Origin of the sequence: Vibrio ruber DSM 16370, assembly GCF_900163965.1 — a bacterium.
Taxonomy (GTDB): Bacteria; Pseudomonadota; Gammaproteobacteria; order Enterobacterales; family Vibrionaceae; genus Vibrio; species Vibrio ruber.
In genome coordinates this window covers 1-115,343 of the sequence record NZ_FULE01000014.1, presented here as the reverse complement: position 1 = coordinate 115,343, position 115,343 = coordinate 1, and the positions used below count along the sequence as shown (strand labels likewise).

Below are 115,343 nucleotides of genomic sequence, written 5' to 3'. Positions count from 1 at the left end.
TTCCGGCTGACGATCTTCATCAATACACAGGCCGACAAAATGTTGTTCATCCACCAATGCTTTAGATGCTTCAAACTCATAGCCTTCTGTCGGCCAGTGACCAATAATTGTTGCCCCTTTGCTTTCAATGATATCTCGGACTGTTCCCATCGCATCACAGAAATATTCAGCATAGTCTTCCTGATCGCCACAGCCAAAAATTGCAACCAGCTTTGTTGAAAAATCAATCCCTTCAAGCTCCGGGAAGAAATCATCCCAATCGCACTGTGCTTCGCCGTAGTACCAAGTGGGGATGCCAAACAGCAATAGGTCAAAGTTGTCAATGTCCTCTTTACTGCTTTTCGCAATGTCTTGCACATGAACTAATTTAGTACCCAGTTGCTTTTGAATCATTTTTGCAACGGCTTCAGTATTACCTGTATCACTACCAAAGAAGATACCTACACTTGCCATAAAATCATTACCCTATATATATGTCGTCTACTTATGGGATGGAACCCTGAAAATTCATCTCTGCATGATTGTGCCATCATGTGCGACTCGTTATCGCATGAGCTGGATTGAGTGAATCAGTGCCCATTTCGATCTGATGATTGCGCGAACTATACCACTGTTGTTCATTAAAGTTAATGCACCATCAGGAAGTGATTGATGGATGGATCTCGTTATTACTGAGTTAAGAATTTACGGATAACTCTCAACACGTCCTGAGGTTTCTCTGCATGGAGCCAATGCCCTGCGTTCGCAATAATATGTGCTTTTGCATGAGGGAATTGTTCCAGAATCGGACCTTGAGCATCTGAATTAATATAGTCTGAATCTCCGCCTTTCAAGAATAGGGTCGGGATTTCTACGGGCTCAACAGGCTGCCAGTCAAGAATATGTTGGTAATTGTTATAGAGTGCTTCAACCTGAAAACGCCATGTCATTTTGTCACCGTCTTTGTATAGTGATTTGCCTAAAAACTGGCGAACCGATTCTGTTTCAATGTGTTGTGCAAGAACTTGCATCGCTGTTTCCCGGTCTGGCGGTTGTTTCTCCAGTACAGCGAATAATCCGGCAAATACGTCATCGTGATGGCGCTGGTGGTATTTTAGCGGAGCCATATCGATGATGACTAATCTGCTGACGAGCTGGGGATTGAGTGCTGCCAGCTTCATGGCAACTTTCCCGCCCATGGAATGACCGATTAATATCACCGGTGGGAGATCAAGTGACCGGATCAGGCTGGCAACGTCTTCAGCCATCAGCTCATAATCATGCGCTGTCGCTTGAAAAGAAAGCCCATGGTTTCTTAAGTCGGGACGAATGACCTGATAGTCATTTTTTAGGTCACGGGCCAGCAAACCCAGATTATCCAAGCTGCCGAACAGCCCGTGTAACAGGATAATCGGTGATCCATCCCCTTCAATTTTATAGTGAAGTTGTGTCGACATTTTCTCTGTTTGTATTCGGTTTATCGTGGTGTATCGTAAAAGATCTCGCTATAATCCCAAAGAGTTTAAACATAGAGATTGTGAAAAGCGAATGAAAACAATTGAGGTTGATGAGGAATTATACCGTTACATTGCGAGTCAGACATGCCACATCGGTGAGAGTGCATCGGATATATTACGTCGGCTGTTGAATGTCGATGGTCAGGAAAATCCGTCTCTGCCTGTTTCTCACGTTGCTCCATCCGCGCCTAATGAACCGGTGCACCCGCAAGAACAGGCTGGTACTCAAGGCATCGTTGTCAGTAAAGATGCAGGCAGAGAACCACAGTTATCGGGTGTTCAGGTGATTCGTGAGTTGTTGATTTCCGATGAATTTGCAGCTCAGAAAAAAGTGATTGATCGTTTCATGTTGGTTCTTTCTACGCTTTATCGTATTGATTCGGTGAGTTTTTCCGAAGCGATGGAAGTCAAAGGCCGAAAACGGGTTTACTTTGCTGACAATGAGGAAACCTTGTTGGCAAGCGGTAACACGACGAAACCGAAAGCGATTCCCAATACTCCTTTCTGGGTGATTACCAACAATAATACCAGTCGTAAACAACAGATGCTTGAGCAGGTTATGACGCGGATGAATTTTCCGGCCGATCTGATCGACAAAGTGACGCTTTCAATTTAAGTAAAGCTTGATAACCTCATCACCACTGATGAGGTTTTTTTCTTATATTTGAGACACCATTCTTTGAAATACTGTATGTATTGAGAACTGTTATTTGAAACCAAGGATGTCATATGGCTATTCACCCGAGAGCTGGAAAGCAAGCACAGCATGACGATTTGCAAAATATCCCTGTGCTTGTATCTGATTATTACCGCCTGAAGCCCAATGCAGACGAAAAGGCGCATCAAGTTGAGTTTGGTACGTCCGGGCACCGGGGAACCTCCGGAAAATCTTCGTTTAATGAAAATCATATTCTGGCGATCACACAAGCAATTGCTGAAGTAAGACGTCAGGCTGGTATCTCAGGCCCTGTTTTTGTTGGCAAAGATACCCATGCGTTATCGGAATGTGCATTTTCCAGTGTTGTTGAAGTTTTAATCGCCAATGATATTCAGGTGATTGTTCAGGCTGAGCAGGGGTATACACCGACTCCGGGTGTTTCTCACGCGGTTCTGACTTATAACCGCAAGCACGAGCAAAAAGCGGATGGGATTGTGATTACGCCATCTCATAACCCACCCCAAGACGGCGGGATCAAATATAATCCACCACATGGCGGACCCGCTGAAGGTGAGGTTACGCAAGCGATTGAAAATCGGGCGAATGAAATTATTGCCGATGGGATGACAGCTGTCAGACAGATTTCGCTCCAGCAAGCAATGGCATCAGAACGCTATGTTGAACAGGATTTAGTGACGCCATATGTTGATGACCTGGTGAATGTGATTGATATGTCTGCAATCCAACAGGCTAACCTGAAAATTGGCGTCGATCCACTCGGAGGCAGTGGTATTGAATATTGGCGGAAAATTGCAGCAACGTATCAGTTGAATTTAGAGTTAGTCAATGAGGCGATTGATCCGACGTTTCGGTTTATGCCGCTTGATAAAGACGGCGTGATCCGGATGGATTGCTCTTCGCCTTATGCGATGGCGGGATTACTGGCACTGAAAGATCAATACGATCTGGCATTCGGTAATGATCCGGATTATGACCGCCATGGGATTGTGACAGCAAAAGGCTTGATGAATCCAAATCACTTTCTGGCAGTATGTATTGATTACTTGTATCGCCACCGCGATTGGAAAGCGGATGTTGCAGTTGGCAAGACTTTGGTTTCCAGTGCATTGATTGACCGGGTTGTCGCTGATTTGGGTCGAACGCTGTGTGAAGTCCCCGTGGGCTTTAAATGGTTTGTCGATGGGCTATTCTCAGGACAGTTTGGCTTTGGCGGTGAAGAAAGTGCCGGTGCCTCTTTCCTAAGATTTGACGGAACCCCGTGGGCGACGGATAAAGATGGCATTATTCTCTGCTTATTGGCTGCTGAAATAACCGCAGTCACCGGGAAAAATCCTCAGCAATATTATGAAGCGTTGGCTGCAAAACACGGCGAGTCGAAATATAGTCGTCTACAGGCTGTTGCATCCGGTCAACAAAAAGATGTCCTGAAAAAACTATCACCGGAAATGGTTTCCGCCCAGACGCTGGCCGGAGACCCGATTACGGCACGGCTGACCCATGCGCCGGGAAATGGTGCCGCCATTGGTGGCCTGAAAGTGACCACGGAATTTGGCTGGTTTGCTGCACGTCCTTCGGGAACTGAAGATATTTATAAGATCTACTGTGAGAGTTTCAAAGGTGAAGACCATCTGAAACAGATCGAATCAGAAGCTCAGGAGATAGTGAATCAAGTCTTTGCCGATGCAGGGGTTTAGTTGCTAATCAGGATAGCTATCAAATAGACAAGGGCGTGCTTCGGTACGCCCTTGATGTTTCTCCCGCATGGCAATTTTCTGTAATGCAAACAACAGGCGAACTACTCCGGTTCATGACAGACCGCTTCTACATTGTTTCCGTCCGGATCCAGTGTAAAGGCACCATAGTAGTGTTCATGGTACATGGGGCGAAGTCCCGGTTTACCATTGTCTTGACCGCCATGCGCCATTGCTTGGTCATAAAATTGATCAACCTGTTGACGTGAAGACGCTGAAAAGGCGATATGGCGTGGGGTAAATGACGCTTTGGTCTCGATAATCCAGAAAGCGGGTTTATCTTGTGGCCCGAATGCACACATACGCTGTTGGGGAAATTCTTCATTCCATTCAGCGACAAATTCCATTTGCAGACCATAGCCGAGAGGAGCAAAGGCCGCTGCATAAAATGCTTTGGTTGCCTCATAGTCGATAGCGTAGGTACTGAGGTGGTCGAACATGTTCTTCTCCTTTGATGCGTGTTGCTGATTTCTGAGATGATTGAACCTAATGAGCAAAGTATAAGTTCAGTTCTTATGATTGCATAAGATTCTGAACAAATAAGCATCATTTACTGTGGCCAGCTATCCGGCACAATAAACCAGAATACCCCGCTTTCTGACTGACAATGAACCGCCCGTTCCAGTGTCTCTGGTTGGTAACGAAGGTTGGTTACTGTCCGGCCGGTCATCCACTGATGTCTTTCCAGTAAATAGAGTGGTTCACCGATCAGGTGCAACTGAGCCTGATAGCACCAGTGACCTTGAATTTGCGTTGGATTCAGGGCGTAACCCAGACAATCCTGAGGAATTGGTTCATCCGTAAATGGGTTGGTGTACAGCCGCCCCTGCATCAGAAGGTGTCGAGATGTCACCTGCCATTGTGGATATTGCTGGATCACAATAGGGTGCGCAGACAGTGGTAATTGATGATTGAGCATATGTTTAAGTTTGATATCAAGGCGATCTTTGGCATTCGGACCAAACCAGTGTCCTTGATGGAGCAGATAGAATTTGATTGCGACTTCCCAGTGTTCCTGCTGTGATGTTTGCCGGTTATGGAGAATAAAGTCGATGGCACCCAGCGTTTTGCCGTTATCAATAATCTGCACTTCTTCTGCGGCGAGTGCATAAGTCGGGCTGGATGCAAACAGGGCTGAACAGACCGATTGATAGAGCAGCCCGAGCCGCTGATTGGGGAGTGCTGACAATGAGATAGTAGCGCGCGCGGATTCTGTAAACGGTGAATATGACGCTACCGGAGGTTCGGCCAGAAACAATCCGGGCGTCTCACAGATCCATCGGGCAATTGCGGTTAAATCCATTATCAATGCCTCTTGAAGTATTTTAGGTGTCATTGTAGCCTGCCTAGCACGAACATCAAAAGAACAACAACAGCGGGAAGAATCATGAATAACCTTGAGCTTGAAGCATTACTCAATGAGAAACTGCGTCCCGATTTAATTCAGGATTACAGTCCGAACGGGCTGCAAATTGAAGGTCGCTCCGAAATCAAAAAAATTGTCACCGGTGTGACAGCCTCACAGGCATTGATTGAAAAGGCGATAGATCTGCAAGCCGATGCCATTCTGGTACACCATGGTTATTTCTGGAAACGGGAACCCGAACCGATTCGGGGGATGAAAGGAAAACGGATTCGCCGATTAATTCAGCAGGACATCAATCTGTATGCTTACCATTTGCCGCTGGATATTCACCCTGAACTGGGAAATAACGCTTGTCTTGCCCGGTTATTAGGAATTGATGTGATGGGTGGGCTGGAAGGCCATGCGCAGTCAGTCGCGATGTATGGGACTTTTAAGGAGCCGATGAGTGGCGCAGACCTGCGGCAGAGAATCTCTACCGTATTACAGCGGGAACCGCTCCATATCGCGTCAGGTGAGAATCAATTGATATCTACCGTGGGGTGGTGTACCGGTGGCGGACAAGACTTCATTGATTTGGCTGCATCCAAGGGGATGGATGCTTTTATATCAGGGGAGGTTTCTGAGCGAACCACACATAGCGCCCGAGAGCAGGGAATTCACTACTTTGCTGCCGGACATCATGCTACCGAACGTTATGGTGTCAAGGCATTAGGGGAGTGGTTGTCCCAGACTCATAATCTGACCGTGGAATTTGTCGATATTGACAACCCAGTCTAAATTGATGGCCTAAGACTCGAAAGGGCAGGTTTTATCAACCTGCCCTTTGATTTATGCAAACATCTGGATTTTATTATTCACGTTCGTGTAGTGGTGAAAAATCGCGAAGTTTATATCCGGTATAAAGCTGACGAGGGCGACCGATTCGACTTTCAGGATCACTGTGCATTTCATTCCAGTGAGCAATCCAGCCAATGGTGCGCGACATTGCGAAAATCACAGTAAACATAGAAATAGGAATACCGATTGCTTTTAAAATAATACCTGAATAGAAATCAACGTTCGGGTAAAGTTTCTTATCGACAAAGTAGTCGTCAGACAAAGCAATTCTTTCCAATTCCATGGCAACATCCAGTAATGGATCGTCGATATTCAGTTCTTTCAGAACTTCATGACAAGACTCCCGCATCACGGTTGCACGCGGATCATAATTCTTGTAAACCCGGTGACCGAAGCCCATCAGACGGAATGGGTCGTCCTTATCTTTTGCCCGGGCAACGAATTCAGGAATGCGATCGACACTACCAATTTCTTCAAGCATTCGCAGACACGCTTCGTTTGCACCGCCATGAGCAGGCCCCCATAACGATGCAATCCCCGCTGCAATACATGCAAATGGGTTTGCACCGGATGAACCGGCCAGACGGACTGTTGACGTTGAAGCATTCTGTTCATGATCAGCGTGCAGGGTGAAAATTTTATCCATTGCCCGGGCAACAATTGGATTTACTTCGTATTCCTCACATGGTGTTGCGAACATCATATGAAGGAAGTTTTCCGCATAATCTAAGTCGTTGCGAGGATAAATGAATGGTTGACCGACAGAGTATTTATAACACATAGATGCCAGTGTCGGCATTTTTGAGAGAAGACGGTACGCAGCGATCTCCCGGTGACTGTCGTTGTTGATATCTAGAGAATCATGATAGAACGCAGCAAGTGCACCAACAACACCTACCATGACCGCCATTGGGTGAGCATCTCGTCGGAAACCGTGGAAAAAGCTAGCGATTTGCTCGTGAACCATCGTATGGCGCGAAATTGTCTTTTTAAACTCTGAGTATTGCTTCCTGTTTGGGGCTTCACCATAAAGAAGAATATAACAAACTTCCAGGTAGTCTGCGTTATTCGCTAATTGATCGATAGGATAACCACGATGTAGTAGCACACCTTTGTTACCATCGATATAGGTGATTTGAGATTCACAAGATGCAGTGGCAAGAAAACCAGGATCATAAGTAAAGTACCCATTGGCTCCCAGTTTTCGAACATCAACTACCTCGGGTCCCATAGAACCGTTGATAATTGGCAGTTCGATTGGCGCTTTACCTTCAATATGAAGGGTCGCTTTCTTATCTGCCATAACAATCTCCTTTGTTTATTATTTAATCCGTCCAGGATGTTTGCGAATGAATATTTAACTCCGGATTTTATTAAAGTCAATTCTTCTCCTGTGATGTGTGCACTCAATTGCGTTTTTTACACGAATTAAGTTAAAAATATGTTCTATGTAGCAAAAATTGTTACGTCAATTGTATTAGAATGTTGCGAGCCTTATATTGGCTGGGAATCCAGTCAGTCTGGACTGTATAAGAAGTGACCAGTAAGAAAATTATGTTACATTTCTTAACCAAATTTTAACAACTTTTTATCAATTTTTGTCCGTTTCCTACTTATAGTTGTATAAATATTGTTAAAACTTATCAGTTAGGGCTGACTCTTCGTTTATAACAATAATGCTCAATGGGGAGCTGAGTGAGCAAGCCTGTGAAAGAAAGAAATTTAAGACCCGTAAATCTTGATTTGCAGACCATCCGCTTTCCGATCACTGCGATTGCATCTATTCTTCATCGTGTTTCAGGTGTAATCACTTTTGTAGCTATCGGAATTTTGTTGTGGTTGTTGTCTGTTTCGTTATCTTCTCCGGAAGGTTTTCAATATGCATCTGAACTTGTAGGTGGCTTCTTTGTGAAGTTTATCCTGTGGGGGATACTAACAGCATTGTCTTACCATATTGTCGGTGGTATTCGCCATCTGATCATGGATCTTGGTTATTTTGAAGAGTTGGAATCTGGTACTCAAACGGCAAAAATTACCTTTGCCGTGACAGTCGTTTTATCTCTGCTTGCAGGAGTCATGGTATGGTAAAGCATGTTTCATCTGTAGGGCGTAATGGGGTTCACGACTTTTTACTCGTTCGTGCAACCGCAATTCTGATGGCCCTGTATACCGTTTATCTTGTTTGTTTTTTTGCTTTCTCCGGTGATATTACCTATCAACTATGGCTTGATTTCTGGAGTGGTACGTTTACAAAAGTCTTCACAATGATTGCCCTCGTGAGCGTTCTGATTCACGGCTGGATCGGTTTGTGGCAGGTTCTGACGGATTATGTGAAATCCACACCGTTACGTGGCTTGTTGCAGCTTGCCGTAATTGCTGTGCTATTCGGATATTTTTTCTCTGGCCTGTTTGTATTGTGGGGTGCTTAAGTGACTATTCCAGTTCGAGAGTTTGACGCCGTTGTGATCGGCGCGGGTGGTGCGGGCATGAGAGCAGCACTACAAATTTCAGAGCAAGGCCTGTCTTGTGCTTTGCTGTCTAAAGTATTTCCTACCCGTTCTCATACTGTATCTGCACAGGGTGGTATTACCGTAGCGCTAGGAAATTCGCATCAAGACAATTGGCAATGGCATATGTACGATACTGTCAAAGGTTCCGATTACATCGGTGACCAAAATGCGATTGAATACATGTGTAAAAACGGCCCTGAGTCTGTTATTGAGTTAGAAAAGATGGGGCTGCCGTTTTCCCGTTTTGAAAATGGCTCTATCTATCAACGTCCTTTTGGCGGTCAGTCAAAAGAGTTTGGTGGTGAGCAAGCGGCAAGAACTGCCGCCGCTGCAGACCGAACCGGTCATGCTTTACTCCATACCCTGTATCAACAGAATATCAAACATAAAACGACTATCTTCTCAGAATGGTATGCACTGGACTTGGTGAAAAACCAAGATGGTGTCGTGATGGGATGTACTGCGTTGTGTATGGAAACGGGTGAAGTGTGCTACTTCAAGTCGAAAGCAACCATTCTGGCAACCGGTGGTGCGGGACGCATCTACGCTTCGACAACCAATGCTCATATTAATACCGGTGACGGTGTTGGGATGGCGTTGCGTGCCGGTGTTCCGATGCAAGACATGGAAATGTGGCAATTCCATCCAACCGGGATTGCCGGTGCCGGTGTTTTGGTAACTGAAGGTTGCCGGGGCGAAGGCGGTTACTTACTGAATAAAGATGGTGAGCGTTTCATGGAGCGCTACGCACCGAATGCGAAAGATTTGGCGGGGCGTGACGTTGTTGCCCGTTCAATGATGATTGAAATTCGCGAAGGGCGTGGCTGTGACGGCCCATGGGGACCGCATATCAAACTGAAACTCGACCATCTGGGTAAAGAAGTTCTGGAATCCCGTTTACCGGGGATTTGTGAACTTTCCCGGACATTTGCACATGTGGATCCAGTGAAAGAACCGATTCCGGTTATTCCAACCTGTCACTATATGATGGGCGGGGTTCCGACTCAGGTTTCCGGGCAAGCATTGAAACAAGATGCTTCTGGCCGTGATGTTGATGTTCAGGGCTTATTCGCTTGTGGTGAAATTGCATCTGTTTCTGTGCATGGTGCCAATCGTCTTGGTGGGAACTCGCTGCTTGATTTAGTGGTCTTTGGTCGTGCAACTGGTCTGCATCTGGGTGAAACATTAGCGGCTCAGGCTGAAGCGCGTGATGTGAGTGAATCAGATATTGAAGCTTCGCTGTCTCGCTATATGCGCTGGGAAAACAGCAAAGGTGGCGAAGACCCGGTACAAATCCGCAAAGATCTTCAAGCTTGTATGCAGCATAGCTTCTCGGTATTCCGTGAAGGGGATGCGATGGCTGACGGCCTGGAAGAACTAAAAGCGATCCGTGAACGTTTGAAAGAAGCCCATCTTGCAGACAAATCCAGTGAATTTAATACGCAGCGTGTTGAGTGTCTGGAGTTGGATAACTTGATGGAAACTGCTTATTCAACGGCTGTTGCTGCCAATTACCGGACTGAGAGTCGCGGTGCTCATGCTCGTTTTGATTATCCTGATCGGGATGATGCGAATTGGTTATGCCACTCGATTTATAACCCGGAAACTGAACAGATGAGCAAACGTGATGTCAATATGGCACCGGTTCATCGTGATGCATTTCCACCAAAGATTCGTACATACTAAGGGGAGGACAATGTGATGAAGCTTAACTTCTCTCTGTATCGCTATAATCCGGATGTGGATAAAAAGCCCTATATGAAGGACTATACGCTGGACGTTCCTGAAGGTTCGGATATGATGGTACTAGATGCATTGATTCAGCTGAAAGAGCAGGATCCTTCGATTGCATTTCGTCGTTCATGTCGGGAAGGCGTCTGTGGTTCTGACGGTTTGAACATGAATGGCAAAAATGGCTTGGCTTGTATTACACCGTTATCAGCCCTGTCTGGCGATAAAATTGTCATTCGGCCGTTACCGGGGTTGCCGGTCATTCGGGATTTGATCGTTGATATGACACAGTTCTACGACAATTACGCCAAAGTGAAGCCCTATCTGATTGCCGATGGGAATTTACCGCCATCCAGAGAAAACTTACAGTCTCCTGAAGAGCGTGAACATTTGGATGGATTGTATGAATGTATTATGTGTGCATGCTGTACGACTTCTTGTCCTTCGTTCTGGTGGAATCCGGATAAATTCATCGGACCAGCCGGACTGTTGGCAGCTTATCGTTGGTTAATTGATAGTCGTGATACGGCAACAGATGAACGCTTGTCTAATCTTGATGATGCGTTTAGTGTTTTCCGTTGCCATGGCATCATGAATTGTGTCAGTGTTTGTCCGAAAGGTCTCAATCCAACGAAGGCAATTGGTCATATTAAATCAATGTTGATCAAACGTTCCATTTAAATGATGGTTTGCAGGTCTTCGGACCTGCATTTTCAGAGCACGGCGTAGACCGTAGCAAAACGTGAAAACTACTGGTAAAGGGAAAATATGCACAACGGCGTGATGAAGGCATGGCTCGAGTCTTCACACTTGGCTGGCGCCAATGCAACGTACGTAGAAGATATCTACGAACTCTATTTAAGTGATCCCGACCTGGTAAGTGAGGAGTGGAGACGTGTTTTTGAAGGGCTTGCTCGCCCTGACGATAGCAATGGGGTTGAACAACCGCATTCACGTGTCCGTGACTACTTCCGTCGACTCGCTCAAGAGACAAAGCATTACAATGTCCAAGTTAGTGACCCCGATGTCGATGCAAAACAAGTAAAAGTATTACAGTTAATTAATGCGTACCGCTTTCGCGGTCATGAAGCAGCTCAGTTAGACCCTCTCGGTCTATGGCAGCGGCCGGTAGTGGCTGAGCTTGCCCCCTCATTTCATAATCTTAACCCCGAAGACATGGAAGAGACATTCAATGTCGGTTCTTTTGCGATAGGTCAGGAGACCATGAAGCTCAAGGACATATATGAGTCTCTGAATCAAATCTATTGCGGGTCTATCGGTGCTGAATATATGCACATGACCAATACCGAGCAAAAGCGCTGGATTCAGCAGCGTCTGGAGTCGGTTGTCGGCCAGCCGTCCTTTACTAAAGAAGAGAAAATTACTTTCCTTGAGGAGCTAACTGCTGCTGAGGGGCTAGAGCGCTATCTGGGGGCAAAATTCCCCGGCGCAAAACGCTTCTCTCTCGAAGGCGGTGATGCACTCATTCCAATGATGAAAGAATTGATCCGTCGTGCCGGTTCTCAGGGGATGCGCGAAGCGGTTGTTGGGATGGCTCACCGTGGGCGTCTGAACATGCTGGTCAATGTCTTAGGCAAGCGTCCTCAGGATTTATTTGATGAGTTTGCGGGTAAGCATGATGAAACATGGGGAACCGGTGATGTGAAATATCACCAGGGATTCTCTGCTGATTTTGCCACCCCGGGTGGAAACATCCATTTAGCATTGGCGTTTAACCCGTCCCATTTGGAAATCGTTAACCCTGTTGTGATGGGGTCGGTACGGGCTCGTCAGGATCGTCTGGGTGATAAAGATGGTTCAAAAGTACTGCCGATTACCATTCACGGTGACTCTGCTGTGGTTGGTCAGGGCGTGGTTGCGGAAACATTTAATATGTCTCAGGCGCGTGGTTATCAGGTCGGTGGTACCGTTCGTATCGTGATTAATAATCAGGTCGGATTTACCACCTCAAATCCACGAGATACGCGTTCGACCATGTATTGTACTGATATTGCAAAAATGGTTCAGGCGCCGATTTTCCACGTCAATGCCGACGATCCGGAAGCGGTTGCATTTGTCACCCATATTGCGTTGGATTATCGGAATACGTTTCGTCAGGATGTGGTGATCGATCTGGTTTGTTATCGCCGTCATGGTCACAACGAAGCAGATGAGCCGAATGCGACTCAGCCTCTGATGTACCAAAAAATTAAAAAGCATCCGACACCACGTAAATTATATGGTGATTTGCTGATTGAACGTCAGGATATTGATGCTGAATTTGTCACTCAGGCCGTTAACGAATACCGGGATGCTTTGGACCATGGTGAAGTGGTTGTCAAAGAATGGCGTCCGATGGCAATGCATTCAGTTGACTGGTCACCCTACTTGTCTCATGAGTGGGATGAAACGTGGAAAAACGAGTTTGACCTCGAGCGGCTGAAAGATATTGGCAAACGTGTTTGCTTGTATCCGGAAAGTCATCAACTGCAAAGCCGGGTCGAGAAGATTTACACTGACCGTCTGGCGATGATTAACGGTGAGAAATTACTGGACTGGGGGATGGCAGAGATTCTGGCCTATGCAACATTGGTTGATGATGGTCACCGAATCCGTATTTCCGGACAGGATTCAGGACGGGGAACATTCTTCCACCGCCACTCTGTTCTTCATAACCAAAATGACGCAAGTACCTATGTTCCGCTGAAGAATCTTCACAGTAATCAGGGGCCATTCCAAGTCATTGATTCTGTGTTGTCTGAAGAAGCTGTACTGGCTTTTGAATATGGTTATGCGACAGCTGAACCCGGCGGCCTAACGATCTGGGAAGCGCAATTTGGTGATTTCGCCAATGGTGCTCAGGTTGTGATTGATCAGTTCATTTCTTCTGGTGAACAGAAATGGGCCCGCTTATGCGGTATTACTATGCTGTTACCTCATGGTTATGAAGGTCAGGGACCGGAACACTCTTCCGCACGTCTCGAACGCTACTTGCAACTTTGTGCTGAGCAAAATATGCAGGTGATCGTGCCTTCGACACCGGCTCAGGTTTACCACATGTTACGACGTCAAGTGATTCGTCCGATGCGTCGTCCTTTGATTGTGATGTCGCCTAAATCCCTGTTACGGCACCCGTTATGTGTATCTTCGATGGACGATTTGGCAAGCGGTACTTTCCAGCCGGCGATTCCGGAAGTTGATGAACTTGATGCAGCTCAGGTGAAGCGCGTTGTCTTCTGTTCGGGTAAAGTTTATTACGATTTGCTGGCACAGCGGCGTAGTAATGAGCAAGGTGATGTCGCAATTGTCCGTATCGAACAATTGTATCCATTCCCATTGGAAGATGTTCAGGCAGCAATAGCCCCTTATACCAATGTTGTGGATTATGTCTGGTGTCAGGAAGAACCACAGAATCAGGGCGCATGGTACAGTAGCCAACATAATTTCCGAGCTGCAATTCCTGCCGGCGCTGAACTGAAATATGCAGGACGTCCTGCTTCGGCTTCTCCGGCTGTTGGTTATATGTCGGTCCATTTGAAACAGCAGAAAGCGCTCGTTGATGATGCGTTGAAACTAGATTAAGAACTAGAAATAAAAGGAAAAATAGGTATGACAGTTGAAATTCTGGTTCCGGATTTACCTGAATCGGTAGCAGATGCAACCGTAGCAACTTGGCATAAAAAAGCGGGTGATGCGGTTGAGCGTGATGAAGTCCTCGTTGAAATCGAAACAGACAAAGTTGTTTTAGAAGTACCAGCGCCAGAATCGGGCGTGCTTGAATCGATTGAGCAGGATGAAGGTGCCACGGTGACATCAAAGCAATTGCTAGGGAAGCTTAAGCCCGGTGCTGTTGCCGGTGAGCCAACGTCTGAGAAAACCACGTCAACACAGCCTTCACCGGACAAACGCCATAAAGCGAACCTGAATGAAGAGACCAATGATGCGTTGAGTCCTGCGGTGCGTCGTTTGATGGCAGAGCACGGCCTTGAAGTGTCTCAGGTGAAAGGTTCCGGTGTTGGTGGGCGTATTACCCGGGAAGACGTTGAAGCATATCTGGCGTCAGCGTCAAAAGATGCGACTGCGGATCAACCGGAGTCGGTTGCTGTCCCTGCCGCTGCAAGAAGCGAAAAACGCGTTCCGATGACTCGTTTACGTAAGCGGGTTGCCGAGCGGCTTCTGGAAGCGAAAAACAGTACAGCTATGTTGACGACATTCAATGAAGTCAACATGAAACCCATCATGGATCTGCGCAAACAGTACAAAGATCTGTTTGAGAAGAGACATGATATCCGTCTCGGGTTTATGTCGTTCTACATCAAAGCCGTCACAGAAGCACTGAAGCGTTATCCTGAAGTGAATGCTTCCATTGATGGGAGTGATATTGTCTATCACAACTTCTTTGATATCAGTATTGCTGTGTCAACGCCACGTGGTCTGGTGACGCCTGTTCTGAAAGACTGCGATATGTTGAGTGTTGCTGAGATCGAAAAAGGCATTAAAGCACTGGCAGAAAAAGGCCGGGACGGTAAATTAACCGTAGAAGAACTGACGGGTGGTAACTTTACCGTGACCAACGGTGGTGTCTTTGGCTCTTTAATGTCAACGCCAATCATCAACCCACCTCAGGCTGCGATTCTTGGGATGCATAAAATTCAAGATCGTCCGATGGCGGTTGACGGCAAAGTAGAAATTTTGCCGATGATGTATCTGGCACTTTCTTATGACCATCGTCTGATTGATGGCCGTGAATCCGTCGGGTTCCTCGTCACAATTAAAGAATTGCTGGAAGATCCGACACGTCTGTTGTTGGATGTGTAATAAATGAAAATGGCAGATATCTTCTTCCGGGTATCTGCCATGCAGGCTGGGTTGCTCAACACCTGGTCTTGTGTTGTCAGCATGTATGGAAATAAACATGCCGTCATGTTTCAGCGCGTACTGAGTACCCTGCAAAATGTTTCGTTTCGTGGAAGCGAAATTGAATGAAAAAATAATATACAACGGAATAGCACAATGAATTTGCATGAATATCAAGCCAAACAGCTCTTTGCAGAATTTGGTCTGCCGGTTCCTGATGGTTATGCGTGCAGCACGCCACAGGAAGCTGCTGAAGCCACCGGTAAAATCGGCGGGACAAAATGGGTCGTAAAATGTCAGGTTCACGCGGGTGGCCGGGGAAAAGCCGGTGGCGTTGAACTGCACGATACAAAAGATGGTATTCGTGATTTTGCCCAGAAATGGCTCGGGAAGAACCTGGTGACTTACCAGACCGATGCCAATGGTCAGCCGGTGACAAAAATCTTAGTTGAAGCTGCATCTGATATCGCCAACGAACTTTATCTTGGTGCTGTGGTTGATCGCTCCAGCCGTCGTGTTGTCTTTATGGCATCGACTGAAGGTGGCGTTGAAATTGAGAAAGTTGCTGAAGAAACACCAGAACTGATTCATAAAGCAGCCATCGATCCACTCGTCGGCCCACAAGCTTATCAAGGGCGTGAGCTGGCATTTAAGCTGGGTCTGAAAGGGGATCAGATTAAACAATTCGTCAAAATCTTCATGGGTCTTGGTGAAATGTTCAGTCAGTATGATCTGGCGTTGCTTGAAATTAACCCGCTGATTATTACCGGAGACGGTAATCTGGTGTGTCTCGACGGGAAAATCAACATCGATTCAAATGCATTGTATCGTCAGCCAAAACTGAGAGAGATGCACGATCCTTCACAGGAAGATGAGCGTGAAGCTCACGCTGCACAGTGGGAACTGAACTACGTAGCACTCGATGGAAATATCGGCTGTATGGTTAATGGTGCCGGTCTGGCAATGGGGACGATGGATATCGTTAACCTGCATGGCGGTAGCCCGGCTAACTTCCTTGATGTTGGTGGTGGTGCGACGAAAGAGCGTGTGACTGAAGCTTTCAAAATTATTCTTTCCGACAGTAATGTAAAAGCAGTTCTGGTCAATATCTTCGGTGGTATCGTCCGTTGTGACCTGATTGCCGATGGTATTATCGGTGCCGTAGAGGAAGTCGGTGTGTCTGTACCGGTTGTGGTTCGTCTCGAAGGGAACAACGCTGAGCTGGGTACACAGAAGCTGGATGAGAGTGGATTGAACATTATTGCTGCAACTTCGTTAACTGAAGCTGCTGAGAAAGTTGTAGCTGCTGCGGAGGGTAAATAATGTCTGTATTGATCAATAAAGAGACCAAAGTGATCTGTCAGGGATTCACTGGCGGACAAGGTACTTTCCACTCAGAGCAAGCAATTGCATACGGGACTCAGATGGTCGGTGGTGTATCACCGGGTAAAGGTGGTCAGACACATTTGGGACTCCCTGTTTTCAATACCGTGCGTGAAGCGGTTGAAGCCACCGGTGCGACTGCGTCCGTTATCTATGTTCCGGCCCCTTTCTGTAAAGATGCCATTCTGGAAGCGATTGATGCCGGTATCAAACTGATTGTGACCATCACCGAAGGGATCCCGACGCTTGATCTGCTGGATGTTAAAGTCCGTTTGGATGAAGCGGGTGTTCGTATGATTGGTCCGAACTGTCCGGGAGTGATTACACCGGATGAGTGCAAGATTGGTATTATGCCCGGTCATATCCATAAGAAAGGTAAAGTCGGTATTGTTTCTCGCTCCGGTACATTGACTTATGAAGCAGTGAAACAAACCACAGATGAAGGATTCGGTCAGTCTACGTGCGTCGGAATCGGCGGTGATCCGATTCCAGGATCTAACTTTATCGATATTCTGAAATTGTTCCAAGATGACCCTGAGACCGAAGCGATTGTCATGATTGGTGAAATCGGTGGTACGGCTGAAGAAGAAGCGGCTGCTTTCATTAAAGATCATGTGACGAAACCGGTTGTTTCTTATATTGCGGGTGTGACGGCACCTCCGGGTAAACGGATGGGGCATGCCGGTGCGATTATCTCTGGCGGTAAAGGTACAGCGGATGAGAAATTCGCTGCGCTTGAAGCTGCAGGCGTAAAAACCGTGAAAAGTCTTGCTAATATCGGTCAGGCTTTAAGAGATGTGACTGGCTGGTAATCAGTGAACGTGTGATTCAAAGTCATGAATCGCGCAAGTATCAATGAATGAAAATCCCCCTCAAAAGATTGAGGGGGATTTTTTTAAGCTTTATTTTTGAACAAGTGACTTAAAACAAACAGGCAACTGGCTGAGATGACCACTGACGGGCCTGCTGGTGTGTCAAATTCCCAAGAGAGATAAAGCCCGCTCAGAACCGCGATCATCCCAATTGCGGATGCTATCATCGCCATCTGTTCCGGAGTTGTTGATAAACGTCTGGCACCGGCTGCCGGAATAATTAATAACGAAGTAATAATCAGCGCACCAACAAATTTCATACCAACGGCTATCACAAGGCCGACCATCAGCATCAATAGAAGTTGCATCAAATCAGTATTCGTTCCTTCTACGGAAGCGAGTTCTTCATTCACCGTTGCAGAGAGCAGTGGCTGCCAGATAAAAGACAATAAAATAGCAATCACCACGACACCGCCCCAGATGAAATATAAATCATCGGGTGTGACAGCAAGTAGATCACCAAACAGATAACTCATCAGATCGATGCGGACATCGTTAAGAAAACTCACCGCAATCAGGCCGACCGACAGTGAGCTGTGTGCGAGGATTCCTAACAAAGTATCTGTCGCAATAAATTTCTGTCTTTGCAGTACAACCAAAATTGTTGCAATCGCTAAACAACAGACTAAAAGTGCGAGGTTAAGATTGATATCAAGCAAAAAGCCAAACGCTAAACCCATCAACGACGCGTGGGCCAGTGTATCACCGAAATAAGCCATTTTTCGCCAGACGACAAAAGAGCCGAGCGGCCCTGCAATCAGTGCTATCCCGATCCCTGCAAGTATCGCAGGAAGTATAATCTCAACCATGGTGGTGATGTCCGTGAGTGTGGTGGTTACATTGAGTTGCATCACCAGAGACCGGCTGTCCGGCGAGATCATGATGATGTTGATGCTGGTGATGATAAAACGCTAGGGATTCTTCATGACGTGACTGACCAAACAACGCAATATAATTTGGATGCCGGGTTATATCTGCGGGGGCACCATGACAGCAGATATGGTGCTGAAGACAGATGACATGGTCTGTTTGTGCCATGACTAAATGGAGGTCATGAGATACCATAAAAACAGCGCAGCCGAAGCGTTGTCTCAGAGTTTGGATCAATTCGTACAGATCAATTTGTCCCTGAACATCAACACCTTGGGTTGGCTCATCAAGTACCAAAATATCCGGGCGTTGGAGTAATGCCCGACCCAGTAAAACACGCTGTGTCTCTCCACCAGACAAATGGTGCATACTGCTATGGGTGAGATGAGAAGCTCCCACAAGGTTCAGGGCATCACTTAACTCTTGCCGGCTGTAGCGTCCGGCGAGTTTCAAAAAACGCTGTACAGTCAGTGGTAATGTCTCATTCAGGCGAAGTTTTTGTGGCACATAACCAATTTTGAGTCGGGGAGAGCGTGTCATTTGCCCCGATTGAATGGGTTGTAGTCCTAACAAGACTTTTACCAGTGTCGATTTCCCCGCACCATTCGGGCCGATGAGGGTGATTATTTTACCTTGTTCAACACGAAGGCTGATATGGTCTAACACGTTTTTCTGGTTGAATGCTACGCAAACATCTTGTAGTTCGATCAGTGTTGACATGAAATAACTCGTTTACAAAATAGTAATGTTATAATATAACATTTATGATAAATTGAAGCTATTAAGTTGGATATAAATTTCATGAAGTTCTTTCGTCTCACAACATTCACATTTCTGTTAAGTCTGTCAGTCCCGACGTGGGCACTTGATGTATTAACCAGTATTAAACCGATTCAAATGATTAGTTACGAATTGATGGCTGGTGTCAGTCAACCGGATGTGTTACTTGCACCGAATACATCACCGCACGATTATGCACTTCGTCCTTCGGATGTAAAGCGGATCAAGCAAGCGGATCTGGTTATCTGGTTTGGTGAAGGGCTGGAGCCTTTTTTATCAAAAGTGTTATCTCATCAAACCAATCAGTTGGTGATTAGTCACATTAAAGGCGTGCCGTTCAGACATTTTTCCGCATCTCATCATGACGATGGACATCATCATCATGGGAATATCAACCCTCATTTCTGGCTGGGTGTCGAGCAGGTTCGTGGCGTTGCGAAAGAGATTGCTGCGCGTCTGATTCAACAGGATCCGGATCATGCTCAACAGTATCAGCAAAATCTGACTGATTTTTTAACGCAGTTGACCAAAACAGACGGCCAGATTCAGGCGCGATTCGCCGGATACCACAACTATCCCTATTACGTTTTTCATGATGCATATGAGTATTTTGAAGCTCATTATCATTTAAATAATATCGGTCATTTTACCGTCAGTCCGGAGCGGAAACCGGGGGCGAAGACCCTGATTGAGATTCGGACCAAACTCAAAGAGCAGCCTAACGTCTGTATTTTTTCCGAGCCGCAGTTTCTACCATCGGTTATTACCAGTGTGACTCGGGGAACATCGGCTAAAGTGGGAGTGCTTGATCCGTTAGCAACCGATATTCCACTGGCAAAAGGGAGTTATTTCCACTTTTTAACCGCCTTGAGTCAGAGCTATACCAATTGTTTTAAAATGCAGCAATAATTGAATCAATGACGTGGTATAGCGCTCGCTATACCACGAGTAAAAGCCGCCATCACCAGACTTCAGAATATTTCGAAGTACATTCACTTTTGATCCTTCTCAATAATCTTCCCGTAATTTGCGCGTATACTGAAACCTGATAACGAGAATGCTTCTCATACATCATACCAGTAAGAATTAACCATGAATCTATCTCAGTTAAACCCCGGTCAACGTGCATCGATTTTAGGCTTCCGTCAACTCTCTGCCGAAGTGCGGAAGCGGTTAATGATCATGGGGATCTTGCCAGAAACGCCTGTCCTTTTAATTCGTAAAGCCCCGATGGGTGACCCGCTTCAGGTTGAAGTGCGTGGTGTTTCTCTGGCAATCAGAGAAAAAATTGCGGCGGCAATTGAAGTGGAGATTATCGGATGAAATACAATATCTTAACGGTCGGTAATCCAAACAGCGGCAAAACAACCTTATTTAATGGTTTAACCGGTGCACGTCAACAGGTGGGAAACTGGGCGGGGGTCACGGTTGAGAAAAAAACGGGTAGATATAGCTATTCCGGGAATGAATTTGCGCTCACTGATTTACCGGGTATTTATGCGTTAGATAGTGGCAATGACAGCCACAGTATTGATGAATCGATCGCATCGCGAGCGGTGTTGTCACATCCGGCCGATTTAATTCTGAATGTTGTTGATGTGACCTGCCTTGAGCGCAGTTTATACATGACCCTACAGTTGCGTGAACTCGGGCGCCCGATGATCGTGGTGCTTAATAAAATGGATGTACTCAAAAGAGAGCGTCGTTCGATTGATGTGAAGCGATTGGCGCAACTGTTGGGATGTCCGGTTTATCCGATTTCTGCCAATAATCGTTCTCAGGTGCTGCAGTTGAAAGAGAGTCTCGATAAAACCTTGTTACAAGGTATTGCTCTCAACGCATTACAGCTGGACTATGGCGATTCATTTGAGGCGATGATTGAGGCCGTCACGCCATTGTTTTCATCGCAAACGGACAAATCACAAACAGTTTCTTCACGGGCGTTAGCGATTCGTGCGCTGGGTGGTGACAGCCTTATCACCCAGTTTTTATCGGATTCAGCGCGACGACAATTGAATGATTTGCAACTGAACAGTCTGCTGGATATTGATTTGCACGTCGCCAACATCAAATACACATGGTTACATGAACAATGTCAGGATGTTCGTCGTGAGCAAGGTGTCTTGGGACATCGTTTTACCAAGCGTCTGGATCAGGTGGTTCTCCATAAGTGGGTTGGTATTCCGTTCTTCTTTCTGGTGATGTACCTGATGTTTATGTTCTCGATTAATATCGGGAGTGCTTTTATCGATTTCTTTGATATTTCTGTGGGTGCGTTGCTGGTTGATGGTGGTCATGCTTTATTGGATCAACATCTGCCGGTGTGGTTGGTCACACTGTTAGCTGACGGATTAGGTGGCGGGATTCAAACTGTCGCAACCTTTATTCCGGTGATTGCCTGCCTCTATCTGTTTTTAGCGGTGCTGGAAAGCTCCGGGTATATGGCCCGGGCTGCGTTCGTGCTCGATAAAGTCATGCAGAAAATCGGTCTGCCGGGTAAAGCCTTCGTGCCGCTTATTCTGGGATTTGGTTGTAATGTACCTTCCATTATGGCGACGCGAACTTTGGATCAGGAAAGAGAAAGACGCTTATCCGCTGCCATGGCACCTTTTATGTCTTGTGGAGCCCGGTTACCGGTTTATGCGTTGCTGGCTGCGGCTTTTTTCCCGCATAGTGGCCAGAACGTTGTCTTTTCGCTCTACTTGTTGGGGATTGTCGCTGCGGTATTCACTGGCATGGTTTTACGGCACACGATCTATCCCGGCAGTAGCGAAAGTATGGTGATGGAAATACCGGACTATGAATTACCGACACTACAAAATATTCTGATTAAAACATGGCAGAAACTGAAACGGTTTGTATTAGGTGCCGGGAAAACTATCGTAGTGGTAGTGACCGTTCTGAGTTTTTTAAACTCGATCGGAACAGATGGTAGTTTCGGACACGAAAACAGTGATACATCGGTGTTGTCGAAAGTGTCACAACGTGTCACTCCGCTGTTTGCACCAATCGGTATACAGCAAGAAAACTGGCCGGCAACTGTCGGGATCGTGACCGGTATTTTTGCCAAAGAAGCCGTCGTTGGTACGCTGAATAATCTCTATTCCTCTCAGCCTGATGAGGCACATGATTTTGACCTGCTGGCGAGCTTGAAAGAGGCGCTGCAAACGATTCCTGATAACCTAATCTCATTGAGCTTTTCTGATCCTTTGGGGATTGAAGTCGGGGATTTATCTGATGCTCAATTGGCCGCTGAAGCACAGGATGTGGATTCATCGATATACAGCAATCTGCAATATTATTTTCAAAGTCATTCCGCAGCGTTTGCATACCTGATTTTTATTTTGCTCTATACGCCTTGTGTCGCGGCAATGGGGGCTTATGTCAGAGAGTTCGGTGCCCGGTATGCCCGGTTCATTGCAGTCTGGACCTTTGGATTGGCTTACTGTACGGCAACATTTTTCTACCAAGCGATGAATATTATGCAACATCCGCTGCAAAGTATGTTGTGGATGACATTGATTGTGCTCGGGGGATGGGGATTATATCGTTTGCTGAAGCACCAAGGTGATGTGATTAAAAAGTTTGAGCGTCAAGCCGTATGATTCTGAATGAGCTGAAAAGTTACCTGGAACAGCATGGCACGACCAGCGGTGCGACATTAGCGCGTCATTTTCGCATCAGTGAAGATGGCGTCGATGCCATGCTCGGCATCTGGGTCAAAAAAGGGCTCATTTCCCGTTTTGTCGATACCAGCAACAGTGGAGAAGTCCGACGTATTCGCTATGCGGTGAATCCGCCTGAGACTCTGTCGCTGACTGCGATCCTGTGAGCTAAGCCGGTGTAAATATATCTGATTGAGCCAATGCTGTTTTCAGCACGTTGGCTGTATATTGCTGTGCCGCATCACTTCTGCGGATTCCTGCTGTATTGCCCCAGAGTGGGCCCGGCCATGCTTCATCCTCAGTAAATCTTGCAATATGGTGATAATGAAGCTGAGGAACCATGTTGCCCAGTGCTCCGAGATTGATTTTATCGGGGTGATACTGAGATTCTAAAATCTGACTGATCCATTGCGATTCAATGAGGAACTGTTGTTGATCGACCATCGGTAAGTGGTGGAACTCTTTCACTCCGGCACGTTTCGGAACCAAAATAATCCATGGTACCGCTTGATCCCGATGTAACAACACCAGACAAAGCGGGAAATCACCGAGGTGGGTGGTATCTTGCTGTAACTGAGGGTGGAGTTCGAAACTCATGGCATTTTGCCTCTGCGATAAAATGAAACCGATTGAGAATAGCACATCTTCATGACGGATACGTTGAATTCGTTGATGGTGAGAAATCGTTTATTGATTTCTGAAGCGCTGAAGGGAATAAATTTCTAATTCTTTGATTTAGGATAGTATTTTTGTTCGATTTTTTTGATGAAGATGATGGAAAATACACCAAGGTCATCTCAATTGTTACCGATATACTACATATAGAATCAGTTGATTTGGAGTCACTAATGAATAGTTTGATCCGTAAGTTTGAAGCAGGAATGAACCATCCTGACGCTGCAAAGTTAATTCTCAGAGTGAGTTTCAGCTTAATGTTTTTATTACACGGCATCCATAAAATATATGATGGCACTGCATTTATTCAGGGGATGTTCGTTGATATCGGCTTGCCGGGCTTTTTTGCCTACGCCGTTTATCTGGGCGAAGTAATTGCCCCGATTATGATTGTTTTGGGCCTGTTTACCCGTTTTGCTGCCACAGCCGTGATAGGAACCTCAATTGTCGTTATCGGGCTGATGCACCGGGATAATTTCTTCTCACTGAATGAATATGGTGCTTGGGCTGTTGAAGATATCGCGACCTATTTATTTGCATCAATCACCATTTTACTACTCGGCTCGGGCAAGTATGCCATGCGTCCTGATTAATGCCAGACAGCAACGCTGTTATAAAAAAACCAGCATTTTGGCTGGTTTTTTTTGTCTGATTCAGATGATTCTACATCCGTTCGAGCGTTTGAATCCCTAACAGGTTCAGCCCTTTCTGAATGGTTTTTGCGGTCAGCGCTGCGAGTTTCAGGCGGCTGTTTCGTGTCGCCTCATCGGCTGCCGATAAAATAGGGCAAGCCTCATAGAAGCTCGAGAACTGGCCTGCTAATTCGAACAGGTAGGCACACATTAAGTGTGGCTGACCTTCACGAGCGACAGATTGAATCGTTTCTTCAAACTGTAGTAGCTTGGTGATCATCAGTTTTTCTTTATCATCGCAAATCCGGAGCTCACCTTTGAGGTTGTCCATTGTGATACCGGCTTTAGAGAAAATGGAAGCGACTCGCGTATAAGCATATTGCATGTAAGGTGCCGTATTACCTTCAAAAGCCAGCATGTTATCCCAATCGAATACGTAGTCAGTGGTGCGGTGTTTCGATAAGTCTGCATATTTGACAGCAGCCATTGCGACGGTTTTGGCGATATTCGTTTTTTCGTCTTGAGCCAGTTCCGGATTCTTACTGTCAATCAACCGAATCGCGCGATCTTCTGCTTCATCCAGCAGGTCGGTCAGACGGACAGTGCCACCAGCCCGGGTTTTAAATGGTCGCCCATCTTTACCCAGCATCATACCGAAAGCATGATGTTCAAGTGAGACACTATCCGGGATATATCCTGCTTTCCGGACAATGGTCCATGCCTGTTGTAGATGCTGATGCTGACGTGAATCGATAAAATATAGAACTCGGTCTGCACCCAATTGTTCGTAACGGTACTTGGCACAAGCGATATCAGTTGTCGTATAGAGATAACCACCGTCACGTTTCTGAATGATGACACCCATCGGTTCGCCGTCTTTATTCTTGTATTCGTCAAGAAATACGACTTGTGCGCCATCATCTTCTTGCGCTAACCCTTGCGCTTTCAGATCGGCAACGACTTCCGGCAGCATGGTGTTATACATGCTTTCTCCCATGACATCATCACGGGTTAAAGAAACATTGAGCCGGTCATAGTTGATCTGATTCTGAGTCATGGTGATATCGACCAGCTTCTTCCACATCTCAGTGCAGAAGGTATCACCGCTCTGCAATTTTACGACGTAGCTTCTGGCTTTTTCAGCAAAGGTTTCGTCTTGATCATAGCGTTGTTTTGATTCGCGGTAGAATGCTTCCAGATCTGCGAGTGCCATCGACGGGGTATCGTCATTTTGCTGAACGCGCTCCAGATTGGCAATCAACATCCCAAACTGAGTTCCCCAGTCGCCGATATGGTTGGCCCGAATCACTTTATGCCCCAAAAATTCAAGGGTACGAACAACTGCATCACCGATAATTGTTGAGCGGAGGTGGCCGACGTGCATTTCTTTTGCGACATTGGGGGCAGAGTAATCAGCAACGATGGTTTGCGGTGTTTCCTGCGCGACGCCAAGGCGTGGATCAGCCAACGCTTGTTCAGCCTGCTGAGCCAAGAATGTTTCACTGAGGAATATGTTGATGAATCCCGGCCCGGCAATTTCAGTTTTGCTGGCAATTCCTTCCAGATCAAGTACATCGAGTACTTTTTGCGCAAATTCGCGTGGGTTCGTCCCTAGTTTTTTGGCAACCCCCATCACACCATTGGCTTGATAATCACCAAACTGTGGCTTGGCGGACTGGCGGACAGCTGCTGGGCTGCCGGCAGGCGCGCCTGCGGCTTCAAGTGCTTGAGATACTTTATCGTTTATCAATGCTTGGATATTCACGTACTTATCCTTCACTTCTAGGAATTGTCTGCTTGTGTATCACTTCGTTGCGATACACGTTTCGATCAGGTTCAAAAATTGGCGCACATAATAGCAATTTTATTATCACTCTTATAGAGAAAAGCACCTGAATTTTTCTACTTTCCACCAGATCCTGTTAGGATTCAACTCGTCTTTGAACTGATGATGGTAGCCAAATGCATTCTCCTCTTACCTCAAACCGTCTTATGCCAACACAAATGTACCAAGATTCAACGGCTTTTATCCGTAAAATCAGTGCACTATGTGATGTGCTGCAACTGGATTTAGCACCGTTCCAACTGGATCATATTGCTATGCGGATTAATGACCGGCAACTTGCTGAAGCAGCCCATGAGGTATGGTTGAATGAGGGCATAGAAATCTCATCGGCACAAATTAACGGGCGACCGATTATTGTGATTGCATTGGAGAGCCCAATCATGCTCGGAGAATGGTCAACGCGCTATTTGGAACTACCTTATCCGGTGCAAGGGAAGTCTTATCCGCGTCAAGGATGGGAGCATGTGGAATTTGTCATTCCTTCCGGTGCGACGAATATCGATGATTTTTTGCAGGATATTTGGCAGCGTTTCCCTGCGCTGAAACAGTTATGGCCGACATTGGAACAACAAGGGATCAAGGTAAAATGTTCTGCGCCAAAAGGAGAGGGGGAGCGTTTGGCAAACCCGACGATTGCTTTTCGTCAGGGAGATATTTGCCTTAAGTTGCATCCCCATTCGCTGGCGCAAGTGATTGCTTCAGAACGTCAAATCTAGCCGAGCTCATAAGCTTTTGGCATAAGTTGAAATGCTTCAATTGAGCCAATTTCCCGACCCAGAGTCAGCTGTTCGGCATCATGGTGCGCATTGCCCTGAGTGTGCATGATAAGGCGATTGGCCGTTCTGGGTTTCAGTTCATTGACAACAAAGCGGATCATATCTGAACGCGACAGTTGTTTCAGTTCCTGCAACACGAGTTCTCGCTGATTAAATTGGTGGTCTTTATTGCCGATAGCGACCCAGAAGCGTTGTGCCCGGCTTCTGAGGGTCGGATCCGGAATCGCAATTTGGTTGAACAAACCTCGTTTGCTGCTATGCCATTGGTATTCGTTTAATTCCAGTAACACCAGATAAAAGGCATTGAGAAATTCATCAATCGAGGCGATTAAATCCACCGGTGCTGCATGAGGGGATTGCACATACATCACGATTCCCGGGTGGCGGTTTAGTGGGAGGTTCCCGGTTCCGACCATATAACCGAGCTGCTGTTTGGTTCTGATTTCATGGAAAAAAGTTGCCGACATCAAGTGGTTGGCCAAAGAGTACAGCGCCACACTTTTGGGAGAAATATCAGCACACTGATAGTACAACACCACCGCGGAATCATCCTGATCACAGAACACTTCCCGGCGAAAAGTACCTTGTTTACCCAACATGACCAAAGGACGAAGTGATTCTTCGTAACGTTGATCGCGCACGTGCAACGCCTGAATTAACTGCTGCCCGATTTGCAATGCATCCGATTTTCTCCAGTCACCGTAAATGAACATCTCCACATGGAGTTGAGATAACATCTGATCGACAAACGGTGCCAGTTCCTGAACTTTGATGGTTTGCAATGCTGCCAACAAGCTTTCATAAGGCGGGTTATTCGGCTGTAACAACCCGGTCATGGCATTGAACAGTTGTGAGATAGGACGATCTTTCGCAGCATTTCGCCAGCTTCGTTCCAGCTGGGTTCTGACGGACTGGAAACGATGTTCACTGAACTCTCTCTTTTTGAAACGATCCAGAATTAATGCCAATAACTCAGGTTGTTTCTGGCTGAAACCAGAAATAGACAATGTCACCCCGCCTTGATGGGTATACATGTTATATCCCATCCCGGCGATCTCTGCCGGATAAGTCTCTTTTGCCAGAGAGTCGAGGAAAATCTCAACACATAATCGGGTCATGACGATATTACGGGGGCTCTGTACCGCATAAGGGCTGTCAATGGCGACATAGATAACGCCTTTGGGAACTAAGAATTCCTGATCTTGCATGTGCCACAGACGAAAACCGTCACTTTCCTGAATGATTTGTGGTTGATCATCATCAGACTCGATCGGTTTTGGTTGTAATCCGTGGCAGATGAAAGGATTCGGCTCAGGTAATGTCATGCTGAGTTCTGACTGAGTCTGATGGAAATAAGCGAATTGAGCGTCAGTAAAAGGGGTGACGGAATACGGGGTGTAATACCAATTTGCTGTCTCAGTATAATCGCCGCCCTGAGCCAATAGCGTCGCTCTGAGATTCTCAGGCACAAACTGATCGATAATCTCTCTGAGCAGCGCTTCATCATAGCCTTTCATCATATAGTCGCCATAGATGACATCTTCTTCTTGGTAATGCTGCATATTCATCACCAGATGGCTGACCATATCTAACGGTCGCGGGACTTCTTGATAACGGAATGTTGCTTCAAGCACCGCTTTTTTCTCTTCATAACGCCAGGCTTGCAGCCCTTGTTCCCGGATCAAGTTGATGTAGCTGAACACGGCCTGAATAATCGTCTCAACAGCGGTCATCCCTGCTTCTGTCAGTAACATACTGATGGTAAATTCCCGGTAGTTACTGCCGCTGGTGCCTCCTCCGGCTGACAGGCTGGTAATCCACCCCTTATCTTTCAGTGCCTGCGTTAAACTGTCTTTTCCTTCATAACCGAGTAAATGCGCAAAATAAGACAGCGGTTTTTGCTGATAATAAATATCCATGCAGGGCAATGGGAAAGACAGAAACAGCTTACGGATATCTTTCAGGGGCTCAACCTCAATCATCAGCCCGGTATGTTTGTCGGTGACATAGGGCTCCTGAACGGTTTTTCCCCGATGCTGTTGATTGAACACATTGGCAAATCGTTCCGTGATCCACTGCTCTTGTATATCGAGTGGTTCGGGAGCAATCACCGCTAACGTCATCAAATCAGCAGAATAATGCTCACAGTAGAACTGCATGATTTCTTCACGAATACTGACCTGATTTCGATCTGACAGCGTTTGCTCGTTCCCTACAGAAAATTTGGCGAAAGGGTGCTGCGGATGAATCGTTTCTTTGTGCACCTGATAAAGGCGGCGGATATCATCATTGAGTTTGAGCTTATACTCCGATTCAATGGCTTGGCGCTCTTTGTCGAGCGATTCTTTATTAAACAGTGGGGCAGTAAAAAACTGGGCAAAACGATCCAGTGCCTTTTCAAAGGCTGAAGTCGTAATATCAAAAAAGAAACAACTATGCTCAGTCCCTGTCCAGGCATTATGTGTTCCACCATGTTGATTAATAAAACTTTGAAACTCGCCGGAGTTTGGGTATTTTTCCGTGCCCAAAAATAGCATATGCTCTAGGTAATGGGCTAAGCCCTCACGATCTGTTGGATCATCAAAGTGTCCGACGTTGACTGCCAGCGCTGCTGCACTTTTAGGTGCATCTGGGTCACAAATCAATAGCGCCCGAAGTTGGTTCGGTAAGGTGATGTATCGGTAACTATTTGTATCATTTGGACTGATATGCACGAGACATGTCTCCGGACGTAGCGAGGGAATCGATTATTAGTATGACGTTGAAAACTGACGTCGCCAACCTCAGATAACAATTTTATGAGTAAAATGTTATTTTAATTTGCTCAATTCGAGTGAAGCAGCCAATATAGAGTTGAGGTTTCTCTAACGACGAAAATCAGGCTTGGCTATATTGAGTGAGTATGAACTCACCAGTGAGTTTAATGGTGTATTAAGGTAGCCATCATATGAAAATTTTTATTATGCGTCATGGAGAAGCGGGATATTGCGCGACAGGTGATGCGGATCGACCTCTGACCGGACTCGGGAAGAGTGAGTCTGTTTCAGTGATGAAACAGGCGAATGACATACAGAAAATCAGCGTCGATAAAGTGTTAATTAGCCCTTATCTCAGAGCACAAGAAACATGGCGGGAAATCGCTGCTTACGTTGAAGCTCGCAGTATCACAACTTGTGACGATATAACACCTTACGGGAAATCGGATCGGGTGTTTGATTATCTGATGGCTTTGGCTGATATTGAGCGGGTCAATTCGTTTTTTCTCGTCTCCCACTTACCTTTGGTCGGCTACTTGACCAGTGAGTTCGTCAGAGATATGCCGGCACCGATGTTTCCGACATCCGGACTGGCTTGTCTTGATTACGTTCCTGAGACACAAAAGGGTGAATTGTTGTGGCGTCTCGCGCCGAAATAGCTTTTCGGTGATAGCGAGTCAGATTAGTTTGCAGACCTTTGTCAGAAGAGTGGAACATTTAGGTTGAATGTTCCACTCTATTCGCGAGACATTGCTCTCTGTTTTTTGTGCAGAACCAAACACTGAAGCAGGCATCTCAGCTTAGTCTGATAGATTGAAGTGTGTTTCTGTGCGACTTCTTGTGACGAATTTCCCACTTTGTTGTATGTTTTGATCCTATGGCCTGACTGATATGGGGGCGTTGTGATTATTTCTTTGTTGTTCAGCCATGTTGTGGTGAGATTCAAGCCCATCTAATCAACCGAATCCTGACTGGGTATGTGAGCCATAAATTTGACATGTTTATGGTGCAATTATTGCATGAAGCGGAAAATCCAGAAATTCCCGACGACGGCCTGAAGTTCAGGCACTTCGATTCCCAACAGAGAATTATGAACGGTCATCTATGAAGTTTACGCTGCCATTCGCTGACAAATTACCGCCGATGCCACGGAGAACGATTCCTGCTATCGGTGCGCCTGTGATGGTACTGGCGACGCTGGGGATGGTGGTTTTGCCTATCCCGGCATTTATGCTGGACCTCTTTTTTACATTTAACATCGCTTTATCAATGGTCGTTTTACTGGTGACCGTATATACACGCAGACCGCTTGATTTTGCTGCTTTTCCTTCCGTATTGCTGATTGCAACGCTGTTGCGTTTAGCATTGAACGTTGCATCGACCCGGGTGGTTTTATTATATGGCCACGAGGGGGCAGGGGCTGCCGGTAGTGTGATCGAAGCCTTTGGTAGTGTGGTTATCGGGGGCAACTATGCCGTCGGTCTGGTGGTTTTCCTGATTTTGATGATTATTAACTTTATGGTTGTCACGAAAGGGGCCGGCCGGATTTCTGAAGTGAGTGCTCGCTTTACGTTAGATGCTTTACCCGGAAAACAAATGGCTATTGATGCCGATTTGAATGCCGGTTTGATTGATCAAGAACAGGCACGTCTGCGTCGGTTTGAAGTGACCAAAGAAGCTGACTTTTACGGTTCGATGGATGGTGCTTCAAAGTTTGTCAAAGGTGACGCAATTGCCGGGATTCTCATTCTATTCATCAACATTGTGGGTGGATTAACCATTGGGATGATCCAGTACGATCTGAGTTTTAGTGAGGCGATTCAGATTTACACCTTGTTGACCATTGGTGACGGGTTGGTTGCTCAAATTCCGTCACTGCTCTTATCGATCGGTGCCGCGATTATGGTGACGCGTCAAAATACCGATGAAGATATGGGACAGCAGGTGATATTCCAGCTGTTTGATAACCCGAAAGCCCTGATGATTACCGCTGCAATTCTAGGCGTCATGGGGATTGTGCCGGGTATGCCTCATTTTGCTTTTTTGCTACTGGCCTGTCTGGCTGGTGGCGGAGCCTATCTTTTACATAAAAAGCGAGATAAGGCCGCTGAAGGGGAGCAGTTACCCGCAGAAATGGATACCGAGTCTCCGAAGTTAAAAGAGCTGTCTTGGGATGATGTTCAGCCGGTAGATATCATTGGTCTCGAAGTCGGTTACCGGTTAATTCCGTTGGTTGATCGCGATCAGGGTGGAGAACTGCTGGAGCGGGTCAAAGGGGTCAGAAAGAAACTATCGCAAGATTTTGGTTTTCTGATTCCGCCTGTTCATATCCGGGATAACCTCGAATTAACACCGAACAGTTACCGAATTACGTTGATGGGGGTTGCTGTCGGGGAGGCCGAAATTCGTCCTGATCAGGAGCTGGCGATCAATCCGGGGCAAGTCTATGGGCTGATTGATGGTGAGCAGACCTATGACCCGGCGTTTGGTTTAGAAGCGGTCTGGATTCGTGAGGATCAGCGAGAACATGCTCAGGCATTAGGTTATACCGTTGTCGATTCATCGACGGTGTTAGCGACTCACTTAAGCCAGCTACTCACCAATAATGCTGCCCAGTTGATCGGCCACGAAGAGGTTCAGAATTTACTGGAGATGTTATCGCGGAGCGCACCGAAACTGGTTGAAAATTTTGTGCCGGATCAACTGCCGTTGGGAACTGTCGTCAAGGTTTTGCAAAATTTACTGCATGAAGCGATTCCGATTCGTGACATTCGCACCATTATTCAAACCCTCGCAGAATATTCCGGAAAGAGTCAAGAACCTGACATCTTGACGGCTGCTGTCAGGATTTCTCTGAGACGTTTAATTGTTCAGGAAATCAATGGTATAGAGCCTGAACTACCGGTGATCACGTTGATCCCTGAGTTGGAACAATTATTGCATCAGACCATGCAGGCGTCAGGTGGAGAGTCCGCCGGTATTGAACCCGGCCTTGCTGAACGGCTCCAGTCTTCCTTGAGTCAGGCGACTCAGGAGCAAGAGCTGAAAGGTGAACCAGCCGTTTTACTGACCTCGGGTGTACTGCGTGCCACACTGGCTAAATTTGTAAAAAATACGATACCCAACTTGCGCGTACTTTCTTATCAGGAGATTCCTGACGAGAAACAGATTCGAATTGTACAGGCTGTCGGTAACTAGCAGATAAACATGATGGTGGGTTGCTGCTTTGAAGATAAAACGATTTTTTGCTAAAGACATGAAAACCGCACTACTCCAAGTGAAAGAAGAACTTGGGGTCGATGCGGTGATCATGTCTAATAAAAAAGTTGCAGGTGGGGTAGAAATCGTTGCTGCGGTTGACAGCGATACCGTTACTCCTAAAACACAGGTGCACGGTTATAATTCTCAGCCGCGTTACCGGAATGCACCTTCGGCCGCTTCATCAGGACGACGCGAGCTAGAAGATGATCGTGTCCAGCTTGGTCAACGTGCAGCGACAACCCTTCAGAAACCACAACAGAAGCGGCAGTCTTCCGGTCAACGTGGTTCTATGACCAACCGCTTTGCCAATTTACTGAAACAGTATACGCCGGCTCAGTCAGATGAAGAACCGACACGCGAAGATTCGTTGTCGTCTTTGTTGCAGCGTCAAGCCAAAGAAAAGAATACTACCGCAAGTCATGCCTCTTCACGCCATGGGGAGAACGGGCCTGTCAGCCGATGGGAAGAGCGAGAAGAGCCTCACAAGCCTCAACTGGATCCTTCTCGTTATGAACGTCGCCAAAAACGCGAAGAAGAGTCGCAGAGTCCCCAGGATTTTGAGTTGATGAAAGAAGACATCAATTCAATTCGTCGTCTTCTGGAACATCAGGTCTCCGGCCTAATGTGGCAAGAGGTTGAGCGTCGGGAACCATTGCGAGCAATGTTAATCAAGCGGTTATCTCGGATGGGATTGTCATTGGAATTGGCAGATCAGCTTGCTTGTTATATACCGGAAGACACGCCGCCGCCGAAAGCATGGCGTGCTTTGCTTGGTTTGGTGTCGGATCAAATTCCGGTTGTGAATCAGGATATTTTAAAGCGGGGCGGGGTTGTGGCCTTGCTTGGCCCGACCGGTGTCGGAAAAACGACAACCGTTGCAAAACTGGCTGCCAGAGCCGCGATGGAATACGGTTCGGATAATGTCGCACTGGTCACGACGGATACTTATCGTATTGGTGCTCATGAGCAGTTAGCGATATATGGCAGAATTATGGGGTGTCCGGTAAAAGTTGCTAAAGATTCCAACGAGTTAGCCGATGTAGTTCAACAGTTACGAAATCGACGTCTGATTCTTGTGGATACAGCCGGTATGGGCCAACGAGATGTGCGCCTGTCTGAGCAACTTGACACTTTAATGCAGGACCGGGGTGGTGTGATCAAAAGTTACTTAGTTTTACCAGCAACAGCACAAAGAAAGGTGCTTCAGGAAACCATTGACCACTTCAGACGAATTCCCTTATCCGGATGCATCATGACCAAGTTAGATGAATCCTTGAGTTTGGGAGAGTTTGTGAGTGTGGTGGTAGAAAATGCGTTACCAGTCGCTTACATCGCGAATGGTCAGCGTGTCCCTGAAGATATTGTGATAGCTCAGCCAAAATATATGGTAGCGAAAGCGAACGAATTGCTAGAGAAGTCGGCTGACAATGAGCCTCACTACTGGAGTAGTGACTCAGAGAGAATCTAGGCGGCGAATAGATATGACAGATAAAATGATTTTCGACCAAGCAAGCGGCCTGCGCCGTTTAAGCCAACCAACACTGACAAAAGTGATTGCAGTGACGGGTGGAAAAGGTGGTGTTGGGAAAACCAACGTCACCTTGGGAATGGCAATGAGTATGGCTCGTCAGGGCAAAAAAGTGATGGTACTTGATGCTGACCTGGGATTGGCAAACGTAGATGTCATGTTAGGTATTCGTCCCAAAAAGAATCTGGGGCATGTCCTGGCTGGTGAGTGTGAGCTAAAAGATGCTATCGTTGAAGGACCATATGGGATTAGAATTATTCCGGCAACTTCCGGCACTAAGTCCATGGTAGAATTATCCCATGCACAACATATCGGATTGATTCGGGCATTTGGTAGCTTAGAAGAGGAAATGGACGTGTTGTTGGTTGACACGGCTGCTGGTATTTCTGATATGGTTGTGAGCTTTGCTCGGGCTGCTCAGGATGTTGTTGTGGTTGTTTGTGATGAACCGACGTCAATTACCGATGCTTATGCTTTAATTAAGTTATTGAGCCGTGAGCATCAGGTGCAGCGTTTTAAGATTGTTGCCAACATGGTGCGAAGTTATCGAGAAGGACGTGAATTGTTTGCGAAGTTGACCTTAGTCACAGAGCGGTTCCTGAATGTCGGCATAGAACTCGTCGCATGTATACCTTTAGACGATAATGTACGTCAGGCTGTGAAAAAACAAAAAATCATCGTTGATGCCTTTCCACGTTCACCGGCATCGCTTGCAATTAGCTCTTTGGCGAATAAAGCATTAACATGGCCTATACCCAAAACACCGAGCGGCCATTTGGAATTTTTTGTTGAACGGTTGCTAAATCGAACTGAAATAGTAGGGGAACCTTTTGGTGAATAAGGCGCTGACTTACGATCAATATGGAAATATCAATAATCAGCAGGCTTTTCTGGAAAAGTATTCTGTATTGGTTAAGCGTATCGCACACCACTTGATCGGACGGTTACCTCCGAGTGTTCAGGTCGAAGATTTAATTCAAGCGGGAATGATCGGACTACTCGAAGCGCAAAAAAACTATGATAATAGTAAAGGCGCCAGTTTTGAAACCTACGCGGGTATTCGTATTCGTGGTGCAATGTTGGATGATATTCGTCGTGGAGACTGGGTTCCCCGCTCCGTTCATAAATATAATCGTGAGATCAGTCAGGCAATTTCGGTACTTGAAGGTGAATTAAATCGTGAACCGACCGATACAGAAGTTGCCAGGTATCTGGGAATGTCGTTAGATCAATATCATAGCGTCATTACCGATATAAACAGTTCCCGAATTGTTGGTATTGAAGATTTAGGGGTTTCTGATGACGTAATATCACCTTTTGATAGTGATGATGAAAACTCACCATTTAAAGGTGTTGCTGACGAATCATTTCGTAAAGCATTGGTTGAATCAATAAAATCGCTTCCTGAACGTGAAGCTTTAGTACTTTCGCTCTATTATGATGAAGAGCTAAACTTAAAAGAAATTGGTGAAGTGCTTGGTGTAAGTGAATCTCGCGTAAGCCAAATATTAAGCCAAACCATGCAGCGTTTAAGAACAAAGCTGCGTTCTTGGACACAAAATGACTAAATATCACTGATCTCATACTCAGTGGAGGCAATTTTGAATAAAAACATGAAAATCCTTATTGTTGACGATTTTTCAACAATGCGCCGAATAGTGAAAAACCTGCTCCGCGACTTGGGTTTTAATAATACTCAAGAAGCTGATGACGGGTTGACGGCTTTGCCTATGCTTAAGAAAGGTGATTTTGACTTTGTCGTGACCGACTGGAACATGCCGGGAATGCAAGGGATTGATTTACTGAAACACATTCGTTCTGATGAAGAGCTGAAGCACCTGCCGGTGTTGATGATTACAGCCGAAGCGAAGCGTGAGCAAATTATTGAAGCTGCTCAGGCAGGTGTAAATGGCTATATTGTCAAACCATTTACAGCGGCTACGCTTAAGGAAAAGTTGGATAAAATCTTTGAGCGTTTATAAGTCTTGAACGTTGGTCTGAGTATCTGATCAGGTGAGAGAAACATTTATTCGCGTATAAAGGCTCTTCAGGATGATTGAATTAGAACAAGCACAACAGCTCGTCCATTTATTGGAAAGCGGCAAAAAAGAAGAAGCTAATGCATTATTGGTGAATATATATAAGGCTAAATCTGCTGATCCTATGTTTCGGCAGATTGGTGAACTGACCCGAGAACTGCATGAATCGATAAAGGAATTCACCATCGATGAACGGATGAGTGAGATTGCGACGGCTGAAATTCCTGATGCAAAAGATCGCCTCCAGTACGTCATTTCCAAAACCGAGGTTGCTGCTAACAAAACAATGGATGCCGTTGATCGCTGTATGCCTATCGCTGATCAATTGCATCAGACGCTGTTGGATGTTCGTCCTCAGTGGAATGAGCTCATGAAAGGCCGTATCGCATTAGATGAGTTCAAAGCACTCTGCCATAGAATTGACGATCTACTTAGCCAGATTGAAGGCGATAGTTCGGAATTACGTGGTGAGTTGATGGACATTCTCATGGCTCAAGATTTCCAAGACCTGACAGGACAGATTATTCGTCGGGTTATCACATTGGTTAGTGAAGTCGAACAGCGGTTGGTCGATATTCTTACCGTGTTTGGAACAGAGCAATCAGAACAACAACAAGAAGATAAGACAAAACATCAATCTACTGATCCTGAGGGGCCAATTTTGAATCCTCATGAAAGAAGTGATGCTGTTTCATCTCAAGACGAAGTTGACGATTTGTTATCGAGTCTTGGTTTTTAGAGGTGCTGTATGAGCTACGAATTAGATGAAGATATTTTACAGGATTTTTTAGTTGAGGCAGGTGAAATATTAGAGCTTCTGTCCGAGCAGTTGGTTGAGCTTGAAAATAATCCTGAAGATAACGACCTTTTAAATGCAATCTTTCGAGGGTTCCATACGGTAAAAGGGGGGGCAGGTTTCCTTGCTTTGACGGAGTTAGTTGCAACCTGTCACGGTGCCGAGAATGTCTTTGATACATTACGTAACAGACAGCGAAAAGTAACTTCAGGTCTCATGGACACGATGTTACGGGCTCTGGATACCGTGAACGAACAATTCCAAGCCGTGCAAGATCGTGAACCGCTTGAAGCTGCAGACCCAACCTTACTGGAAGAGCTACACCGCCTTTCTCAACCCGCCTCTGCTGATGAAGACGAATCAGATGATGTTCTGCTCGCTTCGGATTCGTCAGATGATGATGAAACCTCATTGCCCGATGAAGAGCCTGTTGCATCAGCGGAAGAGACACCTCCACCAGAAAACAACGTTGTTTCTGAAACCACAAATGCCAACTCAATTGATGAAATTACTCAAGATGAGTTTGAGCAACTGCTTGATGAACTTCATGGTAAAGGGAATTCACCGGCAAATCGTACGCCATCTGCATCAAAAGAATCCACACCACCAGAGTCAGGTCAGGCATCTAAAACGTCATCACAGCAAAGTACCACGACTGACAGTGGTGATATTACTGATGATGAGTTCGAGAAATTACTCGATGAACTTCACGGTGTCGGGAAAGGTCCTTCACTCGAAGACAAAAAAACCGCTGCACCACCTCCGCCACCAGAGAAAACACCGGCATCAGGTGCAACTGCTCAGTCATCCGCATCTGCCTCAAGTGGCAGTGATAGTGATTTGATGACCGATGACGAGTTCGAAAAGTTATTGGATGAGCTACATGGTGCAGGAAAAGGGCCATCAATAGAAGAACTGGAAATGGCGGTTAAACCGGCGTCGGCTAACTTGGAGCCGAAGCCAGCCGCGAAAGCAACAGAAGCGCCCAAAAAAGCGGCTGCAGCACCAAAAGCAAGTGCTCAACCGAAACCATCGGTGACACCGCCAGTTAAAGAAAGCTCTGAAGCTCAAACTCAGGTTGCGACGCGAGAGTCCAAAGAAGTCGCCGCAGCGAAAAAACCACAGGCTGAAGCGAGTGTCCGTGTCGATACTTCCACACTAGATACGATCATGAACATGGTTGGTGAGTTGGTGCTGGTTCGAAATCGTCTGCTCAGTCTTGGTTTGAACAGCAATGATGAAGAAATGTCAAAGGCTGTATCAAATTTAGATGTTGTGACTGCTGACCTGCAAGGCGCAGTCATGAAGACTCGGATGCAACCGATCAAGAAAGTATTTGGTCGTTTCCCTCGGGTTGTTCGGGATTTAGCAAGAAGCTTGAAAAAAGATATCGTGCTGGAAATGCGCGGTGAAGAAACTGATTTGGATAAAAACCTCGTTGAGGCGCTTGCGGATCCACTGATTCACTTGGTTCGTAACTCTGTCGACCACGGGATTGAAATGCCGGATGACCGCGTGAAATCGGGTAAATCTCGGACTGGTAAAGTGCTGCTCTCTGCTTCACAAGAAGGGGATCACATTGAACTTTGTATCATCGATGATGGTGCAGGGATGAATCCGGATAAACTGAGAGGCATTGCCGTTAAGAAAGGGCTTATGGATGAAGATGCCGCTTCTCGTTTAAGCAATAAAGAGTGCTTTAACCTTATCTTTATGCCCGGCTTTTCCAGTAAAGAACAGATTTCTGACATATCCGGTCGCGGTGTGGGTATGGACGTGGTCAAAACGGCGATTAACACTCTGAATGGTTCGATCGATATCGATTCCGAAATTGGTAAAGGCACCAAAATAGCCATTAAAGTGCCACTCACACTGGCAATTCTGCCTACACTCATGGTTGGTGTCGCAGGGAGCCCATTTGCGTTACCACTGGCAAGTGTGAGTGAAATTTTCCATCTGGATTTGAGTCGGACCAATGTGGTTGATGGACAGTTGACTATTATCGTACGTGAAAAATCCATCCCTTTGTTTTATTTACAAAATTGGCTCGCACCTCGTCAGGGCATTATTGAGCATCGTAAAGGGCATGGACATGTTGTCATTGTACAGTTGGGGAACCAAAGAGTTGGCTTCGTCGTCGATACACTGATAGGACAGGAAGAAGTTGTGATTAAGCCGTTAGATAATTTATTGCAGGGAACGCCGGGGATGGCTGGTGCAACAATTACCAGTGATGGGCATATTGCATTAATACTGGATGTTCCTGATTTATTGAAAAACTATGCGGCTGCATCTCGCATCTAACTGATTGGTTAAATAAGGGAAAATATGGCGATAAGAGTTTTAGTGGTTGATGACTCAAGTTTTTTCAGACGTCGTGTTAGTGAAATCATTAACTCGGAATCGCGTTTAGAAGTCATTGACGTCGCAATCAATGGCCGTGAAGCTGTTGAAAAGGCAAAAAGCTTAAATCCAGACGTCATTACGATGGACGTTGAGATGCCAGTACTAGATGGTATTTCTGCTGTGAGAGAAATCATGGCCGATAATCCGACGCCAATATTGATGTTCTCTTCCCTGACTCATGATGGTGCTAAAGCAACATTAGATGCGCTCGATGCGGGCGCAATGGATTTTTTGCCGAAGAAATTTGAGGATATTGCCCGCAACCGTGATGAAGCCGTTACGTTATTGCAACAGCGAGTTTTAGAAATTGCCCGCAAGAAGGCTTATCTTCGCCGTGTCTCTCCGCTTTCTTCTCGACCGAATACGACGATTGCGTCTCAAACGGAAACACAGCGCACGCCTTTAGGGCGAATTTCCCGTCCTTTGAGTGGCAGTACCAGCTCTTCCGTTCCGGTTCGGTTTAAAGCCAGTGGAAAACGTTATCAATTAACCGCCATCGGTACCTCTACCGGTGGCCCGGTCGCTCTGCAAAAAATATTGGTAAAACTCCCTGCGAATTATCCTCATCCTATTTTGTTGATCCAGCATATGCCTGCGACATTTACAGCAGCTTTTGCCAGTCGTCTTGATTCTCTATGCCAGATATCGGTTAAAGAAGCTGCTGATGGTGATGTTCTGCAGCCGGGGGTTGCTTATTTAGCGCCCGGTGGAAAACAAATGATGATAGAAGGCCGGGCAGGCGCTGCCAAAATTCGTATTCTCGACGGCGGTGAACGAATGAACTATAAGCCGTGTGTCGATGTAACGTTTGGTTCTGCATCAAAGATTTACGCCGATAAAGTTCTTTCAATCGTACTGACCGGGATGGGGGCTGATGGTCGTGAAGGTGCCCGAATGTTAAAGCAAGCCGGTGCGACGATTTGGGCACAGGACGAAGAAAGTTGTGTTGTGTATGGTATGCCACAGGCTGTCGCTAAAGCGGGAATCTCGTCTGAAAGTTTGCCTTTGGAACGTATCGCTGAGCGTATTTTGGTAGAAGTGGGTCTTGCATAAGGAAAACCGATGATTGTTTGGAGTGTTGCCAATCAAAAAGGTGGAGTAGGAAAAACAACGACAACCATTACGTTGGCTGGTCTGCTATGCAAAAAAGGTCATCGGGTGCTTCTGGTCGACACCGACCCTCATGCTTCACTGACGACCTATCTCGGTTATGATTCTGATCATGTTGAATCAAGTTTATTTGATCTGTTCCAGTTGCCGTCTTTGGAAGAAAAATCAGTTCGTCCTCTGGTGATTGAGACCGATATTGAAGGGATGGATCTAATTCCGGCTCATATGTCTCTGGCTACGCTGGATCGTGTGATGGGAAACCGAAGCGGCATGGGGCTGATTCTAAAAAAAGCCTTATTAGCACTTCGTCATCAGTACGATTATGTGTTAATTGATTGTCCACCGATTTTAGGGGTGATGATGGTCAATGCACTGGCGGCCAGTGATCGGATCTTGATTCCTGTACAGACTGAGTTTCTGGCGATGAAAGGATTGGAACGGATGGTGCGGACGCTCAGTATTATGCAAAAGTCTCGGAGCCGTGAATTTAAGGTGACCATTGTTCCGACCATGTATGATAAAAGAACCAGAGCTTCTCTACAGACATTAACCCAATTGAAAAAAGATTATCCGGATCAAGTCTGGACATCTGCTGTACCGATTGATACCAAGTTCAGAGATGCGAGTCTGAAACGTCTACCTGCATCTCACTTTGCGGAGGGCAGCCGGGGGGTCTTTGCATACAAACAATTGCTTATCTACTTAGAGAGGTTAGCGATTAATGAATCGTGATGTTGCGTTATCAAGTGAACAAGCTTTAGATGATTACTTTGCTGCCTTACTCGATGAAGAGGCTGGGGAGTTAGAGCTGGTTCAAGAAAAAAACGCACAAGTTTCGCAAGACGCTGAAGTTGTACCACAATTACAGACACAGCGTGTTAGTGTTACTGAAGAGCCAGAAATTTATCAAAATGAAGCGTTGTTTCCGAATCTTGAAGATGTGCAGCGGCTCTTAAATCAGCTGGAGTCATCCAACCCGGTTGATGAAATTGAAGATATTGCCGCGTTGTTGGACAAAAATACTCAGGAGATTTCCGCTCATCAGGAGACTCGTGTCGAAGAAGATGAGATACAGGACTGGGATATTGATCTTCAATCTGAAGAGGTGATTGAAGTTGCAACACCGTCTGAGGTTGAAACTTTAGCGGATGATGTGCAGGAAGAAGAGATTGCGACCGCTGAAATTATGAGTGAACCTCTGGCTGTTGAGCCTGAGGTTGTGACGCAGACTGCTGAAGTGGAAGATGTTCAGGAAAACATTGAACAAGAGACTCAGCCGGAACCCCAGACTCAGGTCGGTGGCACTGTCGGTGATATTACTTGGTACAGTACGGAAAGGGCTGAAAACTTTCAGGTGCTGTATTTTGAGGTTAACGAAATTCTATTTGCTGTACCGTTGGATGAATTGGGTGGTATCCATCGTCTGGAAAAAGTCAGTCACCTTATTGGCAGACCCCAGTGGTATCTCGGTTTACAGACCAATCGTGAACAGCAATTGGATGTTGTCGATACAGCCCGCTGGGTGATGGCAGAAAAATTAAAAGATGATGATTATAAGGAATCCTATCAATATATCGTGATGCTGGGTGACAGTTCTTGGGGGCTCGCGTGTGATCAATTGAGAGGAACCGAGTCATTGAACCCTGAAAAGGTTCGTTGGCGTGAACAGGCCGGAAAACGCCCTTGGCTTGCCGGAATGGTAAAAGAGAAAATGTGTGCTTTGATTCATGTGGAAGCATTAACCGCGATGTTAAAGGCCGGATTAGATGTTAAAGCACTCGATAATGATTAGATTTACCGAAAACATTAGTGTCGGATTCGACTTAGAGAGGATAAGGTATGTCTCATACAAATGAAGTAGAAGTGAAAAAAGATAAGTCTAATGATGAAGTGCTTCAGTGGGTGACGTTCCAGTTAGAGGAAGAAACTTACGGCATTAATGTGATGCAGGTTCGGGAAGTCCTTCGCTATACTGAAATTGCCCCTGTTCCCGGAGCACCGGATTATGTTTTGGGGATTATCAACCTGCGAGGAAATGTGGTAACAGTGATTGATACCCGTTCTCGTTTTGGCCTGATTGATGGCGAAGTGACTGACAATACTCGAATTATCGTGATTGAGTCTGAACGTCAAGTGATTGGTATTTTGGTGGATAGTGTTGCAGAAGTCGTTTATTTGCGGACTTCTGAAATTGACACAACACCAAGTGTCGGAACGGATGAAAGCTCTAAATTCATTCAGGGTGTTAGTAACCGGGAAGGCAAACTGCTGATTCTGGTTGATCTGAATAAACTGTTGAATGATGACGAGTGGGATGAAGTGGCTCACTTATAATGTATCGTGACATTTTATTGAGCTTTCCCGTTTTATTCGGGGGAGCTATTTTTGTTGTTTTCTTGTTGATTCTGACGCTGTATCGTTTAAGACGCTTAATTTTAACGCAGTCTGAGATGCGCCGTCAGGAGTCAAGAACATTGGATAAGTCGCTGCAAAAAGCGAATAAACAGCTTGTTGAGCTTCGTTCTGTCGTTGTCGGACTGGGGCAAAAAATATCTGAGCAAGAGCAAATTATTTTGCATCAGGATGAGCGAATAAAAGAATTAGAGCAGCAAGACAGTGATGCCCGGCTTTATACCCGAGCTTCAAAAATGGTGCAGCTTGGCGCTGATATTAATGAATTGATAGAAGAGTGTGAGCTGCCCAAAGCAGAGGCGGAACTGATGCTTTCACTTCAGAAAAAACTCTCCGGAGAGGAAAAAGTGCCACCATTGGGCGCACGCCCGGAGGGCGGCACTGTCAAACGAAAGGCTCCGCCGAAAAAGAAAAGTGTGTAAATGATAAAAAGAAGTCTGCGGGCTTCTTTTTTATTGTTTAGAGAACATGGAGCATACTTAAATATCTGTCTGGGACATGATATATCTGTCTATCGAACTTGTTTTGTTCTCTCAGCTTACTAGCTTACTCATGCCACAAATCTACAGGTGTACTAAAAGACATAAGTCTTGTGTAGCAAGGTGTTCGCTGTCACTGTGGTTTTCTGATTGTGAACTTTTCCCTCCCGGATAGTAAAAGTGTGCTAAATTTTTCCGGAGATAAACTGCATCAGTGGGGAGCGCTTGTTGGCACCGTTCAAATGGGTTCAAGATGTCATGGCGTAACATTGGACATGTGTTGAACAATAAATGAGGTTGTCCGGCCGGAGAGTATCGGTTGAAGTTGTTATTGATAAACGATATGAATATACTGAGCGAGTTTTGGGGAATCGGTCATAGGAAGTATTACTCTGCCGGATTGATCACTCGTATTCTGAGTCAAAAGAAGAAAACGGAAAAATGAAATGAATGACCGTATCAAGCGGCTTTGTCTAGGTTTTATTATATTGGTTTTGGTTGGATGCAGCACCACTGATCACGCTAACTCACAGAATCCTGATACATCGGTAAATGATCCGCTTGAAAGTGTCAATCGCAGCTTCTGGACTCTGAATTATGATTATCTTGACCCTTATGTGATAAGACCCGTTTCTCTCGCTTATGTCGATCATGTGCCCAACCCGATTCGCCGTGCCATTGCGAATTTTTTCTCAAATCTTGATGAGCCGTCAAGTATGGTGAACAACTTGCTCATGGGCAATGGTCATCAGGCATTGAACCATTTTAACCGTTTTTGGCTGAATACGACTTTCGGATTGTTCGGCCTCATTGATATTGCATCTGAAGCCGGGATAACCAAAGCCGATCAAAAAGGTTTTGGGGATGCGCTGGGGCATTATGGTGTCGGGAATGGCCCCTATCTGATGGTGCCCGCTGCCGGGCCTTATACCCCCCGTTCTGCGACGAATCTCGTGGATGAGGCCTATGCTCCTCTCTCTTACCTGAATATTTGGGGAAGTGTTTCAAAATTTATTTTTGAGGGGATGGAAAGCCGGGCTGCGTTAGTCAGTCAGGAGTCAATGCTGGAAAACTCACCCGATCCTTATGCATTAACCCGAGAAATCTACTTGCAGCATCAGGATTTCAAAGCTGAAATTGAGAAAAAAGAGACTTATGATCCAGAGCAGGAAGCGTTGTTTGATCAATATATGGATGAATAAGCGTGCTCATCTGGTCTGTTTCTTAATATCGGTTGTTCAAGCCGACATCGTTCTACCACTGAAATACTCGTTTTCTACAATATATTCTGTATTCCGAATCAGCTCATCTAACAATATAGGTGTTGGTCGCGATTCGCCATCGGCTGCTTCTAAAACGGGGATTACCGCCCCGACCCGAATATTGAATGGTGTCAGCTCTTTTGCCCAGCTTTGAGTAAATCCGGTAACCATTGATGCCGAGTTTTCAAATCCTTTCACTGTGTCTTGATCGGTGTTCGAAATGATATTGACGATAACACCTTCTTTTTTGTCACGCCTCATGCGTTCAGCACTCATCTGTCCAAAGGAAAAAATTGTCGAAGCCATAATGGTCAGGTTGTTGGTAAACATCTCCAGAGGCTGTTCATCTGTCACTGAAGGTAACGGGGTATTAGGCCAGTGATTGACCAATATATCCGGGCCTTCCTGATATTTCTCGGCAATAAAATTCAGTAATGCTTCGATTGAACCTGGTGAGTAATCCGGCAGAAAGAAATAACTGGTACTGGCTGAAAGCTCCCTGATTCTCGAGTAAGTCGTCAGCAATTCTTGTTGATGCGTGTCTGTCAGGACTATCTTGGCGCCCAGTTGAGCGAAGCGCTCAGCGAATGCACTTCCCAACATTGTTCCTGATGAAGTGATGAGAATAATTGAATCCTTGATATGCATGGCTGGCGTTTCCTGTGGTTCGTTATTGTTATTCATGTCTGATTAGCATGGTTGAACCCATCAGGGAAGGATGTGAAAAAGGTCAAAGAATATATTTTAAGCGGCACTATATGAACGGTTTTGGGGGATAATTCACACAACTACCGGTGTGTCATCGTGTGATTACAGAAAAACGGTTAGGCCTGCGCCTGAATCTGGGACAGTCTCCGGTTAGTAACCAATTGATTATAAAGTTCATAATTTAATGATTGTGATGAGGTTTTGCCTTCCAGCTGACGACGTTGGTGACCTGAGAGGTTGTGATAGACCGATTCTTCCAATTGATGGGTATGTTCGGGGAAGTAAGACAAAGCATCTGGACGCAGGTAATGCTGAAGTTTTGCTGAACAGATTCCTCCTTGATGAAATTGTAAAGCAATCTGAGCACCGGATGCGTAGGTTTCCTGAGCGGATCGTAACGGTTGTGGTGACGTTAGGGCAAAATGTTTGCGCAATTCACTGTCGGTATGGTGAATCGGGTCGATCACTTCTGTTGCCGTCGTTTCACGCATATCGTTAGAGAGCATCGCAAGCAGCAATGCAAAATCGGCCCGCCGGTTTTGTGCGATCGCCTGATTGACGCTCTGTCCGCATTGCAGTTCGTTAATCAGGTTTGCTTTATCCAGTGTGTGTTGGATTTCGGTGGTTGGCTGTAGCATCATCTTCTCCGTCTGATGCTTACATATCGGCAGTAGAGGAGATGACTTTAATATCATTCTTGTTGAATTTTATATAAAAAAATCCCCTGCCGAGGCAGGGGATGATTGCAGAAATCTGAAAGATTCGGAATAACCGAATTATTTCGCCAGATTTTCAGCCACAAAGTCCCAGTTAACCAGTGCCCAGAAAGCACTCATATAATCAGGACGCAGGTTGCGATAATCGATGTAGTAGGCGTGTTCCCACAGGTCAACAGTCAGTAGTGGTGTTACACCATCTTCAGTGATTGGTGTTGCTGCATTCGATGTATTCACAATATCCAGAGAGCCATCAGCTTTTTTCACCAACCAAGTCCACGATGAACCAAAGTTGTTGATTGCAGAATCAGTGAATTTTGCTTTGAAATCTTCGAAAGAACCAAATGCCTGATTAATGGCATCGGCAACTGCACCCGTTGGTTCACCGCCACCGTTTGGTGACAGGCAGTGCCAGTAGAATGTGTGGTTCCAAATCTGAGCCGCGTTATTGAAAATGCCGCCAGATGAAGTTTTGATGATCTCTTCAAGTGACTTGTTTTCGAATTCAGTACCTGGGATCAGGCCATTCAGCTTAACCACATATGTGTTGTGGTGCTTACCATGGTGGTAGTCTAGTGTTTCTGCTGAAATATGAGGTTCCAATGCATCTTTTGCATAAGGAAGAGCGGGTAGTTCAAATGACATTGCTCAGTTCTCCATTGTGTTTGAAAGAGTTGCTCTTTCAGTTAGCTTCCAGAGTTATTTTCTTTTGATGCTCGTCAATACGACTGACTTGGTTCTATTTTAGCAAGTTTTTACTTTATTAAAAGCACTAATTTGTCAACATAACCAGACAGCGTTGTATCCGGAATGAAAGAGACCATAATAATAATAGGCTTTTTATTCTCAGTTAATGATTTAGAATAGCCCATATTTTTAAACGCTCTGACGAGGACATCATGGAAACAATCGATAAAATTAAAAAGCAGATTTCTGACAATCCAATTCTGCTTTATATGAAAGGTTCGCCCAAGCTACCTAGTTGTGGTTTTTCATCTCAGGCAGCACAGGCATTGATGGCTTGTGGAGAAAAATTTGCTTACGTGGATATTCTCCAAAATCCGGATATCCGTGCAGAGTTACCGGTTTATGCCCAGTGGCCGACTTTTCCTCAGTTATGGATCGAAGGCGAACTGGTTGGCGGTTGTGACATCATTCTGGAAATGTTCCAGAAAGGTGAGTTGCAACCCCTGATTAAAGAAGCAGCAGCTCGCGCAGAAAAAGAAGAGTAAACTGTATAAATTTACAGTTGATCCTGTTATGTTAAGGCCACAAGTTTTTGTGGCCTTCATTGTTTTTATGCCTCGTTTATTTATTGCTGAAAAACCGAGTCTCGGCCGTGCGATTGCCGATGTTTTACCCCGTCCTCATCAGAAGGAGGATGGCTGTATTCGCTGTGGTAATGGTGATATCGTCACATGGTGTATTGGTCATCTTTTAGAACAGGTTGAACCGGAAGCCTACGATGAGCGCTATAAAAAATGGCGGCTGGAAGACTTACCGATTGTGCCGCAGCAATGGCAACTTCGCCCGCGAAAGACTGCTGCGCGGCAACTGACAGTAATTAAGAAATTACTCAAATCCTCATCCTTACAGATTGTTCATGCCGGAGATCCTGATCGCGAAGGGCAGCTCTTGGTGGATGAAGTGCTGGAGCACTGCCGTGTCAGTCAACAGCGTCGGGCAGAAACAGAACGTCTGTTGATTAATGATTTGAATCCGTCGGCAGTCAAACGGGCGTTACAACAAATTCGGCACAACCGAGAATTTATACCGCTCTCTGTCTCTGCATTGGCTCGCTCCCGGGCGGACTGGCTATATGGCATGAATATGTCGAGAGCGTATACTTTGTTGGGGCAACGGTCTGGTTATCAAGGGGTTCTCTCTGTCGGACGAGTTCAGACACCGGTACTGGGGCTGGTGGTTCGTCGGGATGAGACGATTGAAAACTTTGTGCCTCGTGATTACTTTACTCTTCATGCCTTGATTCCATATCACACAGCAGATCAAGCTTTTGATATCCGCGCACGCTGGAAACCGAGTGAAGCCTGTCGCCCGTGGCAGGATGATGAAGGGCGTGTGCTTCATCGGCCACTGGTTGAAAACGTCGCCAGACGAATTCAAGGGCAGCCAGCGACGGTCACCGATTCAGAACAGAAACAAACGCGTCAAAATGCGCCGTTGCCTTATTCACTTTCGGCTTTACAGATTGATGCTGCGAAGAAATATGGTATGAGTGCCCAGCAAGTGCTGAACGTCTGTCAGGGGTTGTACGAGAAACATAAGTTGATCACCTATCCTCGTTCGGATTGTCGCTATCTGCCCACGGAGCACTGGCAGGCATCGGCCGCTGTAACTGCTACAATATCTACGCTTGAACCTGCGCTGAAGCAAGCCGTTGATGGGGCGGACTTATCTTTGAAATCTAAAGCATGGAATGATAGTAAGGTCGATGCGCACCATGCCATTATTCCGACCCCGAAAACGAAGAGTGCAATGTTGTCCGGCGATGAGCAGAAAATTTATCACTTGATTGCCAGACAGTATTTGATCCAGTTTTATCCACCCGCGTGCTATGCCGAGTCTCAACTGGTATTTGAGATTGCCGGTGGGACGTTTATTGCCAAAGGTAAACAGATGGTTTCGCCCGGTTGGAAGACTGTGACGGGATTTCGTGATGATGACCAAGATGGTCTTGAAATGGTTCCTCCGTTGACAAAAGGCACTATCTTGACATGTCGTGAAGGTGAAATCGGTAGCCATCAGACTGAGCCGCCACGGCCTTTTACAGAAGCAACGTTATTGCTCGCGATGACGGGGATTGCCCGATTTGTTGAAGATAAATCACTGAAAAAAATATTACGCGAAACAGACGGACTCGGAACGGAAGCGACCCGCGCCGGTATTATTGATACGCTGATCAAGCGCCAACTCTTACAGCGGGAAGGAAAACAGATCCGCAGCACGCCTGCGGGGAGAGGGCTGATTCATGCGTTACCCGTAGAATCGACATATCCGGATATGACCGCTCAATGGGAACATCAGTTGCAGGATATGGCAGAGAAAAATCAGGCTTATCAGCCTTTTATGACTGCACTTACGCAACAGATCGGTCATTTAATGCAACAAGTGAAAACTGCACCGCCACCGGATTCTTTACGTTCACTCCCTCAGCCAGTGAAGCGCTCGCGGGCAAGAAAGTCATTTGCCAAACGGAGGGTAAAGCAATCATCCTCCGCTTCATCATCCTGAGAAGGCTAAGAGAGAATCGGGCATTTGTGCAGAAGGTTTTAATTGTGATGTGGCGCCGGAAGAATAAATTGTCTCTTTTTGTAAATCGATTATGCTTATGAAGGAAAATCGTCGTATTATCAGGATGATTGGTTGGTTAGTCATTTTATTGATTGATTTATTTGCATATGTATATGAATAAAAACAAATAAATTAGAGTTAATCTCCATGTCATGGTGATAATAATCAATTATCTTCATCTGGAGTATAGCGCTACGTTTTAACATTTTTAATAATGTTTACTTATGCTAATACGATTTATCAAAATATAATAACGGAGACTTCATGAAAAAATATAAAGCCAAAGTCATTCATATTAATCCAGAAGCACGAGAAGAGATCACTTTTGATATTCATGGCTCAATTGTTCAATGTTTTTTAGGCCATGTCCCAAGCGATATTCGTATCGGAAAAAGCTATTTAATCACATTCGCATTTTTGGATGAAGATTTAGCTGAACAATTTGGAGAAGGTATACCGGCAGTGACATCTGAACATGATGATTCTATTGAGTTATCCCTTTCAATGGGAGATGCCCCTATGGGGACTGAGTATGCGTCGCTTAACGGCAAAGCTATATCGATTCAGCTTGAACCATGTATGGAATCTTCATTAGTTTAACTGAGAAAATAGAATACTGTTATCTGATGAAAATCATTGATGACATCAGATGGCAGTTTATCTTTATAAATTAGGATGGCGCTGTTTTTTATCTTTCTGTATGTCCTCCCCCTTTAAAATGGCCAGATTCGTCACCATATATATCACTATTACATTACTTAAATATCTGAATATAATATATTCATAATATTTAATGGATGTTATTGAAATGATAATGGCAGATTAAGATACTGAATACATAAAATATACCATGTTGAGTCACGACCCATCTAAAATCAATAAGATATGATTTGAACAGGTTGTCGTGATGAATGAAAACAAAGCATTCGATGAGAGAGGAAAATATGCAGACATATCGGGCGGTTCATTTGATTGACAGACCTCAGCAGGAGATAACTGCTGATGTATTCTCAATAGAAACAGCAACGATACCAACCCCACAAGACGGTGAGTTTTTGGTCAAAGTTACGCATTTGTCTCTTGATCCTGCGATGCGTGGTTGGATGAGTTCAGATGAAAATAGTTACATCCCCCCGGTAAAACTGGGAGAGGTCATGCGTGCCAGCGGGCTGGGAGAAGTCGTGTCTTCCAAACATCCGGATTACCCTGAAGGTACGAAAGTACTGGGGATGACGGGGATGCAGGAATACCTGATTTCAGACGGAACCGGATTGAATAAAATACCGGCGGAGATTCCGGCTGAAGCTGTACTGGCGGTTATTTCGCTGCCGGGTGTGACTGCGTATCATGGCTTGTATCAGGTTTTACAACCAAAGCCGGGACAAACTCTGGTCGTTACCGCAGCGGCCGGCTCGGTCGGTTCACTCGTCGGACAAATGGCGAAGAACCTCGGACTGCGAGTTGTCGGGGTTGTCGGTAGTGAAGAAAAAGCGCAATGGATTACCCAAGAGTTAGGGTTTAATGCTGCCTTGAATTATCACGATCAAGATTTTGCCGAACAGCTTGCAGCAGCAACTCCGGATGGGATTGATCTGTTTTTCGAAAATACCGGCGGTGTCGCACAGGCGCCTATTTTTGCCCGGATGAATGCGCATGGGCGTATCGCTGTCTGTGGTCTGATTGCTGAATATAATAAAGATCAGCCAGATCCGGGACCAAGTTGGATGAATATTATTAAGCGGCGTCTGTCGATTCAAGGGTTCACGATGCCGGATCATTTTGATCGGTTTGCTGATTATGGTCAGGCTTTAGGTGGGATGCTGATGAAAGGGGAGCTGAAGTATCGCACTCATGTGATTCATGGTATCGAAAATGCGCCGGATGCCATTAAACTGCTATTTAGCGGGGATAACAAAGGTAAGTTGATCGTCGAATTTTAAGATTCCGTCACCTATTCTCGTCTATACATACGGGCTCTTTCGAGCCCGTTGCGTTGCACTAGCGACAAAATTCCTATCCAGTCCAGAGCATCATATATTATCCCTCGGATACTTTTTGATTAGTGCTTACCAGAACCAGACTTTATAAATATGCTCGAACCCGATACTGAACGCTGTGTAAACCAAGAGTAAAGCCAATAGTTGTTGTACGCGTTGTAACCAGATCGTATTCATAAGATGTTTTCCGACAATATTACCGATGACCGAATAACTTCCGGGGGCACATCCGGCAAATAATGCAAGTGCGACAGACCAGTAGACGATCTGTGCTTCGGTCATATTTTGTGCCGGAAACTGAATCGTTGCAATTGGCAGTGTTGCAATCAGGCCTTTGGGGTTGAGGAGCTGCATCATCACTCCGCTTTTGAATGAGAGTGTGAATGAGGTCCGTTGTTTGAGCGTCACGGATGAGCGCATCAGTTGCCATGCCAGATAGAGAATGTAACTACATCCGCAAAGTGCAATGTAAGGGAGAATGTCATCATTGACGAGCGTGTTACCAATATAACTTAAACTAATAAATAGGATGAACATCGCACAGGCAACACCGCAGAAAAATCCAAGATGACAGCGTGTTTGTCCCTGTATACCGCCATTGAGGCTGAGTAGGTTTACCGGGCCGGGGGAATACATAATTCCCAGAGCATAAGTCCATATTTCGAGCATTGCTTATTTACCTGTTTTCATGGTGTTCACTGGCTGAAATGGTTGTCAGTGGTTTTGATGGGGATATCGCCGATTAGCGTTGTGGTATCAGGCTCAGTTGCGTTTGATACTGTTTTGGTGTCATACCATAGAGTTTTTTGAAGCGGCGGTTCATATGGCTGACGTCCGCAAAACGGAACATTTGCGCCACCGTTGATGTAGGAAGGCCGGACTCCAGCGCTTTTTGTGCACCGTTGATACGACAGTTGAGCACGTACTGGTGAGGCGTAATCCCGAACTGTGCCCGAAACAAGCGAATAAAATGATATTTCGACATGTTAGCGACTGCAGCAATGTCATCAATCATTAAATCGTCTTGGTACTGACTGTGAATGAACGCTTTGGCTCGATTCAGTAACACGTCCTGACGTCGTTGTGGGGCTGCTTCACACAATGTCCCCGATTTCGTGACCAGCGTATGGGCTAAACGAAAGAGAGCCAGCTCTTGTTCTATTTTCGAATGGTAACCGCTGTTGATGGAATGGACGAAGGTCAGAATCTGTTGTTTGAGGAGCAGGTCGTCAAATAACACACCTTCAACACGGACCGTTTGATTCGGTTTGACACCCAGAGCCAGAAAAAGATCCTGCAATGCATGAGGGTGAATATAAGTCATCACATACGATAAATCAGTGGTACCACCTGAGTGTCCGTCATGAACATCATCAGGGTTGAAGAGCATTGCACCACCGGGAAGGCTTTGGTGAAAGCCGCGACAGCAAAAAAAGTCTTGTCTGCCCTGTAATGTGACACCCAGAGAGTATTCTTCATGGGCATGTTTGTCATAACTGAAATCGTGCATATTGGCCGTCAGTGTCTTGACACCTTGAAGCGCAGTGCTGTTTTCAAATTTGAAATGATTACCTGTTCGCATGTGAATACCTAACTTGCTGCGTATCATGTTTATTTTATGATAGAAAAGTCAATTTAGGAAAACTTGAACAAAATTGCTGAGTTTGGTAGCAATTGTTTGGTGAGGTAGTTTTTGATACTGATACGGGCAACAGAGAAACCTGAAGGCGATGAAATGGGAGTTCACCGTCTTCAGGTTGTTATTCACGAATCAGAGCACGATAGGGCAGGCGACCGCGTGCTGTTCGTCACCACTGAGTACCGGTTTATTTTGGGCACATTGTGGTTGTGCTTTCGGGCAACGGGTACGGAATACACAGCCTGACGGTGGATTCATCGGTGACGGGAGATCACCTTCCAACATCTGGATTTTTTTCTGCCGTTCCAGATTTGGATCAGGAATCGGGACTGCCGTCATCAACGCTGTTGTATAGGGATGCTTCGGGGTTGCAAACAGCTTATCGGCTTCACCAATCTCGACAACGTTCCCCAGATACATCACCATGACCCGATCAGAAATATGCTTGACGACCGACAGGTCATGGGCAATAAATACCAGACTCAAGCCAAGCTCTTTTTGGATCTCTTTGAGCAAGTTAACCACTTGTGCCTGAATCGAGACGTCCAGGGCTGAAACGGGCTCGTCACAGATGATCATTTTCGGCCGTAGAATTAAGGCTCGGGCAATCCCAATCCGCTGACACTGCCCGCCGGAAAATTCATGCGGATAGCGGTTAATCACATTCGGCAGCAATCCGACGCGCATCATCATTTCTTTGACCCGGTCTTTGACTTCCAGAGAAGAGAGCTCCGGATAAAATGTCCGCAGGGGTTCGGCAATAATGTCACCAATTGTCATTCGCGGATTGAGCGACGCTAACGGGTCCTGAAAGATCATTTGAATCTCTTTACGAGTTTCGCGGCGCTGAACGGCTTTCATGCGGGTCAGGTCTTGACCGAGCCAGAGCACTTCACCTTCCGTTGCATTGACCAGCCCGATAATCGCGCGGGCAAAAGTAGATTTACCGCAACCGGACTCACCGACCACACCCAGTGTTTCACCTTCATAAAGGCGGACATTGACGCCATCAACCGCTTTGAGTGCAGTAGGCGGCGACCAAGGCCAAGCCGACTTTGAGGCTATCTGAAAATGAACTTTCAGATTTTTGATATCAAGTAATAAGGATTTCTGATTCATTTTTCCCAAGTCTCCCAGTCAGAAAAACAGGCCCGTTGACGTTGATTGCCAAACGTCGTAAGGGCTGGTGTTTCATGTTTACAGCGTTCTGTAACCCGATGGCATCGTTCCTGATAAGGACAGCCGGTCGGGAGCCGGAGTAGATTGGGTGGGTTGCCCGGAATGGTCGGAAGGACGTCGCCTTCGGTATCCAGCCGTGGAATGGCGCGAAGCAGCCCTTCTGCATAAGGGTGACTCGGTTGATAGAAAATATCGTTGACGCTGCCGTATTCCATGGTTCTGCCGGCGTACATGACCAACACTTTTTCACAAGAGCCGGCGACTACACCGAGATCGTGGGTAATCATGATAATGGCGGTATTGAATTCAGATTTTAGCTCATTCAGCAGATCCATAATCTGCGCTTGTACCGTCACATCTAACGCGGTCGTCGGTTCATCTGCAATCAACAGTTTCGGACGACACAGCAGTGCCATGGCGATCATGACCCGTTGGCGCATTCCTCCGGAGAACTCATGCGGGTACATGGTGATACGTTTCCGCGCTTCCGGGATTTTAACTGCGTCCAGCATCCGAATTGATTCTTCAAATGCTTCTGCTTTCCCCATCCCTTTATGTTTCATCAGCACTTCCATGAGTTGTGTGCTGACTTTCATATAGGGATTCAGAGAGGTCATTGGATCCTGAAATATCATGGCAATTTGTTCTGCGCGAATTTTATTGAGCGCTTTTTCCGGCAAATTGAGGATTTCTTTGCCTTCAAACCGGGCACTGCCGGAAACCCTGCCGTTTTTCGCCAGCAGACCCATCATGGCAAATACCGTCTGAGATTTTCCGGAGCCGGATTCACCGACAATTCCCAGTGTCTCGCCTTGTTTTAATGAAAAATTCAGATCGTTGACGGCTGTCACGGTGCCATCCGGTGTCGAGAATTCAACCCGTAGATCTTGTACATCAAGTAAGTTCATACAGTGCTCCCGGCTTATCTGTCTTTCGGATCGAGTGCATCACGCAATCCGTCGCCAACGTAGTTAAAACAAAATAGTGTCACAATCATAAATACGGCAGGAAACGCGAGCTGCCAGATTGCAAGATCCATCGTGTTTGCACCTTCTTGCAGTAAGGCTCCCCAGCTTGTCCGTGGTTCCTGAACCCCTAAACCGAGGAAAGAGAGGAATGATTCCGTCAGAATCATTGTCGGGATGAGCAGTGTCGAATAAACGACGACAATGCCCAGTACATTCGGGACAATATGACGGGTGATAATTTTCCATTGACTCACGCCACAGACGTGTGCGGCTTCAATAAACTCTTTACTGCGCAGACTCAGGGTTTGTCCCCGGACAATCCGTGCCATATCCAGCCATGAAATAGCACCGATAGCCACGAAGATGAGCATGATGTTACGCCCAAAGAAGGTCACCAGCACGATGACGAAAAACATAAATGGGATCGCGTACAGAATCTCCAGCATCCGCATCATCACGCGGTCGACCCGGCCACCGATGTACCCGGAAGTCGCACCGTAAAGCGTACCGATAATCACGGCAACCAGTGCCCCCAGAATACCGACCGCCAGTGAAATCTGACCGCCGATTAATGTCCGGACATATAAATCGCGGCCTAAAGCATCCGTTCCGAAAATGTGTTCAGCCGATGGTGCCGCATTCATCGCATACCAGTCGGTATCTTCGAAACTGTACGTTGCCATATAAGGCAGAATCAGCACCGCCAAGGTAATCAATGCCAGAATAACCAGACTGACCATGGCGGCTTTATTGCGTAGAAAGCGCATTCTGGCGTCTTGCCACAAGCTTCTTCCTTCAATTTCCAATTGTTCACTGAATCGCTCCAGTGCTTGGACATTCTCTTTATTTCCAATCATGTGTCAGCCTCTCTAATAGCGGATTTTCGGATCGATATAGGCGAGAAGAATATCGACGATCATGTTGAACAAAATAAACAAAAATCCAATTAGGATGGTAATGCCGAGTACCAGTGAATAATCTCGGTTAAAGGCTGCATTCACGAATAACTTCCCGATTCCCGGTAAGCCAAAGATGGTCTCGATCACCACTGAACCGGTAATAATACCGACAAATGCCGGCCCCATATAAGAAACAACAGGTAATAGCGCTGGCTTCAATGCATGACGAACAACAATGTAACCGTAGCTGAGGCCTTTGGCTTTAGCGGTGCGAATAAAGTTACTGTTGAGCGTTTCAATCATTGAGCCTCGGGTAATCCGGGCAAACGTGGCAATATAGAGCAACGACATCCCGAGCACAGGGAGTGCCATATATTTGAACGAGCCGTCATTCCATCCTCCGGCCGGTAACCACTCCAGATTAATGGCAAAGATAAAGATCAACACCGGAGCAAAGACAAAAGACGGGATGACAATCCCCAACATGGTCGTTGCCATTAATGAATAATCCAGCCACGTATTCTGCTTCAGGGCTGCGATGGTGCCAATCGCCACACCGAGAATGATCGTAAAGACAAAAGCGGTTGCCCCGATTTTTGCTGAAACCGGCAATGCTTTTCCGACCAATTCGTTAACACTGAAATCTTTATATTTGAAGGATGGCCCGAAATCACCATGCAAAATGTTTTTCAGATAAGTGAGGTACTGAACACCGATGGGTTTATCCAGCCCATATTCGGCATTGATGTTTGCAAGAACCTGTGGCGGAACGGCTCGCTCTGAAGAGAACGGGCTTCCGGGCGCAAAGCGCATTAAAAAAAAGGATACTGTGATCAGCACCAGTAGCGTCGGTATGGCTTCCAGCATCCGTTTCGCAATGAATTTAAGCATAAACTCACTCTTGTGTATTTAATTGCAACTGTGAAATGAAAGGCTGTATGACACCTGCCATACAGCCCTGTCTTGATGACTCGGAATGGATTATTTTGCTTTAATATACATATCCCGAGTGTAAGTCATGTCTCCCGCATTATGGATCGGATAACCACCGACGTAAGGCGCGAGTAAGTGCGCTTTCACATACTGGTAAGTCGGAGCGACCGGCATATCCTGCGCAATTAACTGCTCCGCCTGAGCGTAGTAGTTCGCACGCTCAGTGTCGGACGTGCTCAGCATCGCTTTTTCCATGACATCGTCATAGGCTTTGCTTTGATAGTGAGCATAGTTACCACTGTTGTTGGAGAGCATTTGAGAGAGGAAGGTAGATGCTTCGTTATAGTCACCACACCAAGCGTCGCGAGCAACTTCGAAGTTCCCCTGACGACGGTTATCCAGGAAGGTTTTCCATTCCTGATTTTCCAGATTGGCATTGACACCTAAAGTCTGTTTCCACATCGACTGAATCGCCGTGGCAACTTTTTTATGGTTGTCAGACGTGTTGTAAATCAGCGTCAGTGTTAACGGATTATTCTTGTCATAACCAGCTTCTGCTAAAAGCTCACGTGCCTTTTGATTGCGCTCTTTCTGAGTCCACTTGCCATATTCCGGCATCGGTGGGGTAAAGCCGGCAGTAATGTCAGGTGTAAAGGCGTAAGCTGGTTTCTGTCCTTGCCCCATAATGGCTTTGGTAATGATATCCCGGTCAATTGCATAGGAAAGCGCTTTTCTGACCCGAACGTCATCAAATGGCTTTTTCCGCATATTGAAATCGTAGTAGTAGTTACACAGATATCCGGTGACAGAAACTGATTCCGGGTGCTCTTTCTTGAGCCGCTTAAAGTGTTCAACCGGCATTTCGTAGGTAGAGTCCATTTCCCCTGCGAGGAATCGGTTCATTTCTGCGTTTTGACTTTCAATTGGCAGATAAGTGACTTTATTGATAACGGTTTCAGCATCATTCCAGTAAAGCGGATTACGTTTGAGCACTAAACGCTCATTGACGACCCATTTTTCAGGGACGTAGGCACCATTACCGACAAAGTGTTCTGGTCGGGTCCACTTACTACCCCATTTTTCAATAACCTTACGCGGTGCCGGGAATGTTGATTGGTGTACCAGCATTTTGACAAAGTAGGGCGTGGGTTTATCAAGATGGACTTCGAGCGTATGCGCATCAATAGCTTTGATACCTAACGTGGATTTGTCTTTTTTGCCAGAGACAATGTCTTCGGCATTGACCACATTACCTAACTGTAAATATTCAGCGTAAGGTGAAGCGGTTGCCGGATCGACAAGGCGCTGCCATCCGTAAACAAAATCATCGGCTGTGACGGGGTCACCATTTGACCATTTTGCGGTTTTACGCAGATGAAAAATAAATGTTTTGTTATCTTTGGTTTCCCATTTATCAGCGACACCGGGGACAAGATTACCATAGCCATCTTCATTGACCAGACCTTCAAACAGGTCTCTGTCTACGTTAGCACCGGGAACACCGTTCACTTTTTGTGGGTCAAGTGTTTCGATTTCAGATCCATTTCCCCGGACCAATTCTTGTACTGGGGCCAGTTTGGTTCCTTCCGGAACGTGTGCTGCATAGGATGGTAATGTTGTGGTGGCTAGAGTCAGGCCAAATCCCAGCATCATTGCTCGGGAAATCTTATTTTTATTCATGTAAAACTCCAGATTTGTGTTATGACATCCGTGATCGTATTCATAAAGCTATATGTCGATGCAGAGATTCAAATGAATGAGGAAACATCGAAATCTCTACTTTAGACAGGTTGGCTTTATACATTCAGCCCACTTTACAAATATCCGGTAACCCTAGCAACTTTTAGATGAATTTACCATTTAGTTAACGATAAATTAATGATTTGATCTTTTTAAAGCTTTAATTGCAGTGTTTTGTTTTTGTGTTTGTCTGTTGAAGTAGATGGAATAATTTAATGAAATGCATTTCATCAGTATTTTATATTGTCACTCACGTTGGGGATTTATTCTGTTGGCAGGAGAGGGACGATATTTTTATCTGCTATTGCTGAATATCTGAATAACATCGTATTTTCTTTACTCAATAACTTTGTCAATAAAGTGGCGATCTGGTCTACGCTTTACTTAAGGTAGCATTGGATTTGACCACTGCTGAATTATTTCGTCTCTCAGGAGTATCAGGATTCACTTGAGGTGGACGCACTCCTCTAAAATGATAAATCACAATGAAACAGAAATATATGCAGACTCATCTGGAAAAAGAAATCCGGCAACGTGCTAAACGAGACTTTTTCTACATTTGTGTGATTGCGCTGATATTGTCTTGCATCTCTCTGATGACCGAAGTGGATCTGTTTGAACGGCTTTATCTGTTTAGTCGTCAACATGAACATTGGGAAATGGATGAAATTACGCTGATTGTTTTATGGTTCGGTCTTGGCGGCGTTTTTTATGCGTCTCGTCGGATGCAGGATTTACGCGCTCTGATCCATGAAGTATCAGATAAAGCATTTTTCGATCAGGTGAGCCAGTTGCCGAACCGAGTTTATTCTCTGGAGTGCTTAACGCAGATGCTACACCGAGCCGAGCGATTGGGGTGTCAGGTGGCCGTGATCTTTATTGATCTGGATAATTTCAAAATGGTCAATGATACCTATGGTCATGCCAAAGGTGATCTGTTATTGCAGGTGTTCGGTGAGCGGCTGCGTCACTCGATCCGTAAAAGTGATATTGTCGGGCGTTTAGGCGGAGATGAATATTTAGTTTTACTTGAACTGGCAAGTGAAGATGAGTTAGCCCCTATACTGGAGCGCATTAAATCAATCCAAGAAGAATCTTATCGTTTGGATGCTAATGATCTGTCGTTACGTTTTAGTGCCGGTGTGGCGATTTATCCTTATGATGGTGATACAGCAACAGATTTACTCAAAGCTTCTGATATTGCTATGTATCACTCTAAAGTGACCAGAAGAGGGCAAATTGAACTCTATACGCCTACTATGGCCGAGAAGTTATATGCCCGCTACCAGCTTGAATCTGAGCTGAAAACAGCGCTGAAAAATAAAACATTTAATATGGAATATCAGCCACAATTGTCACTTGAGAGTGAGCAGATTGTCGGATATGAAGCACTTATTCGTTGGAAGTTAAAAGGAAAACAGATTCCGACCACGCAATTGATTCAGATTGCAGAAGATACCGGCCATACGGAAGAAATCGGTTTATGGGCGTTGTATCAAGCGCTTGAAGATGCGCAGTCTTTTTTACAAGCGGATCAGCAGCTGGGGGTGAATATCTCGCCGCGTCACTTCTGGATGAGTGATTTTGTCTATCAAATTCAGCGGGCATTATCGACCTATGAATTTCCTCCGCATCAGCTTGTTATAGAATTGACAGAGTCTGCGTTAACCAATGACATATATGACGATGTCCGGGAGAAGGTCACAGCGCTCAGATCACTTGGCATTAGTGTTGCCATTGATGATTTTGGGGTTGGTTACTCTTGTCTGGGACGGTTAAAAGATTTACCAATTAACTGTTTGAAAATCGATCAGGTTTTTACCCATGCGCTGGTGAATTCAGAACGAGACCGATACATGATCTCAACATTAATTACCATGGCGAAACATCTCAATTTTTTAATTATGGCTGAAGGTGTAGAATCCAAAGAACAACTTGAGTTGTTACATCATCTAGGATGCCATATGGCTCAGGGCTATTATATCGGCAAGCCAACCTCTTTAAAAAAATTGGTTGAGCAGATGGCGTCTCCATCTGGCTTGTGACATTTTCACTTCTGACATTGCTCTATTGAATGATGGAGAAGCATCAATGCAGCGATTGATTTACCATACCATTGTGATGATCCTACTGACCGCCTGTCAGACTGATGAAGCTCACGTTGCATTGGGAACGTTAGAACGTGATCGGGTGACGCTGACTGCAACAGCGAACGAAATTATTCGTGAGTTACCGGTGAAAGAAGGGACACCGGTAACTCAGGGACAGGTTTTAGTAAAGCTCGATCAGCGAAGTCAGGATGTGCTGCTGGCACAAGCGGTCGCAGAGCAGGCACAGGCACAAGCCTATTTGCAGAAACTTACCAATGGCGAACGTCCGGAAGACATTGCGACCGCGCAGGCGGATGTCGTTCGTGCTGATGCGCGTTTTATTGAAGCCGAAAAAAACTATCAGCGCACCCGTGAGCTGGTGGCGAAGAAACTCAGTAGCCAGTCGGAAAACGATAGGGCACTGGCCAGTCGCGATACTGCCAAAGCTGAATTAAATGCCGCCAGAGAAGCATTCGCGAAACTGACCGCAGGTTCGCGGGTTGAAGATATCGAACAGGCAAAAGCAGCACTCGATGCTGCAAAAGCCGGTGTGATGTTACAACAGCACCGGCTGAGTGAGTTGACGATTGTTGCGACCCGCAATGGTGTGCTGGATAGCCTGCCTTATAAACTTGGTGAACGGGCGATGATCAATCAGGCTGTTGCTGTGATTGAAGCCGATCAGGTGCCTTACGCGCGGGTTTATGTTCCGGCACGATACCGGACTCAGTTTCTGCCCGGGCTGATCGTTAATATTCATGTTGATGGTGTTACAACGGTCTTCCGGGGAAAAGTTCGCTATGTCTCGGCTCAACCGTCATTTACCCCTTATTACGCGTTAACGGAAGAGGAGCGCTCCCGGTTGATGTATCTGGCTGAAATTGATTTGGATGATTCAGCGCAATCCCTACCCTCTGGTATTCCGGTTCAGGTTGAACTCGGAGGGCTCAGGCCGTGACAGCGTATGCGATTGAGGCGGAAAATGTTGTAAAGCGATTTGGTGATTTTACGGCAATTGAGGACGTTCGGCTGCAAATCCCGAAAGGCTCAATCTATGGTTTTCTCGGCCCGAATGGTTGCGGTAAATCAACCACGATTCGGGTTCTCACGGGGTTATTGCATCCCACTTCAGGGCAGGTCAAGGTTCTGGGGCTGGATATCCCCCGGGAATCAGAACGCTTACGACTGAAAATCGGTTACATGACCCAAAAATTCTCTCTTTACGATGATCTCTCCGTCGAAGAAAACTTGCAGTTTATCGGGCAGATTTTTGGTATGGGTCACCGGCAGCTCAGACAGCGTCTCAATGAGCAGCTCCAAACCTATGGACTGGATCAACGGCGCAAGCAACGGGTCAGCGGGATGAGTGGCGGGCAGAAACAGCGTTTATCTCTGGCCGCTGCAACCATGCATCATCCTGAACTGCTATTTCTGGATGAACCGACGTCAGCCGTCGATCCGGAAAACCGGCGAGAGTTTTGGGAGCAGTTGTTTGATCTCTCCGCACAGGGGACGACCATTCTGGTGACATCCCACTATATGGATGAAGCTGAGCGTTGTCACCGATTGGCAATTATGGATTCGGGACGGATTCGCGCCGATGGAGAGCCGGAACAACTTATGCGCGACATGGGGGTGCATGTGGTCGAAGTTCGGGCGCAAGATCTCCGGGGATTAAAAGAACATTTACTGACGACACTACCTCAGATTCGCTCAGCTGCTCAGTTAGGGATCCGGCTACGTGTGCTGATTGAACAGGATGTTGCTGCTCCGCTTGCGTGGTTGAAAGCTCAGGTGCCGACATTGACCGATGCAGAAATTGCCGTGGTTCGCCCCAGTCTGGAAGATGTGTTTGTCAGTGTCACCGGGGAGAAACGACAGTGAATTATTTATATCGGATGAAAGCAATGATGATCAAAGAGTTGCGTCAACTCTCGCGGGATAGGATTACATTCGGCATGGTAGTGATGATCCCATTGATTCAATTGATTTTGTTCGGTTTTGCGATTAATACCAATGTCCGCCACGTGCCGGTTGCAGTCGTGGATCTCAGTGAAAGTACAACCGGCAGAATGCTGACTGAAGCGGTGCGGGTGACTCAGGTTGTGGATATCACCAAGCACTATGCGACAGCCAAAGAAGCGGAACAAGCCATTCACCGGGGCGTGGTTCGGGCAGCAATGATTCTGCCGAAAGATCTTGACCAACGTCTTGCTCAGGGGCGGGTGCTGGCTCAATGGATCGTTGATGGCTCCGACACGATGATCAGTTCAGCCGTGATGGGATTACAGCATATGCCACTGAGGGAGCTCGGCTTTCAGAACGATCGCGCTCAGACTCAGGCTCAGACATTTCATGTTGCACTTTATTACAACCCGAGCCGCCGCTCAGCCGTGAATATCGTTCCCGGACTACTCGGTGTGATTCTTACCATGACCATGATTCTGTTTACTAGTGCTGCGATTGTCCGCGAGCGGGAACGCGGTAATCTGGAGCTGTTGATCACCACACCGATTCACCCGATTGAATTGATGGTCGCAAAAATTATTCCTTATATATTTATTGGTCTGATTCAGGTGGGCATTATTCTGGGATTGGGTCATATCATTTTTGATGTCCCGATTCACGGAGCATTCAGTCAGATCCTCTGGGGGACGTTATTATTTATCTCAGCCAGTCTGACCTTGGGATTAATGATTTCAACGATTGCCACAACTCAACTACAGGCGATGCAGATGACTGTATTTATCTTACTGCCTTCGATCTTGTTGTCCGGGTTCATCTTTCCTTACGAGGGAATGCCCGTGCTTGCGCAGTGGATTGCTGAAGTGTTACCCGCAACGCATTTTATGCGGATGATTCGCGGCATTGTTCTCAGAGGTGCCGATCTGGTTGATTTGTGGCGTGACACATTATGGATGCTTGGATTTACCCTGCTTGGCTTAGTGGTTGCCTCGATGCGGTTCAAGAAATCTTTGGATTGATAGGCGTCAGGTATCGTTGCCATTCAGTAAAAATGACGCAAAGAAGAAGGTTAAAGAGAAATAATGTAATGGCAAGTCAGGTTGGCTTGCCATCAACTTGCTGTTGGTTCAGCTTTTAACAGGGGAGTTATGACGGAAGACGCAACCGAAAACCTTCGCTATCTTGTTCCAGTGTCAGTCGGGTGTAGTCTGAAATCGTGCTCACCCCCAGTAATGCCTGAGCATCTTGTACCTGTGTCAGTAGCCCGATGACCGGGCATCCGGCAGCCAGCCCTGATTGTACCCCTGCAATAGCATCTTCAAACACCAGACATTCTTCAGCTTTTAAACCGAGAGCCTGCGCCCCGAGTTGGTAAGGTTCCGGATCCGGTTTTCCGCGGGTAATCTGATCGGCAGTAATGACGATTTCTGGTTTGGGTATATTGGCCGCTTTGATTCTGGCATGAGCCACCGGGTCATTACCGGAAGTGACAATTGCCCACGGTACATGCAGATGATTTAACTGATGTAGGAAATCGATGGCTCCCGTGATTGGGACGATCCCCGCAGTATCTTGTGATTCAGCCTCTTTTAACCAAGCAATCTCCCGCTCAATTTCAGCCTGAGGGTGGCCTGCCATAAATTCTGCCACTGACTCGCTGGCAGGACGTCCGTGAATATGATGCAGAATGTGCGCCGGATCGAGCGCCTGACGGGTGGCAAATGCCGTCCAGGCACGATGAACGGCTGCGATTGAATCAATGAGAGTACCGTCTAAATCGAACAGGCAAGCGCGAAAATGAAATACAGTGGACACAGGGACTCCTTGGTTAAAGTGAGCTGAATGGAAACAGGTCTGTGATGATATGCCTGTATATCATAACTGTAAGTCAGGATGACTTGAAGTCAGGTTTTGGTGAGGTGAATATATTCTGCGAGAGGTGAAATAGCGCAGCAAGCAGCTTGTTGAGAGAAATTAAGCCCCTGAAAATCAAAGGGCTTGAAATGAGCATTTGTTGTTGCGGGTCATTTGCTTAGGATGGCTAAGCGGCATGCCCCGCGCCGCGATCAATACCCGTTCAGATTGAACAAAATTCAATCATGAAAGGCCAACGGCTCCTAGTCTCTGGGGCGCCACAACATAGTTCTGACGTAAGAGAATTGTGTCAGTTTACTCATGAGGATAATGGCACAGACATGGATGGTGACCGCACCCATTGTGGCATTAGCAAAAAACTCATGGATTTCAGTCATCCAATCCTCTCCCCAGAACCAGTCGGTTTCAGACAGCCAGCCGGTTGTGGCTGTGCTCAGAATAAGCAACCACATCAGCCAGATCATCACTGCACCTGCGGGATTATGGCCGACGTGTTGGTCTTTTTTGGTCACCAGCACCTCTTTGAGATGTTCTAATGCCTGAGGTACAGAAGGCTTGAACGCCGATAATCGTGCCGGAGAACGGGCTATCAGTCCCCAAAGCAGACGAATACAGACGACAACGATAACTGTATAACCAATCCACTGGTGTAGCTGACTCCCTGCTTCTGTCAGAAAGTAATTCGATAAAAACAAGGCTGCTGTTGTCCAGTGTGTGATGCGGACGACAGCATCCCAGATGAACGCTTGTTTAGTCATCTTTTTCCTCTTTTACGACATGCATGTTTACCGGGTTGTAGTAAATCTCAACCCGGTTGTTGTGAGAGTCATATCCGTAAAGTTCATAACAGCCTGTATGGGTTTTCTTAAATTTTTTAATCTGATATCCCATTTCAACAACCTGCGCTTTGGCTGTTGCAAAAGGTATCCAGGATGATTCGGGTTGTTGAGTACACTGCGGATCAGCGAAAACCAAAGAAGAGGTTGTCGCTGTCGCGAGTAAAATAGCCAGGCGGGTCAACGTTGTTTTGGACATGATGTATGCTCCTGTTGCATCACGATTGATGGTGTCTTTCACCCGACTGATTATGGGCCGGCAAACTTAAGAATGGCTTAAGATATTCATAAGTGGCATGACCAATGAAAGTCATTTATTTATCCTGTTTGATGGGACTAAATTCTACAGTTGTCGTTTACGTTTTCAGATTGCAGCAGAATTATAGTGAATATTTATTTTTCAGAGGTCATTGGCAGATGTACAAGGTAGTATTACTTTATGAATAATCAGTATGTCATGTTATATAATTTTTATTAGTTTTATTTAATATATACCATTTGGTTTTTTTACATTATGTATGAGATTTATGTATCAATATGGCCATTAATTATTTACAACAAAGTAAATAGCGGCTAGTTATTTATGTTTTTTTGATGGTGACTCAGATATTTATGATTTTTGTGTAATTAAAAGTAACTGATATACAAGGATTTTTTATTTATAATGTTATTGTTAATTGAGTTTTTCTCATTTTGTTAGCAGTGTTAACAAGTAATAAAATTTTAATAACATAGTTATTGACATTTTTTCTCTCATTTGTAAAATCATCAATAATCTAATGCAGATTGAAAATATAAATATAAAAATATTACTTACGAATTAAAGTTGGCTCATGCTTAATATTCTCTATCTATAGTCGTTCTTGTATCGATTTTTCATTTCTATAACTTTAATCGTATGTTTTTAGTTATTCCTTTGGTTGATATGTTCTCATTTTTATCAAAATTGAGAATTTATAATTTTTTCACCTAAATTAATTGTACCTGGATATATCAGCGTTCAATGCTTTTCTATCTGTATGTGCTTATGAACAGAGATACGTAAATTCATAATCATATTTATCACTCGAATATGGTTGGGGATAAGCTCAACCAAGGCTAAGTAAAAGTTGAATAGGAAAAATAAATATGGAACAGAGCGTTATTGAAAATATTAAGTCAGTTCTAAAAAATCACTTCAATATTGATTCTGCCGATGGCTTATCGGAATCGACATCTTTGAGAGACGATCTTGGGTTAGATTCAATGACGACACTAACATTCTTAATGTCGCTTGAAGATAATATCGTGGGCTTTTCTATTGATGCAAATACACTTGAAGGACACCATGTGCAAACGATAGGTTCTCTTTGCCAATATGTAACCGAACGTTTAGAGGCTGTTGCATGATATGCTCTTTGTGAATCAGGTTTTTTTTGAAACGATGCCTCGTCGTGAGCTCCGAAAAACTCCGAGAGAGCGATTTATTACTTATCAAAAAGATTTGCATCGTATTGCTCAAGATCAAATGGACGAATCAACTTTGTTGGAAGGTGACCAATATTCTTATACAGAATTAGGGGATCATATTTTAGACAAAGCTCTAAGTTCAGGTGGGATGGATAGTGTTGACTTGACTATTTTCTCTTATTGGACACCAGAGTTTGACCCGGAACATTCGGCATTTGGTCCGTATTTTATGAACAAGTATCAGCTGAAAGGGCACTCTTTTGATGTTTGTGATAACGGTAGTCTGGCTTCTTCGACAGCTTTCATGATTGCGGACAGCTATCTCACTCGTGGTGAAACTCAAAAGATTTTACTACTTGGTATGGAGCAAAACACTATCCCTCGCAATCTTAAACAAGGTTTCCCTGTACCAGAGCGTTCCTATGCTTCTGTTGCACTTCTTACACCTGAAGAAACGGCAGATAGCACGTGGATGTTGATGGATTCCGGTCAAATCACTGAATGGGATATGTTTCAGGGAATTGATGCCTATAAAACGGTTGAGAAAATATTGGCAACTTCGGGAGTTTGTGCGGATGATGTGGTTCTGCTGACTCAAAGAACGGGACTGTTTTGCAAAAAACTCATGTTTCAAATCGATTCAGATGATAAAAAACATGAAATGGAATTTTCTTATTTATCTCCGGGGGTGACAGGGATGAATATGTTTGTCACCTTAGCGAACCAAACGTTATCCAATATTTGTAAGCCGTTCGTATTACTGATTGATCATGATGTGGAAAGTCTCAGGGTGTCATGGTCTTTATTAAAGAAATTAAAGGATTAGTTCTGTGTTTGATATTTCATATCCTTATAGTGCGAAGGAATATATGCCATTTTACTGGTCAGTTGACGAAGTGGCGAAAATGGCATTTTCAACACCTCGCCAAGTTGTCTCACGACATGGGTTTATTCTCGCCTCATCTTCTCAGTTGAAAGCCTCGGATGTACAGATTGTTGGTGATTATCAAGGCACTCTGGACATTCAGGAGGCTCAAATTATTGAACCCAGCTCATCTCATTTAAAACGTCATGATCTGCACTTGTTGAAAGTGCAAACACACCACAATGATGAGCTTTCATCTGATAACTCTGCGCTCTATCACTATCAAAAAGCGATTGTTTTACAGCAATTGTATTGGATAAAGCAGTGGTCTTCGATACTTATTGAACATACAGCTCAGCGTGTTATTGGTGATAAAACGCTACTTTCTGTTTCTTCGGTCAAACTACGGCTGGCTGAAATATTGCAACATCATGCATGGTTGTCGCTGACCGTAGACAATTTAAATGGAACGCTATCACTTGATATGAGTGAACATCTTGCCGATGACATCGATAAATTAGTGGATATGTTAATCAAAACTGCTGGCGGTCGAGCTTTACTGCATAATGGTTTAGTCGATATGCAATATATTTTTCGTTTGTTGAGTCAGATCTATTTGAGGAAGAACCATGATTGATTGGAATGATACGGCTGCAAGCCGCCATTATGAAAAAAAATGGTTGGATTTGGCTGCAATATTTCGAGCTTCATCACTCGATGTGCTTGAAAATCGTGATGTTATTTTACAACATCTTGATGCTCCTGGCTTTGAGTGTGTATATGCCGATCGGGATAGTTCATGCTTTGAGCGAGCGACTATGTATGAAGCTTTGTCTTACGGTGATCCGAGTGTTCTGCTTTCTTGTCCCGGGCCATCTTTATCTGGGATTGTCGTACGTGAATTAGGCTCAAAAGCACAGCAGGAATATTTTTTTGACCATGTGTCTCATACCAAGGCTCGCACCTGTATGGCAGTTACTGAGCCGGGAAAAGGTTCAGATGCCGGAAATCCGTCTTCGTTATTGAATCAAGAGCAAGAGCTTTGTGCCGAAAAATGGCTGGTGGGTAACGGACGAGAAGCAACAATGGGGACGATGGTCATTCGTACCGGTCCCGGGCCTTTCAGTATTGCGGTCATTTTATTAACCCCGGAAGTTCTGAGTCATGCTCGGGCTTACCGACAGTTGCTTCCTGTTTCTGCCTTGCAGGGTGCCGGTTTGAGTCATCTCTATTTTGACCGGGTTCCCTTACCAGAAGAAGCCATCCTCGGTTTACATAAACGTCCTTTAGAGCGAGGTATGCATGCTGTCATTAAAACATTTTACCGAATGAGACCCTGTGTCAGTGCGATGGCTCTAGGTAGTGCGCAAGCACTTTTGGATGCTGCGCTACCATATCTTAACCAGCATGAGAAAAAAGAGTTGCATCAGACATTACAGAGTAAATTGGATGTCGCCAGACAGCTCAATCATCGAGCTGCAATGTGTATCGATGATCAAATCATGGATGGCAGTGCCGTTTCTTTAGCCAAGGCCTGTGCAACAGAGATTGCTGAAAAAATTGCAGTGATGCTACCTCAACTAGTTGGTACCTCTGTCTATTTAACTGATGTATGGTTGCAGAAAATTGTATCCGATATTCAAGGATACGAATGGATGGAAGGTAGTATTGATATGCAGAGATTGAACATTATCCATAGTCGCGTTCAATCTGATAAGAACCATTAATTAATAAATATAGAGTATATAATGACTGTTCTATCCATAAATCAGCAGCTCAGGAATGAAAAATATCAACAGTTGAAATTAGTTGATTCATTATGGAATACAACGATGACACTGATGTTAACAATGGCTATTTCATCTGTTTCAGTCCTCATTAATGTTGGTGTCGTTAGTCAGAATTCATCGGAAAGCTTATATATTCTTGGGCTTTTTTTACCACTGAACTATATTATGATGGCCATCCATGAAGGACTACGTATTCCGATACTGAAATATGGTTCTCAACATGAAATATATAGTGCTAAAGAAATAGGACAACGGCTGTTAATACTCTATTTTATTTTGTTTCTGCTAATGTCAGCCCTGATTTTATTGATCTGGGCTTTTCAGGGGATGGCAGTTGAGTTCTTCCATGTCATCCCTGCTCAGCAATATCTGGCTAAGAATTTCATTCTATTGATGTTGACAGTTGGTATCATTATCGGCTTTGCGTCTTTGACAATGTCGTGCCTTTTTGGGCTTGGACTCAATCGGTGGGCTAGTTTCTTGGGTATTTCAGGAACCCTGCTTAATATTTCTGTAACCTGCTGTGCCGCCAATTTTTGGGAGCAGGGGCTCTACAGTTTAGTTTGGGGAGCAGTGACTGGCAGTGTCTATTTATTCTTATCAAGCCTTTTATTACTCTTAAGTAAGAATATTCGATTCTCTTTGCATGGCATTCATAATGTATTCCGAACGGTTATGATGGATGTTGTCCGGATGGGGATCCCAGTTATGGGGAGCTTTCTACTTCTCTTTGCCTTTCTCTCTTGTTTTAACTTTCTTGTTTCATTCTATGGTGCTAGTGATCTTGCTGGATTCGGTATCGCCTTTCGGATTCAGTCTTTTATCATTATTCCGGCAATCGCTTTGGGAACTGCAATGGCTATCCATGCCAATAAGGCTGTTTCGTTACAACACTTCTTGCGAGCTCGGCAGATATTTTTTATTGGCCTAGGCATGTCCGCATTGATTTATCTGGTTATTAGTCTGATTTTTTATTTTTTTCAACATCGATTTATCGAGCTCTTTACCTCTAATGCTGTAATTATTGATGCAGCTGGTAATTATTTTAACCATGTTTCTGCTTCTTATTTAAGCCTCGGTGTTGTCTTGACGTTGATGACAGCTCTGGAACAAACAGGACAGGGGCTAAAGATATTTTTCATTAATATTACTTTTTATTCTTTAGAGGTTGGTTTTGCAGCATTGCTTGGTTTAAATCAAGTCGATACCACGCGCATTTACCTTGTTATTTCAATCATGAACTGGTTGTCTTCTCTTTATTTATGTTTCGAAATTGGAAAGAGATTATTGGCAAAACCAGTCCCGCATATTTCAGGCGGGACTTTGAGGCACCAGTCATAAATATATCGGGAGATATAAATGAATCATAATCTTGTTGAGGTTGTGAAGGATGCGGCAGAAAAGTATCCTGAAGATATTGCTATTATATTTAAAGATCAAAAACAGACTTATCAGGAACTCTGGACGCGGGTTTGCGAGATTGCAGCTGGAATGCGTGCCTATGGGCTTGCGTATAGAGATCGTGTCGTTATCTGTCTCGGGAATCATCCTGATGCAATAGCAATCTTCTGGGCGGCGCAAAAGATCGGTGCCTGTCCTTCTATCGTCGCAGCGGATACACCGCATAATAAACTGCTCTATATTTTGAAAAACAGTGGTGCCAAACATTTCTTTACCACGAAGGCTGATGGATATTCAGCGGCAGAATTGAATGGGTTGCCGGAGCTGACTTGGGTCATTGGTTGCCATGAGCAAGCGGTTACACAAGAAAAATCAGTTAGATTTGTTGATTTTATTCGATCATCAGAAGATGAAATATTACGCGAACCTGATGCAATTAGTGTTGATTTGGCATCGATTATCTATACTTCCGGTTCAACCGGTGAGCCGAAAGGGGTGATGTTGAGTCATCAGAATATGATGTCGGCAACGCGTTCTTTGGTTACTTATCTTGGTTACCGGAAAGATGACCGGATCATGGCGGTACTTCCCGTTGCTTTCGATTACGGTCTGTATCAAATCATTATGGCTTTTTATGTCGGAGCCTCTGTCGTGCTAGAAGCCGATGGTGTGCTGCCACCCGTCGTGCTTCGCCATATTCAGCAATATCAATGTACGGTTATGCCGGGTCTCTCGTCATTGTATGCATTACTTGATACCTATGCTTCACGTGGTTCATTTGATCTGGGGTGTGTTCGGCTCGCTTCAAATACTGGCATGGCATTACGTTGGCAACATATTGAAATGCTAAAGCGTCTTTTCCCGGCAGCTGAATATTTCTCAATGTATGGCTTAACCGAATGTAAACGGTGTACTTACTTGCCACCGGCAGATTTGGAACGTAAACCTGACAGTGTGGGGATTGCGATCCCGAATATGCAGATCATGGTGATTGATGAACATGGGCAGCCCTGCCCTGAAGGTGTTGTCGGCCAGTTAATTATCCGTAGTGATATGGTGATGCAAGGATATTGGCGTAATGAGCAGGCGACCGCAGAGAAAATTGGTATCCATCCAGTTTATGGTGATAAATGTTTATATTCAGGTGATTACGGTTGGCTGGATAGCGATGGGTACTTCTATTTTGTTGGTCGGATGGATGAGGTTGCCAAAATCCGTGGGCGAAAAGTGATTTTCAGCGAAGTAGAAAAAGCATTATATCTGCATGATGACATTATTGAAGCCGCTGTCATTGTCAGGACATCGGAAGATGAAGCTGAATCCGATATTATCGCTTTCTATGCCACGCAGAATGGGCAGCAGCTCAATGAATTTGAATTAAAACAGTTTTGTGGCGGCATTCTTGAGCATTACCAAATTCCTCAAGTATTTATCCATATGACAAACTTGCCGAAAAACGCCAACGGTAAATTCGATAAGCACCGGCTTCGTGAACGCTATCAGGAAAAACTTCAGGGAAATACCGTATGAAAATGTGGCGTATCCTATTGATTTTCGGTGTTATTCTTTCGGTGATGTTTGCTGGTATCAGTTTGAGTTTGACAACAGCCCGAAACGATATGGCTGGTGAAGAGACGGGCCAGCCTTCGATGATGCGTAAAGGACCACCGCCGGCGCTGGTTGATGTCAGTCAGGCTCGGCTCACCTCGTGGAACAGTGAAAAACAAGTTTTGGCTACAGTCAAATCAAAACACTATCTGAATGTACTAGCTGAAGTCTCCGGAACCATTACACAAGTTGCCCCCGCCGGTTCGAGAGTTGCGAGTGGTGAAGCCTTATTTCATCTGGACTCAAGAGCTGAAGTTGCTGAATTGAAAGAAAAGGAAGCCAATCTGAAACTAACACAGCTTAATGCTGCAAGAGCTGACTCTCTCGCATCGACTCATTCGGTTTCGAAAGCGGATCAACAATCAGCACATGTTGATTTTGCCAAAGCGGTCAGTGACCTTGAAAGCCTGCGTAATACCTTACGTAAAATGATGGTTAATGCACCATTTCCCGGGCTTGTCAGTCTGCATGATTTGGAAGTCGGACAATCAGTATTATCGGGAGAGAAACTGTTTTCTTTCTACGATCCCGACCATTTGTATGTGGAATTTAGCGTTCCGGAACAGGATGTGCGTTTTCTTCATCAGGGGATGACTGTTCAGGTGAAAGATAATCTGAGCGGTTACGTAGGAAAGGCGACAATTTCTTTGATTGGAACCGAAGTCGATACGGAAAGCCGAACACTGACATTAAGAGCAGCGCTTGAGAACGGCAACTTTCGCTATGGATCCAGTGTCCGAGTCACTTATCCGTCAAGTGAGTCGAAAATGAGTCTCGTGGTTCCACGTATGGCGATTAATTACAGTGCTTATGGCCAGTCCGTCTTTGTGGTTAAGAATAATCATGTTGAGTTACGTTCGGTGATTACGGGTGACAGCTATGATGGTCTCGTCCAAATAGAACAAGGACTAAAAGAGAACGATATTGTGGTGACGGCAGGTCAGATCCGCCTTTATCCGAATGCACCGGTTCGAGTTGGAGAATCTCAGTGAGAGTTACGGATATTTGTTTACGTCGTCCAATTATTGCAATCGCGCTGAGTTCGCTGGTATTTATTTTCGGTCTGTTTGCTTTAGGACAATTACCCGCAGGGTTATATCCGAAGGTGGATGTGAGTGATATTAGCATCACGTCTTATTACCCCGGGGCGTCAGCCGAATTAATGGACGGGCGGGTGACGTCGGAGATTCTTTCTTCGATCTCGGGAATTGACGATGTTAATTATGTGACCAGCACATCCGAGACAGGGAAAAGTGAAGTCATTGTTCATTTGAATATTGGTAGTGAGCCGCAAAAAGCACTGACTAATATTTTAGAGCGGGTTAATGCAATCTCCCGTTTCCCGGCCGATATGGATCATCCGCAAGTTTTACGTAAAGAGCCGGATAGGGCTCCGGATCTGGCATTCACCTTTACCAGCGAGACGATGAAACCTGCTCAGGTTTCAGATTATCTGGAACGGGTACTCAAACCGAGGCTGGAATCTCTCAAAGGCGTTGGTCGCGTTGAAATTCTAGGAAGCCAATATGCAATGCGGGTGCAATTGGATCCTGAACTGATGGAACGCTACGGCGTGACGGCTATGGACATTAGCCAAAGTCTGAAAGCGGAGAATTCCCAGTTAAATGCAGGTGTGTTGCACCATGAACAACAGCGTTTTCAACTGATTCCGAATACCGGTTTATCAACGGTTCGTGATTTTGAAAATTTACCGATTTCGGTCAGGGAGGGAGCGCCTTCAGTTCGGCTGAGTGATATCGCCAAAGTTGAACTGTCTGGAAGTCAGCCACAAATTAAATCTGTCTATAATGGCAAGCCTGCAACAACGGTTTTTATTTACTGGCAGTCTGAAAGCAATCCATTGCGGGTGGCTGACTCCGTACGACAGACTGTTACGACACTTTCGCACAGTTTTCCGTATGACTTGAAAGCAAATTTACTGATTGACAGTAGCCAATATATTGCTGATGCCGTTTATGAGGTATTTCTGACTATTTTGTTAACTTGTGCTGCTGTGACGCTGGCGATTTTCTTTGGCTCGGGCACATTACGAGCTGTGGCGATTCCGGTGATTGCTATTCCTTTATCGTTAATCAGCGTCTGTTTGCTGATCTATTTGCTGGGATTTTCAATTAATTTGCTCACGTTACTTGCCATGGTATTGGCGACGGGGCTGGTTGTTGATGACGCAATTGTTGTTCTGGACATCACACTCCAGAGAATTCGAAGTGGTGAATCACCTTATCAAGCTACTTTGAAGGGCGTGCGGGAGATCGCATGGTCGCTGATCACGATGACACTGACGTTAGCGATTACTTATATACCGCTGGCTTTTATCGGTGGCATTGTTGGTAAGTTGTTTTCTGAATTTGCGGTGACTTTGGCTGGGGCGGTCATTATTTCAGGGATTTTTGCCCTGAGCCTGACTCCGGTTATGTGTTCACGGATGTTATCGCAAGATCATCAACATGCACCGATGGTTATTCGTGTCGAGTCATTTTTTTTGAAATTAAGAAAACGCTATGAGCGTTTACTGGCTTCGATTCTTAAATTCGGCAGTGTACCGTTGTGGCTATGGTTTTTTTCATTGATCGGGGTGGTGAGTTTATTCTGGAGCTTACCGCATGAATTGGCACCGAAGGAAGACCAAGGCAATCTGATGGTGATCGCTCAGGGAACGAGTGCTATGGATGCTCATTATATTGAAGCGCAGACTCCGAAGCTGGAAAGTATCTACCATTCAATTCCGGAGATTGATAATTTCAATTATGTTGTTGGTGTGCCGAAAGATAATCAGTTGCTATCGTTCGCTCGGTTGAAAGACAGACAAGACAGACAACGCTCGGCATTAGAGATTCAACCAGAACTGCAACACAAGCTAACAACCATTCCGGCTTTACAATCCGTTGCTATTTTGCCGTCGTCGATTCCGGGCAGCGGTGGATTACCATTCCAGTTTGTTCTGAAAGATGAAGAAAAGGATTACGCTAAACTGGATGCACTCAGTAACGCGATGCTCAGACGCTTGCGTCAAAGCGGCATGTTCCTTTTTGTGACGAAAGATCTGAGGTACGACGCACCGCAACTTCGAATGCACCTTGATCGGGACCAATTGCTCAAAGCAGGGATCTCTGCATCGGATGTCGGCTATACCCTGAATCTGGCTTATGCCAATGCCAAACTACAGCCATTTACCTATCAGGGACGTACTTATGATGTGATGGTTTCTCTCAAAGGTGCTGATGACTCGGATATCCGTACACTGATGGATCTGCGGGTGAGGAGTAAAGACGGTACATTGGTTCGATTGGGGAGTTTACTGACTGATGAACTCCGTGTCGTTCCTGAAACGCTGAATACATTCCAGAAGCAGGCGTCTGTAACCTTGCAAGGTGTTCTGATGCCGGGTGTCGGTCTTTCCGATGCGGCTCAGTTCTCCCGACATTTACTCGCTGACTTTAAAGCACGGGGGGTCACATCCGATGTGTCTGGCGAAACCCGGCAAAGTGAAGAAGAAGGACAGAAACTACTCTTTACATTCGGTATTGCTATTTTGGGAATTTATTGTTTATTGGCACTACAGCTGACAAGTCATTGGGATCCGCTGATTGTTCTGCTTGGTAGTGTTCCTTTCTCTGTGTTGGGCTCATTAGCAGCTTTGAAATTCTTTGGGTTACCTTTGGATTTATTTACGCAAATAGGAATGCTGACGTTGGTCGGATTGATCAGTAAGCAAGGGATTCTGGTTGTGCAGGCTGCTAACTCATTACATGAACGGGGACTTTCTAATATTTATCTGGTGATTCTCCGTGCATCTGCTTCTCGGCTGAGGGCGATTATTCTGACGACCCTGACAATGGTGCTGGGGGCTTTGCCGTTGTTACTTGCAACCGGTTCGGCTGAACAGTCTCGTTACGAATTGGGGATTGTCATTGTCACAGGGATGGTTGTTGGATCAGTGATGACATTATTCATCCTTCCTTCCCTTTATATCTTTGTATATAAGAAACGGATCAATTCACATATATGAGTTTAACGATAGATCGCATCGGCGTTTATTTGCCGGAACAATGTCAGGCGCTGCAACATCTAGCGCTTCAATCACCGCTAAATAGCGAAGAGGTGAAAGTTTATCAACGGTTTTACGGCTTGGGGAAAGTCGCGATCAGTGATGTCTCTTTAGAAGAGATGATCATCCGAGCGGCTCAAGAGGCTATCAGTAAAAGTCAGTTCTTTAGCGAAGATATTGCATGTTTGGTTCATGCTCATACCGCTCCAGAAACATGGCCTTATCCGAATGGGTTGTTGACCAAGATATGTCGTCGATTAGGGCTTCGGAATGCCCACTGTTTGGCCGTGCATTCTAATAATTGTGCCTCGACGCTGAATGGGCTGATGACCAGCCGGAACTATCTGCAAAGTTCATCTGCGAAAGCTGTATTGATGGTGACAGCCGATTTGACTTTCAGTGGTATTTTACAACAGATCCCCAATACGACGATATGTGGTGATGGTGCCTCAGCTTGTGTTCTGAGCTTGGACGGGGAAGGGGCAGCAATTCGTTCACTGGAGATGTGCTATTACGGTAATCACTCTCGGGGCAGTTGGCAGTCGGCCGAAGAGCAGGCTGAATTCGAAAGTCTTTATGCGGGCAGACTCGCGGAGGTTATGCAGCGAGCATTGGTCTCTGCCGGGCTGACCTGGCCCGAAATTCGTTGGGTGTTTCCGCATAACGTAAATGCTATTTCATGGCGAGAGGTTGCAGGTCGCTTGGGTATACCTATGACCCAAATTTTTTTGGAAAACTTATCCGAGTATGGCCACTGTTTTGGCGCGGATATTTTCATTAACTGGAATACAGCCCAGAATCGCTTGCACTGCGGAGATTATATCATGGTTGCGACGGTAGGATTAGGTGCCGTGTTTGGTGCCGCGGTGTTTCAAGTCTCGAAGGGAAAACATATTCATGACAAAGCATAATCACTTAGGGACACAGTTGGCAGAGGTTATCGACAAATATGGCGAGCATCTGGCATTAACCATTGATCGTGAAAGTTATACATATACTCAACTCCATGACATTGCAGAATTGATTGCCCGCAGTTTCAGTGATGCATCCGGAAAATACTGTGCAGTATTTGGAGATGGTTACATCGGGGCTTATGCTGGGTTGATGGCTTGTATGTGTTACGGGAAAACATACCTACCGCTGAATCGAGATGAATCCGGAGAGCGGCTGGTTTTATTGGCTGAATGGTCAAAATTTGATGTATTAATCGTTTCGTCTCTGGAGACAACATTTCTCAATGAATTGCTTGAGCAGGTTCCACAATCGATCACAGTCATCTTTGTGGATGTATTTGATGTACCGGATTGGTGCCATGGCATTGAAAGGCACCGTTTTCTTGCTCTTGCTGATTTACGACAATGCCCGCAAGCTACTTACAGCACCGCAAATCCAGATGCCTATCTGATGTTTACATCCGGTAGTACCGGAACACCGAAAGGGGTACAGGTTTCTCATCGTAATCTGATGAGCTATATCACCAATACCGTAAACTTGTATCAACCCAATCATACGGATCGTTTTTCATTGCTGGCACCATTGAGTTTCGACTTTTCTGTTCATGATATCTGGGTGCCTTGGGCTGTTGGTGCGTCCACGCATTTTTTCAATCCAAAGGATCATGTTGCTTTGGGGCCATTTATTCGGGAGAAACGGCTGACTTTTTGGGCAAGCGTGCCATCGACAGTTTTGTTTCTCCAACGATTGAAGCAACTGACGCCCAATGCTTTCCCCGATCTTCGTCAGTCATTATTTTGCGGAGAACCACTGTTACACGGTATGGCAATGAACTGGAGTCGTGCTGCGCCTGCATCCCGTATTGATAATATGTATGGGCCAACGGAAGCAACGGTTGCTGTCGGAGGATATCGCTGGTTGCCGGATGATCAGATAGATATGAGTTCAGTTGTGCCGATCGGGACACCTTATCCCGGTATCGTTTTCAGGTTGGGTGATGCCCGTACCGGTGATAAGCATGACGGCGAACTCTGGATTAGTGGCGATCAGGTTGTACCGGGATACTGGGACGGTTTACCCACCTCGACTGATTCGTTTTTTTGGGAAGACGGCCAGTGTTGGTATCGGACAGGAGATTGGGTGAGATATACCGAAGACGGTGTATTTCACTTTTCAGGCCGTTGTGATGATCAGATTAAAGTTCATGGCCACCGTCTGGAAAGGTTAGAAATTGAATCTGAATTACGTAAAGCCGTTGATGTGGATGATGTGGCTGTCGTCGGCTGGCCGGTGGTCGAAGGAAATAGCGTCGAAGGATTAGTTTTCTTCATCGCTTCGGAACATGGTTCAAATATTGAACTCAGGCAGCAATGTATGAACAGAATGCCTCGGAATATGTGGCCAACAAAACTGGTATTAGGGGCTATTCCTAAAAATCGTAATGGGAAAACGGATTACAGGATGTTAAAAGAAATGTTGAAAGATAATCAGCAAACACAAGCAGTATCGCTCGCTCGGAGATAGTCAATATGCAGATTCAGCGTATTAGCACCCAGCTACCTGAGCAATCGGTTTCTCTTGTCGAACAGTGTGAGTTATTCGAATTAACTTCATTTAAAGCATTGATCTATAAAAAATTTATTGGTGTTGAGCAGATTCCGGTTGCTCGTCCGGGAGAAATCGACGTGATGCTGGAAAAAGTGATTCGGGAGGCTATACCTGAGGGGGAGGGAAAAAGCGTCCACGTCGTCATTCATGCACATACTTGTCCAATTGTCGGTCAGTATGGTCAGATTACGATGCCACGAATATTAAGGCGTTTGGGATTATATCAAGCTTTTTTTTCTGGTATCTGCGCCAATCGATGTGCTTCTTTCTTCGATGCGATTGATGTGATTCGTACCATTCTCGAACAGAGAAAAGGCGGTTACGGTATTCTGGTGACAGGAGAAAGTGCGCTGACCCAAGAGCTCAGAGTTGTTGAAAATACGGCTGTTGCAGGAGATGCTGCGGGTGCCTTGCTATTTAGCTATGACGATATCTGTGAGCATTTCGGCCAGTTATTAGCATACCGCACACATATTTTCGGTCAGTATTCTCAAGGGGTTTGGCTTGAAAACGAACTTCGATCGAGCTACGAGCAGTCTTATCAGTCAATGATGAAAGATGTTATCAGCGCAACACTTTCGCAAGGAGGCGTATCAATAGAGCAGCTTCGCTGGATTGTGCCTCATAGCGTCAATCGGAAGAGTTGGTTGGAACTGGCTGATGCCATTCATTTCGAACGTTCTCGTATTATGTTGGATAACATTGCGCATACAGGGCACTGTTTCGGAAGTGACATGATGCTGAATTTACAGCGATTGATTCATTCCAATTCACTTGCAAAAGGCGATCACTATTTGATGCTCGCTGTTGGTTTGGGAGGCTCTTTTGGTGCAGCATTGTTTCGACACTGATCATGGCCCCGACACGGATCATGCATTGCTTTTTCCTGAACGAGTTGCCGATATCGTTTATCGTTATCCTGATAAACCTGCACTCCATGTCGGGAATATCACATATACCTATCGCCAGCTGTGGGATGTATCGACGCAAATCGCCATTATGCTGACTGGTGTACCCGGTGATTTTTGTGCGCTGGTGGCAGTGAAAAGTTTCTATAGTTATGCCGCGATCCTCGGCATTATGAGAAGCGGGAAATGTTATTTACCGATTTCAGCAGAAGAGCCGGCAAACCGGATTAGCAAACTGTTGCGAGACGCGGACTGTCAGGTCATTCTGACGGAAAGTGAAGGTGAACACTTTGATGATTGTATCGGGTTGTGTGTTTCAACTTTGGTTATACCAGAGGCCATTTCATCGATTGATCTTAGCGACGCAGATAAACTGCCAAAGTTGCAGTCAATTCAGGCGAGCTCTTTACTGTTTACCTCCGGTTCGACAGGTGTGCCGAAGGGAGTCATTACACAACATCAAGCTTACGCTGCTTATTTGGATGCTGCGTCCAATATATTTCATCCTTGTCCGCAGGATCGGGTTTCACAGCTTGCACCGCTGACTTTTGATTTTTCACTGCATGAAATCGGTTTAGCCTGGTGCTCGGGGGCTTGCCTGTATGCCATTGATCGGCTTGATTCATACAATATGGCTCAGGCTATCTGTAAATGGCAGATTTCATTCTGGTCATCTGTTCCGTCAGCTTGGTTACTACTCGAACGTTTAGGAGGACTACAAGCCGGAAAATTCCCGTCTCTCAGAGTGGTGATTACCGGTGGTGAGTGTATGCCTGTGGCATTGATCGAAAAGTGTCGGGCAGCTTGTCCTAATGCGACCTTTTTTAATATTTATGGTCCGACAGAAGCGGCGATTGCGATGACGATCAGTTCATGGCACGAACAATATTTGGCTCTGGGAGAGTTTCCCCTCGGACACCTGTTACCCGGGAACCGATTATTGCTTGTAGATGAACAAATGAATGCCGTCTCCGATGGTGAAACCGGAGAAATATTACTCAGTGGTATCCAAGTTGCTGAAGGATATTGGGATCAGCCATCCTCGGAGCGTTTTGTGGAACTCCCCGGAGAAACAGGTCTCTGGTATCGAACCGGAGACTATGGCGTTTGGCAACGAGAAACAGGCTTGCATTTCCGGGGGCGGCAAGATGCACAATGGCAAGTCCGTGGATACCGGGTTGAGCAAACGGAGGTCGAAAAACTCATGTGTCGAGTTGCACAGACGCCATATGTTGCTGTGCTTGCACGAACCAATGAGCACAATTTGGTCTGTGCGCTGGTCGCATTCATCGAATCTTCTCCTTACACCATTAGTCAGATTCGACAACGTTGCCGACAGTTCATGCCGGATTACATGTTTCCTCAGCATATTTTTTGTATCGAATTGCCGAAGAACCATAATTTGAAAACAGACTATCTGGCACTAAAGGTAAAGATGGAACAGCTGCTTGAGATCACCCCGATTCAGAATGAGATAAAGAAGGTGCAGAAAAGATGATGGAACGACATGAGTCGCTTGAATTATCCTATGAGAAATGGCCTTTGTCTGATGTCGACCACCTATTGACGGAGTCCGTTACTAAAGCCTGTGGTGTCACTCACTTTGTTTGGAATCAGGAAGAGACTCAGCTTGCAGCGAGTTTATGGTATCCGGCTATTTCGGGGAGTGGGGCTCCTCTGCGATATTTGGGGATTTTAACGGCAAAAGCCAGAGAGAATGCCCAACCTGACGGAGACGCATGGCCGTTGGTTTTCATTTCTCATGGTTCTGGCGGTTCTCGTTTTGATCAGTACTATCTTGCGGAATATTTGGCAATGCAGGGATGTGCCGTACTGACGCTCGATCACCAAGACCTGGTGGATGAATGTCAGCGTTGGAAAAATTTGATTCAACGACCCAGCCATTTGAAAAGTGGACTCGCTGCATTGTTTGAAGACCCCAATTTTGCTACCAGAATTGATTTTTCTAACTTGTTACTGATAGGCCACTCTGCTGGTGCATATGATGTCCTTGTTGCTGCGGGGTGCTCTCCCGACTTTGCCCGAGAGAAAGAGTTTGCTTCGGTCATTGCAGAACTTTCGACCTTTGATGCCGGTGACTATTTATTGAACAATGTGTGTGGTGTCATTTTGCTGGCGCCGGCACTATCGAATGTATTCCATCCAGCTGTTTTAAGTTCGATGGCGCATCCGGTGTTGGTTCTGACTGCTGAGCTTGAAAATGTAAAACTGTTAGGAACCTCATCTCATTATGTAGAAGCATTGCCAGATGTTGCTCACCATGTTGTACGAGGGGCCGGACATTACGCTTTTATTCATGATTGCCCACCTGTCTTTCATGCACTAAATCCGATAGTCAGTAGTGGAGATGAACGCAGTCGGTGCGAATTGCATCAAGAAATATTTACACATATTTCGGGGTTCATGACCCAAGTGTTTCGTGAGCGGTGCAAAAAACAATTACTTGATCGAAAAATTGGAGTAGGACATGTTTGATTTGATTGAACATTATCGACGACAGACACATGTCACTAATCCTGAACCTTATACCATACTGTTTGATCAGTTACCCAATGATGTGGATGGCTTGATCCAAGTGGTGCAGAACATATTGATTCATTATCAGACCGATCAGAAAAAGCTGACGCCGAATCTCATCGTTGAACGTTGTCACGAGATTGATAGTCGCTGGGTCAGTACCATGATTCAGTATGCACAGGCTCTGGATGGCAGTGAGTTAGCACAGTATCGCCCGCCGCATCTGAGAGTTTTATCCACCTGTCGAGATTTTGCCGTGTTGTTATGTGCAATGATGCGCCATAAACAGATTCCGGCTCGAGTTCGGTATGGATTTGCTCATGATCAATATAAACCAGAAAGACCAATGCATGACCATGTTTTAGTTGAGTTTTGGGATTATGAAGAAGAGCGGTGGAAGTATGCTGAAAGCCGTTTGCATGTATTACCTGAACCGCTTCTTGATGTCTCTGCCACTGATATTCCGAGCCACTTTTTTTATACCGGTGGCCAGATATGGCGTCACATCCGTCAAGGGACGATGAATGAGAGAGATTTCAGCGGATATCGTTTTGACAAAGATTATGGTCAATGGCTGGTGCGTAATCTATTTCTGTTGGATCTTGCATCGTTATCGATATGTGAGCCTCTTATGTGGGATTCTTGGGGGGTACTGTTTCATAGTAAACCGGGCGCCCGGATTACTAATCCTGAACAATTGGCATTTTTAGACGATCTGGCTGAGCTCGATGTTCGTAAAGCCCGAGAATGTGATGAATTGATCACGAAGTTTAATTGTTCTCAGGACGTGAACTATCGAGGAACGATTCATAGTTTTAGCCCTGTATCTCAACATTATCATATTGAAATTTAAAAAATTTCATAAAGGTTAAAGTGCAATGTATCTAGAATCTGTCACAACATATATCCCGGGAAATCAGCTTGTTGTTGAAGAAGACTATCAACGTCTTGGTTTGACTTACAATGAAGCCCGGGTTTTCAGTCGCATGTATGAATTGCCTGTATGTCCGGTAGAAGATGGGGCGGAGTCAGACATGTTATCCAAGCCCTGTTTCGAGCTATTGGCAAAATCACCGGAGCTCAGGGAGCAGATCGGTATTATTATTTATGCTCATACAGGAGCAGTAAGTGGCTCATGGGGAAAAAACACTGCAAATTTTTTGGCTCGCCGGCTCAAGCTTTCTAAGGCAATTGCACTCGGTACGTGCAGTAATAACTGTATTGCAATTTTTTCCGCAATGAATCTTGCGAATACTTATTTGCAGCATCACTGTCCAGATAAAAAAGCATTAGTCGTCGTTGGTGAAATGGCTGATAACATTGAACTACGTGTTGTCGCAAACGTCGCTGTTGTTGGTGATGCTTCCGCTGCAGTGGTTCTTTCTCCCCACGGAGAAGGGTTTCAAGTTATTTCACATTCGATTCATACGTATGGCGGATATTCCGAAGGTATTTGGTTAGCAACGACATCTGACGCTTATAGGGATTTCGAACGCCATTATCAAGAACGATTAAAATCAGTCATTGAAGATACACTTCGGCAATCAGGTCTTCAATTAGATGACCTCAACTATGTGGTTCCGCATAACGTGAATATCTGGATGTGGCGACGAGCTGCAGAGTATATCGGTATTTCACTCGATAAATTATTTCTGGATAACATCCGGAAAACAGCCCACTGTTTGGGGGCTGATATGTTGATTAATTTTCATGATTTATGTGCCAGCCGGACAGTGCAGTCGGGTGATTTAGTCATGTTAGTTTCTGCCGGTGTCGGTGGTGTTTTTGGTGCCGCACTGATTCGTATTTAAAAGGAGGAGTCATGATGTCTGATTCGACGATACAAGTTCTGTCTGATGGATTTACATGGAGTAGTTTGCTGCAGATAGCAATGACCGAATGGGTTGTTATTGAATTTATCTTAATTGTTCTTTTTATATTTAATAAAAATAAAAAGAGAATGATCGCCATTGGGTTTGAACGTAAAACTATCAATATTAAAGATGAAGGTAAATTGAATGATTTTATTTTTATGTCAGTTGTGGCGGCATTTATTGTGGGCTTATTGACAATGTCTCTTTTTATTGGTCAATCAGTTATATCCTTATTTACACAGATGAGTTTTAGTTTTTACGCATTATAAGTACCCGTTAATGTTATAGAAATTTTGTGCACTGATTGTTATTGATGCAGTCGTGCTTTCGCTCATTCATATCTATTTATATCAGTTATAAATAGAAGCTGTCTCAAATATATTAAGGTAACGTTCATGAAAACTTTATCTCAGGAAGTCTCAACTTTGTCGATGCAATTAGCGGAGACATTTTCGATTGTCGATAATTGTCTCGAAATTGGAGGGATCTCTCTGGAAAGACTTGCTGAACAAGTCGGGCAAAAACCATTCTTCGTTTATTCTCGTCGTCATATTGATGAGCGAGTCAATTTATTGCGAGAACATATTCCCCCTCAGGTTAGTATTCATTATGCGGTTAAAGCAAACCCGTTTGTCCCATTAGTCCATTATATGGCAAGCAAAGTTGAAGGTGTTGATATTGCATCTGCGAGTGAGTTGTTGATCGCTTTGAATGCCGGTGTTGATCCACAAGATATCAGCTTTGCGGGACCGGGGAAAAATGATGCGGATTTAAAGCAGGCCATTGCTGCCCGAATATTAATCAATGTTGAATCGGAAAATGAATTACACCGTATTCATGCTATCGCACAAACCTTGAATGAGCGTGCCAGAATCGCACTACGAGTTAATCCTGATTATCGGTTGAACTCATCGGGTATGAGGATGGGAGGCGGCCCGTTGCAATTTGGCATGGACGTACAATATGTAAAAGCGGTGTTGGGCGTGGTTCGTGATTATCCTGAATATTTACAATTTGAAGGCTTTCAGATCTTTCCCGGCTCCCAAAATCTGAATGCTGACCACATTATTGAAGCTCAGCATAAAGCGTTGGATTTAGTGATCACACTGGCGCGTGAGTCTGGTGTTATGGTGCAACGATTTAATCTGGGAGGGGGATTCGGTGTGCCCTATTTTGAAGGCGATCAGGAACTTGATCTGCCTAAAATTGGGTTGAGTATGCAACAGTTGGTCGATAAAGCTGAAGCTGCAATGCCGGGTGTCGAAATTATATTGGAACTCGGCCGTTATCTGGTAGCACCTGCCGGTATATATGTCACGAAGGTCGTTGAAAGAAAAGTCTCACATGACGTTGTTTACCTCGTGACGGAAGGGGGGATGAATCATCATCTTGCTGCTTCCGGTCATTTAGGACAACTCATTCGCAGAAATTATCCGATTGTTATCGGCAATCGGGTTGCAGGAGAGACTGTCGAAAAAGTGAATGTCGTCGGTCCGCTTTGTACACCGCTCGACGTTTTGCTGAATCAAGGTACTTTGACAGTAGCCCACCCCGGTGATCTGGTCGCTATTTTTCAATCTGGCGCTTATGGGCTATCCGCGAGTCCCGTTGGATTTTTGAGTCAAACACAAGCCGTAGAAATACTGATATAAAAAACAAGGAGATTAAAATGAAATTAAAGACAACCGTATCCACCGCAATCTTTAGTGTGGTGATGTCATCACCGCTGTATGCCGCAGAGCAGACTTTTCCGGTTGATTCATTCAATCAGCTAGTGCTGTTAAAAGGTATGAGTGCTGAAGTGGTTTGCAGCAGTACGCCACAAGTTGTGGCTTCCGGTAAGCAGTATTTGCTGGATAAACTGCAACTGGGCGTTACCGATAATGAGCTTTCGCTGGTGAATGAAGGTTATCGTGATGAAGGCTTGTGGCCGGATAAACTGACCGTGGAGATTTATACCGATCAGCCATTAAAGTCGGTTGAAGCGCAATTTGGTGTTGCGGTTACTGCCGGTGACTGTGCATTGGCCGACAATCAACTGGCGGTCAAAGGGGCGATGGGAGCTTCCTATGAGCTGAAAGGAAACGTCAACACTCTGGATCTGGATGTCAGCATGGGTGCATCGTTTAACGAAGATGTGAATGATTTCTACGCGCAGAAAGCCAACGTGACCGTTGCAATGGGTGCACAGGCGAACCTGTGTCATGTCGATACGGTGAATGGCTCTGCTTCAATGGGCGCGAGGGTTATTTTGGGTCAACAGACGCAAAGTCATCTGTCGTTTTCTATGGGCGGATACAGCACAAGAAGTGACTGTCAGTAATTTGCTGTTGATTGGCATCAAAACATACACTGTTAATACGTTTCGGTTCCATGACTTGTCCCTCCGGTTATTTCATTGCCGGGGGTGACCATTACCCATGATATATGGCAATCGTTCAATTCTGGAAACACGGGCGAAAAAAGGGGACAATAACGCGTTTTTCCCAACCCATATGAGTCACATGAGCCCAAACAGTAAGCCGACAAAGAAAGCTAAATCCCCGATGCCAACGAAACCATCATCTGATGTTCACGTCAAGAAAGTGGGTGCTTCCAAGGGGCTACACCCGAGGAATAAGCATCGTGGGCGTTATAATTTTGTCGAACTGGTCAAAGCGCTACCTGAACTGAAAAAGCATGTCACGCGCAACCCGAAAGGTGAACAGACGATCAATTTTGCTGATCCGCTGGCAGTGAAACAGCTGAATAAAGCGTTGTTGAGCCAGTATTATCAAGTGGCTGACTGGGATATTCCGCCGGGATACCTTTGTCCGCCGATTCCCGGTCGGGCAGATTATATTCATCGCGCCGCAGACCTGCTGAGTCATGAGCCGAATCTCGTATTGGCTCAGGTCAAGGCGCTCGATATCGGTGTCGGTGCGAACTGTATTTACCCGATCATCGGTGTCTGCGACTATGGCTGGCAGTACACCGCCAGTGATATCGACCCGGTCTCAATTAAGAATGCCAAGCGTATCGCTGCGAGTAATCCGGTACTTCAGGGCAAGGTTGAATGCCGGTTACAGCCAGACAGCCGTTGTCTGTTCAAAGACATTATCCAGCCGGGTGAGCGATATCATATCACCACCTGTAACCCGCCATTTCATCAGTCATTGCAAGCGGCTGCGCAAGGCACTCAGCGAAAGTTGAATAACCTGAATACCAACCGTGTGAAGCGCGGCCACGCAGTCAGTAAACATCATTCCTCTCAGCCGACGCTCAATTTCGGCGGACAAAAAGCCGAGCTCTGGTGCCCGGGCGGAGAGGCGGCTTTTATTAAGAACATGGCGCTGGAAAGCCGTGAGTTTTCTGAGCAAGTTCTTTGGTTTACCACCCTGATCTCGAAGAAAGACAATGTACGTTGGATGCAGAAACAGCTACAAAAAGTCGGCGTGCGGGAGATCCAAATCGTGGAAATGAACCAAGGACAGAAGAACAGTCGTTTTATTGCCTGGACATTTATGACCTCAGCACAACGTCAGCAGTGGCTGACAGAGTCGTTTGCGTGTAAAAGATAAGCTTCTCTTTCTATTCTGACATCATTGATTCAGATAGATGATAATTCTGTTATTATTCATTGATTTAACAGTATTTTTATAGATGTTTAACATTTTGTGCAAAATTATGCGCGGATAAATAGACGGCCTCGGCGATTTATATTATGGTCGTTGAGTATTATGGATTGCCACTTCAGTGTTGCTTCCTGAAGGCAAAACCGGCGTAGCTTCCTGATTGAAGCCGGCCGGTTTTTTTGTTTTGAACATCATAACCGCTTGAAATCAATCGACGGTGATCACCACTGGATGGGAATGAATGTTATGCATCAATCTATCGGTAAATTATCGACGTTTTTACTCTCTCTGTCATTGGCGCTAGGCAGCTCTTCAGCCTTCGCTTACACACAGCAAGTGACGCTCAAGCAGGGGGTTATCACCGGTGTTACGGACTCCGGTACCAACCGCTGGCTGGGGATCCCTTATGCTCAGGCTCCGGTTGGTGACCTGCGTTGGCAACTGCCTCAGCCGCCGAAGGCGAGCGATGAACCTTTTCAGGCCGATCAACAAGGTAATCTTTGTCCTCAGGTCTCATCTGGTGAAGTAATTGGCAATGAAGATTGCCTGAATCTGAATATCTATCGGCCGAACACGCAAAAAAAACTGCCGGTTGTGCTCTATATTCATGGTGGCAACAATCAGGGGGGACGGGCTGATGAATTTGACCCGAGTCAGCTAGCTGTTGATATCAATGCTGTCATCGTGACTCTAAATTACCGTCTGGGAGCGCTGGGTTTTAATCCAATGAACGTGCTGAAATCCGATGATGCGGTTCAGGCTTCCGGTAACTTTACCTTACTTGATCAGGCTCGGGCCCTGGACTGGATTCGCAATAATATCAGTCAGTTTGGCGGACAGGCTGACAATATCACGGTTTCCGGATTTTCAGCCGGTGGGCGCGATGTGATGGCCATGCTGATTTCACCGTTGTTTGCCGGCAAATTCGAACATGCGATTGTGTTTAGCGGTGGGATGACGACAGCTCCGGTTGAAGCAAGTCAGAAAGTTTTTCGCCGTGCATTTGCCCAATTGGTAGTCGAAGATGGGATGCAGCCGGATCAGCAATCAGCCGAAGCGTGGTTAGCGCAACCGACACCGGCAGTCAAAAAATATCTGCTGACGCTTCCCGCAGACCGGATTGCTCGTTTGATGCAAAACGCCGGAATTCGAATGAGCGTTTTCCCGCATCTCTATCGTGATGGCACCGTGTTACCGCAAGATGGATTTGCAACGCATCGCTACAATGAAGTCCCGACTATGATGCTGACAGGGCACGATGAGTTCTCTTTCTTTGCTTTGGGCGATCCTTATTTCCGTCAGAAAGAAGACTGGGCTACGGAGCCGCAACTGGTCAATGAATATCGGTTTGTTTATCGCTACGGTAGTATGCTGTATCGGTCGTTCAATGTTGCGCAATCTGCACAAAAAATGGCGGCACATTTCCGGGCACCGATCTATGCGGGCGAGTTTGATTACGGCTCGGATCCGACAGTTGTCGGATCTCAGATGAAACATCTGGGAGCATTTCACGGTGTTTTTCTGCCGTTGTTGGATGACCACTTCCGGAAACCATATTTAGGTAAGGCGTTTGATTCTCCGGGAGCAAAAGCTTTAGGGACATTATTTAAGCGTCATCTGGCGGCATTTGTCCGGACAGGGCATACGAGTTTTTCTGATGTGACACGCTGGAACCCGTGGAACCTGAAGCGTGAAGATAAAGGGCAAACCGTTTATATGATGAATGCTAACCACAATGCAGCCATTACTTATCGTAGTGAATCAACCTTCACCGTCAAAGATGTGATTGCTATGATTGAAGATGATCATACCATCACTCAAGCGCGTAAAGTCTATTTGTTACAGCACGTGCTCAACGGTCGTTGGTTTAGCCGGGAACTTGATGACCATTTTGGTAGTCCTACCTTGTGGGCGCAGTGATTTTGACGTGGGTTGGATTGATTTTCGATTCAGCAACAGTTGCCGGAGAATTGCTCAGGGCTTCAGAAAAATGATTAAACATGATGTTTTCATTCATATGAGTTAAAATATTGTCCGCAACCGCTGCTGGTCGATTGTCGTTCTTTGAACGTTCCCCCCAATGACAGCAGCGTGTTGCGGACAAACCTTGAATTTAGAATACCAATTTTAATATTGTGGACTCTGTTTCATATATATTCAAGTCTATGTTTTTGTTCAAATCGTTCTTAATTTATTTCTCTGCCTCGAGTCATGTCACTGTGTTATGGGTATTTGCTCCACAGTTAGGGTGCTACTTTTCTGACAGTAATGTTAAGATGCCGAATCGTCATTCATTCTCATTTGTGAATCATCGTCATTTTGTCCAACTGTAATCATAGTCGTTTCACATATCGTGCAGAACTGAAGCTCCGGTGGCAACGGTTGATGGCTTGGTTTGGCCTGTTTGCCATGCTGATCATCTATATCGCGCCTTTGCTTTCCCAGACGATAATGATTTCTCAAGCCGCTGTTATTTCAAAAACCGCCGTTATTTCGAAAGCCGCAGGGATGCCGAAAACAGTGGCCGTGCAGTCAGCATCTCATCATCACAAGCATTTTTCTCAACCTCTTGCGACGTACCCAACGACAGTGACTCACCAAGATGCACATACATTACATCATGCATGGTGTGGTTACTGTTCTTTGTTATTACATATGAGTGGCCTCGCACAAACATCACTGCAATTGGTGTCTCATCATGCTGTACTGGTGTGGATTTATGTGACAATTCAACCTTTCTTATTCCGTTGCGGATGGTGTAAAAACCAGCTTCCCCGGGCGCCGCCAATCACACTGCTTCATTCATCCATTTAAATTAGAGCACTCGCCCTGAACCTGACTGTTACTGATTGAGGGCGGTTTTCACGATATCTAAAAGTCACCGGGGCTTAGCTTGTGCCTCCCCCCGGGAAAGAGAATTAAAATGAATGTTCAGTCTTCAAAATCACCGGCAACGCAGTTGCTGGCTTTTATTGCGCGTCTGCACTTTTATGTGGGGATTTTTGTCGGTCCTTTTATTTTTATCGCGGCCTTAACCGGAACGCTTTATGTCATCACCCCACAAATTGAGCAGCATTTATATCATCATGAGCTCACGACGCCGAATCGGGGTGAGTTTCATACACTGGCAGAACAGATCCGCGCGGCACGGGAAAGTTTGCCACAAGATTTACAACTGAAGGCCGTGCGTCCTTCGATCGGAGAGGGATATACCACGCGCGTGATGTTTATTGACCCCGCGTTATACGGTTATGAGTCGCAAACCGTATTTGTCGATCCGGTAACACTGGCGATACGAGGCAAACTGGCCAGTTATGGTACCAGTGGTATTTTACCTCTGCGGATCAAACTGGATTATTTACACCAGAATATGATGTTGGGGCAGTGGGGGCGAGCCTACAGTGAGCTGGCGGCATCATGGTTATGGATTGCAGCGGTAGGCGGTTTGATTTTATGGTGGACAACCCGGCATAGGCAAAAGCGGCTGAAGCAACGTGGGAACAAACGTAATATTTATGTCAGATACCGCAGCCGTCACGTTCAGGCAGGGTTAGTGATTGCTTTAGGCTTGTTTTTTATCTCGGCAACCGGTTTGACATGGTCAAAGTGGGCCGGCAGTCATATTGCACAGTGGCGTCAGGCGATTGGATGGGTAACCCCTTCGGTTTCCAGAGATTTACCCGGGCATGCAAGCGATATGTCTGCCGGACATCACGACCATGCTGAGCATCATGCCAAACCACAAGATACCAAGGGGGTAAATCATGCGCTTGATGCACAATTCGATGGTGTCCTGCTGGCTGCAAGGCAGGCCGGAATTGATGCCGCGAAGCTGGAAATTGTACCGGCGAGAACACCGACTAAAGCATGGCTGGTACGGGAAATTGACCGTGCCTGGCCGACACAGGTGGATAGTGTTGCTGTCGATGCGCAGCGGATGATGGTTACCAGCCGGGCTGATTTTGCTCATTTTCCGCTGATTGCCAAACTGATCCGCTGGGGGATTGATGCGCATATGGGGGTCTTGTTTGGTTTACCGAATCAACTGCTGTTGGCTGCATTTGGTCTGACGTTATGCATGATGGTGATTTGGGGCTACCGTATGTGGTGGAAACGTCGTCCTGCCGCAGGCTCGCCTGTCCAGACGTTGTCGCAGACTTGGCTGGCAATGCCGGTATTATACCGGGTGATTGTCGTCTTGATTGCCGTGTTATTGGGGTTTGCGCTGCCGGTGATGGGCGTGAGCTTACTGTTTTTTGTCGTGATTGATGCATTACGCTGGTGGCGGGGCGGGCATGTGATGAAAACGAGGTCAGCGTCATCTTGAGCATTGAGTCGGGTCAGACCTCATTCTCCGGAATTTTTTACGGAATGAGGCGGCTCGACCGTTGTGGTCATGGACATTTCTCTTATATCAACAATACTTGTTGAAAGAATGTTATTTTTCAGTCTCCGGTGAGGTAGTGCATAAACATGGCTAACGACACACTATCAGGATTAGATTCCCAGACGCTGGCACATGTTTTTGAGCACATCGATATGGCAGTTGTTATTGCAACTCTCGAACGCAAAGTCGTGTTTATGAATGCCGCTGCCAGAACATTATTCCGTTACTCAAATGAAGAGATTTATAATCAGAGTACCGCGCAGTTGTATGCCGATGAAGAGGATTTTGTCAGATTAGGACAAGAGCGCTTCAATACCAATGCTGCCGATACAAAGGAACCTTACGTTGTTCGCTATATCAATGCTGCCGGTGAGTCTTTTCAGGGGCAGACGTCGGGAGGATTGATTAAGAACTCACAGGACAAGCCTCTCTTTTTTGTGGCAATTATTCAGGACGATTCAGCACGGCTGGCAGCCGAAGAGGTACTGAATCGGCTTCATTCAATCACTTCTTCAAGGCAGTTAACGTACTCAGAACGTATTCAGGCAATTTTAGAACTGGGCACATCCCACTTCGGTTTACCTATCGGTATTTTCAGTAAAATATCTGGCGAACAGTATGTGATTCAACAAGTGGTTCATCCAGAAGATACTCTCAAACCGGGAATGACATTTGAACTGGGGGGAACCTATTGTAGCCTCGTCTATCAGGCCAATGATGTTCAGGGTTTTTCCCATGTGTCAGAGAGCCAGATTGCCACTCACCCCTGCTTTGAGAATTTTGGTCTTGAAGCTTACCTCGGAGCCCCCGTTTTTGTTGATGGTGAGCGGTATGGCACCCTGAACTTTTCCAGTATCTGCCCGACAAGAGCATTTATCCGTCAGGATATCGAAATTCTGCGTTTGCTGGCTGAATGGGTCGGGCATGATGTTGCCCGTGAGCAAGATTTCAAAGCGTTAGAAACAGCACATGATCAGATGGAAGTATTAGCCAATACCGATTCTTTAACCGGTCTTGCCAGTCGGAGTTGCATTGAACAAGCATTGCGGGATCAAGTCACATTTGCGCTGAAATACAGTAAAGAGCTGACGGTTGCGATTATGGATTTCGACCATTTCAAATCAGTGAACGATCGGTTTGGTCATCATGTCGGGGATGAAGTTTTAGCGCATTTCGGTGACTTGGTCTCACTCATGGGGCGTAAAGGAGATTTTTACGGGCGCTGGGGAGGAGAAGAGTTTATTGCACTGTTTCCCGATACGAAGGTCGCAGGGGTTCTCATTGCTTTAAATCGCTTGATGGATAGCCTGAGACAAAGTGATTTATCGAAGCAGTATCATGGGTTGACACTCACATTGAGTATCGGGGTGACGGAAATGTTATCGAGTGATAATGCAGAAACTATTGTGCAACGGGCGGATCAGCTCCTTTATCAGGCTAAAGCACAGGGGCGTGATCAAATTCAACATGATTAGATGCCGGATGTTGCGCGCTTTCCCGACTGATTTTAGGCATACGGGGTATCTCTACCACTCATTTCTTGTTTCATGCCTGCGCAGTTGGTTTCCTTAAAATTTTTCTCCTATCCTTTAGATGTCTATATTGATAATGATCACATTTAAACGATTCGGAACACGATATTTTTGTTTGTTTTTGTTTGCTTGTTTTTTGTTTGAGTCCTATCCCACCATTTATTTCCGATGTTTCTAGAATAATTTTAAATGCGAGGGTCAGTATATGTATAAAGAACTACGCCAAGAAAGGATTATTCAACTGTTGCGCCAGCAAGGGCAGGCGACAGTGGAATTTTTGTCCTTACATCTTGGGGTAACGAAAGAAACGATTCGGACCGATTTATCCAAACTGCAGCAAGATGGAGTACTGATTCGACATCATGGTGGCGCTTCGTTGAAAAAACATCTGCTACAAAACGAACTACAACACGATAAAGAATTAGATATCAGCCACTTAATGCGTACCCATCATCGCAATCGTGCCGTGAATTCTCACCAAACTTTATCCGCTAATATGGTCGGCAAAGTCTGCGTGTTTGGTGCATTTAATGTCGATATTGTTGCCCGGGTTGATCGCTTCCCCAAAAACGGAGAAACGCTGATTGCACAAAATACAACGTTCGGACCGGGAGGCAAAGGTGCGAATCAGGCCATTGCAGCACATGCGGCAGGCGCCCGGGTTCATTTTGCGACCAAGGTAGGAAAAGATCAGTTCAGCCAGTTTGCCAAGAATCATTTTGATGCCTGCGGAATGGAGTCTTTTTCAATCTATGAGACCGATCAGGCCGCGACCGGGAGCGCAGTGATTTATGTCAATGATGCCGGTGAGAACTTCATCGCGATATGTCCGGGAGCCAATTTGCTGGTCACCGATGAAGAAGTCGCGGAACTGATCCCGTATTTGACCGAATCAAAAGTGTTGTTAGTTCAGTTAGAAAATAATTTTGACGCCATTGACGGGGTGATGAAATTGGCAAAAGGGTTGAATGTCACAGTGATTCTCAATCCGGCACCTTATTTACCTCAAGTGGAGCGGTTTTTTGTGAATACAGACATTATCACGCCAAATGAAACAGAGGCTTCGCAAATATCCGGAGTGGAAATTACCGATGTTGCATCCGCGAAACAAGCCGCTCGAATTATTCATGACCGCGGGGTACAGAACATCATTATCACGATGGGTAAACAAGGTGTGGTGCTTTTTGACGGCCAACAGTGCTCTCATATCCCGTCGTACAGTGCAGTTGTCGTTGATACGACAGGAGCCGGTGATGCGTTTAACGGCGCATTGGCCGCTGCACTGGCAAAAGGTAAAAGCCTGACTCAGGCAGCATATTATGCGACCGCTTTTGCCTCCCTGTCTGTGGAGAGAGAAGGGGCTGCAAATATGCCGAATAATGCATTGGTTGAAGCTCGTATGCTTCAACAGCAAGTCGCAGTTGTTGCAATTTAGCCAACTAACTGAATGTTTTTAGGACAGAATGTTTTTAGGACATAGAAGATGAAAAAGATTGAAGGCATTGTACCGGTAATGTTGACACCGTTTACCGACCAAAACGAAATTGATTACCAAGGGCTAGAGAAGTTAATTGACTGGTACATTGCAAATGGTGCCGATGCACTCTTTGCCGTCTGTCAGTCAAGTGAAATGTTATTTTTATCTCTCGAAGAACGTGTGGCGTTATCCCGGTTTGTGGTCGATTACACCAACGGACGGGTTCCGGTGATTTCTTCCGGTCACATTTCTCCGGCCATTGATGATCAAGTTGAAGAGCTGCAAGCGATGGCTGCAACGGGTATCGATGCTTTGGTTTTGGTGACCAATCGCCTCGATCCTGACAATCAAGGGACGCAGACTTTCCTGAGCCATCTGAATACTTTGATGGATGCCATTCCGGCGGACATGCCTCTGGGATTATATGAATGTCCGGCACCTTATCGACGGTTGCTCACCGATGAAGAGATTCAATTCTGCGCTGATTCCGGCCGTTTTGTGGTGCTCAAAGATGTCAGTTGTGATCTGGAAACCGTGAAACGACGGGTTCAGTTAACCAAACAATCACCACTGGCAATTATTAATGCCAATGCCGCGATTGCCTATGAAGCGATGCAGCATGGCTCGAAAGGTTTCAGTGGGGTCTTTACCAATTTCCACCCTGATTTGTATCACTGGCTCTATCACCATGCCTCTCAGGCTCCTGAATTTGCTCAACAGCTCTCGTGGTTCCTCTCACTGAGCGCAGTGACTGAAACGCTTGGGTATCCGAAAAATGCCAAAGTATTTCACCAGCGCCTCGGCACATTCAGTTCAGTGCACAGCCGTGTGACCGATGATGATGTGTTAGAGAAATACTGGGGGCTAAGTGTCATTCTTGACCAAATTGCCGCATCAGCACAAGCGTACCGGACAACGATGAAAACATTTGATTAAGTCGCCTGTAGAGCGACTTTTACCTGAACCTTACCTGAACGAATAAATAAAACAGGAGCGCCAACATGAAACATCCCCTACAACTCAGTCTGATTACCGCAGCGCTATTGGCTTCAACCAGTGCCATGGCTGCATGGCCGGAGAAACCGATTAAAATTATCGTTCCATGGGGGGCTGGTGGTAACACCGATACGGTCGCCCGTTTAGTTGCAGAAGGATTGCAAGAGCAACTCGGTGTTAATGTTAACGTGGTCAACCGTACCGGTGGTGCCGGTGTTGTCGGACATGATGCGATGGCAAAGGCAAAACCCGACGGTTATACACTGGGTGTCGCGACCGTTGAAATCGCCATGATGCACCATCAGGGGATGACCAACCTGAATTATCAAAACTACACGCCGATCACGCGACTGGCTGTGAACTTGGGGGGAATTCAGGTAGCAACCAACTCTCAGTTTAAAGACATCAATCAATTGACGGATTACATCAAGCAGCATCCGGGCAAATTGAAAGCATCCGGGAGCGGGCTGAATTCAGGCTGGCATTTGAATCTGATTGGGATGCTTGATGCGATGGGCGTTCCGACCGACTCCGTGACCTATGTACCTTCCGAAGGTTCAAGTTCTGCTTTGATGGAACTGGTATCCGGCGGGATTGACTTTACAACCTCTTCTCCGGGAGAAGCGAAAAGTATGGTTGAAGCCGGCATGGTCAAAAACTTAGCTACCATGGCTGAAACGAATACCGGATTGTACAAAGATATTCCGGTCTTCCAGCAGGCCACACCGTATAAATACAGTTTTTCGACGTGGAATGCTTTAGTGACTCCGGCCGGTATTCCTCACGATGTTCAGGAAAAGCTCATTGAAACGATGAAAACCGTATTTAAAGAAGGGAAACTTCAGAACTTTGCAACCAAGCAAGGGTTTGAAGTGTACCCACTGTACGGAAATGATCTCGGGAACTTTATGAAATCAGAAGATGAGAAATACGGAAAACTCATCAATAAACTGAAGTAACCCAATCAGTTGAAATAACCTGGGGCGGGGGTTTCGGCTTCCGCCCGGAAATTTAGCCTGTTGTGATGTGTAATCAATATAGGCTCTCAGAAAAACGTAGGTATCTTATGCGTTCATTACCGCTTTCCCAATTTATTCTTGGGATTTTTTCACTGCTTATACTCATTACCAGTATCCAGCAATATGGTGGTATCGGCTCTTATGGTGCGGGATATATGCCAACCATTCTCAGTGCTTTTTTATTGCTGTTTACCGTACTGGATGCCGTAATTCATCTGCGTCAGCGACCAGAAAAACTCCGGCTAACCGGCGGGGAGATTCGCGCGTTGTTGTTGGTGATTGTGGCGCTCGGATTATTTACCGTTTTAATTTCTTATCTGGGTTTTCTGATTTGTGCGACAGGGCTATTGTTTGGACTGATGACTTTACGTAACCCTCAGAAAATATTAATGAATCTGGTCTTTTCGGTATTGTCTTCAGGAATTATTTATTATGTTTTCGGACATATCCTGATGGTGGCATTGCCTGAAGGTTTCTGGTCATAGAGGTGAATATGTCTGTTTTAGTCGAAGCATTTCAGTATATCGATATGAGCGCGATTCTGGCAGTGATTGCTGCCGGGTTATTCGGGCTGATTGTCGGTTCTATTCCCGGCCTGACAGCAACCATGGCTGTGGCGTTGATGGTGCCATTTACGTTTTTCATGGATCCGATCCCGGCTCTGGCGCTGATGATTTCTATCGGGGCATCATCAATCTACGCCGGTGATATTCCGGGAGCATTGTTGAGAATACCCGGGACGCCGGCCTCAGCCGCTTATGTTGCGGATTCTAATGAACTGGTGAAACAGGGTAAATTAAATCGGGTGCTTGGTATTGGCCTGACCAGTTCGGTGATCGGTGGTGTGATCGGTGCGTTTATTCTGATGTTTGCTGCACCGGCCTTAGCCCGGTTTGCCTTAAAGTTCAGCTCTTATGAATATACGTGGCTCTCACTGTTGGGGCTGACCTGTGCAACATTAGTTGTTGGTAGCCAGCCTGTGAAAGGCATGATGACACTGTGTCTTGGTTTGCTTCTCGCTTGTGTCGGTTACGATCAGATTACCGGTGTGCCACGCTTTACGTTTGGGCAGGTGAGTATGTTGCAGGGCATTAGTTTCATTCCTGCGATGATCGGTTTGTTTGCCATTTCCGGCGCGATTGAATACTACGCCGGCCGGATCACCAGTAAAAAGCAAGACGTGATTCCGACTCAGTCGAGTTTTAATCTGTTCAAAGGCATACCGAGGACGATGTGGCGCTATAAGTTCAACATTGGCCGTAGCAGTATTTTAGGGACGCTGATTGGTGCACTGCCGGGCGCCGGTGCTGATATTGCAGCGTGGATTTCTTATGCACTGTCACAAAAGTTTTCCAAAAATCCGGAGAAGTACGGTAAAGGCTCTGAAGAAGCAATTATTGATGCGTCATCAAGTAATAATGCGAGTTTAGCCGGGAGCTGGATTCCTTCTTTGGTCTTTGGTATTCCGGGGGATTCTGCGGCAGCGATTATTATCGGTGTTCTGTATATGAAAGATATGAACCCCGGGCCAACGCTGTTCTTATTCCATCCTGAGAAACTTTATGCAGTATTTATCTTGTTTTTCATTGCCAATTTGATGCTGATTCCGTTAGCGACTATCGTGGTTAACTTTATTAAGCGTGTGATATTTATTGATAAAGCGATTCTGTATCCGATTATTATTATTTTTAGCACCGTCGGTTCTTTTGCGATTAATAACTCGCTCTCTTCAATTGTGGTGATGTTGGGCATGGGGGTTGTCGGATATTTATTACAGCGGGCGCAGTATCCAATTTCTCCGATTATCTTGGGGATGATTCTGGGGCCGATGCTGGAGAAAAACTTACTCTCATCGCTGATTAAATCGGACGGGAATATTCTGGCTTTCGTTGAACGTCCGGTGTCAATGGTGCTTGCAACCTGCTTTGCTATTGTGGTGTTGGTTCAAATCCGTTCGATTCTGAAATCGTTTAAAACCCGCGAAGGGTGATAACCAAAGATGTGACATCGATTCACTGTAATAAGGTGAGATATCATTGCTTAGCCAGTCAGTGAATTGACCAGACCACACCAACAAAATGCCACCGATGAACCGGTGGCATTTTTGTGCAGGACAGATACCACTAAAAGCGTGGCACTTTGCCGGCAGTTTATTGTATTACTTTAAAGAAAGAGAGCTTGGTGTGTAGCTGTTCAGCGAGTTGACTCACATCCTGATTTGATTTTGAACTCTCTTCAATGCCCTTAATGTTTTGTTGTACAAGCGTATTAATCTCTTCAAGCTGTTTTGAAATATCCTGAGTGACAGCACTTTGCTCTTCAGAAGCGGTTGCCACAATGGCATTCACTTCGGTAATTTGAGTCACTTCCGCAGAGATAACCTCAAACGAGCGGGCTAACTCCTCTGTTGCGGTTTTCGCGGAAACCATCAATTCAACATTTTGACTCATTGAATCATCGGCAAGCAGGGATTGCTCTTGCAGTTGTGAGATGATTTTCTGAATATCAATAGTGGACTTTTGCGTCTTCCCGGCTAACGCTCTCACTTCATCAGCTACAACCGCAAAACCTCGACCATGTTCTCCGGCACGCGCAGCTTCAATTGCAGCATTGAGCGCTAATAGATTGGTTTGTTCAGAGATATTATTGATCACCTCAACAACCGTATTAATGTTTTCTGAATATTCTCTCAGTCGATTGACGATCTCTTTCGCATCAAGAATCGAAGCACTGATTTCTTCGGTGGTTTGCGTGGAGTTGTTGAGAATCGACTGACTGGAGCCGATGATGTGATTGGCTTGCGCAGCCGCTTCTTCGGCTTTAACCGCATTGGTTGCGACATCGTGGGCCGTCGATGCCAGTTCTGCTGAGGCGGTCGCCACTTGTTCAACCGAAGAGAGTTCCTCAAAGGAGTTGGTCCGGTTCTGCTCAACCAATTGTAGCGATTGATCTTGCTTCATCTTGATGGCATGCATCACATGTTGACTCTCTGAAACCACACTCGATAACTGGGTCGATAAGGTATCTAGCGATGTGGATATACTATCGAGCTCATTGTTGCTCAACGGTAGTTTTTCCCGGCTGACCGTCCCTTCAGCAAGCGCTTTTAACCATGCGACGATTTTGGGTAAATTTCTTACTTCTCTTTTGGCAAACCAAAAGGAGAGTAAAGAGACAAACAATGAAGTTGAGAGTGTAATCACCCATCCCCAGAATGTCGCGCTTTTTAATTCGCTTTGTGACAGGGTAAATTCTTGATTCGATACATTCAGCTGCAGATTGATTAATGAGGTTAAATCTCCCCCCATTACATCGATAAGTTGATAAAGCTGTTTGATCAACTTGGTATCATCAATTTGATTATTCTTATGTTGTACTAACAATTGTGGAATCGTTGACTCAATCTCTTGAAACTTGGCATTCAGGCGTTGAGTTAACGCTATTTCTTTACCGGTTAATGCTGTGTTTAGGTAAGCTTGCCAAATGCTCTTTGCCTGACTCATTGCATCTGGAATGCTTGAGTAGAGTTGCGTTTTTGTCAGCAGGCCAACATGATATTTGTTGGCGGCATCAATCAAATTTACAGCATATAAATCAGAGATCTTTTTCAAGTCTGCTAATGGAACGACACGATCCAGATATACCGATTCAAATCGATTCATCACTTCGCGGGAAACCATACCATTTAAGGTATGCACACTAAATAGAGCGAGGGAAAATAATAATGGTATCAATAATAACTTGGTTGAGATATTTTTCATCATCTTAGCACGTCAGTAGTTGAAGGTCAGTTGTATAAAAGAAGCCATTAATGACGTGAGATTATAATTATAGTCAATACAAGAATGAGTCTATGCGATAAAAAATTGAGTTTCTACTCAAATCCATGCTTTAGAAGCAATAACTGACAAAATGGAGTTTTGTTCTGTTATTTATTTTTTGGTTGGTTTAACTGGTTGGTTTTTTATATTTTATGTGGAATTTTCTTGTATTTATCCGTTTAAAATAGATAAAAATTTGGTTAATAATCAGCAAGTGTTGATTGGCACAAGCAACATTTTCTTACTTTCTCTATCATCTTGTCTTGATTGATTATTTGAATTGTGTTGAGGAATCGAGTGTATGGTGAATGACAATAAAAGGATGGAAACCCATCCTTTTATTTTGGTTTTTTTATTATTATAAATATTTGATTTAAATTAACTTTTATAGCTTGGCAAAGTATTTGCGAATCTCATCCACGGATTCGCCTTTAGCTAAAGCGAGCTCTAAAATTACTTTTGATTTCTGTGGGTTATAGAACCCTGAACCGATTGCATTGTCATGTGTTGAGACATAACCTGTATATACTCGGCTCGCAACGACGACGGGAATTCCTTTTTTCATTGCATCCTTAATTGCGTCCTGAATCCAGCTCGGCGTTGAGCCATCTCCCGTGCCCGCGATGACAATCCCTTTCGCACCATTTTTAATCGCGGCTTTAATTAGTGAGTCATCCTGATCCTGATAGCTATATAAGATATCGACCTTAGGCAGCTCTTTAATATCTGAGATATCAAAATGTGGCTTTTCCATCGGTTGCGTGTTTTTGTAATAAAAGTAGGGTTGGCCGCTGATGAAACCACCGAGATAACCAGCCTCTGGCGCTTGGAAAGTTTCTACGGCGTGCGTATTGGTTTTGGTCACGTAATAGGCCGGGCTAATCCGGTCATTCATGGCAACCATCGTGCCACGGCCATTTGCTTCATCGACGCTAGCCAGTTTTACCGCATCATATAGATTCATCGCACCATCGGCACTAATTGCTGTGGCCGGTCTCATGGCGCCAACGACGACGACTGGTTTTTTACTGTTAACTGTCAGATCTAAGAAGAAAGCCGTTTCTTCTAATGTGTCTGTACCATGTGTTACAACAACTCCGTGAGTTTCATCTTTGGCTAGATCTTCATTAATGGTTTTCGCCATATTCAGTAGCGTCTTTTTATCGATGTCAGGCGATCCGACGTTAGCAATTTGGACGCCGCTTACATCTGCGAAGCCTTTTAACTCTGGCACTGCGTGGATCAGTTTATCAACCCCTAAGCTGCCTGCTTTATAGTCCGTACTATCCACATTTGAAGCAGATGAGCCTGCAATTGTTCCGCCTGTGGCATAGATGGTGACATGAGGTAAATTATCCGCGTAACTTGACATGCTGGTGAGTAACATGATTGCAGATACCAAATATCTCTTTTTCATTACAAAGTCCTTTTAATAGAAAATACTGCAATACCAATAAAGCATTATTCATGCCATACAAATTTGGTGTTTTTTTATAATAAAAGGCCTTTCTTTGGATTGTTTTGGTGCAATCGGTTACATTTTGCACCAAATAATAACAAATATATTTATTTCAATATGTTGCATATGTTATTTTTGTATTTTATTTTGATCATAAATCATATTTTGTCCTGATTTACCTATATAAAATTAGTCTGTTTCTCCACTTAGACGATGAATAGCATATATGGGTGTTGTTTCATCTGAACGTGTCTTGCTCTTTGTTGCGGGTCATTTGCTTAGGATAGCTAAGCGGCATGCCTCGCGCCGCGATCAATACCCGTTCAGATTGAACAAAATTCAACCACGAAAGGTCAACAGCCCCTAGAGTGACAGCGTTGCACCGAAGGCGATGAGGCCGACACCACAGGCTTGATTAATCCGATGTCCGATCCTCTGGAAGACCGCTAATATTTTCTCAGAAGTAATCAGAAACGCGATCAGGCAAAACCACAAGATATGCAATGCAGCAATGTACAGCCCATAAATCAACGCAAATGGGGTGCTGTTATCCATGTCCGGGGAGACGATTTGACTAAATACACTGAGAAAAAACAGCATCGTTTTCGGATTTAACAGGTTACAGAAAAAGCCCTGTGTAAAATATTTGCGGGGATTGTGCGCCTCCTGCGGCCGGGACACCGTTTTATGACTGAATGTAAACTTTGAGCAAAAAAGGGCAGTTACCCCCAAGTAGATTAAATAGGCTGAGCCGGCATATTTAATCATGTTGAACAGCACCACATTCTGTGACAATAAGTGACTGATGCCAAGAATTGAGTAGGTAATATGGATGCAGACGCCAACCCCAATGCCCAGTCCGGTCAACAATCCTGCTTTCCTGCCACTGCTCAGGCTGTTTTTAACCACGAGCACAAAGTCTACACCGGGGCTTATGACAATTAACAATCCCAAAATGATATAACTTGTGATTTCCATATCCGTTCTCTCATCGGTTGATTTGAGATTATTGTAACTATCCGGGAGCAAGTTATAATCGAAAAAATTGCACATATTATGTGAGAAAAATTCACCAATGAGACACTTGAAAGCTTTTCATGTTTTTCACATCGCTGCTGAGTCTGCCAGTTTCACGGAGACGGCAGATAAGCTTCATATTACTCACGGTGCGGTTAGTAAGCAGATTAAATTGTTAGAAGCCCACCTTGCTCAGCCGCTGTTTTACAAACAAGGACGAGGATTGAGACTGACACCGGAGGGCACGCTGCTGAAACAGTACACGGATGTTGCTTTTAATGCGTTAGACACTGGTATTCATAAAGTAAAGCGTGCCTCGGTTCATTATCTTGAAGTCTCCTGCGAGCCGACATTAACCATGCGTTGGCTGATGCCGAGACTGGCGGACTATTACCAGACATCTGGTGTCGATATCAGATTATCGACGGCAGGCGGCCCTGTTACCTTAGGCGAGTCAGGTTTATCGATGGCCATCCGTCGTGATGACTTTGATATCCCGGCAAACTATGGGGTGCATCCGTTAGCGGAAGAGTGGGTCGGGCCGGTGTTTTCTCCGCAATACTGGCATCAGGTTCAACATGATTTTTCCACTATCACCCTGCTTCACAGTGAGACACGCCGTGGCGCATGGGAGGATTGGTCAAGCCGATCAAACCATGAACTTCACCTGAACAGTGTTAGTCAATCATTCGACCATTTTTATTTCTGTTTACAAGCGGCTGTTGACGGGTTAGGGGCAGCAATCGGTTCATATCCCCTGGTTGCTGATGATTTGGCAAATGGCAGACTGGTTGCTCCTTTTGGCTTTATTTTGTCCGGTTATCACTATGTATTATTGCGACAATCACAAGCATCGGGAACCCAAGAGCAACAGTTTCAGCAATGGCTTGAAGCGCAATTCTCAACGTGTGTGCCTTCATGTGAGGGCGGGTGACCCATCGACTGAGGGAGGAGCAACCGACGCCAGCCAGAGGGAGTCTGACGTCAATTGAACCGTTTGGATTTCGACGTGGTAGCGCAGTGGATTGCTATTCGTAAATTTTTGCTTGTGCCGGTTGGTTCGAGCCGCCCCAGCCCCGGTACATGCCTTCGGTGTTGAATGGCAGGACAATGTTCCCTTGGTGATCGACAGCAATCACACCACCACTGCCTCCGGTGCTTTTCAGATCGGTAAAGATCACATGATTGGCGGCTTGCTCCAGACTTTCGTGTGCCAGCGCCATTCGGGATGAAATATTGTGGGCAACCACATGTCTGAGGAAATGCTCGCCATGGCCTGTCGCTGAAACCGCACAAGTTTGGTTGTTGGCATAAGTCCCGGCGCCAATCACCGGTGAATCGCCAATACGGCCATATTGTTTGTTGGTGATTCCTCCGGTCGATGTGGCAGCGGCCAGATTGCCGTGTTTATCAAATGCGACAGCACCAACCGTCCCGTATTTGTAGTCGTTCTGGGTGGGTTCGAGAATGACTTCCTGTGCTTTCAAGGCCGATTGAAGCTGTTGATAGCGCATCTCTGTGGAGAAGTAGGTGTTGTCTACTTCGACCAACCCGATATCGCGCACAAACTGCTCTGCGCCTTCACCGCCCAGATAGACGTGAGGGGAGTTGTCCATGACTGCCCGGGCGACGTTAATCGGATTCGGACTGTAACGTATTCCCGATACTGCACCGGCATCAAGGGTTTTGCCGCACATGATCGACGCATCGAGCTCATGGGTGCCTGCGTGATTGAATACCGCACCTTTGCCTGCATTAAACCACACGCAATCTTCCAGCATGTTGACGGCAACCTGAACCACATCCAGCGCACTGGCACCTTCTTTCAGGCTGGCTAAACCGTCTTCGACAATGTTTTTCAAGACCGTCGTAATTTCTGATTCTTGTTCCGGGGTTAACTTGCCTTTAGACATTGCCCCTGCACCGCCATGAATCGCAATAGAATACTTGTTTAACATATACGTCCTTAATGATGAATCAGCTGATTGAGAAACTCGCGTGTGCGAGGTGATTTAGGGGCTGAGAAAAATGCTTCAGGATTGTTTTCTTCAACGATCTGCCCTTGGTCCATAAAGATCACACGGTCAGCGACTTTGCGGGCAAAGCCCATCTCATGCGTCACGCACAGCATGGTCATCCCTTCGCTGGCAAGGTCGGTCATCACATCCAATACTTCCGCAATCATTTCCGGGTCGAGCGCTGAGGTGGGTTCATCAAACAACATCACCTCAGGATTCATACACAGTGCGCGGGCAATCGCAACCCGCTGTTGCTGACCACCGGAAAGTTGGGTCGGATATTTGTTGGCTTGCTCTTTGATCTTCACTTTTTTCAGTAAGCTTAACGCTTTATCAATCGCAACTGAGGCTTTGGTGCCCAGGTTTGCAGTCTGCGGTAAGACGCAATTTTCCAGCACGGTGAGGTGAGGGAACAGGTTGAACGACTGAAAACACATCCCTACTTGCTTACGCAGTTCAATCAGGTCTTTGGGGGTGTCACTGACTTCCTGACCGAACACATTGAGTGAACCGGATTGGTGCTTTTCCAACTGGTTGATACAGCGGATCAGCGTTGATTTTCCTGAACCGGAAGGGCCGCAAATCACGATACGTTCACCTTTCTTCACGCTGAGATTGATATCGCGCAGCGCATGGTATGAGTCGTACCACTTATTTAAATTCTTGGTGTTGATGACTTCCATGTGTAACTTCTCCTAAAGGGGCATTATTTTAAGCGGCGCTCTAAATGAGCAGCGTACTGAGAGAGTGAAAAACAGCAGATAAAGAAAAACACCGCCAGAAATGCGTACATTTCATTTTCTAATCCAACCCATTTCGCATTGGAGAGTGTGCTGGAAGCAACACCGACCACGTCTAACACACCGACGATCATCACTAGTGTGGTCTCTTTTAAAATACCGACAAATTGATTCAGCAACGGTGGAATGGAGTTTTTCAGGACTTGCGGAAGAATGATCTGTCCCATCATTTTCCAGTAACCGAAACCAAGGGCTTGAGCCGCCTCAAACTGTCCCTGAGGAATCGATTGCAGGCCGCCGCGAATCGTCTCAGCCATATAAGCCGCAGTGAACAGCACCAGTACCGCAACCACACGTAACAACACATCGAATTCTTGACCCGGTGGCAGGAATAACTGGATCATGAGCGAGGCCATAAACAGCAAGGTGATGACAGGAACGGAGCGCACCAACTCGATGTAAGCCACACTGAGCCAGTGAATCACCGGCCGTTTTGAGCGGCGTCCCAACGCAAGTAAGATGCCAAGGGGCAGCGCAAACACCATGCCGAAAATAGCCAAAAACAGGGTTAGCATAATGCCGGCAAATTTGGTGGTCGATATGGTCTCTAAACCAAAGGTTCCGCCCTTGAGCAGCATCCACATTGCAAAAGGCAAAACAGCGATATAACAGAGCATTACCAGCTTATTAAAGCGTTTGATATACAGCATCGGGATCGCGATAGCCGCTAAACCAAAGGCGACATCGACGCGCCATTGTTGCGCCTCCGGATACATACCATAAGTGAACAGTTCGATACGGTTCACCACGGGTAACCAACAGGCACCGCCAGACACGCAGTCCGCTTGGGATTCTCCGACAAACGTGGCATCAAAAATAAACCAGTTCAGCAGTGTCGGGACCAGCCAGATAACAAACAGTAAGCCTGCGATGGTGAGAAAAGTATTGAATACCGAAGAGAACAAATTCTGACGGCACCATGCTTGCCATCCCGCTTTTATTTCAATCGCCGGGCGAGGTTCAATATATGTCATGATAGTTTTACTTTGCATGTTTATTTCCCTATCGCAACGTGTGAGTTGTACCAGTTCATCAGTAAGCTGGTGACCAGGCTGAAGACACAATACGTCCCCATTACGATCAGGATGCACTCAATAGCCTGTCCGGTATTGTTTAAGGTCGTACCGCCGGTAGAGGACACCAGCTCCATAAAGCCGATCACGACACCGAGTGACGAGTTCTTAATAATATTCAGGTAAACACTGGTGATTTGCGGCACCATCGGATAAATGGCCTGCGGCACAATCAATTTCCACATAATGGCTGAATCGTTAAATCCAAGTGCTTTTCCGGCCTCGTGCTGGCCTTTGGCGATGGACTGAATACAGCCCCGGACGATTTCTGCAATGTAACTGGCACTGTAAACCGAGAGCGCAATCCACAGCGCGACCAGTTCCGGAATCACAATCATCCCGCCCTGAAAGTTAAATCCGGCCAGCTTTGGTGTGCTGTACTCGAAATTGCCGGAGACCAGAGTATAGAGAACCACCAACAAGGGTAACGACACGATGATCGCCAATAGCCGGGGCCATAAAACCGGGGTAAAACCGACCCACTGAACCTTGCTGATCACCGCTTTGCGATAGGCAAATGCCGCACAACACGAGACAAGCAACGCGAGAAATATATAGCCGCCCCAGCCCGCGAATGACAAATGGGGAATGGCCAAGCCACGGTTAGAAAGGTAAATGTTATCGCTTAGCTGAATACTGTTACGAATCGCCGGCAAGCTGAGGAACAGGGCATACCACCAAACGAGCTGAACCACGAGTGGTACATTACGAACCAATTCCACGTATGCACGGCACAGGCGACTGACCACCCAGTTATTCGAGACGCGACCGACACCGATAATAAAGCCAATGACGGTTGCCAGAATGATACTTAAAAACGAAACCAGCAGTGTGTTGGCAACCCCCACGTAGTAGGCTTTTAAGTAAGTATCATTTTGGTTGTAATCAATCAGGCTAAACGAGATGTCATAACCGGCACGTTCACGAAGAAAGTCAAAACCCGTGGTAATGCCAAGTTTGCCAATATTTTCAGAAGCGTTAGTACCTAAGTACCAAAATAAGAGTGTCACCGTGATTAACAGTAAGGCTTGCTGGCCCCAGTCTATCAGGGTTCCTTTGGTCAATTTCATGTGTGATTCCCACCTGTCCATGGAAGGTCAGCCCACGCAAACGCAGGCTGGTCGTTAAAGTCGATTAACGGAAAGGCGGGGAGTACATTAAGCCACCGTTGGTGTATAGCGCGTTCGCTCCACGTTCAAATTTCAGGGGTGAATTGACCCCGACATTGCGGGCAAAAACTTCACCGTAGTTTCCGGTTGCTTCAATCGCTTTCAGTGCCCAGTCCGGTTTCAGACCTAAATCTGTGCCAAGGCTGCCTTCAGTCCCAAGCAGACGTTTAATCTTAGGCTTTGGTGATGATTTAGCCAGCTTTGCGGCATTTTGTTGCGTGACACCTAACTCTTCAGCTTCGATCAGCGCGTTACCGACCATGGTAACGACATCACGCCATTCGTTATCGCCTTGTTTGACGTAAGGGCCAAGCGGTTCTTTTGAAATCACTTCCGGGAGAATGACGTGCTGGTTTGGATCTTTAAACAGGGTACGGCGCGCCGCTAATCCTGTGACATCATTGGTGAGTGCATCGCACCGGCCTTTTTGGTATGCCGCGTACAGCTCTTCTGTCTTTTCAAAAACAACGGAACGATAAGTCAGCCCTCTTGATCCGAAGTAGTCAGCAAGGTTATGTTCAGAGGTAGTCCCCGGAGAGAGACAAAACGTTGCACCATTGAGCTCGGTTGCTGATTTAATTCCGAGAGATTTACGCGTCATGAAACCTTGACCGTCATAAAACCAGATCGTGGTGAAGTCAGCACCCAGTTTGGCATCGCGAGAAACCGTCCAGGTTGTCGAACGTGACAGAATATCGATTTCGCCGGAAGCGAGGGAGGTGAAGCGGTTTTTGGAAGTGGTGGTAATGTATTCAACTTTTTTCGGGTCACCTAAAACAGCCGCCGCGACCGCACGGCAGTAATCCACATCCATGCCTGCCCATTTACCTTGGTCATTGATGTATGAAAAGCCCATTTTGTCGCTTGAAACACCACATTTCAGCGTACCACGTTGAATAATATCGTCTTTAAGATTTGCATAACTGGCCGTTGAGAAACCGACGGACAGTAATCCATATGCAATAACTGCTATTGACTTAAGTCTCATAATAAATCCTTTTATTTATTACAGTTTAATGGGGTTGTTGTTAAATTTCCCTTTCCTTTGATGATAATCTATGCGTTTATCTATACTGATTGGAAGCATTTGATGTCTTGTATTTTGCATGACTTATGCAAAATTTCGATAATGTGAAGATGAAGGAATTAAAGGATGAATGTTCGCTGGTTAAAGGATTTTATCACCTTGGCAGATTGCCAGAAATTTTCATTGGCCGCTCAATTAAATGCATCTTCTCAGGCTGCATTTAGTCGCAGAATTCAGCAGCTGGAGCAGCATCTGAATGTTGAACTGTTTGACCGAAGCCGGACTCCCGTCAAGTTAACACCGGAAGGCAAAAGGCTTTATCCCATTGCCGCAGAAATGGTACAAATGGCGGAACGCTGTGAAGAGATGGTGGCCAATAAACCGAACCCGATGGTGTTTGCGTCTTTGCATACTTTGGCTTGTAACTTTTTCCCGCAGTGGTTTACGCAAATATTGAACTACATGACAACACCGCTTGTCAGTAGCATCGATTCGGGGGTACGTTCAGTGACCGGCTATCAGGCTGCATTGCAATCTCAGCGGGCTGATTGTTTACTGTTTTATCAAAGTAACCAAGCGGCACGCTATTTCGAATCGGATGAATTTGAAGTGTTAAAATTGGCGGATGACGCACTGATTTGGGTTTGTGGTGCATCGTTCTCGCTCAAACTGCTGGAAGAAGTATCCATTCCCCATTTGACGTATGCACCGTCTTCTCAGCTTTTGGAGCTGTCTCAGCCGCTGTTTAACGCCACACCTCAGGCGAAAAAACTCTCGGTTGTTTTCCAATCCACCATTTCTGAATCTCTGCTACCGATGGCGATACACGGCAATGGTGTGGCTTGCATTCCTTATTCTGTAGCGAAGGCATATATCGATGACGGCAGGCTCGTTCACATTTGGTCAGACTATCGCGAGCCACTGGAAATTGTGTTGGTGCGACTGGCCGATGCCAAAAGCCCGCATCCTTACATCAACGAGCTATTTGAACATGCCAAAACGATAGCCGGGCAAAGTGAGAAATGAGGGGGATGATGCCGAATTCAGGACTTCAATAAATCAATAAACCCTTACATCTCCGGCAGCGCCCCCCGCCCCCGAATCAACCGACCTTTTTGGACACTTTTGCGGGCAAGGCAAAAGTGTCTGGGGCGCGGAGCATGAAGGCACAGAGAGCGGCAAAGCCATCGCGCAGCATACAACCCGTCAAAATTAAGATGTCACTCGCATAAAACAGAAAACCCCATGTCATCCAAAGTACCAATCTCTCCGACACACCACAAAATCCGGCAACCAGCCAATCACCATGAACCCCCACAGCGATTACGATTCTCAAGCACCGACAGAACCAGTGCCGGGATTCGAACCCCGCACATTCACTTCCAGCATATAAAGACCATGCCTTGTATCGCATACGCTTTATGTGTAGCCTTAGCTCGCTCAAGTTACGGTGGGCTGGCAAGGCAACCTCTGGTTGGCCGTTCGGAAGTGCGGTAGTTCGAACCTTGTTCAGCTCACCACCTTCAGAGATTCGAACCTCTTGGTCGACTAAAAGCAGACAAAGAATCACGAACATACGCAATGTCAAAGTCTTTACCGTCATTGACCCACGTTGAAAACAGGTTGTCATATGCAATGAAGTAACCTAGTTCATCTTGGACAAACTTAACTGTGTCGGCATCCGCTTCACTTACCTTTGAAATCAATTCGTTATCAAAGTCATTTTGGAGTAAGAACTGAACTTGTTTATCAGACAAGAACTTATAGAAGATGAAGCCCAAAATGTAATCTTTGTAGTCGTTGGCTTCAATTTTAGAACGCATCTGGTTCGCCGATTCCCAAATTTTGGCGGCAAGCTGTTGTTTATTCATTTTTTACTCTAAATGGTTGTTATCAGTGACTTCGCAATTCGTTTAAATGAAGCAAAGCACGTATCAAAATCGTGTGGTTGTGGGTTAAATACCATTGGTTTTACAAAGTCATCAAAACGTTGTCGAAAGAGGGGATTACTCTCTAATTCTTGTAACCCGAGATTCAATTCATTGACAGGATCTTCGACAAACTCGGCATGTTGGTTGCCAAAACGTTGGATGTCTTCTTGTAAAACCGTGTGAAAAAGTGGTGCGAGTATTTCGCTAGTAGTTTTTTCCGCGATATCGATACAGTGAACATCGTAAATGTGACGAACCAAAGTGGCATCGTCGTTTCGCTCCGAGTCACGCTTGACCAACATGGTACGGCGGAGCATAGAAAGAACTTTTTCCACCAAAGTTGCCTGAATAGAAACGCAAGCAAACGCGTTGACTTCTCTTGATTGTTGGTAAAGTTCTGAAACCAACGATTGTATGGAGCGTTCTTCTATCGCATGAAGAGAAATCGTTTCCATTAACTCAAGCTTGATAATTGGACGCAAGCAAGGAGCTTGGCTAAATTGTTGAGGATATTTAAGCTCATATTCCACATAACGATATTCGTTACGTACTAATTTATCTTCGATAGCAAAGTGACCTGATTGTGCGATTCTCGCTTCGATTTGCTCAACCAATGCTTTCCGTAAAGCCTTTTTTTTACCACGGCTTAAGGCGACAAACTCCTGTGAAGGAATGAGTTTAATATCTACATCTTCTGACATACGGAGTATTTTGACATCAGATTTGGCAAGTGCCGTACCACCTGAGAAAACCAGTTTGTGTGTTTCAACTGAGAGTGCTTCAAGCTCCGCAAGTAAAGCGACGACCCAATAATCTTTCTCAATGATCGCTGGGTTTCCTAGTGCCAAAGCATCGGAAACCTCTAAGAATTGTTGTTTTAGTTTTTTCATCGTCAATTTTGTGAGTTAAGTACTCTGTTACCTACGACTAATTTGCGATTAAATTGCTTTGGGTTCCATGAGTACTGGACGGATGAAGGGATTTGAGTACTCTGACCTGAAAGGCTTTGCCAAGAGAGGCTATCCATTTCAAAATCGACGCCTTTCATCTTCAAAATTTCACGCATCAGAGCATCAGTACCGCCAGGGTGTGTGGGCATAGGTTTACCCGTTAGGCTATTGAGTTTGGCTTTGGTATACAGACCGTAGCCAATCTTAATCAAATCACCTTGTTTAACTAGTTGTCTTAGCGCTCGTCCAACCTGGTCGTAGCTTGCTACATCATCAAAGTCTTTACGTTCAAAGACGTAACGTCTAGAGCGTTTTATCTTTTGATAAATACATTCAACGGCTGTCATTTGAACCTCCTTCGCTTACATATTGGCTTCAGTATAACTTACCATGTTGCCAATAGGAATAAATACGGCATTTCAACAAGACGAAATGCGGCATAAAAACAAAGTAGATTGTTTTTAACTAGTTGTATTTTAATTGTTTATCGCAAGATCGTAAATTATCACCTTGATCGAAATAGTTTATTCCACCTTGTTTAAATTCTGAACGGCTAGATTCTGTATTATTTTTAAATAGGCGGCAGAAGCCGCCATGTTTCGATGTTACTACTCTTGTCTATTCAGCTCTTTTGCAATGACTTTAAGTACTTCCGCTGTGATATTTGCTGCTTTCGCTCTGGTAACGATTTTAATATTGTCACCATATTGAACCCAAGCATCCCCATCGTTCACAATTCTAACCATGGCAAAAGTATCTAAAGTCAGAGCATTGTCTATTAGTTGATTATCATCCATAACAACTCTCTACATCAAATTGACGAAAACTGAGAATGGTACTTGGATTCCATTCGTTTGAAGTCGCATTCCATGCTGCTCTAGAAAGTGCATTAGAAACAGAAGTTTATCCTCACGTTCTTGTTCATCTTCTTGCAATTCATAACCCAATATTAGTTTTAGCTGGCTAAATGACTCTATAGTGGAATAAATTGAATAGACACTGTCTAGCTCATCGAAAATTGTTCGGGTTGGGTTACGCCTCAAAGACAACTTAAGTCGATAAACTCGGCGGATATGTTCGATGTTTATTCCACAACTGACTAGATGCGTAAAATCATATTCTTGAGTGAAATCCGCATGTTCCAACGCTTCTGTCACGGCTTGAAGCTCAAAATTCGCTAGTTTACGCATCGTTTACCTCCAGACATGGGAATTTGTTTACAGCATCATGTAGTTGTTGAATTTGAGCTTGTTTTCCATAGCGACCATACGTGATGTTGGGGTGAGCATGACCAACGATCTCCGCAACGACATGCTCAGGTATATCAGCAATCTTTAACTCATCGATAAAAGTGTGTCGGAACGAGTAGGCAGTTGGCCGTGCATTGGGTTTCATTCCAATGGCTGTTTGTAATTTTCCTAAGTTAGTGCGGTATCGAAATGACCAATCTTTATTCTCGCCATGTGGTTTATAGTTAAACAACTGTTTCTGCTTTTGCTCTCGGCGCTCTTGCACATACTCAAGAAACCCTCCTTTTATCAATTGACTGTGCAAGGGGACAATGCGAAAAGCATTGGTCGTTTTTAGCCTCTGTCCCGCTTCGGAATCAGAAATCGAGATGCATGGGACACCATCAATCATTTGGATATTATGGGTTGTTAATTGACAAACCTCTGAAGGGCGGCATCCTTGGTAAATTTGCAGTTTAGTTGTCCACTGGAACTGAGCGTCTTTTTTACGAAATTCAGAGCTGGATAATAGCCTTTTGATCTCTTTCAACTGCCAGCGGTCACGTTGCTGTGATGCTTTTGTACCACGAGTCTTTGGTGCTTTTATGGCTTTGAAGACATTTTTCTCAATGAGTTCAATTCGTTCGCAGTAATCAAAGAACTGTTTATTGGCCGCAATGTATTCTTTTACTGTTTTTGCACTTAATCCCGTTTCAATTAAGTGGTCTCTGTAAGTGTTGGCAGCTTTGGCAGATAAACTAACGTTTTGCTTGGTTAGGTAATCTAAGAAATTTGTGCAACGCTGATTCAACTGCGTCAGAGTTAATGGTGTAACTTTTTCCAAACGTTTACTATGGATAAAGTTGTCTAACTCAGTGATGAGTACTTGCTCATCTGACCTGCCCCCAAGAATTAATCCAAAATTTCATTAGTAATGCTTATTAAATCACCATTGTTCGTTACTGTTCTTGTGGTTGCTGCAAACTCAGATGGAGTCAGATAATCCAGTGCTGAGTGAGGACGATTTTCATTGTAATCCATACGCCAGCTACTGATGAGTTCACGAGCATGACTCAGATCCCGAAACCAATGTTCGTTTAAACATTCATCGCGGAACTTTCCGTTAAA

The 115,343-nt window shown here is 45.5% G+C and carries 107 protein-coding genes and 1 pseudogene (1 of these 108 running past the window's edge); 70 read left to right on the top strand and 38 right to left on the bottom strand.

The window, feature by feature from the left end; translation table 11 throughout:
- Positions 1–453, bottom strand: partial view of a flavodoxin FldA gene (fldA, locus tag VR7878_RS04675; protein WP_077333853.1) — the 5' portion only. 75 nt of this gene lie to the left of the window's left edge; 453 of the gene's 528 nt are visible here — the first part of the coding sequence; its start codon is at positions 451–453; its stop codon lies off the left edge, out of view.
- A gap of 215 nt (positions 454–668) precedes the next feature.
- The gene (locus VR7878_RS04670) at positions 669–1,436 is read right to left on the bottom strand and encodes an alpha/beta fold hydrolase (RefSeq protein WP_077333851.1); all 768 of its coding nucleotides are present in this window, start codon (positions 1,434–1,436) and stop codon (positions 669–671) included.
- 91 nt (positions 1,437–1,527) lie between these two features.
- Here VR7878_RS04670 and seqA point away from each other — a divergent pair, with 91 nt between their 5' ends.
- Positions 1,528–2,112 carry a replication initiation negative regulator SeqA gene (gene seqA, locus VR7878_RS04665; protein ID WP_077333849.1) on the top strand — a complete coding sequence of 195 codons (585 nt, stop codon included), beginning with the start codon at positions 1,528–1,530 and terminating at the stop codon, positions 2,110–2,112.
- Between the two features lie 113 nt (positions 2,113–2,225).
- A complete protein-coding gene (gene pgm, locus VR7878_RS04660; RefSeq protein WP_077333847.1) occupies positions 2,226–3,869 on the top strand; it encodes a phosphoglucomutase (alpha-D-glucose-1,6-bisphosphate-dependent) in 1,644 nt (547 codons plus the stop codon).
- 101 nt (positions 3,870–3,970) lie between these two features.
- On the opposite strand, the gene VR7878_RS04655 is transcribed toward pgm, so the two are convergent.
- Both VR7878_RS04655 and VR7878_RS04650 read right to left on the bottom strand, forming a co-directional pair.
- Complete coding sequence (locus VR7878_RS04655; RefSeq protein ID WP_077333845.1) at positions 3,971–4,366, bottom strand: VOC family protein; 396 nt, start codon at positions 4,364–4,366, stop codon at positions 3,971–3,973.
- A 110-nt stretch (positions 4,367–4,476) separates the two neighbouring features.
- A complete protein-coding gene (locus VR7878_RS04650) occupies positions 4,477–5,229 on the bottom strand; it encodes a DUF1853 family protein (protein WP_077333843.1) in 753 nt (250 codons plus the stop codon).
- An 84-nt stretch (positions 5,230–5,313) separates the two neighbouring features.
- On the opposite strand from VR7878_RS04650, the gene VR7878_RS04645 reads away from it, so the two are divergent.
- On the top strand, positions 5,314–6,069 hold the full coding sequence (locus VR7878_RS04645) for a Nif3-like dinuclear metal center hexameric protein (RefSeq protein WP_077333841.1): 756 nt from the start codon (positions 5,314–5,316) through the stop codon (positions 6,067–6,069).
- Positions 6,070–6,142: 73 nt separating this feature from the next.
- On the opposite strand, the gene VR7878_RS04640 is transcribed toward VR7878_RS04645, so the two are convergent.
- Positions 6,143–7,432 carry a citrate synthase gene (locus VR7878_RS04640; RefSeq protein ID WP_077333839.1) on the bottom strand — a complete coding sequence of 430 codons (1,290 nt, stop codon included), beginning with the start codon at positions 7,430–7,432 and terminating at the stop codon, positions 6,143–6,145.
- 392 nt (positions 7,433–7,824) lie between these two features.
- On the opposite strand from VR7878_RS04640, the gene sdhC reads away from it, so the two are divergent.
- The 8 genes from sdhC to sucD all read left to right on the top strand — a co-directional run bounded on the left by sdhC (position 7,825) and on the right by sucD (position 17,422).
- Positions 7,825–8,217, top strand: coding sequence for a succinate dehydrogenase cytochrome b556 subunit (gene sdhC, locus VR7878_RS04635; protein ID WP_077333837.1), 393 nt, complete (start codon positions 7,825–7,827; stop codon positions 8,215–8,217).
- Complete coding sequence (gene sdhD / locus VR7878_RS04630) at positions 8,211–8,558, top strand: succinate dehydrogenase, hydrophobic membrane anchor protein (protein ID WP_077333835.1); 348 nt, start codon at positions 8,211–8,213, stop codon at positions 8,556–8,558. Before sdhC ends, sdhD begins: the two co-directional genes overlap by 7 nt.
- Positions 8,559–10,325 carry a succinate dehydrogenase flavoprotein subunit gene (gene sdhA, locus VR7878_RS04625; protein ID WP_077333833.1) on the top strand — a complete coding sequence of 589 codons (1,767 nt, stop codon included), beginning with the start codon at positions 8,559–8,561 and terminating at the stop codon, positions 10,323–10,325.
- A 15-nt stretch (positions 10,326–10,340) separates the two neighbouring features.
- Positions 10,341–11,051 (top strand): succinate dehydrogenase iron-sulfur subunit, encoded by a 711-nt coding sequence (locus VR7878_RS04620; RefSeq protein ID WP_077333831.1) that lies wholly within the window; start codon positions 10,341–10,343, stop codon positions 11,049–11,051.
- Between the two features lie 87 nt (positions 11,052–11,138).
- Positions 11,139–13,952, top strand: coding sequence for a 2-oxoglutarate dehydrogenase E1 component (gene sucA, locus VR7878_RS04615; RefSeq protein WP_077333829.1), 2,814 nt, complete (start codon positions 11,139–11,141; stop codon positions 13,950–13,952).
- 27 nt (positions 13,953–13,979) lie between these two features.
- Positions 13,980–15,188, top strand: a complete 1,209-nt coding sequence (odhB, locus tag VR7878_RS04610; RefSeq protein ID WP_077333827.1) for a 2-oxoglutarate dehydrogenase complex dihydrolipoyllysine-residue succinyltransferase — start codon at positions 13,980–13,982, stop codon at positions 15,186–15,188.
- Between the two features lie 195 nt (positions 15,189–15,383).
- Positions 15,384–16,550 carry an ADP-forming succinate--CoA ligase subunit beta gene (gene sucC / locus VR7878_RS04605; RefSeq protein ID WP_077333825.1) on the top strand — a complete coding sequence of 389 codons (1,167 nt, stop codon included), beginning with the start codon at positions 15,384–15,386 and terminating at the stop codon, positions 16,548–16,550.
- Positions 16,550–17,422, top strand: coding sequence for a succinate--CoA ligase subunit alpha (gene sucD, locus VR7878_RS04600; protein WP_077333823.1), 873 nt, complete (start codon positions 16,550–16,552; stop codon positions 17,420–17,422). Before sucC ends, sucD begins: the two co-directional genes overlap by 1 nt.
- Positions 17,423–17,505: 83 nt before the next feature.
- On the opposite strand, the gene znuB is transcribed toward sucD, so the two are convergent.
- Positions 17,506–18,291 (bottom strand): zinc ABC transporter permease subunit ZnuB, encoded by a 786-nt coding sequence (znuB, locus tag VR7878_RS04595; RefSeq protein WP_077333821.1) that lies wholly within the window; start codon positions 18,289–18,291, stop codon positions 17,506–17,508.
- On the bottom strand, positions 18,284–19,072 hold the full coding sequence (znuC, locus tag VR7878_RS04590; RefSeq protein WP_077333820.1) for a zinc ABC transporter ATP-binding protein ZnuC: 789 nt from the start codon (positions 19,070–19,072) through the stop codon (positions 18,284–18,286). Before znuC ends, znuB begins: the two co-directional genes overlap by 8 nt.
- An 81-nt stretch (positions 19,073–19,153) precedes the next feature.
- On the opposite strand from znuC, the gene znuA reads away from it, so the two are divergent.
- From znuA to VR7878_RS04570, 4 genes are all read left to right on the top strand, one after another.
- Positions 19,154–20,041: a zinc ABC transporter substrate-binding protein ZnuA gene (gene znuA, locus VR7878_RS04585; RefSeq protein WP_077333818.1), complete on the top strand. Its 888-nt coding sequence runs from the start codon at positions 19,154–19,156 to the stop codon at positions 20,039–20,041.
- 183 nt (positions 20,042–20,224) lie between these two features.
- Positions 20,225–20,455: a FeoA family protein gene (locus tag VR7878_RS04580; protein ID WP_077333816.1), complete on the top strand. Its 231-nt coding sequence runs from the start codon at positions 20,225–20,227 to the stop codon at positions 20,453–20,455.
- On the top strand, positions 20,452–22,737 hold the full coding sequence (gene feoB / locus VR7878_RS04575) for a Fe(2+) transporter permease subunit FeoB (RefSeq protein ID WP_077333814.1): 2,286 nt from the start codon (positions 20,452–20,454) through the stop codon (positions 22,735–22,737). The genes VR7878_RS04580 and feoB overlap by 4 nt, the downstream gene beginning before the upstream one ends.
- Positions 22,734–22,964, top strand: a complete 231-nt coding sequence (locus VR7878_RS04570; RefSeq protein ID WP_077333812.1) for a FeoC-like transcriptional regulator — start codon at positions 22,734–22,736, stop codon at positions 22,962–22,964. Before feoB ends, VR7878_RS04570 begins: the two co-directional genes overlap by 4 nt.
- Position 22,965: 1 nt before the next feature.
- Here VR7878_RS04570 and VR7878_RS04565 read toward each other — a convergent pair whose 3' ends face one another.
- Positions 22,966–23,394 carry an HIT domain-containing protein gene (locus VR7878_RS04565; RefSeq protein WP_077333810.1) on the bottom strand — a complete coding sequence of 143 codons (429 nt, stop codon included), beginning with the start codon at positions 23,392–23,394 and terminating at the stop codon, positions 22,966–22,968.
- A 251-nt stretch (positions 23,395–23,645) separates the two neighbouring features.
- On the opposite strand from VR7878_RS04565, the gene VR7878_RS04560 reads away from it, so the two are divergent.
- A complete protein-coding gene (locus VR7878_RS04560; protein ID WP_077334187.1) occupies positions 23,646–24,065 on the top strand; it encodes a DoxX family protein in 420 nt (139 codons plus the stop codon).
- A 70-nt stretch (positions 24,066–24,135) separates the two neighbouring features.
- Here VR7878_RS04560 and argS read toward each other — a convergent pair whose 3' ends face one another.
- Positions 24,136–25,869: an arginine--tRNA ligase gene (gene argS, locus VR7878_RS04555; protein ID WP_077333808.1), complete on the bottom strand. Its 1,734-nt coding sequence runs from the start codon at positions 25,867–25,869 to the stop codon at positions 24,136–24,138.
- 197 nt (positions 25,870–26,066) lie between these two features.
- Here argS and VR7878_RS04550 point away from each other — a divergent pair, with 197 nt between their 5' ends.
- The gene (locus VR7878_RS04550) at positions 26,067–26,666 is read left to right on the top strand and encodes a VOC family protein (RefSeq protein WP_077333806.1); all 600 of its coding nucleotides are present in this window, start codon (positions 26,067–26,069) and stop codon (positions 26,664–26,666) included.
- Here VR7878_RS04550 and VR7878_RS04545 read toward each other — a convergent pair.
- The gene (locus tag VR7878_RS04545) at positions 26,663–29,440 is read right to left on the bottom strand and encodes an insulinase family protein (RefSeq protein ID WP_077333804.1); all 2,778 of its coding nucleotides are present in this window, start codon (positions 29,438–29,440) and stop codon (positions 26,663–26,665) included. The genes VR7878_RS04550 and VR7878_RS04545 overlap by 4 nt on opposite strands.
- A 233-nt stretch (positions 29,441–29,673) precedes the next feature.
- On the opposite strand from VR7878_RS04545, the gene sixA reads away from it, so the two are divergent.
- The 14 genes from sixA (at position 29,674) to VR7878_RS04480 (ending at position 44,715) form a co-directional block, all read left to right on the top strand.
- Positions 29,674–30,141 carry a phosphohistidine phosphatase SixA gene (sixA, locus tag VR7878_RS04540; RefSeq protein ID WP_077333802.1) on the top strand — a complete coding sequence of 156 codons (468 nt, stop codon included), beginning with the start codon at positions 29,674–29,676 and terminating at the stop codon, positions 30,139–30,141.
- A gap of 445 nt (positions 30,142–30,586) precedes the next feature.
- Entirely contained in the window at positions 30,587–32,680 is a 2,094-nt protein-coding gene (gene flhA / locus VR7878_RS04535) for a flagellar biosynthesis protein FlhA (protein ID WP_077333800.1), read from the top strand.
- 28 nt (positions 32,681–32,708) lie between these two features.
- Entirely contained in the window at positions 32,709–34,211 is a 1,503-nt protein-coding gene (gene flhF, locus VR7878_RS04530; RefSeq protein ID WP_077333798.1) for a flagellar biosynthesis GTPase FlhF, read from the top strand.
- Positions 34,212–34,224: 13 nt separating this feature from the next.
- Positions 34,225–35,112, top strand: a complete 888-nt coding sequence (locus VR7878_RS04525) for a MinD/ParA family protein (RefSeq protein ID WP_077333796.1) — start codon at positions 34,225–34,227, stop codon at positions 35,110–35,112.
- Positions 35,105–35,839, top strand: a complete 735-nt coding sequence (locus tag VR7878_RS04520) for an RNA polymerase sigma factor FliA (RefSeq protein WP_077333794.1) — start codon at positions 35,105–35,107, stop codon at positions 35,837–35,839. Before VR7878_RS04525 ends, VR7878_RS04520 begins: the two co-directional genes overlap by 8 nt.
- A gap of 45 nt (positions 35,840–35,884) precedes the next feature.
- Positions 35,885–36,253 carry a chemotaxis response regulator CheY gene (gene cheY, locus VR7878_RS04515; protein WP_038179952.1) on the top strand — a complete coding sequence of 123 codons (369 nt, stop codon included), beginning with the start codon at positions 35,885–35,887 and terminating at the stop codon, positions 36,251–36,253.
- Positions 36,254–36,323: 70 nt separating this feature from the next.
- The gene (locus VR7878_RS04510; RefSeq protein ID WP_077333792.1) at positions 36,324–37,049 is read left to right on the top strand and encodes a protein phosphatase CheZ; all 726 of its coding nucleotides are present in this window, start codon (positions 36,324–36,326) and stop codon (positions 37,047–37,049) included.
- 9 nt (positions 37,050–37,058) lie between these two features.
- Positions 37,059–39,410, top strand: a complete 2,352-nt coding sequence (locus tag VR7878_RS04505; RefSeq protein ID WP_077333790.1) for a chemotaxis protein CheA — start codon at positions 37,059–37,061, stop codon at positions 39,408–39,410.
- A gap of 24 nt (positions 39,411–39,434) precedes the next feature.
- Positions 39,435–40,565: a protein-glutamate methylesterase/protein-glutamine glutaminase gene (locus tag VR7878_RS20790; RefSeq protein WP_139344008.1), complete on the top strand. Its 1,131-nt coding sequence runs from the start codon at positions 39,435–39,437 to the stop codon at positions 40,563–40,565.
- A 9-nt stretch (positions 40,566–40,574) separates the two neighbouring features.
- On the top strand, positions 40,575–41,354 hold the full coding sequence (locus tag VR7878_RS20785) for a ParA family protein (RefSeq protein WP_139344007.1): 780 nt from the start codon (positions 40,575–40,577) through the stop codon (positions 41,352–41,354).
- Positions 41,344–42,414 carry a chemotaxis protein CheW gene (locus tag VR7878_RS04495; RefSeq protein ID WP_077333788.1) on the top strand — a complete coding sequence of 357 codons (1,071 nt, stop codon included), beginning with the start codon at positions 41,344–41,346 and terminating at the stop codon, positions 42,412–42,414. Before VR7878_RS20785 ends, VR7878_RS04495 begins: the two co-directional genes overlap by 11 nt.
- A 47-nt stretch (positions 42,415–42,461) precedes the next feature.
- On the top strand, positions 42,462–42,956 hold the full coding sequence (locus VR7878_RS04490; RefSeq protein WP_021018794.1) for a chemotaxis protein CheW: 495 nt from the start codon (positions 42,462–42,464) through the stop codon (positions 42,954–42,956).
- Positions 42,956–43,456, top strand: coding sequence for a DUF2802 domain-containing protein (locus tag VR7878_RS04485; protein WP_077333786.1), 501 nt, complete (start codon positions 42,956–42,958; stop codon positions 43,454–43,456). Before VR7878_RS04490 ends, VR7878_RS04485 begins: the two co-directional genes overlap by 1 nt.
- A gap of 503 nt (positions 43,457–43,959) precedes the next feature.
- Positions 43,960–44,715 carry an MlaA family lipoprotein gene (locus VR7878_RS04480; protein WP_077333784.1) on the top strand — a complete coding sequence of 252 codons (756 nt, stop codon included), beginning with the start codon at positions 43,960–43,962 and terminating at the stop codon, positions 44,713–44,715.
- A gap of 36 nt (positions 44,716–44,751) precedes the next feature.
- On the opposite strand, the gene VR7878_RS04475 is transcribed toward VR7878_RS04480, so the two are convergent.
- The 3 genes from VR7878_RS04475 to sodB form a co-directional block, all read right to left on the bottom strand.
- A complete protein-coding gene (locus tag VR7878_RS04475; RefSeq protein ID WP_077333782.1) occupies positions 44,752–45,423 on the bottom strand; it encodes an SDR family oxidoreductase in 672 nt (223 codons plus the stop codon).
- A gap of 176 nt (positions 45,424–45,599) precedes the next feature.
- Entirely contained in the window at positions 45,600–46,121 is a 522-nt protein-coding gene (locus VR7878_RS04470; protein ID WP_235862847.1) for a VC2046/SO_2500 family protein, read from the bottom strand.
- A 138-nt stretch (positions 46,122–46,259) separates the two neighbouring features.
- Positions 46,260–46,844, bottom strand: coding sequence for a superoxide dismutase [Fe] (gene sodB / locus VR7878_RS04465; RefSeq protein WP_077333780.1), 585 nt, complete (start codon positions 46,842–46,844; stop codon positions 46,260–46,262).
- A 254-nt stretch (positions 46,845–47,098) separates the two neighbouring features.
- Between sodB and VR7878_RS04460 the strand changes: the two genes are divergently transcribed.
- The 4 genes from VR7878_RS04460 to VR7878_RS04445 all read left to right on the top strand — a co-directional run bounded on the left by VR7878_RS04460 (position 47,099) and on the right by VR7878_RS04445 (position 51,451).
- The gene (locus tag VR7878_RS04460) at positions 47,099–47,431 is read left to right on the top strand and encodes a Grx4 family monothiol glutaredoxin (RefSeq protein WP_077333778.1); all 333 of its coding nucleotides are present in this window, start codon (positions 47,099–47,101) and stop codon (positions 47,429–47,431) included.
- Between the two features lie 67 nt (positions 47,432–47,498).
- Complete coding sequence (locus VR7878_RS04455) at positions 47,499–49,451, top strand: DNA topoisomerase III (RefSeq protein ID WP_077334183.1); 1,953 nt, start codon at positions 47,499–47,501, stop codon at positions 49,449–49,451.
- A gap of 324 nt (positions 49,452–49,775) precedes the next feature.
- Entirely contained in the window at positions 49,776–50,111 is a 336-nt protein-coding gene (locus VR7878_RS04450) for a UCP019853 family protein (protein WP_077333776.1), read from the top strand.
- Positions 50,112–50,455: 344 nt separating this feature from the next.
- Complete coding sequence (locus VR7878_RS04445; RefSeq protein WP_077333774.1) at positions 50,456–51,451, top strand: NADP-dependent oxidoreductase; 996 nt, start codon at positions 50,456–50,458, stop codon at positions 51,449–51,451.
- A 126-nt stretch (positions 51,452–51,577) separates the two neighbouring features.
- Here the strand turns inward: VR7878_RS04445 and VR7878_RS04440 are convergent, their stop codons facing one another.
- The 7 genes from VR7878_RS04440 to VR7878_RS04410 form a co-directional block, all read right to left on the bottom strand.
- On the bottom strand, positions 51,578–52,177 hold the full coding sequence (locus VR7878_RS04440; RefSeq protein WP_077333772.1) for a LysE family translocator: 600 nt from the start codon (positions 52,175–52,177) through the stop codon (positions 51,578–51,580).
- A 73-nt stretch (positions 52,178–52,250) separates the two neighbouring features.
- Positions 52,251–53,090, bottom strand: coding sequence for an AraC family transcriptional regulator (locus VR7878_RS04435; protein ID WP_077333770.1), 840 nt, complete (start codon positions 53,088–53,090; stop codon positions 52,251–52,253).
- 189 nt (positions 53,091–53,279) lie between these two features.
- Positions 53,280–54,266: a murein tripeptide/oligopeptide ABC transporter ATP binding protein OppF gene (gene oppF / locus VR7878_RS04430; protein WP_077333768.1), complete on the bottom strand. Its 987-nt coding sequence runs from the start codon at positions 54,264–54,266 to the stop codon at positions 53,280–53,282.
- Entirely contained in the window at positions 54,263–55,234 is a 972-nt protein-coding gene (locus VR7878_RS04425) for an ABC transporter ATP-binding protein (RefSeq protein WP_077333766.1), read from the bottom strand. The genes oppF and VR7878_RS04425 overlap by 4 nt, the downstream gene beginning before the upstream one ends.
- Positions 55,235–55,248: 14 nt before the next feature.
- Positions 55,249–56,151 carry an oligopeptide ABC transporter permease OppC gene (oppC, locus tag VR7878_RS04420; protein WP_077333764.1) on the bottom strand — a complete coding sequence of 301 codons (903 nt, stop codon included), beginning with the start codon at positions 56,149–56,151 and terminating at the stop codon, positions 55,249–55,251.
- 12 nt (positions 56,152–56,163) lie between these two features.
- The gene (gene oppB / locus VR7878_RS04415) at positions 56,164–57,084 is read right to left on the bottom strand and encodes an oligopeptide ABC transporter permease OppB (protein ID WP_077333762.1); all 921 of its coding nucleotides are present in this window, start codon (positions 57,082–57,084) and stop codon (positions 56,164–56,166) included.
- A 90-nt stretch (positions 57,085–57,174) separates the two neighbouring features.
- Complete coding sequence (locus tag VR7878_RS04410) at positions 57,175–58,806, bottom strand: ABC transporter substrate-binding protein (protein WP_077333760.1); 1,632 nt, start codon at positions 58,804–58,806, stop codon at positions 57,175–57,177.
- Between the two features lie 545 nt (positions 58,807–59,351).
- Here VR7878_RS04410 and VR7878_RS04405 point away from each other — a divergent pair.
- The 4 genes from VR7878_RS04405 to VR7878_RS04390 are packed head-to-tail and all read left to right on the top strand — an operon-like array spanning position 59,352 to position 63,940.
- A complete protein-coding gene (locus VR7878_RS04405; protein ID WP_077333758.1) occupies positions 59,352–60,911 on the top strand; it encodes a putative bifunctional diguanylate cyclase/phosphodiesterase in 1,560 nt (519 codons plus the stop codon).
- 46 nt (positions 60,912–60,957) lie between these two features.
- Positions 60,958–61,914, top strand: a complete 957-nt coding sequence (locus tag VR7878_RS04400) for an HlyD family secretion protein (protein ID WP_077333756.1) — start codon at positions 60,958–60,960, stop codon at positions 61,912–61,914.
- Complete coding sequence (locus VR7878_RS04395) at positions 61,911–62,840, top strand: ABC transporter ATP-binding protein (protein ID WP_077333754.1); 930 nt, start codon at positions 61,911–61,913, stop codon at positions 62,838–62,840. The genes VR7878_RS04400 and VR7878_RS04395 overlap by 4 nt, the downstream gene beginning before the upstream one ends.
- A 14-nt stretch (positions 62,841–62,854) precedes the next feature.
- The gene (locus VR7878_RS04390) at positions 62,855–63,940 is read left to right on the top strand and encodes an ABC transporter permease (RefSeq protein ID WP_139344016.1); all 1,086 of its coding nucleotides are present in this window, start codon (positions 62,855–62,857) and stop codon (positions 63,938–63,940) included.
- Between the two features lie 127 nt (positions 63,941–64,067).
- Here the strand turns inward: VR7878_RS04390 and VR7878_RS04385 are convergent, their stop codons facing one another.
- The 3 genes from VR7878_RS04385 to VR7878_RS04375 form a co-directional block, all read right to left on the bottom strand.
- The gene (locus VR7878_RS04385; RefSeq protein ID WP_077333750.1) at positions 64,068–64,736 is read right to left on the bottom strand and encodes an HAD-IA family hydrolase; all 669 of its coding nucleotides are present in this window, start codon (positions 64,734–64,736) and stop codon (positions 64,068–64,070) included.
- 302 nt (positions 64,737–65,038) lie between these two features.
- The gene (locus VR7878_RS04380; RefSeq protein WP_077333748.1) at positions 65,039–65,554 is read right to left on the bottom strand and encodes a cytochrome b/b6 domain-containing protein; all 516 of its coding nucleotides are present in this window, start codon (positions 65,552–65,554) and stop codon (positions 65,039–65,041) included.
- A complete protein-coding gene (locus VR7878_RS04375; protein ID WP_077333746.1) occupies positions 65,547–65,831 on the bottom strand; it encodes a PepSY domain-containing protein in 285 nt (94 codons plus the stop codon). Before VR7878_RS04375 ends, VR7878_RS04380 begins: the two co-directional genes overlap by 8 nt.
- Before the next feature lie 929 nt (positions 65,832–66,760).
- Here VR7878_RS04375 and VR7878_RS04370 point away from each other — a divergent pair.
- From VR7878_RS04370 to VR7878_RS04235, 28 genes are all read left to right on the top strand, one after another.
- A complete protein-coding gene (locus VR7878_RS04370) occupies positions 66,761–67,021 on the top strand; it encodes an acyl carrier protein (RefSeq protein WP_077333744.1) in 261 nt (86 codons plus the stop codon).
- 10 nt (positions 67,022–67,031) lie between these two features.
- Positions 67,032–67,907, top strand: coding sequence for a hypothetical protein (locus VR7878_RS04365; protein ID WP_205409420.1), 876 nt, complete (start codon positions 67,032–67,034; stop codon positions 67,905–67,907).
- 4 nt (positions 67,908–67,911) lie between these two features.
- Positions 67,912–68,583: a hypothetical protein gene (locus tag VR7878_RS04360; protein ID WP_077333740.1), complete on the top strand. Its 672-nt coding sequence runs from the start codon at positions 67,912–67,914 to the stop codon at positions 68,581–68,583.
- The gene (locus VR7878_RS04355; RefSeq protein WP_077333738.1) at positions 68,576–69,673 is read left to right on the top strand and encodes an acyl-CoA dehydrogenase family protein; all 1,098 of its coding nucleotides are present in this window, start codon (positions 68,576–68,578) and stop codon (positions 69,671–69,673) included. Before VR7878_RS04360 ends, VR7878_RS04355 begins: the two co-directional genes overlap by 8 nt.
- 21 nt (positions 69,674–69,694) lie before the next feature.
- Complete coding sequence (locus VR7878_RS04350) at positions 69,695–71,077, top strand: MATE family efflux transporter (protein WP_077333736.1); 1,383 nt, start codon at positions 69,695–69,697, stop codon at positions 71,075–71,077.
- Between the two features lie 18 nt (positions 71,078–71,095).
- Positions 71,096–72,667: a class I adenylate-forming enzyme family protein gene (locus VR7878_RS04345; RefSeq protein ID WP_077333734.1), complete on the top strand. Its 1,572-nt coding sequence runs from the start codon at positions 71,096–71,098 to the stop codon at positions 72,665–72,667.
- On the top strand, positions 72,664–73,737 hold the full coding sequence (locus VR7878_RS04340; RefSeq protein ID WP_077333732.1) for an efflux RND transporter periplasmic adaptor subunit: 1,074 nt from the start codon (positions 72,664–72,666) through the stop codon (positions 73,735–73,737). The genes VR7878_RS04345 and VR7878_RS04340 overlap by 4 nt, the downstream gene beginning before the upstream one ends.
- Positions 73,734–76,775, top strand: coding sequence for an efflux RND transporter permease subunit (locus VR7878_RS04335; RefSeq protein ID WP_077333730.1), 3,042 nt, complete (start codon positions 73,734–73,736; stop codon positions 76,773–76,775). Before VR7878_RS04340 ends, VR7878_RS04335 begins: the two co-directional genes overlap by 4 nt.
- Positions 76,772–77,725 carry a ketoacyl-ACP synthase III family protein gene (locus VR7878_RS04330; RefSeq protein ID WP_077333728.1) on the top strand — a complete coding sequence of 318 codons (954 nt, stop codon included), beginning with the start codon at positions 76,772–76,774 and terminating at the stop codon, positions 77,723–77,725. Before VR7878_RS04335 ends, VR7878_RS04330 begins: the two co-directional genes overlap by 4 nt.
- On the top strand, positions 77,712–79,292 hold the full coding sequence (locus VR7878_RS04325; protein ID WP_077333726.1) for an AMP-binding protein: 1,581 nt from the start codon (positions 77,712–77,714) through the stop codon (positions 79,290–79,292). Before VR7878_RS04330 ends, VR7878_RS04325 begins: the two co-directional genes overlap by 14 nt.
- Before the next feature lie 5 nt (positions 79,293–79,297).
- On the top strand, positions 79,298–80,227 hold the full coding sequence (locus VR7878_RS04320; RefSeq protein WP_077333724.1) for a 3-oxoacyl-[acyl-carrier-protein] synthase III C-terminal domain-containing protein: 930 nt from the start codon (positions 79,298–79,300) through the stop codon (positions 80,225–80,227).
- A complete protein-coding gene (locus tag VR7878_RS04315; protein ID WP_159440432.1) occupies positions 80,205–81,782 on the top strand; it encodes an amino acid adenylation domain-containing protein in 1,578 nt (525 codons plus the stop codon). The genes VR7878_RS04320 and VR7878_RS04315 overlap by 23 nt, the downstream gene beginning before the upstream one ends.
- The gene (locus VR7878_RS04310; protein ID WP_205409419.1) at positions 81,779–82,780 is read left to right on the top strand and encodes an alpha/beta hydrolase family protein; all 1,002 of its coding nucleotides are present in this window, start codon (positions 81,779–81,781) and stop codon (positions 82,778–82,780) included. Before VR7878_RS04315 ends, VR7878_RS04310 begins: the two co-directional genes overlap by 4 nt.
- Positions 82,773–83,675 (top strand): transglutaminase-like domain-containing protein, encoded by a 903-nt coding sequence (locus tag VR7878_RS04305; RefSeq protein ID WP_077333718.1) that lies wholly within the window; start codon positions 82,773–82,775, stop codon positions 83,673–83,675. Before VR7878_RS04310 ends, VR7878_RS04305 begins: the two co-directional genes overlap by 8 nt.
- 25 nt (positions 83,676–83,700) lie before the next feature.
- Entirely contained in the window at positions 83,701–84,633 is a 933-nt protein-coding gene (locus tag VR7878_RS04300) for a 3-oxoacyl-ACP synthase III family protein (RefSeq protein ID WP_077333716.1), read from the top strand.
- Between the two features lie 11 nt (positions 84,634–84,644).
- Positions 84,645–84,965, top strand: a complete 321-nt coding sequence (locus VR7878_RS04295) for a hypothetical protein (protein ID WP_077333714.1) — start codon at positions 84,645–84,647, stop codon at positions 84,963–84,965.
- Between the two features lie 126 nt (positions 84,966–85,091).
- Positions 85,092–86,348 (top strand): pyridoxal-dependent decarboxylase, exosortase A system-associated, encoded by a 1,257-nt coding sequence (locus VR7878_RS04290; protein WP_205409418.1) that lies wholly within the window; start codon positions 85,092–85,094, stop codon positions 86,346–86,348.
- Between the two features lie 17 nt (positions 86,349–86,365).
- Entirely contained in the window at positions 86,366–87,019 is a 654-nt protein-coding gene (locus VR7878_RS04285) for a GIN domain-containing protein (protein ID WP_077333712.1), read from the top strand.
- A 181-nt stretch (positions 87,020–87,200) separates the two neighbouring features.
- Complete coding sequence (rlmF, locus tag VR7878_RS04280; protein WP_139344004.1) at positions 87,201–88,256, top strand: 23S rRNA (adenine(1618)-N(6))-methyltransferase RlmF; 1,056 nt, start codon at positions 87,201–87,203, stop codon at positions 88,254–88,256.
- 300 nt (positions 88,257–88,556) lie between these two features.
- The gene (locus tag VR7878_RS04275) at positions 88,557–90,230 is read left to right on the top strand and encodes a carboxylesterase family protein (protein WP_159440431.1); all 1,674 of its coding nucleotides are present in this window, start codon (positions 88,557–88,559) and stop codon (positions 90,228–90,230) included.
- Positions 90,231–90,629: 399 nt separating this feature from the next.
- The gene (locus VR7878_RS04270; protein WP_159440430.1) at positions 90,630–91,124 is read left to right on the top strand and encodes a DUF2946 domain-containing protein; all 495 of its coding nucleotides are present in this window, start codon (positions 90,630–90,632) and stop codon (positions 91,122–91,124) included.
- A gap of 109 nt (positions 91,125–91,233) precedes the next feature.
- Complete coding sequence (locus VR7878_RS04265) at positions 91,234–92,637, top strand: PepSY-associated TM helix domain-containing protein (RefSeq protein ID WP_077333706.1); 1,404 nt, start codon at positions 91,234–91,236, stop codon at positions 92,635–92,637.
- A gap of 146 nt (positions 92,638–92,783) precedes the next feature.
- Positions 92,784–94,172: a diguanylate cyclase gene (locus tag VR7878_RS04260; RefSeq protein ID WP_077333704.1), complete on the top strand. Its 1,389-nt coding sequence runs from the start codon at positions 92,784–92,786 to the stop codon at positions 94,170–94,172.
- A 262-nt stretch (positions 94,173–94,434) separates the two neighbouring features.
- Positions 94,435–95,664 (top strand): ribokinase, encoded by a 1,230-nt coding sequence (rbsK, locus tag VR7878_RS04255; RefSeq protein ID WP_077333702.1) that lies wholly within the window; start codon positions 94,435–94,437, stop codon positions 95,662–95,664.
- A 48-nt stretch (positions 95,665–95,712) separates the two neighbouring features.
- The gene (locus tag VR7878_RS04250; protein ID WP_077333700.1) at positions 95,713–96,642 is read left to right on the top strand and encodes a dihydrodipicolinate synthase family protein; all 930 of its coding nucleotides are present in this window, start codon (positions 95,713–95,715) and stop codon (positions 96,640–96,642) included.
- 65 nt (positions 96,643–96,707) lie between these two features.
- A complete protein-coding gene (locus VR7878_RS04245) occupies positions 96,708–97,661 on the top strand; it encodes a tripartite tricarboxylate transporter substrate binding protein (protein WP_077333698.1) in 954 nt (317 codons plus the stop codon).
- A gap of 107 nt (positions 97,662–97,768) precedes the next feature.
- Positions 97,769–98,206 carry a tripartite tricarboxylate transporter TctB family protein gene (locus VR7878_RS04240; protein ID WP_159440429.1) on the top strand — a complete coding sequence of 146 codons (438 nt, stop codon included), beginning with the start codon at positions 97,769–97,771 and terminating at the stop codon, positions 98,204–98,206.
- Positions 98,207–98,214: 8 nt separating this feature from the next.
- Positions 98,215–99,711: a tripartite tricarboxylate transporter permease gene (locus VR7878_RS04235; protein ID WP_077333694.1), complete on the top strand. Its 1,497-nt coding sequence runs from the start codon at positions 98,215–98,217 to the stop codon at positions 99,709–99,711.
- Positions 99,712–99,871: 160 nt separating this feature from the next.
- On the opposite strand, the gene VR7878_RS04230 is transcribed toward VR7878_RS04235, so the two are convergent.
- The 3 genes from VR7878_RS04230 to VR7878_RS04215 all read right to left on the bottom strand — a co-directional run bounded on the left by VR7878_RS04230 (position 99,872) and on the right by VR7878_RS04215 (position 103,979).
- The gene (locus tag VR7878_RS04230; protein ID WP_235862846.1) at positions 99,872–101,485 is read right to left on the bottom strand and encodes a methyl-accepting chemotaxis protein; all 1,614 of its coding nucleotides are present in this window, start codon (positions 101,483–101,485) and stop codon (positions 99,872–99,874) included.
- A gap of 442 nt (positions 101,486–101,927) precedes the next feature.
- Entirely contained in the window at positions 101,928–102,959 is a 1,032-nt protein-coding gene (locus VR7878_RS04220) for an asparaginase (protein ID WP_077333690.1), read from the bottom strand.
- 405 nt (positions 102,960–103,364) lie between these two features.
- Positions 103,365–103,979 (bottom strand): LysE family translocator, encoded by a 615-nt coding sequence (locus tag VR7878_RS04215; RefSeq protein WP_077334175.1) that lies wholly within the window; start codon positions 103,977–103,979, stop codon positions 103,365–103,367.
- Between the two features lie 97 nt (positions 103,980–104,076).
- Here VR7878_RS04215 and VR7878_RS04210 point away from each other — a divergent pair, with 97 nt between their 5' ends.
- Complete coding sequence (locus tag VR7878_RS04210) at positions 104,077–104,952, top strand: LysR family transcriptional regulator (RefSeq protein WP_077333688.1); 876 nt, start codon at positions 104,077–104,079, stop codon at positions 104,950–104,952.
- A 94-nt stretch (positions 104,953–105,046) separates the two neighbouring features.
- Here VR7878_RS04210 and VR7878_RS04205 read toward each other — a convergent pair whose 3' ends face one another.
- The 5 genes from VR7878_RS04205 to VR7878_RS04185 all read right to left on the bottom strand — a co-directional run bounded on the left by VR7878_RS04205 (position 105,047) and on the right by VR7878_RS04185 (position 110,066).
- The gene (locus tag VR7878_RS04205; protein WP_077333686.1) at positions 105,047–105,976 is read right to left on the bottom strand and encodes an isoaspartyl peptidase/L-asparaginase family protein; all 930 of its coding nucleotides are present in this window, start codon (positions 105,974–105,976) and stop codon (positions 105,047–105,049) included.
- An 8-nt stretch (positions 105,977–105,984) separates the two neighbouring features.
- A complete protein-coding gene (locus VR7878_RS04200) occupies positions 105,985–106,719 on the bottom strand; it encodes an amino acid ABC transporter ATP-binding protein (protein ID WP_077333684.1) in 735 nt (244 codons plus the stop codon).
- Between the two features lie 23 nt (positions 106,720–106,742).
- Positions 106,743–107,828, bottom strand: a complete 1,086-nt coding sequence (locus tag VR7878_RS04195) for an amino acid ABC transporter permease (RefSeq protein ID WP_077333682.1) — start codon at positions 107,826–107,828, stop codon at positions 106,743–106,745.
- Positions 107,829–107,830: 2 nt separating this feature from the next.
- Positions 107,831–108,979 (bottom strand): amino acid ABC transporter permease, encoded by a 1,149-nt coding sequence (locus tag VR7878_RS04190; protein ID WP_077333680.1) that lies wholly within the window; start codon positions 108,977–108,979, stop codon positions 107,831–107,833.
- Between the two features lie 64 nt (positions 108,980–109,043).
- Entirely contained in the window at positions 109,044–110,066 is a 1,023-nt protein-coding gene (locus VR7878_RS04185; protein ID WP_077333678.1) for an amino acid ABC transporter substrate-binding protein, read from the bottom strand.
- A 165-nt stretch (positions 110,067–110,231) separates the two neighbouring features.
- Between VR7878_RS04185 and VR7878_RS04180 the strand changes: the two genes are divergently transcribed.
- Together VR7878_RS04180 and VR7878_RS20780 are read left to right on the top strand one after the other, a co-directional pair.
- A complete protein-coding gene (locus tag VR7878_RS04180) occupies positions 110,232–111,131 on the top strand; it encodes a LysR family transcriptional regulator (RefSeq protein WP_077333676.1) in 900 nt (299 codons plus the stop codon).
- A gap of 219 nt (positions 111,132–111,350) precedes the next feature.
- Complete coding sequence (locus tag VR7878_RS20780) at positions 111,351–111,602, top strand: hypothetical protein (protein ID WP_139344003.1); 252 nt, start codon at positions 111,351–111,353, stop codon at positions 111,600–111,602.
- A 47-nt stretch (positions 111,603–111,649) separates the two neighbouring features.
- Here VR7878_RS20780 and VR7878_RS04170 read toward each other — a convergent pair.
- The 7 genes and pseudogenes from VR7878_RS04170 to VR7878_RS04140 all read right to left on the bottom strand — a co-directional run.
- Positions 111,650–111,976, bottom strand: a pseudogene (locus VR7878_RS04170) (type I restriction-modification system subunit M N-terminal domain-containing protein); the annotation flags it as partial.
- An 8-nt stretch (positions 111,977–111,984) separates the two neighbouring features.
- On the bottom strand, positions 111,985–112,926 hold the full coding sequence (locus VR7878_RS04165; protein WP_077333672.1) for a nucleotidyl transferase AbiEii/AbiGii toxin family protein: 942 nt from the start codon (positions 112,924–112,926) through the stop codon (positions 111,985–111,987).
- 2 nt (positions 112,927–112,928) lie between these two features.
- Positions 112,929–113,333 (bottom strand): DUF6088 family protein, encoded by a 405-nt coding sequence (locus tag VR7878_RS04160; protein WP_000127617.1) that lies wholly within the window; start codon positions 113,331–113,333, stop codon positions 112,929–112,931.
- 261 nt (positions 113,334–113,594) lie between these two features.
- Positions 113,595–113,783, bottom strand: a complete 189-nt coding sequence (locus tag VR7878_RS04155) for a hypothetical protein (RefSeq protein WP_000342585.1) — start codon at positions 113,781–113,783, stop codon at positions 113,595–113,597.
- Between the two features lie 9 nt (positions 113,784–113,792).
- Entirely contained in the window at positions 113,793–114,176 is a 384-nt protein-coding gene (locus VR7878_RS04150) for a hypothetical protein (protein ID WP_031854371.1), read from the bottom strand.
- Positions 114,169–115,059 (bottom strand): tyrosine-type recombinase/integrase, encoded by an 891-nt coding sequence (locus VR7878_RS04145; RefSeq protein ID WP_235862845.1) that lies wholly within the window; start codon positions 115,057–115,059, stop codon positions 114,169–114,171. Before VR7878_RS04145 ends, VR7878_RS04150 begins: the two co-directional genes overlap by 8 nt.
- A gap of 68 nt (positions 115,060–115,127) precedes the next feature.
- Positions 115,128–115,343: integrase core domain-containing protein (locus VR7878_RS04140; protein WP_139343957.1), on the bottom strand; the 216-nt coding region annotated here is incomplete at its 5' end.

Excerpts from the sequence above, each read along its gene's own strand:
- sucC (WP_077333825.1), top strand. The coding sequence starts at position 15,384 with ATGAATTTGCATGAATATCAAGCCAAACAGCTCTTTGCAGAATTTGGT.
- VR7878_RS04405 (WP_077333758.1), top strand. The coding sequence starts at position 59,352 with ATGAAACAGAAATATATGCAGACTCATCTGGAAAAAGAAATCCGGCAA.
- VR7878_RS04165 (WP_077333672.1), bottom strand. The coding sequence starts at position 112,926 with ATGAAAAAACTAAAACAACAATTCTTAGAGGTTTCCGATGCTTTGGCA.
- VR7878_RS04620 (WP_077333831.1), top strand. The coding sequence starts at position 10,341 with ATGAAGCTTAACTTCTCTCTGTATCGCTATAATCCGGATGTGGATAAA.
- VR7878_RS04180 (WP_077333676.1), top strand. The coding sequence starts at position 110,232 with ATGAATGTTCGCTGGTTAAAGGATTTTATCACCTTGGCAGATTGCCAG.
- VR7878_RS04455 (WP_077334183.1), top strand. The coding sequence starts at position 47,499 with ATGCCTCGTTTATTTATTGCTGAAAAACCGAGTCTCGGCCGTGCGATT.
- rlmF (WP_139344004.1), top strand. The coding sequence starts at position 87,201 with ATGAGCCCAAACAGTAAGCCGACAAAGAAAGCTAAATCCCCGATGCCA.
- VR7878_RS04150 (WP_031854371.1), bottom strand. The coding sequence starts at position 114,176 with ATGCGTAAACTAGCGAATTTTGAGCTTCAAGCCGTGACAGAAGCGTTG.
- feoB (WP_077333814.1), top strand. The coding sequence starts at position 20,452 with ATGAAATACAATATCTTAACGGTCGGTAATCCAAACAGCGGCAAAACA.
- VR7878_RS04450 (WP_077333776.1), top strand. The coding sequence starts at position 49,776 with ATGAAAAAATATAAAGCCAAAGTCATTCATATTAATCCAGAAGCACGA.
- VR7878_RS04350 (WP_077333736.1), top strand. The coding sequence starts at position 69,695 with ATGACTGTTCTATCCATAAATCAGCAGCTCAGGAATGAAAAATATCAA.
- VR7878_RS04670 (WP_077333851.1), bottom strand. The coding sequence starts at position 1,436 with ATGTCGACACAACTTCACTATAAAATTGAAGGGGATGGATCACCGATT.
- VR7878_RS04550 (WP_077333806.1), top strand. The coding sequence starts at position 26,067 with ATGCATTCTCCTCTTACCTCAAACCGTCTTATGCCAACACAAATGTAC.
- VR7878_RS04495 (WP_077333788.1), top strand. The coding sequence starts at position 41,344 with ATGAATCGTGATGTTGCGTTATCAAGTGAACAAGCTTTAGATGATTAC.
- VR7878_RS04260 (WP_077333704.1), top strand. The coding sequence starts at position 92,784 with ATGGCTAACGACACACTATCAGGATTAGATTCCCAGACGCTGGCACAT.
- cheY (WP_038179952.1), top strand. The coding sequence starts at position 35,885 with ATGAAAATCCTTATTGTTGACGATTTTTCAACAATGCGCCGAATAGTG.
- VR7878_RS20790 (WP_139344008.1), top strand. The coding sequence starts at position 39,435 with ATGGCGATAAGAGTTTTAGTGGTTGATGACTCAAGTTTTTTCAGACGT.
- VR7878_RS04325 (WP_077333726.1), top strand. The coding sequence starts at position 77,712 with ATGACAAAGCATAATCACTTAGGGACACAGTTGGCAGAGGTTATCGAC.
- VR7878_RS04300 (WP_077333716.1), top strand. The coding sequence starts at position 83,701 with ATGTATCTAGAATCTGTCACAACATATATCCCGGGAAATCAGCTTGTT.
- VR7878_RS04290 (WP_205409418.1), top strand. The coding sequence starts at position 85,092 with ATGAAAACTTTATCTCAGGAAGTCTCAACTTTGTCGATGCAATTAGCG.
- pgm (WP_077333847.1), top strand. The coding sequence starts at position 2,226 with ATGGCTATTCACCCGAGAGCTGGAAAGCAAGCACAGCATGACGATTTG.
- VR7878_RS04440 (WP_077333772.1), bottom strand. The coding sequence starts at position 52,177 with ATGCTCGAAATATGGACTTATGCTCTGGGAATTATGTATTCCCCCGGC.
- VR7878_RS04505 (WP_077333790.1), top strand. The coding sequence starts at position 37,059 with ATGAGCTACGAATTAGATGAAGATATTTTACAGGATTTTTTAGTTGAG.
- VR7878_RS04470 (WP_235862847.1), bottom strand. The coding sequence starts at position 46,121 with ATGCTACAGCCAACCACCGAAATCCAACACACACTGGATAAAGCAAAC.
- VR7878_RS04510 (WP_077333792.1), top strand. The coding sequence starts at position 36,324 with ATGATTGAATTAGAACAAGCACAACAGCTCGTCCATTTATTGGAAAGC.
- VR7878_RS04645 (WP_077333841.1), top strand. The coding sequence starts at position 5,314 with ATGAATAACCTTGAGCTTGAAGCATTACTCAATGAGAAACTGCGTCCC.
- VR7878_RS04330 (WP_077333728.1), top strand. The coding sequence starts at position 76,772 with ATGAGTTTAACGATAGATCGCATCGGCGTTTATTTGCCGGAACAATGT.
- VR7878_RS04460 (WP_077333778.1), top strand. The coding sequence starts at position 47,099 with ATGGAAACAATCGATAAAATTAAAAAGCAGATTTCTGACAATCCAATT.
- sodB (WP_077333780.1), bottom strand. The coding sequence starts at position 46,844 with ATGTCATTTGAACTACCCGCTCTTCCTTATGCAAAAGATGCATTGGAA.
- VR7878_RS04160 (WP_000127617.1), bottom strand. The coding sequence starts at position 113,333 with ATGACAGCCGTTGAATGTATTTATCAAAAGATAAAACGCTCTAGACGT.
- VR7878_RS04525 (WP_077333796.1), top strand. The coding sequence starts at position 34,225 with ATGACAGATAAAATGATTTTCGACCAAGCAAGCGGCCTGCGCCGTTTA.
- VR7878_RS04375 (WP_077333746.1), bottom strand. The coding sequence starts at position 65,831 with ATGTCCAAAACAACGTTGACCCGCCTGGCTATTTTACTCGCGACAGCG.
- VR7878_RS04410 (WP_077333760.1), bottom strand. The coding sequence starts at position 58,806 with ATGAATAAAAATAAGATTTCCCGAGCAATGATGCTGGGATTTGGCCTG.
- znuC (WP_077333820.1), bottom strand. The coding sequence starts at position 19,072 with ATGTCAACACTGATCGAACTACAAGATGTTTGCGTAGCATTCAACCAG.
- VR7878_RS04655 (WP_077333845.1), bottom strand. The coding sequence starts at position 4,366 with ATGTTCGACCACCTCAGTACCTACGCTATCGACTATGAGGCAACCAAA.
- seqA (WP_077333849.1), top strand. The coding sequence starts at position 1,528 with ATGAAAACAATTGAGGTTGATGAGGAATTATACCGTTACATTGCGAGT.
- VR7878_RS04370 (WP_077333744.1), top strand. The coding sequence starts at position 66,761 with ATGGAACAGAGCGTTATTGAAAATATTAAGTCAGTTCTAAAAAATCAC.
- VR7878_RS04480 (WP_077333784.1), top strand. The coding sequence starts at position 43,960 with ATGAATGACCGTATCAAGCGGCTTTGTCTAGGTTTTATTATATTGGTT.
- VR7878_RS04210 (WP_077333688.1), top strand. The coding sequence starts at position 104,077 with ATGAGACACTTGAAAGCTTTTCATGTTTTTCACATCGCTGCTGAGTCT.
- sdhD (WP_077333835.1), top strand. The coding sequence starts at position 8,211 with ATGGTAAAGCATGTTTCATCTGTAGGGCGTAATGGGGTTCACGACTTT.
- VR7878_RS04565 (WP_077333810.1), bottom strand. The coding sequence starts at position 23,394 with ATGAGTTTCGAACTCCACCCTCAGTTACAGCAAGATACCACCCACCTC.
- VR7878_RS20780 (WP_139344003.1), top strand. The coding sequence starts at position 111,351 with ATGTCATCCAAAGTACCAATCTCTCCGACACACCACAAAATCCGGCAA.
- sucA (WP_077333829.1), top strand. The coding sequence starts at position 11,139 with ATGCACAACGGCGTGATGAAGGCATGGCTCGAGTCTTCACACTTGGCT.
- odhB (WP_077333827.1), top strand. The coding sequence starts at position 13,980 with ATGACAGTTGAAATTCTGGTTCCGGATTTACCTGAATCGGTAGCAGAT.
- oppF (WP_077333768.1), bottom strand. The coding sequence starts at position 54,266 with ATGAATCAGAAATCCTTATTACTTGATATCAAAAATCTGAAAGTTCAT.
- znuA (WP_077333818.1), top strand. The coding sequence starts at position 19,154 with ATGAAGTTCTTTCGTCTCACAACATTCACATTTCTGTTAAGTCTGTCA.
- VR7878_RS04215 (WP_077334175.1), bottom strand. The coding sequence starts at position 103,979 with ATGGAAATCACAAGTTATATCATTTTGGGATTGTTAATTGTCATAAGC.
- sucD (WP_077333823.1), top strand. The coding sequence starts at position 16,550 with ATGTCTGTATTGATCAATAAAGAGACCAAAGTGATCTGTCAGGGATTC.
- VR7878_RS04425 (WP_077333766.1), bottom strand. The coding sequence starts at position 55,234 with ATGAACTTACTTGATGTACAAGATCTACGGGTTGAATTCTCGACACCG.
- VR7878_RS04475 (WP_077333782.1), bottom strand. The coding sequence starts at position 45,423 with ATGCATATCAAGGATTCAATTATTCTCATCACTTCATCAGGAACAATG.
- VR7878_RS04155 (WP_000342585.1), bottom strand. The coding sequence starts at position 113,783 with ATGGATGATAATCAACTAATAGACAATGCTCTGACTTTAGATACTTTT.
- VR7878_RS04305 (WP_077333718.1), top strand. The coding sequence starts at position 82,773 with ATGTTTGATTTGATTGAACATTATCGACGACAGACACATGTCACTAAT.
- VR7878_RS04240 (WP_159440429.1), top strand. The coding sequence starts at position 97,769 with ATGCGTTCATTACCGCTTTCCCAATTTATTCTTGGGATTTTTTCACTG.
- znuB (WP_077333821.1), bottom strand. The coding sequence starts at position 18,291 with ATGGTTGAGATTATACTTCCTGCGATACTTGCAGGGATCGGGATAGCA.
- VR7878_RS04230 (WP_235862846.1), bottom strand. The coding sequence starts at position 101,485 with ATGATGAAAAATATCTCAACCAAGTTATTATTGATACCATTATTATTT.
- VR7878_RS04345 (WP_077333734.1), top strand. The coding sequence starts at position 71,096 with ATGAATCATAATCTTGTTGAGGTTGTGAAGGATGCGGCAGAAAAGTAT.
- VR7878_RS20785 (WP_139344007.1), top strand. The coding sequence starts at position 40,575 with ATGATTGTTTGGAGTGTTGCCAATCAAAAAGGTGGAGTAGGAAAAACA.
- flhA (WP_077333800.1), top strand. The coding sequence starts at position 30,587 with ATGAAGTTTACGCTGCCATTCGCTGACAAATTACCGCCGATGCCACGG.
- VR7878_RS04295 (WP_077333714.1), top strand. The coding sequence starts at position 84,645 with ATGATGTCTGATTCGACGATACAAGTTCTGTCTGATGGATTTACATGG.
- VR7878_RS04485 (WP_077333786.1), top strand. The coding sequence starts at position 42,956 with ATGTATCGTGACATTTTATTGAGCTTTCCCGTTTTATTCGGGGGAGCT.
- VR7878_RS04320 (WP_077333724.1), top strand. The coding sequence starts at position 79,298 with ATGCAGATTCAGCGTATTAGCACCCAGCTACCTGAGCAATCGGTTTCT.
- VR7878_RS04235 (WP_077333694.1), top strand. The coding sequence starts at position 98,215 with ATGTCTGTTTTAGTCGAAGCATTTCAGTATATCGATATGAGCGCGATT.
- VR7878_RS04490 (WP_021018794.1), top strand. The coding sequence starts at position 42,462 with ATGTCTCATACAAATGAAGTAGAAGTGAAAAAAGATAAGTCTAATGAT.
- VR7878_RS04560 (WP_077334187.1), top strand. The coding sequence starts at position 23,646 with ATGAATAGTTTGATCCGTAAGTTTGAAGCAGGAATGAACCATCCTGAC.
- sixA (WP_077333802.1), top strand. The coding sequence starts at position 29,674 with ATGAAAATTTTTATTATGCGTCATGGAGAAGCGGGATATTGCGCGACA.
- VR7878_RS04380 (WP_077333748.1), bottom strand. The coding sequence starts at position 65,554 with ATGACTAAACAAGCGTTCATCTGGGATGCTGTCGTCCGCATCACACAC.
- VR7878_RS04205 (WP_077333686.1), bottom strand. The coding sequence starts at position 105,976 with ATGTTAAACAAGTATTCTATTGCGATTCATGGCGGTGCAGGGGCAATG.
- VR7878_RS04185 (WP_077333678.1), bottom strand. The coding sequence starts at position 110,066 with ATGAGACTTAAGTCAATAGCAGTTATTGCATATGGATTACTGTCCGTC.
- VR7878_RS04285 (WP_077333712.1), top strand. The coding sequence starts at position 86,366 with ATGAAATTAAAGACAACCGTATCCACCGCAATCTTTAGTGTGGTGATG.
- VR7878_RS04245 (WP_077333698.1), top strand. The coding sequence starts at position 96,708 with ATGAAACATCCCCTACAACTCAGTCTGATTACCGCAGCGCTATTGGCT.
- VR7878_RS04195 (WP_077333682.1), bottom strand. The coding sequence starts at position 107,828 with ATGCAAAGTAAAACTATCATGACATATATTGAACCTCGCCCGGCGATT.
- VR7878_RS04400 (WP_077333756.1), top strand. The coding sequence starts at position 60,958 with ATGCAGCGATTGATTTACCATACCATTGTGATGATCCTACTGACCGCC.
- oppC (WP_077333764.1), bottom strand. The coding sequence starts at position 56,151 with ATGATTGGAAATAAAGAGAATGTCCAAGCACTGGAGCGATTCAGTGAA.
- VR7878_RS04310 (WP_205409419.1), top strand. The coding sequence starts at position 81,779 with ATGATGGAACGACATGAGTCGCTTGAATTATCCTATGAGAAATGGCCT.
- VR7878_RS04340 (WP_077333732.1), top strand. The coding sequence starts at position 72,664 with ATGAAAATGTGGCGTATCCTATTGATTTTCGGTGTTATTCTTTCGGTG.
- oppB (WP_077333762.1), bottom strand. The coding sequence starts at position 57,084 with ATGCTTAAATTCATTGCGAAACGGATGCTGGAAGCCATACCGACGCTA.
- VR7878_RS04250 (WP_077333700.1), top strand. The coding sequence starts at position 95,713 with ATGAAAAAGATTGAAGGCATTGTACCGGTAATGTTGACACCGTTTACC.
- VR7878_RS04435 (WP_077333770.1), bottom strand. The coding sequence starts at position 53,090 with ATGCGAACAGGTAATCATTTCAAATTTGAAAACAGCACTGCGCTTCAA.
- VR7878_RS04200 (WP_077333684.1), bottom strand. The coding sequence starts at position 106,719 with ATGGAAGTCATCAACACCAAGAATTTAAATAAGTGGTACGACTCATAC.
- VR7878_RS04220 (WP_077333690.1), bottom strand. The coding sequence starts at position 102,959 with ATGAAAAAGAGATATTTGGTATCTGCAATCATGTTACTCACCAGCATG.
- VR7878_RS04190 (WP_077333680.1), bottom strand. The coding sequence starts at position 108,979 with ATGAAATTGACCAAAGGAACCCTGATAGACTGGGGCCAGCAAGCCTTA.
- rbsK (WP_077333702.1), top strand. The coding sequence starts at position 94,435 with ATGTATAAAGAACTACGCCAAGAAAGGATTATTCAACTGTTGCGCCAG.
- VR7878_RS04275 (WP_159440431.1), top strand. The coding sequence starts at position 88,557 with ATGCATCAATCTATCGGTAAATTATCGACGTTTTTACTCTCTCTGTCA.
- VR7878_RS04445 (WP_077333774.1), top strand. The coding sequence starts at position 50,456 with ATGCAGACATATCGGGCGGTTCATTTGATTGACAGACCTCAGCAGGAG.
- VR7878_RS04265 (WP_077333706.1), top strand. The coding sequence starts at position 91,234 with ATGAATGTTCAGTCTTCAAAATCACCGGCAACGCAGTTGCTGGCTTTT.
- VR7878_RS04355 (WP_077333738.1), top strand. The coding sequence starts at position 68,576 with ATGATTGATTGGAATGATACGGCTGCAAGCCGCCATTATGAAAAAAAA.
- VR7878_RS04570 (WP_077333812.1), top strand. The coding sequence starts at position 22,734 with ATGATTCTGAATGAGCTGAAAAGTTACCTGGAACAGCATGGCACGACC.
- VR7878_RS04640 (WP_077333839.1), bottom strand. The coding sequence starts at position 7,432 with ATGGCAGATAAGAAAGCGACCCTTCATATTGAAGGTAAAGCGCCAATC.
- VR7878_RS04650 (WP_077333843.1), bottom strand. The coding sequence starts at position 5,229 with ATGGATTTAACCGCAATTGCCCGATGGATCTGTGAGACGCCCGGATTG.
- VR7878_RS04390 (WP_139344016.1), top strand. The coding sequence starts at position 62,855 with ATGAAAGCAATGATGATCAAAGAGTTGCGTCAACTCTCGCGGGATAGG.
- VR7878_RS04580 (WP_077333816.1), top strand. The coding sequence starts at position 20,225 with ATGAATCTATCTCAGTTAAACCCCGGTCAACGTGCATCGATTTTAGGC.